General features: G+C 48.0%; 109 protein-coding genes. 35 read left to right on the plus strand and 74 right to left on the minus strand.

Annotation, left to right across the window (positions count from 1 at the left end; genetic code table 11):
- Positions 1-557 precede the first annotated feature (557 nt).
- From BGO59_RS03040 to egtD, 3 genes are all read left to right on the plus strand, one after another.
- The gene (locus BGO59_RS03040) at positions 558-1,517 is read left to right on the plus strand and encodes a peptidylprolyl isomerase (protein ID WP_293680282.1); all 960 of its coding nucleotides are present in this window, start codon (positions 558-560) and stop codon (positions 1,515-1,517) included.
- A gap of 461 nt (positions 1,518-1,978) precedes the next feature.
- Positions 1,979-3,142: an ergothioneine biosynthesis protein EgtB gene (gene egtB, locus BGO59_RS03045; protein WP_293680285.1), complete on the plus strand. Its 1,164-nt coding sequence runs from the start codon at positions 1,979-1,981 to the stop codon at positions 3,140-3,142.
- A gap of 78 nt (positions 3,143-3,220) precedes the next feature.
- On the plus strand, positions 3,221-4,192 hold the full coding sequence (gene egtD / locus BGO59_RS03050; RefSeq protein WP_293680288.1) for an L-histidine N(alpha)-methyltransferase: 972 nt from the start codon (positions 3,221-3,223) through the stop codon (positions 4,190-4,192).
- A 135-nt stretch (positions 4,193-4,327) separates the two neighbouring features.
- Here the strand turns inward: egtD and BGO59_RS03055 are convergent, their stop codons facing one another.
- Positions 4,328-4,726 (minus strand): T9SS type A sorting domain-containing protein, encoded by a 399-nt coding sequence (locus BGO59_RS03055; protein ID WP_293680291.1) that lies wholly within the window; start codon positions 4,724-4,726, stop codon positions 4,328-4,330.
- Between the two features lie 377 nt (positions 4,727-5,103).
- Between BGO59_RS03055 and BGO59_RS03060 the strand changes: the two genes are divergently transcribed.
- On the plus strand, positions 5,104-6,708 hold the full coding sequence (locus BGO59_RS03060; RefSeq protein WP_293680294.1) for a DUF1800 domain-containing protein: 1,605 nt from the start codon (positions 5,104-5,106) through the stop codon (positions 6,706-6,708).
- Positions 6,709-6,759: 51 nt separating this feature from the next.
- On the plus strand, positions 6,760-8,046 hold the full coding sequence (locus tag BGO59_RS03065) for a DUF1501 domain-containing protein (protein WP_293680297.1): 1,287 nt from the start codon (positions 6,760-6,762) through the stop codon (positions 8,044-8,046).
- A gap of 15 nt (positions 8,047-8,061) precedes the next feature.
- On the opposite strand, the gene BGO59_RS03070 is transcribed toward BGO59_RS03065, so the two are convergent.
- The 7 genes from BGO59_RS03070 to BGO59_RS03100 all read right to left on the minus strand — a co-directional run bounded on the left by BGO59_RS03070 (position 8,062) and on the right by BGO59_RS03100 (position 13,718).
- Positions 8,062-8,865 carry a mycofactocin-coupled SDR family oxidoreductase gene (locus BGO59_RS03070; protein WP_293680300.1) on the minus strand — a complete coding sequence of 268 codons (804 nt, stop codon included), beginning with the start codon at positions 8,863-8,865 and terminating at the stop codon, positions 8,062-8,064.
- Positions 8,865-9,419 (minus strand): hypothetical protein, encoded by a 555-nt coding sequence (locus BGO59_RS03075; RefSeq protein ID WP_293680303.1) that lies wholly within the window; start codon positions 9,417-9,419, stop codon positions 8,865-8,867. Before BGO59_RS03075 ends, BGO59_RS03070 begins: the two co-directional genes overlap by 1 nt.
- A 40-nt stretch (positions 9,420-9,459) precedes the next feature.
- Positions 9,460-10,620 carry a methionine aminotransferase gene (locus BGO59_RS03080; protein ID WP_293680306.1) on the minus strand — a complete coding sequence of 387 codons (1,161 nt, stop codon included), beginning with the start codon at positions 10,618-10,620 and terminating at the stop codon, positions 9,460-9,462.
- A gap of 13 nt (positions 10,621-10,633) precedes the next feature.
- Positions 10,634-10,906 carry a hypothetical protein gene (locus BGO59_RS03085; protein ID WP_293680309.1) on the minus strand — a complete coding sequence of 91 codons (273 nt, stop codon included), beginning with the start codon at positions 10,904-10,906 and terminating at the stop codon, positions 10,634-10,636.
- 29 nt (positions 10,907-10,935) lie between these two features.
- Entirely contained in the window at positions 10,936-11,562 is a 627-nt protein-coding gene (locus BGO59_RS03090) for a redoxin domain-containing protein (protein ID WP_293680312.1), read from the minus strand.
- A gap of 44 nt (positions 11,563-11,606) precedes the next feature.
- Positions 11,607-12,836, minus strand: a complete 1,230-nt coding sequence (locus tag BGO59_RS03095) for a sterol desaturase family protein (RefSeq protein ID WP_293680315.1) — start codon at positions 12,834-12,836, stop codon at positions 11,607-11,609.
- A gap of 63 nt (positions 12,837-12,899) precedes the next feature.
- A complete protein-coding gene (locus BGO59_RS03100; protein WP_293680318.1) occupies positions 12,900-13,718 on the minus strand; it encodes a phytanoyl-CoA dioxygenase family protein in 819 nt (272 codons plus the stop codon).
- A 432-nt stretch (positions 13,719-14,150) separates the two neighbouring features.
- Here BGO59_RS03100 and BGO59_RS03105 point away from each other — a divergent pair, with 432 nt between their 5' ends.
- Both BGO59_RS03105 and BGO59_RS03110 read left to right on the plus strand, forming a co-directional pair.
- Positions 14,151-17,321 (plus strand): SusC/RagA family TonB-linked outer membrane protein, encoded by a 3,171-nt coding sequence (locus BGO59_RS03105; RefSeq protein ID WP_293680321.1) that lies wholly within the window; start codon positions 14,151-14,153, stop codon positions 17,319-17,321.
- A 91-nt stretch (positions 17,322-17,412) separates the two neighbouring features.
- Positions 17,413-18,945, plus strand: a complete 1,533-nt coding sequence (locus BGO59_RS03110; protein ID WP_293680324.1) for a SusD/RagB family nutrient-binding outer membrane lipoprotein — start codon at positions 17,413-17,415, stop codon at positions 18,943-18,945.
- A gap of 40 nt (positions 18,946-18,985) precedes the next feature.
- On the opposite strand, the gene BGO59_RS03115 is transcribed toward BGO59_RS03110, so the two are convergent.
- The 3 genes from BGO59_RS03115 to BGO59_RS03125 all read right to left on the minus strand — a co-directional run bounded on the left by BGO59_RS03115 (position 18,986) and on the right by BGO59_RS03125 (position 22,526).
- Positions 18,986-19,258: a UBP-type zinc finger domain-containing protein gene (locus BGO59_RS03115; protein WP_293680327.1), complete on the minus strand. Its 273-nt coding sequence runs from the start codon at positions 19,256-19,258 to the stop codon at positions 18,986-18,988.
- A gap of 98 nt (positions 19,259-19,356) precedes the next feature.
- The gene (locus BGO59_RS03120) at positions 19,357-21,021 is read right to left on the minus strand and encodes an FAD-dependent oxidoreductase (protein ID WP_293680330.1); all 1,665 of its coding nucleotides are present in this window, start codon (positions 21,019-21,021) and stop codon (positions 19,357-19,359) included.
- Between the two features lie 92 nt (positions 21,022-21,113).
- Complete coding sequence (locus tag BGO59_RS03125) at positions 21,114-22,526, minus strand: ATP-binding protein (RefSeq protein WP_293680332.1); 1,413 nt, start codon at positions 22,524-22,526, stop codon at positions 21,114-21,116.
- Between the two features lie 152 nt (positions 22,527-22,678).
- Here BGO59_RS03125 and BGO59_RS03130 point away from each other — a divergent pair, with 152 nt between their 5' ends.
- Positions 22,679-23,587, plus strand: a complete 909-nt coding sequence (locus tag BGO59_RS03130; RefSeq protein ID WP_293680335.1) for a ChaN family lipoprotein — start codon at positions 22,679-22,681, stop codon at positions 23,585-23,587.
- 84 nt (positions 23,588-23,671) lie between these two features.
- Positions 23,672-24,436, plus strand: a complete 765-nt coding sequence (locus BGO59_RS03135) for an SDR family oxidoreductase (protein WP_293680338.1) — start codon at positions 23,672-23,674, stop codon at positions 24,434-24,436.
- 52 nt (positions 24,437-24,488) lie between these two features.
- On the opposite strand, the gene BGO59_RS03140 is transcribed toward BGO59_RS03135, so the two are convergent.
- The gene (locus BGO59_RS03140; protein ID WP_293680341.1) at positions 24,489-25,553 is read right to left on the minus strand and encodes a hypothetical protein; all 1,065 of its coding nucleotides are present in this window, start codon (positions 25,551-25,553) and stop codon (positions 24,489-24,491) included.
- Positions 25,554-25,637: 84 nt separating this feature from the next.
- On the opposite strand from BGO59_RS03140, the gene BGO59_RS03145 reads away from it, so the two are divergent.
- From BGO59_RS03145 to BGO59_RS03170, 6 genes are all read left to right on the plus strand, one after another.
- Positions 25,638-26,858: a putative sugar nucleotidyl transferase gene (locus BGO59_RS03145; RefSeq protein ID WP_293680344.1), complete on the plus strand. Its 1,221-nt coding sequence runs from the start codon at positions 25,638-25,640 to the stop codon at positions 26,856-26,858.
- A 59-nt stretch (positions 26,859-26,917) separates the two neighbouring features.
- The gene (gene holB, locus BGO59_RS03150; RefSeq protein ID WP_293680347.1) at positions 26,918-28,042 is read left to right on the plus strand and encodes a DNA polymerase III subunit delta'; all 1,125 of its coding nucleotides are present in this window, start codon (positions 26,918-26,920) and stop codon (positions 28,040-28,042) included.
- A 77-nt stretch (positions 28,043-28,119) separates the two neighbouring features.
- Complete coding sequence (locus BGO59_RS03155) at positions 28,120-28,587, plus strand: RimK/LysX family protein (protein ID WP_293680350.1); 468 nt, start codon at positions 28,120-28,122, stop codon at positions 28,585-28,587.
- A gap of 79 nt (positions 28,588-28,666) precedes the next feature.
- Positions 28,667-29,575 carry a 30S ribosomal protein S6--L-glutamate ligase gene (gene rimK / locus BGO59_RS03160; protein ID WP_293680353.1) on the plus strand — a complete coding sequence of 303 codons (909 nt, stop codon included), beginning with the start codon at positions 28,667-28,669 and terminating at the stop codon, positions 29,573-29,575.
- Positions 29,576-29,665: 90 nt separating this feature from the next.
- Positions 29,666-30,220: a hypothetical protein gene (locus tag BGO59_RS03165; RefSeq protein WP_293680356.1), complete on the plus strand. Its 555-nt coding sequence runs from the start codon at positions 29,666-29,668 to the stop codon at positions 30,218-30,220.
- Positions 30,221-30,291: 71 nt separating this feature from the next.
- A complete protein-coding gene (locus BGO59_RS03170) occupies positions 30,292-31,203 on the plus strand; it encodes a TIGR01777 family oxidoreductase (RefSeq protein ID WP_293680359.1) in 912 nt (303 codons plus the stop codon).
- Positions 31,204-31,280: 77 nt separating this feature from the next.
- Here BGO59_RS03170 and BGO59_RS03175 read toward each other — a convergent pair whose 3' ends face one another.
- Complete coding sequence (locus BGO59_RS03175; RefSeq protein ID WP_293680362.1) at positions 31,281-32,720, minus strand: mandelate racemase/muconate lactonizing enzyme family protein; 1,440 nt, start codon at positions 32,718-32,720, stop codon at positions 31,281-31,283.
- Between the two features lie 140 nt (positions 32,721-32,860).
- On the opposite strand from BGO59_RS03175, the gene BGO59_RS03180 reads away from it, so the two are divergent.
- Positions 32,861-33,799 carry an RraA family protein gene (locus tag BGO59_RS03180; RefSeq protein ID WP_293680365.1) on the plus strand — a complete coding sequence of 313 codons (939 nt, stop codon included), beginning with the start codon at positions 32,861-32,863 and terminating at the stop codon, positions 33,797-33,799.
- A 110-nt stretch (positions 33,800-33,909) separates the two neighbouring features.
- Positions 33,910-34,842, plus strand: a complete 933-nt coding sequence (locus BGO59_RS03185) for an RraA family protein (protein ID WP_293680368.1) — start codon at positions 33,910-33,912, stop codon at positions 34,840-34,842.
- A gap of 156 nt (positions 34,843-34,998) precedes the next feature.
- On the opposite strand, the gene carA is transcribed toward BGO59_RS03185, so the two are convergent.
- The 31 genes from carA to BGO59_RS03340 form a co-directional block, all read right to left on the minus strand.
- The gene (gene carA, locus BGO59_RS03190; protein WP_293680371.1) at positions 34,999-36,102 is read right to left on the minus strand and encodes a glutamine-hydrolyzing carbamoyl-phosphate synthase small subunit; all 1,104 of its coding nucleotides are present in this window, start codon (positions 36,100-36,102) and stop codon (positions 34,999-35,001) included.
- 82 nt (positions 36,103-36,184) lie between these two features.
- Complete coding sequence (gene rplQ / locus BGO59_RS03195; protein ID WP_293680374.1) at positions 36,185-36,967, minus strand: 50S ribosomal protein L17; 783 nt, start codon at positions 36,965-36,967, stop codon at positions 36,185-36,187.
- An 84-nt stretch (positions 36,968-37,051) separates the two neighbouring features.
- Positions 37,052-38,041, minus strand: coding sequence for a DNA-directed RNA polymerase subunit alpha (locus BGO59_RS03200; RefSeq protein WP_026262621.1), 990 nt, complete (start codon positions 38,039-38,041; stop codon positions 37,052-37,054).
- Between the two features lie 136 nt (positions 38,042-38,177).
- Positions 38,178-38,783: a 30S ribosomal protein S4 gene (gene rpsD, locus BGO59_RS03205; RefSeq protein ID WP_293680381.1), complete on the minus strand. Its 606-nt coding sequence runs from the start codon at positions 38,781-38,783 to the stop codon at positions 38,178-38,180.
- A 77-nt stretch (positions 38,784-38,860) separates the two neighbouring features.
- Positions 38,861-39,256: a 30S ribosomal protein S11 gene (gene rpsK / locus BGO59_RS03210; protein ID WP_020600933.1), complete on the minus strand. Its 396-nt coding sequence runs from the start codon at positions 39,254-39,256 to the stop codon at positions 38,861-38,863.
- 100 nt (positions 39,257-39,356) lie between these two features.
- Positions 39,357-39,734, minus strand: a complete 378-nt coding sequence (gene rpsM, locus BGO59_RS03215; RefSeq protein WP_020600934.1) for a 30S ribosomal protein S13 — start codon at positions 39,732-39,734, stop codon at positions 39,357-39,359.
- 2 nt (positions 39,735-39,736) lie between these two features.
- Positions 39,737-39,853: a type B 50S ribosomal protein L36 gene (ykgO, locus tag BGO59_RS03220; RefSeq protein ID WP_018618719.1), complete on the minus strand. Its 117-nt coding sequence runs from the start codon at positions 39,851-39,853 to the stop codon at positions 39,737-39,739.
- Between the two features lie 96 nt (positions 39,854-39,949).
- The gene (gene infA, locus BGO59_RS03225) at positions 39,950-40,168 is read right to left on the minus strand and encodes a translation initiation factor IF-1 (protein ID WP_009284801.1); all 219 of its coding nucleotides are present in this window, start codon (positions 40,166-40,168) and stop codon (positions 39,950-39,952) included.
- Positions 40,169-40,174: 6 nt separating this feature from the next.
- The gene (gene map, locus BGO59_RS03230; RefSeq protein ID WP_293680456.1) at positions 40,175-40,987 is read right to left on the minus strand and encodes a type I methionyl aminopeptidase; all 813 of its coding nucleotides are present in this window, start codon (positions 40,985-40,987) and stop codon (positions 40,175-40,177) included.
- Positions 40,988-41,019: 32 nt separating this feature from the next.
- A complete protein-coding gene (gene secY / locus BGO59_RS03235; RefSeq protein ID WP_293680459.1) occupies positions 41,020-42,336 on the minus strand; it encodes a preprotein translocase subunit SecY in 1,317 nt (438 codons plus the stop codon).
- A 31-nt stretch (positions 42,337-42,367) separates the two neighbouring features.
- The gene (rplO, locus tag BGO59_RS03240; protein ID WP_293680462.1) at positions 42,368-42,844 is read right to left on the minus strand and encodes a 50S ribosomal protein L15; all 477 of its coding nucleotides are present in this window, start codon (positions 42,842-42,844) and stop codon (positions 42,368-42,370) included.
- A gap of 93 nt (positions 42,845-42,937) precedes the next feature.
- On the minus strand, positions 42,938-43,117 hold the full coding sequence (gene rpmD / locus BGO59_RS03245; RefSeq protein ID WP_020600938.1) for a 50S ribosomal protein L30: 180 nt from the start codon (positions 43,115-43,117) through the stop codon (positions 42,938-42,940).
- 19 nt (positions 43,118-43,136) lie between these two features.
- Complete coding sequence (rpsE, locus tag BGO59_RS03250) at positions 43,137-43,655, minus strand: 30S ribosomal protein S5 (RefSeq protein ID WP_020600939.1); 519 nt, start codon at positions 43,653-43,655, stop codon at positions 43,137-43,139.
- Between the two features lie 3 nt (positions 43,656-43,658).
- On the minus strand, positions 43,659-44,012 hold the full coding sequence (rplR, locus tag BGO59_RS03255) for a 50S ribosomal protein L18 (RefSeq protein WP_080054050.1): 354 nt from the start codon (positions 44,010-44,012) through the stop codon (positions 43,659-43,661).
- A gap of 133 nt (positions 44,013-44,145) precedes the next feature.
- Complete coding sequence (rplF, locus tag BGO59_RS03260) at positions 44,146-44,703, minus strand: 50S ribosomal protein L6 (protein WP_080054051.1); 558 nt, start codon at positions 44,701-44,703, stop codon at positions 44,146-44,148.
- A 13-nt stretch (positions 44,704-44,716) separates the two neighbouring features.
- Entirely contained in the window at positions 44,717-45,115 is a 399-nt protein-coding gene (rpsH, locus tag BGO59_RS03265; RefSeq protein ID WP_020600942.1) for a 30S ribosomal protein S8, read from the minus strand.
- A 91-nt stretch (positions 45,116-45,206) separates the two neighbouring features.
- Positions 45,207-45,476, minus strand: a complete 270-nt coding sequence (gene rpsN / locus BGO59_RS03270; RefSeq protein ID WP_020600943.1) for a 30S ribosomal protein S14 — start codon at positions 45,474-45,476, stop codon at positions 45,207-45,209.
- A gap of 23 nt (positions 45,477-45,499) precedes the next feature.
- Positions 45,500-46,054, minus strand: a complete 555-nt coding sequence (rplE, locus tag BGO59_RS03275; RefSeq protein WP_293680477.1) for a 50S ribosomal protein L5 — start codon at positions 46,052-46,054, stop codon at positions 45,500-45,502.
- A 20-nt stretch (positions 46,055-46,074) separates the two neighbouring features.
- Complete coding sequence (gene rplX, locus BGO59_RS03280; protein ID WP_293680480.1) at positions 46,075-46,431, minus strand: 50S ribosomal protein L24; 357 nt, start codon at positions 46,429-46,431, stop codon at positions 46,075-46,077.
- Positions 46,432-46,434: 3 nt separating this feature from the next.
- Positions 46,435-46,803, minus strand: coding sequence for a 50S ribosomal protein L14 (gene rplN, locus BGO59_RS03285; RefSeq protein WP_018618706.1), 369 nt, complete (start codon positions 46,801-46,803; stop codon positions 46,435-46,437).
- 3 nt (positions 46,804-46,806) lie between these two features.
- Positions 46,807-47,172: a 30S ribosomal protein S17 gene (rpsQ, locus tag BGO59_RS03290; protein ID WP_293680486.1), complete on the minus strand. Its 366-nt coding sequence runs from the start codon at positions 47,170-47,172 to the stop codon at positions 46,807-46,809.
- Between the two features lie 12 nt (positions 47,173-47,184).
- Complete coding sequence (rpmC, locus tag BGO59_RS03295) at positions 47,185-47,379, minus strand: 50S ribosomal protein L29 (protein ID WP_293680489.1); 195 nt, start codon at positions 47,377-47,379, stop codon at positions 47,185-47,187.
- A 20-nt stretch (positions 47,380-47,399) separates the two neighbouring features.
- The gene (rplP, locus tag BGO59_RS03300; RefSeq protein WP_020600948.1) at positions 47,400-47,831 is read right to left on the minus strand and encodes a 50S ribosomal protein L16; all 432 of its coding nucleotides are present in this window, start codon (positions 47,829-47,831) and stop codon (positions 47,400-47,402) included.
- Between the two features lie 105 nt (positions 47,832-47,936).
- Positions 47,937-48,788 (minus strand): 30S ribosomal protein S3, encoded by an 852-nt coding sequence (rpsC, locus tag BGO59_RS03305; protein WP_080054055.1) that lies wholly within the window; start codon positions 48,786-48,788, stop codon positions 47,937-47,939.
- Positions 48,789-48,794: 6 nt separating this feature from the next.
- Positions 48,795-49,187: a 50S ribosomal protein L22 gene (gene rplV / locus BGO59_RS03310; protein WP_026262624.1), complete on the minus strand. Its 393-nt coding sequence runs from the start codon at positions 49,185-49,187 to the stop codon at positions 48,795-48,797.
- A gap of 66 nt (positions 49,188-49,253) precedes the next feature.
- Complete coding sequence (gene rpsS, locus BGO59_RS03315) at positions 49,254-49,532, minus strand: 30S ribosomal protein S19 (RefSeq protein WP_020600951.1); 279 nt, start codon at positions 49,530-49,532, stop codon at positions 49,254-49,256.
- A 9-nt stretch (positions 49,533-49,541) separates the two neighbouring features.
- Positions 49,542-50,366 (minus strand): 50S ribosomal protein L2, encoded by an 825-nt coding sequence (gene rplB / locus BGO59_RS03320; RefSeq protein ID WP_293680499.1) that lies wholly within the window; start codon positions 50,364-50,366, stop codon positions 49,542-49,544.
- Between the two features lie 30 nt (positions 50,367-50,396).
- Positions 50,397-50,684, minus strand: a complete 288-nt coding sequence (gene rplW, locus BGO59_RS03325; RefSeq protein WP_293680502.1) for a 50S ribosomal protein L23 — start codon at positions 50,682-50,684, stop codon at positions 50,397-50,399.
- A gap of 2 nt (positions 50,685-50,686) precedes the next feature.
- A complete protein-coding gene (gene rplD / locus BGO59_RS03330) occupies positions 50,687-51,316 on the minus strand; it encodes a 50S ribosomal protein L4 (RefSeq protein WP_080054058.1) in 630 nt (209 codons plus the stop codon).
- 3 nt (positions 51,317-51,319) lie between these two features.
- Positions 51,320-51,940 carry a 50S ribosomal protein L3 gene (rplC, locus tag BGO59_RS03335; RefSeq protein WP_293680508.1) on the minus strand — a complete coding sequence of 207 codons (621 nt, stop codon included), beginning with the start codon at positions 51,938-51,940 and terminating at the stop codon, positions 51,320-51,322.
- 317 nt (positions 51,941-52,257) lie between these two features.
- On the minus strand, positions 52,258-53,316 hold the full coding sequence (locus BGO59_RS03340; RefSeq protein ID WP_293680511.1) for a dienelactone hydrolase family protein: 1,059 nt from the start codon (positions 53,314-53,316) through the stop codon (positions 52,258-52,260).
- Positions 53,317-53,618: 302 nt separating this feature from the next.
- Between BGO59_RS03340 and purE the strand changes: the two genes are divergently transcribed.
- Both purE and BGO59_RS03350 read left to right on the plus strand, forming a co-directional pair.
- Positions 53,619-54,107 carry a 5-(carboxyamino)imidazole ribonucleotide mutase gene (gene purE / locus BGO59_RS03345; protein ID WP_293680514.1) on the plus strand — a complete coding sequence of 163 codons (489 nt, stop codon included), beginning with the start codon at positions 53,619-53,621 and terminating at the stop codon, positions 54,105-54,107.
- A gap of 48 nt (positions 54,108-54,155) precedes the next feature.
- Positions 54,156-54,953 (plus strand): LysM peptidoglycan-binding domain-containing protein, encoded by a 798-nt coding sequence (locus tag BGO59_RS03350; RefSeq protein ID WP_293680517.1) that lies wholly within the window; start codon positions 54,156-54,158, stop codon positions 54,951-54,953.
- Positions 54,954-55,047: 94 nt separating this feature from the next.
- Here the strand turns inward: BGO59_RS03350 and BGO59_RS03355 are convergent, their stop codons facing one another.
- Entirely contained in the window at positions 55,048-55,905 is an 858-nt protein-coding gene (locus BGO59_RS03355) for a DUF481 domain-containing protein (RefSeq protein ID WP_293680520.1), read from the minus strand.
- Between the two features lie 101 nt (positions 55,906-56,006).
- On the opposite strand from BGO59_RS03355, the gene BGO59_RS03360 reads away from it, so the two are divergent.
- From BGO59_RS03360 to BGO59_RS03370, 3 genes are all read left to right on the plus strand, one after another.
- Positions 56,007-56,972, plus strand: coding sequence for a Gfo/Idh/MocA family oxidoreductase (locus tag BGO59_RS03360; protein WP_293681140.1), 966 nt, complete (start codon positions 56,007-56,009; stop codon positions 56,970-56,972).
- 107 nt (positions 56,973-57,079) lie between these two features.
- Entirely contained in the window at positions 57,080-58,261 is a 1,182-nt protein-coding gene (locus tag BGO59_RS03365; RefSeq protein ID WP_293680523.1) for an AIR synthase related protein, read from the plus strand.
- 56 nt (positions 58,262-58,317) lie between these two features.
- Positions 58,318-59,418 (plus strand): T9SS type A sorting domain-containing protein, encoded by a 1,101-nt coding sequence (locus tag BGO59_RS03370; protein ID WP_293680526.1) that lies wholly within the window; start codon positions 58,318-58,320, stop codon positions 59,416-59,418.
- Between the two features lie 46 nt (positions 59,419-59,464).
- On the opposite strand, the gene BGO59_RS03375 is transcribed toward BGO59_RS03370, so the two are convergent.
- From BGO59_RS03375 to BGO59_RS03385, 3 genes are all read right to left on the minus strand, one after another.
- On the minus strand, positions 59,465-62,533 hold the full coding sequence (locus BGO59_RS03375; RefSeq protein ID WP_293681143.1) for an efflux RND transporter permease subunit: 3,069 nt from the start codon (positions 62,531-62,533) through the stop codon (positions 59,465-59,467).
- Between the two features lie 99 nt (positions 62,534-62,632).
- Positions 62,633-63,043: a four helix bundle protein gene (locus tag BGO59_RS03380; protein ID WP_293680529.1), complete on the minus strand. Its 411-nt coding sequence runs from the start codon at positions 63,041-63,043 to the stop codon at positions 62,633-62,635.
- A 40-nt stretch (positions 63,044-63,083) separates the two neighbouring features.
- Positions 63,084-64,151, minus strand: coding sequence for an efflux RND transporter periplasmic adaptor subunit (locus BGO59_RS03385; RefSeq protein WP_293680532.1), 1,068 nt, complete (start codon positions 64,149-64,151; stop codon positions 63,084-63,086).
- Between the two features lie 67 nt (positions 64,152-64,218).
- Between BGO59_RS03385 and BGO59_RS03390 the strand changes: the two genes are divergently transcribed.
- Together BGO59_RS03390 and BGO59_RS03395 are read left to right on the plus strand one after the other, a co-directional pair.
- On the plus strand, positions 64,219-64,473 hold the full coding sequence (locus tag BGO59_RS03390) for a DUF433 domain-containing protein (protein WP_293680535.1): 255 nt from the start codon (positions 64,219-64,221) through the stop codon (positions 64,471-64,473).
- Positions 64,430-64,756: a DUF5615 family PIN-like protein gene (locus BGO59_RS03395; protein ID WP_293680538.1), complete on the plus strand. Its 327-nt coding sequence runs from the start codon at positions 64,430-64,432 to the stop codon at positions 64,754-64,756. The genes BGO59_RS03390 and BGO59_RS03395 overlap by 44 nt, the downstream gene beginning before the upstream one ends.
- Positions 64,757-64,846: 90 nt before the next feature.
- Here BGO59_RS03395 and BGO59_RS03400 read toward each other — a convergent pair whose 3' ends face one another.
- From BGO59_RS03400 to BGO59_RS03410, 3 genes are all read right to left on the minus strand, one after another.
- Positions 64,847-66,229, minus strand: coding sequence for a TolC family protein (locus tag BGO59_RS03400; RefSeq protein WP_293680541.1), 1,383 nt, complete (start codon positions 66,227-66,229; stop codon positions 64,847-64,849).
- Positions 66,230-66,278: 49 nt separating this feature from the next.
- Entirely contained in the window at positions 66,279-66,896 is a 618-nt protein-coding gene (locus tag BGO59_RS03405) for a TetR/AcrR family transcriptional regulator (RefSeq protein ID WP_293680544.1), read from the minus strand.
- Positions 66,897-67,048: 152 nt separating this feature from the next.
- The gene (locus tag BGO59_RS03410; RefSeq protein ID WP_293680547.1) at positions 67,049-69,202 is read right to left on the minus strand and encodes an ATP-binding protein; all 2,154 of its coding nucleotides are present in this window, start codon (positions 69,200-69,202) and stop codon (positions 67,049-67,051) included.
- 197 nt (positions 69,203-69,399) lie between these two features.
- Between BGO59_RS03410 and BGO59_RS03415 the strand changes: the two genes are divergently transcribed.
- The 3 genes from BGO59_RS03415 to BGO59_RS03425 all read left to right on the plus strand — a co-directional run bounded on the left by BGO59_RS03415 (position 69,400) and on the right by BGO59_RS03425 (position 72,943).
- Positions 69,400-69,984 carry a thioredoxin family protein gene (locus BGO59_RS03415; protein WP_293681146.1) on the plus strand — a complete coding sequence of 195 codons (585 nt, stop codon included), beginning with the start codon at positions 69,400-69,402 and terminating at the stop codon, positions 69,982-69,984.
- A 118-nt stretch (positions 69,985-70,102) separates the two neighbouring features.
- Positions 70,103-70,648: a hypothetical protein gene (locus BGO59_RS03420; RefSeq protein ID WP_293680550.1), complete on the plus strand. Its 546-nt coding sequence runs from the start codon at positions 70,103-70,105 to the stop codon at positions 70,646-70,648.
- Between the two features lie 174 nt (positions 70,649-70,822).
- Positions 70,823-72,943: a peptidylprolyl isomerase gene (locus tag BGO59_RS03425; RefSeq protein WP_293680553.1), complete on the plus strand. Its 2,121-nt coding sequence runs from the start codon at positions 70,823-70,825 to the stop codon at positions 72,941-72,943.
- A 205-nt stretch (positions 72,944-73,148) separates the two neighbouring features.
- Here BGO59_RS03425 and BGO59_RS03430 read toward each other — a convergent pair whose 3' ends face one another.
- Positions 73,149-73,994: an AraC family transcriptional regulator gene (locus tag BGO59_RS03430; RefSeq protein WP_293680556.1), complete on the minus strand. Its 846-nt coding sequence runs from the start codon at positions 73,992-73,994 to the stop codon at positions 73,149-73,151.
- Positions 73,995-74,203: 209 nt separating this feature from the next.
- On the opposite strand from BGO59_RS03430, the gene BGO59_RS03435 reads away from it, so the two are divergent.
- The gene (locus BGO59_RS03435) at positions 74,204-76,717 is read left to right on the plus strand and encodes a sigma 54-interacting transcriptional regulator (protein WP_293680559.1); all 2,514 of its coding nucleotides are present in this window, start codon (positions 74,204-74,206) and stop codon (positions 76,715-76,717) included.
- Between the two features lie 27 nt (positions 76,718-76,744).
- Here the strand turns inward: BGO59_RS03435 and BGO59_RS03440 are convergent, their stop codons facing one another.
- The 7 genes from BGO59_RS03440 to BGO59_RS03470 form a co-directional block, all read right to left on the minus strand.
- Positions 76,745-79,018, minus strand: coding sequence for a histidine kinase dimerization/phosphoacceptor domain -containing protein (locus tag BGO59_RS03440; RefSeq protein WP_293680562.1), 2,274 nt, complete (start codon positions 79,016-79,018; stop codon positions 76,745-76,747).
- 139 nt (positions 79,019-79,157) lie between these two features.
- Complete coding sequence (locus BGO59_RS03445) at positions 79,158-79,631, minus strand: DNA starvation/stationary phase protection protein (protein WP_293680564.1); 474 nt, start codon at positions 79,629-79,631, stop codon at positions 79,158-79,160.
- A gap of 45 nt (positions 79,632-79,676) precedes the next feature.
- Positions 79,677-80,681 (minus strand): glyceraldehyde 3-phosphate dehydrogenase NAD-binding domain-containing protein, encoded by a 1,005-nt coding sequence (locus BGO59_RS03450; RefSeq protein ID WP_293680567.1) that lies wholly within the window; start codon positions 80,679-80,681, stop codon positions 79,677-79,679.
- A 147-nt stretch (positions 80,682-80,828) separates the two neighbouring features.
- The gene (locus BGO59_RS03455) at positions 80,829-81,770 is read right to left on the minus strand and encodes a ring-cleaving dioxygenase (RefSeq protein ID WP_293680570.1); all 942 of its coding nucleotides are present in this window, start codon (positions 81,768-81,770) and stop codon (positions 80,829-80,831) included.
- A gap of 110 nt (positions 81,771-81,880) precedes the next feature.
- On the minus strand, positions 81,881-82,702 hold the full coding sequence (locus BGO59_RS03460) for an alpha/beta hydrolase (RefSeq protein WP_293680573.1): 822 nt from the start codon (positions 82,700-82,702) through the stop codon (positions 81,881-81,883).
- A gap of 137 nt (positions 82,703-82,839) precedes the next feature.
- On the minus strand, positions 82,840-83,544 hold the full coding sequence (locus BGO59_RS03465; RefSeq protein WP_293680576.1) for a LytTR family DNA-binding domain-containing protein: 705 nt from the start codon (positions 83,542-83,544) through the stop codon (positions 82,840-82,842).
- Positions 83,513-84,574, minus strand: coding sequence for a sensor histidine kinase (locus BGO59_RS03470; protein WP_293680579.1), 1,062 nt, complete (start codon positions 84,572-84,574; stop codon positions 83,513-83,515). The genes BGO59_RS03465 and BGO59_RS03470 overlap by 32 nt, the downstream gene beginning before the upstream one ends.
- Positions 84,575-84,750: 176 nt before the next feature.
- Between BGO59_RS03470 and BGO59_RS03475 the strand changes: the two genes are divergently transcribed.
- From BGO59_RS03475 to BGO59_RS03485, 3 genes are all read left to right on the plus strand, one after another.
- On the plus strand, positions 84,751-87,207 hold the full coding sequence (locus tag BGO59_RS03475; RefSeq protein ID WP_293680582.1) for a TonB-dependent receptor: 2,457 nt from the start codon (positions 84,751-84,753) through the stop codon (positions 87,205-87,207).
- A 45-nt stretch (positions 87,208-87,252) separates the two neighbouring features.
- A complete protein-coding gene (locus BGO59_RS03480; protein WP_293680585.1) occupies positions 87,253-87,675 on the plus strand; it encodes a DoxX family protein in 423 nt (140 codons plus the stop codon).
- 94 nt (positions 87,676-87,769) lie between these two features.
- Positions 87,770-88,036 (plus strand): hypothetical protein, encoded by a 267-nt coding sequence (locus BGO59_RS03485; protein ID WP_293680588.1) that lies wholly within the window; start codon positions 87,770-87,772, stop codon positions 88,034-88,036.
- 64 nt (positions 88,037-88,100) lie between these two features.
- Here BGO59_RS03485 and BGO59_RS03490 read toward each other — a convergent pair whose 3' ends face one another.
- The 4 genes from BGO59_RS03490 to BGO59_RS03505 all read right to left on the minus strand — a co-directional run bounded on the left by BGO59_RS03490 (position 88,101) and on the right by BGO59_RS03505 (position 97,054).
- Complete coding sequence (locus BGO59_RS03490; RefSeq protein ID WP_293680591.1) at positions 88,101-92,090, minus strand: AAA domain-containing protein; 3,990 nt, start codon at positions 92,088-92,090, stop codon at positions 88,101-88,103.
- A gap of 82 nt (positions 92,091-92,172) precedes the next feature.
- Positions 92,173-93,366 carry a PepSY domain-containing protein gene (locus tag BGO59_RS03495; RefSeq protein ID WP_293680594.1) on the minus strand — a complete coding sequence of 398 codons (1,194 nt, stop codon included), beginning with the start codon at positions 93,364-93,366 and terminating at the stop codon, positions 92,173-92,175.
- Positions 93,367-93,455: 89 nt separating this feature from the next.
- Positions 93,456-95,837 carry a TonB-dependent receptor gene (locus BGO59_RS03500; RefSeq protein ID WP_293680597.1) on the minus strand — a complete coding sequence of 794 codons (2,382 nt, stop codon included), beginning with the start codon at positions 95,835-95,837 and terminating at the stop codon, positions 93,456-93,458.
- 161 nt (positions 95,838-95,998) lie between these two features.
- Positions 95,999-97,054, minus strand: a complete 1,056-nt coding sequence (locus tag BGO59_RS03505) for a TerC/Alx family metal homeostasis membrane protein (protein ID WP_293680600.1) — start codon at positions 97,052-97,054, stop codon at positions 95,999-96,001.
- A 144-nt stretch (positions 97,055-97,198) separates the two neighbouring features.
- On the opposite strand from BGO59_RS03505, the gene BGO59_RS03510 reads away from it, so the two are divergent.
- Positions 97,199-97,939 carry a glycosyltransferase family 2 protein gene (locus tag BGO59_RS03510; protein WP_080054028.1) on the plus strand — a complete coding sequence of 247 codons (741 nt, stop codon included), beginning with the start codon at positions 97,199-97,201 and terminating at the stop codon, positions 97,937-97,939.
- 88 nt (positions 97,940-98,027) lie between these two features.
- Here the strand turns inward: BGO59_RS03510 and lpdA are convergent, their stop codons facing one another.
- The gene (gene lpdA / locus BGO59_RS03515; RefSeq protein ID WP_293680607.1) at positions 98,028-99,428 is read right to left on the minus strand and encodes a dihydrolipoyl dehydrogenase; all 1,401 of its coding nucleotides are present in this window, start codon (positions 99,426-99,428) and stop codon (positions 98,028-98,030) included.
- Positions 99,429-99,727: 299 nt separating this feature from the next.
- Here lpdA and prfB point away from each other — a divergent pair.
- From prfB to BGO59_RS03530, 3 genes are all read left to right on the plus strand, one after another.
- Positions 99,728-100,808 (plus strand): peptide chain release factor 2 gene (gene prfB, locus BGO59_RS03520; protein ID WP_293680610.1). Its coding sequence is split into 2 segments (ribosomal slippage): positions 99,728-99,787 and positions 99,789-100,808, totalling 1,080 coding nucleotides; the frame shifts between segments, so codons are not numbered across the junction.
- 142 nt (positions 100,809-100,950) lie between these two features.
- A complete protein-coding gene (locus tag BGO59_RS03525) occupies positions 100,951-101,634 on the plus strand; it encodes an SDR family NAD(P)-dependent oxidoreductase (RefSeq protein WP_293680613.1) in 684 nt (227 codons plus the stop codon).
- Positions 101,635-101,746: 112 nt separating this feature from the next.
- Positions 101,747-102,373: an SGNH/GDSL hydrolase family protein gene (locus tag BGO59_RS03530; protein ID WP_293681149.1), complete on the plus strand. Its 627-nt coding sequence runs from the start codon at positions 101,747-101,749 to the stop codon at positions 102,371-102,373.
- Positions 102,374-102,449: 76 nt separating this feature from the next.
- Here the strand turns inward: BGO59_RS03530 and BGO59_RS03535 are convergent, their stop codons facing one another.
- The 10 genes from BGO59_RS03535 to BGO59_RS03580 form a co-directional block, all read right to left on the minus strand.
- A complete protein-coding gene (locus BGO59_RS03535) occupies positions 102,450-103,148 on the minus strand; it encodes a DUF2306 domain-containing protein (RefSeq protein WP_293680616.1) in 699 nt (232 codons plus the stop codon).
- Between the two features lie 135 nt (positions 103,149-103,283).
- Positions 103,284-104,180: a LytTR family DNA-binding domain-containing protein gene (locus tag BGO59_RS03540; RefSeq protein ID WP_293680619.1), complete on the minus strand. Its 897-nt coding sequence runs from the start codon at positions 104,178-104,180 to the stop codon at positions 103,284-103,286.
- A gap of 8 nt (positions 104,181-104,188) precedes the next feature.
- Positions 104,189-104,812 (minus strand): rhomboid family intramembrane serine protease, encoded by a 624-nt coding sequence (locus BGO59_RS03545; protein WP_293680622.1) that lies wholly within the window; start codon positions 104,810-104,812, stop codon positions 104,189-104,191.
- A 70-nt stretch (positions 104,813-104,882) separates the two neighbouring features.
- Complete coding sequence (locus tag BGO59_RS03550; protein WP_293680625.1) at positions 104,883-105,854, minus strand: polyprenyl synthetase family protein; 972 nt, start codon at positions 105,852-105,854, stop codon at positions 104,883-104,885.
- A gap of 64 nt (positions 105,855-105,918) precedes the next feature.
- Positions 105,919-106,743, minus strand: coding sequence for a hypothetical protein (locus BGO59_RS03555; protein ID WP_293680628.1), 825 nt, complete (start codon positions 106,741-106,743; stop codon positions 105,919-105,921).
- Between the two features lie 67 nt (positions 106,744-106,810).
- Positions 106,811-107,245: a nucleoside deaminase gene (locus BGO59_RS03560; RefSeq protein ID WP_020600899.1), complete on the minus strand. Its 435-nt coding sequence runs from the start codon at positions 107,243-107,245 to the stop codon at positions 106,811-106,813.
- A 76-nt stretch (positions 107,246-107,321) separates the two neighbouring features.
- The gene (locus tag BGO59_RS03565; protein WP_293680633.1) at positions 107,322-108,008 is read right to left on the minus strand and encodes an NUDIX domain-containing protein; all 687 of its coding nucleotides are present in this window, start codon (positions 108,006-108,008) and stop codon (positions 107,322-107,324) included.
- 124 nt (positions 108,009-108,132) lie between these two features.
- Positions 108,133-108,786 carry a hypothetical protein gene (locus tag BGO59_RS03570; RefSeq protein WP_293680636.1) on the minus strand — a complete coding sequence of 218 codons (654 nt, stop codon included), beginning with the start codon at positions 108,784-108,786 and terminating at the stop codon, positions 108,133-108,135.
- A 105-nt stretch (positions 108,787-108,891) separates the two neighbouring features.
- Positions 108,892-109,749 carry a phosphodiester glycosidase family protein gene (locus tag BGO59_RS03575; RefSeq protein WP_293680639.1) on the minus strand — a complete coding sequence of 286 codons (858 nt, stop codon included), beginning with the start codon at positions 109,747-109,749 and terminating at the stop codon, positions 108,892-108,894.
- A gap of 128 nt (positions 109,750-109,877) precedes the next feature.
- Positions 109,878-111,209 (minus strand): S9 family peptidase (locus BGO59_RS03580; RefSeq protein WP_293680642.1); only part of this gene is annotated, 1,332 nt, incomplete at its 5' end.

Consider the following 111,209-nt stretch of genomic DNA (forward strand, 5'->3'; position numbering starts at 1 on the left):
AGTTATGGGCAGTAGATGGTACTATGCATTACAAACTACCGGAACGGTTGCCGACTGGGATGAATGGTCGGAAACGGGGTCGACTGAGCCAATGGTAGTCGCTCTCGTATGTTTGCCTGAGTTGTTACGAAAGGGGATAAAACCGACCTTGGCTGACGGAAAGGGATAGTAAACGAGTTTTGGGGAACAAATCGTTAAACATTTTGAACGATACGCTCTCGTGGACGACCTCACTCACATTGACGACAATGAGTGCTTAAAAATAAGTATTTGCGACTTTGGGACTCAGCAGTCAACAGCTATCCCCATTTTAAACCATGGGAGCAATCCATTCAAGTAAAAGTATCGGGAGGGATTTGGCTGGACGTTTCGCACAAACCTGCGAATAAAAGTTAGGTACTCAAAATATTACAAGAACCCTACGGCATCAAAGAAGCCGCTCGTTTTCAGGCAAAATCCAATGACGAGAACGGTGTTTTTGAAGTTTTGGAGAAAGTAGCTGGAACTTCGTCCCCTCAATTCTTGCTTTTGACATTATTAACTTTTTGCATAAATAAATGACTAAAAAAGAAGGGATCTACGCCATATTCGACACCGCAAAGGGCGAAATTACCGTAGAATTATTGTACGAAAAATGCCCCATGACAGTAACCAATTTTGTAGGATTGGCTGAGGGAACAATTGAAAACAATGCCAGACCATTGGGGCAACCGTTTTACGACGGGCTTAAATTTCACGCTGTCATCAGCGATTTTATGATTCAGGGGGGCGACCCAAAAGGCACTGGTTCTGGCGGCCCAGGCTACCTTTTTCCTGACGAAATTGATGCCACATTACGCCACGACCGCCCAGGCGTATTATCGATGGCAAACGCTGGTCCAGGCACCAACGGGAGTCCTGACACCAACGGTAGCCAGTTTTTTATCACGCACTTGCCCTTACCTTGGCTCGACGGCAGACACACCGTTTTTGGTTTCGTAATAGATGGACAAGAAGTGGTCAATCAAATGAAAACCAACGATGGTATTAATGCCGTAAAAATTGTTCGTCAAGGCGAAAAAGCCCAAGCTTTTAAGGCCGACAAGGCTTCACTAGATGCCCACATTGGCCAAATTGTGAAAAAACGAAATGAAGCAGAAAAAGCAGACTTAGAAACATTTAAACAGTGGGTGTTGGCCAACTACCCAGGGGCACAATTTACACCATCAGGAGTAGGTTACCTAATCGCCAGATACAAAGAAGGGGTTAAAGCAGGTCAAACAGTTTGTATACATTATCGTATATCTCTCCAGAACGGTCAGATTATTGATTCATCATACGATAGAGGGGTCCCTGTTCAAATTATAGTAGGTTCTGGCAGTTTGATAAAAGGATTGGAGGAAGGAATTGCTTTAATGAGAAAAGGAGAGAGTGGCAAACTTTTTATTCCTTATCAACTTGGCTATGGGCAAAATGGTAGCGGACCAGTCCCCGCCAAAGCTAACCTTATATATGATGTAGAATTAGTGTCTGTCTAGTAACAAATCTTGCACCCATATAAGACACAAAAGAAAAACTAATCCTTTATGAGGTTGAACTTTGGGTATTTTAAAAAAGGTACAAAAATCGTCACTACTTGGTTGTAGTAAGTTCAATCCGTCATTGAGTAGCAACAGCCAATTCTCAACGATTTCCCCAAAAGTGACAATAAAATGCATTAATTATCAGCGCTATACGTAATTAAATAGGTTTGTAATCGGTCAATGGCGGATTGGAGTTTAGCCGTCGACCGTTCGTAATCGGGGTGTATACTAAGGGACTGCCAGCGCCTGCTTTAACAAAGAAGAGGCTCAACCGTTTATTCTTTCAGGACAAACTGACTGCCATGCCGGAAGTAGCGACTAAAAAACGTCTGTAAATCGGGAAACGTGTTGCCTCATTTTCCGGTTGAAAAAGTACCCATATCCTTTGCTTAAAAAGTGATCGCATCACATTGTTTATGAACTTAGCACAGCGCTACCAGCAGGTACGGGCGCGTAGCGAAGCCATTTGTCAGGGGCTTCAAGCCGAAGATTTTGTCGTTCAACCCATTGTAGAGGTTAGCCCGCCCAAATGGCACTTAGGTCACACTACCTGGTTTTGGGAAACGTTTGTGCTGCTTCCTAACGTAGCAGGTTACTCGGTGTTCAATAGCCAGTACAATTACGTTTTCAACAGTTACTACGAAACCGTTGGCGCACGGGTTGTCCGCACAGATCGCGGAAACCTCTCCCGGCCTTCGGTAGCCGATGTGCAGGCGTACCGATCCTATGTCGACACCGCCATGATTCGTTTTCTGACGGAGCAAAGCCCATTGTCAGACGCCTTACAAGCTACTACCCTGCTTGGCCTGAATCATGAAGAACAGCACCAGGAACTATTGATTACCGATATCAAATACATACTGGGCAATAACCCTTTACTTCCTGCTTATCCGACGGATTATCCAAAACCCGATGTACCTACGATTACGACTGAATCCTGGGTTAGCTTTTCGGAAGGCGTTTACGAAATCGGAGCGACTGGAGAGGGTTTTTGTTTCGATAATGAATTGAACCGCCATAAAGTGTACCTGGCTCCCTATCAGATTCGCCAGGAACTGGTTAGCAATCAGGAGTATCTGGCTTTTATCCGGGCGGGTGGATATCAGGATTTTCGCAACTGGCATGCCGAAGGTTGGGAGTGGGTCAAATCAAATGCGGTAAAAGCCCCTCTGTACTGGTATCAACTGGATAATGAATGGTATCAGTACACATCCAGCGGTCTTATACCCCTGATTATGAATCAGCCGGTTTGTCACATCAGTTATTACGAGGCCTGGGCGTATGCGCAGTGGCGGGGGGCTCGCCTGCCCACCGAAGCCGAGTGGGAAGTAGCACAGGATCGACTGGGATGGGGCTCCCGTTGGGAGTGGACCGAAAGTGCCTATTTACCTTATCCCGGTTTCACGAAGGCTGAGGGAGCCATCGGTGAATACAATGGAAAATTCATGGTCAATCAGATGGTACTTCGGGGAGCATCCGAAGCCACTACTCCTGGACACAGCCGCCCCACTTACCGAAATTTTTTCCATGCACCCTTACGTTGGCAATTTACAGGTATTCGGCTGGCCCGGTCCTGCTAATCAACAGAATCGGCCACAATTGAAGACTCAACGCTTTGCAATGGGTAACCTGGCAACGCCCGATACGTTTTGAAAGATATGAATGAAATACTGGTTGATAGTACATTCCGACAGGATGTACTTAAGGGACTGACTGCCGCCCACAAATACCTCCTGCCAAAATATTTTTATGATGCCAATGGAGATGCGTTGTTTCAACAGATTATGCGTTGCCCAGAGTACTACCTGACCCGGGCTGAGACCGAAATTCTCGTACTGCAAAGTACGCAAATCCTGCAACGCTGCCTGGATAGAAAACAGTCATTCGACATCGTTGAACTAGGGGCGGGCGATGGGTCCAAAACGATCTTCCTGTTAAAAGAAGCGCTGCGGATGCATGGTAGCCAACACTATTACCCAATCGATATTTCGCCTGACATTCTTTCGTATCTGGAACAAACACTTAGTCCTAAGCTCCCCAGTATGCAGATTAGTAGTATGCCCGGCGATTATTTTACTCAACTGGAGCAACTACAAACGATTTCAGACCAGTCCAAACTGGTCCTGTTTTTAGGCGGAACCATTGGCAATATGCTTCCTGATGAAGCACTCCAGTTTTTTAAGCAGCTTAAATCATTTTTACGGGCAGGCGACCACCTACTCGTTGGCTTCGACCTCAAAAAAAATCCCCAGACAATCCTGAATGCCTATAATGATGCGGGCGGGTTAACTAAAGCATTCAATCTTAACCTGTTGCATCGTATCAACCGGGAATTGGGTGCTGATTTCAACCCCGATCAGTTTACCCACTATCCGATGTACGACCCTGTAACGGGCAGTTGCAAAAGCTACCTGATAAGTACTCGACCTCAGCAGGTGAGATTCGACGAGGGTAGGGTGATCAAGTTTGATCAAGACGAACCCATTTACATGGAGGTCTCTCAGAAATACAGTCTGGCGGAAATTCACCAACTGGCATTACAAGCAGGGTTTGAGCAGGTCGACGCTTTTTTTGACTGCCGACACCAGTTTACAGATGTTCTCTGGCATATTGCTCCTGGCTCGATGTAATGCTCATTAGCCTCATTCATGCCTGCATTCAGCACAATACATACTGACTTATGAGTAAATAGTCAATACAGGAGGCAATCAAAAGCCGATCCAGATAAGTCCTGGATCGGCTTTTGATTGTCGTGCTGACAGATATTAGTTCAGCGAGATAACGCGATTGGGGGTGGTGGGCTGCGGAGTCGATACAGTCACAGTGTGGGTCGTTACCTCACGACCGTTCGTAATCGCAACCTGATACTCGCCATCAGGTAATTCACTCACACTCAAACGGCTACGGTAAGTGTTCTCGTTTTTACCCAGGTGGTAGCTATACAGCACCTGACCAGCATGGTTGGTCAACTTAATGTCGGCCGTGCTGCCTTTCTGCTTATCCAGTGCGATACTGATTTTACCACTGTTGGTGGTGTATACTGCCGACTGATACGAGGCCGTTTTGTCGGGATTGGTTCCGGGGTTGGTTTCAGCAAAGCTGGCAGCCGATGTAACGATACCCAGGGTAAGAGCGAAAGCGAAAGATTTGATGAGGGTTTTCATTGTAGTATGTTGTTTATGTTATTGTTCGAAGCAGGTCGGGTTGTTGTCCCGATTGGTTGCACCAAAGTTATGGGCAGTAGATGGTACTATGCATTACAAACTACCGGAACGGTTGCCGACTGGGATGAATGGTCGGAAACGGGGTCGACTGAGCCAATGGTAGTAGCAGAATAGACATGTAGAGCAACTCCGGCCCGCTTACAAGTGACGATTACTGGCCAGCACTCCTACTTTTTGAGAGGCAAACCCCCGTTAAACTTTTATTAAAAACCAACCCATTCGCATATCTTCTATGTTTACCAATCAGCCAATTCGCTCCACATATTCGGACAAACGATTCAGAAAGCAATTAGCCATAATCAGTAACGAACGACTCTATGCAGTACCGAACGCCCATTTCATCACTGGAACCGTTACGCAAAAAGTGGACTCGTGATGACGTTAAACACCTGCTTAAGCGAACCATGTTTGGCGCAAAGCCCGATGATGTTGCCCACTTTCAATCGCTCTCCGTTCGAAAAGCCATTGATGAACTATTATCCAGCGAACCTACTCCGGCTCCCCCCGTCAACAACTATAATGACGATAAATTTGTCGACGACGAAATCATGCCTGGTGAAACCTGGGTAACTTCTATCAACTATGATGGACAGAATGATGGCCGACGCAAAAACTCTTTCCGAGCATGGTGGCTAGGATTGATGCTGAATCAGAACCGGAACTTACGTGAAAAGATGGTCCTGTTCTGGCGTAACCATCTCGCCACGGAGATAAATAAATCCGGCAATGCACTACTGTGTTATCGGAATAACTCTCTTATACGAACGTATGCCCTTGGTAACTTCAAAGAACTGGTTAAAGCAATGACCAAAGATCCGGCCATGCTGATTTATCTTAATGGGGCATCTAACAACAAAAAAGCGCCGGACGAAAATTATGCCCGCGAGCTGCAGGAACTATTTACCGTAGGTAAAGGGCCAGGCTCTCACTATACCGAAGCCGACGTAAAGGCCGCAGCCAGAGTACTAACAGGCTTTCGCAACGATACCACTACCCACGTCAGTCTGTTTGACCCTGGGCGTCATGATAGCAGCGACAAGGTTTTCTCGGAGTTCTATCAGCATACAACCATCAAGGGCCGACGTGGCCCCGAAGGCGAACAGGAGTTGGATGATTTGCTCGCGATGATTTTTGCCCAGGAGGAAGTGGCCCGATTCATTTGCCGAAAGCTGTATCGCTTTTTTGTGTATCACCAGATTGACGCTGACACCGAAGAGCAGATCATTACCCCCCTGGCGACAACCTTTCGGGCCGCTAACTACGAAATCAAACCTGTATTACGACTACTGCTGAGCAGTCAGCATTTTTTCGACGCAGCCAATCGTGGAGCGCTTATAAAAAGCCCGATTGATTTCACAGTGGGCTTATGCCGTGAATACAATGTCAGCTTCCCCGACAGTTCTGCCTATCCAGATCAGTATGGCTTGTGGCAAGCGATTCAGAACCAAACCGCGTCCATGCAGCAAACCATCGGTGATCCTCCCAACGTGGCAGGCTGGCCAGCTTACTATCAGGAACCCTTATTCGATAAGCTCTGGATTAGCTCAGACACGCTGCCTAAGCGGAACGTATTTACCGATAGCATGATAAACGGCAGTATTGGACGAAATGGCAAAAACTTGCAGATTGATGTTATTGCGTTTACCCAATCGCTCCCGAATCCAGCCAATCCCGACGCGCTCATTGAGGACGCTACACGCCAATTATACGCCGTTGAATTACCTGACAAGGATAGGCAATACATCAAAACCAGCATTTTACTATCTGGTTTACAGAGTGGAATGTCGGATCATTACTGGACACAGGCCTGGCAAAATCTTACTACGAATCCGGAAGATGCTGCCAACAAAACGAATGTTACGCGAAAGCTGAAGAGCCTTTATAAGTATTTGATGAACCTCCCTCAATATCAACTTTTCTAATCGTGAAGGAGAGGGTTAGTCCGGTATCCTCTTCATAAATCTATCGAACTCATGCAACGTCGAGACTTCATAAAAAATGTAGCGATTGCGGGGGTCATTGCCCCACAGTTCATTAATGGTTTCTCCATTCGGGCTTTGGCACAGGCCCCATTGATACCTGTCCATAAAGAGGTTTTGTCAAATGATCGAGTCCTGGTGCTGATTCAGCTTAATGGCGGCAATGACGGTCTCAACACAGTTATACCACTCGATCAATATGGTGCCTATCAGGCGGCCCGGCCTAACATTGCTTTACCTCAGGACAAAATATTGAAACTGAATGGATTCGACACAACAGGTGTACATCCAGCATTAAGCGAATTTACCCAACTGTTCAATGACGGAAAAGCCGGGATCGTGCAGGCAGTCAGTTATCCAAAACCCAATTTTTCTCATTTCAGAGCTACAGATATCTGGATGACAGGTTCGGATGCCGATAAAATTCTAACGACCGGATGGGCTGGCCGTTATCTGAGCGACACCTTTCCGGGTTTCCCCGACAAATACCCGAACGATAGTATGCCTGACCCACTGGCTATCCAGATAGGGTCAGTTATTGCTCCAGCATTTCAAGGCCCAACTTTCTCGATGGGAATAGCGATTAGCAACCCCACCAATTTCTACAATCTCATTGACGATAAGACAGCGGTTTCAACAGACAGTCGATGGGGAGAGCAGCTAGCCTATCTCGAAAAAGTTTCGCAGAAGACTGATCAATATTCAGATGTGATCAGGAAAGCGGCCCAAAAAGTCACAAAGCAATCGGACAAATACCCTTCGGCGGGGAAAAATCCACTAGCTGATCAGTTGAAGATTGTTGCCCGATTAATTGCTGGCGGTTTGCAAACAAAAGTATACTTAGTGAGTATGAGTGGTTTTGATACCCACGCCCGGCAAACCGAACCAACCGATACAACAACCGGGACACATGCTCAACTACTTCGGCGAGTTTCGGAAGCGATCGGGGCATTTATGGATGACCTGAATGGGCTTACTGTTGCCGATCGGGTGATGGGGATGACGTTTTCTGAATTCGGACGGCGTGTAAAATCAAATGCTAGTGGCGGAACCGATCATGGTTCGGCTGCCCCCGTACTTTACTTTGGAAATTCCATTAAAGCAGGTGTGATTGGTACAAACCCGCAAATTCCAGCTACTGCCACGGTAAATGATAACATTGCTTTACAGCATGATTTCCGATCGGTTTACGCAACGGTGCTACAGCAATGGCTCGGCTTGCCAGCCTCGCAGCTACAGACCGTTTTGATGGAATCGTTTCCGATTCTTCCGATGGTATAAACCCACTATTATTCATTACCGGGTGAGTAACCCTGCATCCAGTACAAATTGAGACCCTGTAACATACCGGGCTTTGTCGGATGCCAGATAGAGGACCATCGCCGATACATCTTCGGGCTCTACCCAGGGAACAGGTAATAGGTTACCAGCCGACCGTTCGGCAATTTCCTGGGTGGTGGTCCCTTCCAGCTCGGCCAGGCCGTCGTTCATGGGCGTATTGACACCCGTGGGGTGAATGGAGTTGACCCGTATGTTGTGCGGAGCGAGTTCAATGGCCCAGGACTTGGTCAACCCTACCAGCCCCCATTTCGATGCCGCATAGTGACTAAGCCGATTCATACCCCGCAGACCCGCAATGGATGAATTGTTGATAATAACCCCTGATTGCTGCTGAATCATCACCGGAATAACCCGACGGGCAGCTAACCAGGCCCCTTTCAGGTTGATGTCGATCATAGCATCCCACTCGTCTTCGGGTAATTCATGAGCCAGACCATACGCACAAATACCAGCGTTGTTGAACAGAATATCGATACGGCCAAATCGGGCAAGGGCCGCATCGACCGCGCGAACAATATCCTCATCGCGCCGAACATCGCCCTGAGCGGTCAGGCATTGAGAGCCGAGCGTTTCTACTTCCCGTTTCAGGCTATCCAGCTCACTTTCCGAGCCGAGCGCGTAGCCCGGATACGCCATCGGTTTAGCCAGATCGAACGCTACAATGCTGGCCCCTTCGCCAGCCAACGCCAGCGCTACGGCCCTACCCTGCCCGTGAGCGGCTCCAGTAATGAATGCCACTTTATTCTGAAAATCAGCCATCAGGATTCTGCGTGAATAGAGCCGGTTAACGGCAGATAAGGATACAGGTACTCGTCAATATTGACTTCCAGTACATTGTTGAATAAGTTGGTTGCAATCATCTGTCCTGCAAAAGCAACCAGAATCACCAGTTGGGACTCAGAATAGCGTTCGCCCATTGGTGCATACAGTTCGTCGGAAATGTCGCCTTTGTTTTGAGCAATGGCACTGCCAAAGTCTATCACCGCCTGTTCATGAGCCGTTAGCGTCAGGTTTTCGGGCTGTTCGCCGTTGTCGATAATGATCCGGCGGAAAAACGTCGTACACAATGGACAGTTAGACCCTTCGGAGATGGCATGGGCATAGAGATAAGCCAGCCGAGGGCCAAGAATCTTCTTAACCTCTTCGTAGAGCGGATACCATTGCATATACACCTGAAACGCCAGTAGTGAGCGTCCCAGCGTGGCTTTCATATTCGTAATTCGACTACCCGGATAGTCACTAACGTGTGCCTCAAAAGCCTCCTGAACGTCGGGAGTAGCTTCTGCACTGGGCAAAGGAGTAATTCGGGGCATACACTGACTGGTTAAAGATATATGATAAACCTCACATGGTTTACAATCGGCTCAATCGTTCAGCAGCTTCCTGAAGAATGGCATCGTCTTTAGCGAAGCAGAACCGGAGTACTTTATAATCGTTCTTCTGGTGGTAAAATACCGAAACCGGAATGGCAGCAACCCGAATCTCTTTCGTGAGCCGAATGGCTAGTTCATAATCCGATTCATCGGTGATGGCTTGATAGGAAACCGTCTGAAAAAAGCTGCCTTCGGCGGGGGTAAATGTAAAGCGGGAGCCTTTCAGCCCGTCCAGGAATACATCGCGTTTGCGTTGGTAAAAATCGGGGAGCTGCTGATAATGTGCAGGATTGCTCAAGTAGTCGGCCAGCGCATACTGAATCGGTGTAACCGTACTAAAGGTTAGATACTGGTGAATCTTTCTGAACTCCGTGGTCAGCTCAGCCGGAGCCAGGCAGTAGCCAATTTTCCAACCCGTGATGTGAAAGGTTTTCCCAAACGAGCCTACCACAAACGTGCGCTCCTGAAGCTCAGGGTGGGTCATGAGCGAGTGATGAGTCCGGCCATCGAACAGGATGTGTTCATACACTTCATCGCTCATGAGCCAGATAGGTCGGTCCCGAATCAACTCGGCCAGTTGATTCAGGTCATCTGTTGTCCAGGTGTAGCCGGTTGGGTTGTGGGGGGTATTGACCAGGATCATCCGGGTTTTAGCCGTTATTTTCTGACGAACGGCATCCCAGTCAACCGCATACTGGGGCGGAGTGAGGGTTACATACACAGGTATGCCTCCGTTGAGTTCAATGGCCGGTACGTAACTGTCGTAGGCTGGTTCCAGAACGATCACCTCGTCGCCCGGACGCACAACGGATGCGATAGCCGCAAAAATGGCTTCGGTTGCGCCCGATGTGACGGTGATTTCCGTATCAGGGTCATAGGCTACTTTATACTGTTCGAAGGTTTTTTGGGCCAGTGCTTCACGTAGTGCCGGAACGCCTGTCATGGGTGCATACTGGTTGAACCCTTTTCGCAGGTACGTTTCTACCAACCCAACCAGCTCGGGGGAGCAGTCGAAGCCCGGAAACCCCTGCGACAAATTGATGGCTCCTACCTCAGAAGCCAGCTTCGACATGACCGTAAAAATCGTGGTGCCAACATGAGGGAGCTTCGAGGTCAAACGCGTTGCAATAGATGAATGCATAGGTACGAATCGGTCAGTACGACAACAGACCAGTTAAAGAAATCTTGTCAATATACGGTTCTAATTCATTTGTATGATCCAGAACGCGCAGCAATTCGACATCGTATCGTCGCTGACAAATCCACATTTCAACAAAAAACGCATTGACCGCATACAAATGCAGCCAGAATCCGGGAATCCGACGCGCTTCGATCAACTTTCCATGTCGCCAGATCAGGTTTAACTGATCTTCATAAGGCAGTTGGTGAAAGTATGCTGCTCCCTCATGATTTTGTCCCGTATACATACAAAAGTTTCAGCGTGTGTTCGGGTTGATCAATGCGTTTCAATATACGCTTCACTTAGAGTGCGAACGACCTGGGCAATGGCATCCATATCGATTGATTGATCGAAGTTGTCATCCAGGAAATGGTAGGCTATCTGGCGGTCGGGACCAATAACATATAGAGCAGGCGTAAACGCTTCTTCCGAAATACCCGAAATACGCTCCCAAACCGGGTCATCTTCACTGTATACACCAAACCGCTGGGCTACAGCCGATTCGGCATCAAAGGCTACCCGAAAGTCCAGGTCCGGTATCTGACGAGCCAGCACTTTGGGCGATTCATTGGAAAATACCACTAATTCGGCATCCTCGCTCAACAACCGCTGATGGAGCCGAACCAGCGATTCGAGATACGGCTTGGCATACCGTCCCCAGCAGGGGCAATAAAAACTGACAACGAGTGGACGTGTACCGACCAGATCGAAAATTGATGTAGCCTGCTCAGTCAGTTTCTGACCAAACACCGAAACACGCCAATCGTTGGCCGCTCCGGTCAGGCTAAAAAAAGGAGCCAGATCACCCGTCAGCAGTGGGCTTTTACGGGCAGTTTTCGGTCGGTTGAGCGCGCTGGTTACGCTTCGGATGTGGCCCAGTTCGTTTTCAAATTCAAGAGTCATCGCTGTCATTAGTTTAGTCAGTGTGCTGTGAGCTATATAGTCAGTTAAGAAATGGCCTGTTGTCCATACACCAGGCGTAGGTATCGTTTTTGCACCATGGAGAAATAGGCCCATAGCGACAAAGCACCGATGTAGGCCAGTACAATCAGCATCGGATCGCCCAGTACGGCATAGAAGCCCAGCCACAGTATGGCCACTCGCCCAATTTCGAGGTACAGAACCCACTGCCGCTGTTCAAGTAGTGCTCCACAGTTGATTAGCGTAAGTAGAATAAACAGGGCCGTCAGAAACTGAAGGTAACCCGGTATGGAGGCTTCAAACAGTAGAAAAACAAATAGTATAAGCAGTGTACTGGCCAGTTGCCCAACCACATATCCGCGAAACCGTCGACTTTGGGGGTTTACAGCCGAGCGGCTCAGTGCATCAGTCGATAAAAACCGTTCTTCCAGTTCAGTCCGAATGCCTGGGTCGATCAAATCGGGCCGCCCAAAAATGACTTTTAGTTTCGCCGACCAGCCGGTTGCGCGGTAAGCAGCCACAAACACTTCGAGCAAACCATGAAAATGCTGCCACAAAAAGCTATGGGTATCCAGTGGCTTGGTCAGTCCATATACAGGCTCCGCTTTCTCTTCAATAAAAGTACCAAAGAGTTTATCCCAGATAATCAGCACATCACCATAGTTTTTATCCAGGTATTCGGGGTTACTGGCATGATGAACACGGTGGTGCGAAGGCGTTACGAATACATATTCGAGCCAGCCCAGTTTGCCTATCGTACGGGTGTGAACAAAAAACGGATACAGCCCATGTACCAGCAAAATAATTGTGATCATCTCGGCCGGAAACCCGATGATGGGCAAAACAGACCAGAACAGTGTACGAACAGCCGCCTGAAACACCGTAATCCGGGCCGAAACAGTATAATTAAAATCGTCGCTCTGATGATGTACGACATGTACGGCCCAAAACACATTCATCTCATGCGCCAGCCGATGATACCAGTACCACACAAAATCCGTTGCAATCAATAGACCGATCCAGGTCCAGATACTGGCCTTAATATCGAACAGGGCATAATGTCGGTGCAGGTAATCATACACGAAGTAAAATAATCCAACCGTAAAGCTATCGAGCAACCGTTCGGCAATACCCACGTTCAGATTAGCGACCGAATTCGTAAACCGGAAGTAGTTCTTTTTCTGAATCTTCGATACGATGTATTCCAGACCTATAAAAAACAGGAACAGGGGAATGGCAAAAGCAAGCCAATTCATGATTGTAATCGTTTATCGTCGGTGATGAGTCGATGATTTCCACAACTCGCCAAAACGGAAAAATTATTTGAGAATTTTTGCGCCCAGGATATGGTAGAAAGGCGTTTTGCTGGCGGCATGTTTCGGCTGATACTCACCCGTAATGATGGGAATATACATCACCCGACGTCGGCTTTCGGCACCCAGATTCGGCGATTGTTCGACGCGGTGCCAAAGACTGCCATTGTGGATGGTTAAATCACCCGCTTCAATATCAAATCCAACTTCGCGTCGGTCGGGTCGGTGATCAATAAATTGCCGCTTACGGAAGAGCGTCATCAGGGTATTTTGCCGATGCGTACCCGGTAAAACCCGTAATCCGCCATTACTTCTGGGGCAATCATCCAGATGAAGACCCACATTCAGCATGGGCCGGATTCGGTGACCCAGAAACAGATCGCGAGGACTATCGGTATGCCAGCCCATTCTGGAAAAATTGCTCTCAGGGGTACGAACGTAATGATTCACCACCAGACCATCTTTTTCTTCTTCGCTGATTCGCCCTTCGTAGGGTTGCAAAAGCGTTGTTAATGCCTGCAATTCAGGGCTTTGCAGAAAGCGGCTCAATACAGGGCTAAATAGAGAGGTAAAGGCAAATCGTTGCACAATAAGCTGCCCATTTTCATCTCGGCCATATTTGATCGGGGTTCCATTGATCTTATCCACGTTCTCGGCAATCCAGTTAGCCTCAATACGCTGCAACTCGTGGATAAAAAGCCGTACGGTGTCCCGACTGACAAAGTTCTTGATGTGGAGGAAGCCATTTTTCGAAAAAGAAGCCACTTGCTCGGCCGTCAGACCGTCGATCGTTTGCGTAGAAATTAGCGGTTCGTTAAGTACCATTGGTGTTCGTGTTTTTCGATTTACTATTTAATATATAGAATTAGTATAGTAAATCAATTAATGAAAAGCAAACTGAGCGTTTGCTGAAAAAATTTGGTAAGTAAAACTACTTTATTGAAAACAGAACAGTAAAAAGTGTCTCAATGACATCTTTTGCCATCAATCTTCAATTCAATTGTTCAAGTCAATGAATTCTTTATTGGTTATCAGCGGATTGACTGAGCCTAGTTTCAAATTCGACCGCTTATCTATCGATAATCCTCTTTATTGATAGACAAAGGTGAATAACCAAATTTATAATTCCAAATATTTTATGAATGATTGCTATGAAGAAAGTAGATAGCTTAAATTTAACCCTTTCTTAATGTATAATTAAGAAAGAAAATTTTGTCTTTTTCAAATAATAAACCTACAACCAACTCTCTTATTCTGATGAAACACAGTTTATCGATGAAGGGTGGCACCTGTTGCCTTCTGCTTTGGGTTATTTTCCTGATTAGTCAGGTAGCCCAAGCTCAGGACCGCCGGGTGACAGGCCGAGTCATCTCGGCAAAGGATCAGCAACCCATTCCAGGTGTGAACATTTTGGTGCGGGATTCACAATTAGGCACCACAACCGACGGCAACGGGAATTTCACGTTGAATGTAGGGCCTAACGCAACACTGGTTTTCAGCGCGATCGGCTTTGCCGGGCAAACACAGGCAATTGGCAATCAGACGCAATTGACCATCACACTCCAGGAAGCCGAACAGAATCTGGGTGAGGTCGTCGTAACAGCACTGGGGATTAAGAAAGAAGCCAAGCGGCTAGGCTATGCCACCGCCACTGTATCCCCCGACCAAATTACGACAAACCGGACGGTTAACTTTATGAACGCCCTACAAGGCAAAATTGCCGGGGTTAACATTTCGAGCCTGGGTACAGGCGCAGCCGGTACGAGTAAAATCCGTATTCGTGGCCAATCGTCGTTCTCAGGCCAGAACAACCCACTTATCGTTGTCAATGGGGTGCCCATCGACAATACGAACTTTGGGCAAAACAACGGTAACGTGGGTGGCGACAACTCATTAGCCAGCCGCGACCGGAACTACTCCGACGGTGGTGATGGGCTTTCATCGATCAACCCCGATGACATTGAAGGCATGACGGTTCTGAAAGGGGGAACGGCAGCTGCACTTTACGGCTCACGGGCCAAAGACGGAGCCATTCTGATTACGACCAAAACGAAAGGAGCCAGTCAGGGTATTGGGGTGAGCTACAATACGAACTTCACCACCGACCGTCCGCTCGATTATACCGATTATCAGTATGAATATGGCCAGGGGGAGTATGGTATTCGGCCAACAGCCCCCAACCCGACATCGGGCGTTTGGAGTTTTGGCGAGAAATTTGCCGGGCAGACCCAGGTTCTGTTTGGTGGTGTAACGGTTCCCTACGAGCCCGTTCGTAATCGCATCAATAAGTTTTACCGCGACGGTTCTACCTGGACCAACTCGATAGCAGTATCGTCGAGCAGTGAGAAAGGCGGTTTTAATCTGTCGTTATCGAATACGGACAACAAAGGGATTACGCCCAACAACTCATTCAATCGGAAAACGCTCAATCTGGGTTTCAGCTACAACCTATCATCGCGGCTGACCGTAACGGGAACTATGAACTACTCGAACGAGTACAACAAGAACCCACCCCAGATTGCCCAGCAGGACAACAGTACGCCAACGGTTATCTACACCCTGGCAAACTCGATGCCGCTCGACGTACTGGAAGCCAACCAGATTAACCCGGCAACTGGTAATGAGTTCATTTACTCGCGTTTCATGAACCGCACCAACCCGTATTTCGTCCTGAATTACAAGTTCGAAAACATCCGCCGGGATCGTCTGTTCGGTAACGTATCGGCCCGGTATAACGTAACCGACTGGCTGTATGTGCAGGGGCGTGTTGGGCAGGATTACTGGTCGCGCGATCAGGATTATAACTTCCCAACCGGACAGGCTTCTCTAGCCGCAGCTCCGGCCGGTTATGTGAATGGTGCTTACGTGCAGGAAGTTCGTCGATTCCGCGAGCTGAACACCGACTTTTTGATTGGTGCTAATCGTAAATTCGGCTCAATCGGCGTTGACCTCACGCTTGGCGGCAACCAACTCTACCGTCGGAGTGATCTGAATAGTACGATGGTGACCGATTTCGTTATTCGTGGGTTGTATGTGCCGCAAAACGGTCGTTTAAAAGATCCTACCTACGGACTTAGCGAACGGAAAGTTAATTCGCTGTATGGAGCTGCTGAATTTTCGTACAAAGACTTCCTGTATCTGAACGGAACGGTTCGTAATGACTGGTTCTCGACACTGGCTCCGGCGAACCGCAGCATTCTGTATCCGTCGGTAACGAGCAGTTTTGTTTTTTCGCAGGCCTTCAACAACCTGCCAGCCTGGTTGAACTTTGGTAAGCTTCGGGCAGCTTATGCCGAAGTTGGTAGCGACGGCGACGTATCTCCTTACTCGAACAACCTGTTCTACTCGATCAACTCAGCCACCTTTGCGGGTCAACCAGTCGGCAATATCACGTCCAGCACTATTCCCAGCTCTACGCTACGCCCAAGCCGCACGGCCGAAACCGAGTTTGGTCTGGAACTGAAGCTGCTTAACAACCGAATCGCCCTCGACATGGCTTACTACAACAAAGTTACCAGCGATCAGATTGTAGCGGCTCAGGCATCGGATGCATCGGGCTATACGACGAAGCTGATCAACAGTGGCGAAAGCCGGAACCGTGGGGTGGAAATGTTGCTTACCTTATCGCCAGTACGGACCAAAAATTTCTTCTGGGATGTCATCCTGAACGGCTCGTACAACGAAACCAAATTGCTGCGCCTTTTGACCGACTCACCTGGTGAATCGATCGTGGTTGGTAATGGGATTTACGTAGGCGAACTTCGGCAGGTGGTAGGCCAGCCTTTAGGCCAGTTATATACCTATGGCTATGCACGAGATGCACAGGGCCGTATTATCCATGGTGGCGACGGCTTACCGAACCGTACTGCTACCTCGCTCTCGTTTGGCTCGGCTATTCCAAAATACGTTGGTGGTATTACCAACACCTTCAACTATAAAGGTATTAACCTGTCATTCCTGATCGACTTCAAACTGGGTGGTAAAATGATCTCGGGTACAAACCTGAATGCGTTCCGGCATGGCTTACAGAAAGAAACCCTGGTTGGTCGCGGAGAAGCCGACAATAAAATGGTGGGCGTAGGGGTTAACGAAAAAGGTGAAACAAACGCTGTTCGGGCATTTGTACAAGACTACTACTCGGTTGGCCGTACAAAGAGCCTGGGCGAGCAGGTGGTGTATGATGCCGGTTTCTGGAAACTCCGCCAGATCAGCCTCGGGTACGATTTCACTCATTTCCTACCCAAATCGCTGTTCATCAAAGGCATTCGGGTAAGCGCTATCGCCAACAACGTAGCCATTCTGAAGAAATGGGTGCCCAATATCGATCCCGAACAATTCGGCTTTAGCTCCGATAACCTGGTTGGTCTGGAGTCAACGGGTCTGCCCACCACACGCAGTATCGGCTTTAACCTGAACGTTAAATTCTAAAAGCGTTTACGGTCTTTGGTTTACAGTACTCGACTGTGTAAAGCGGTCTTGCATCAGCCACCGAAACCCGTAAATTGACAACTCTTTTATCATGAAAAAGACATTTCTCTATACCCCACTAATCGCAGCATTGATTGGCTTGAGTAGCTGCGATAAAGGGTTCGATCAGTTGAATATCAACCCAACGGCGGCTACGTCGTTAAATCCGACGTTTACGTTTAACAACGCTATCATCAATACGTCGTTTCCGGGCTCTACACTAATCTTTGAAGAGGGCATCGTCCAGCAGATTTTTACCCCTAACTCAGGTATCAATTCGGGCGGAAACTTCAACATCGACAACCGAGGGCCCACGGGCAACAATGGTGGTTTGTGGCGTCAGTATTACCAGAATAATATTCGGTATCTGATTGATGTCATTACTCAAACCAAGTCGGATGCCAATCGGACCAACCTGTACAACATGGTCCGTATCTGGAAAGCGTATTCGTTTATGGTACTTACTGATACCTATGGCGACATCCCGTACACGGAAGCTGGCCTTGGGTATCTGTCGCAAAACACGACGCCCAAATACGACACGCAGGAGAGTATTTACAACGACATCATTAAGGAGCTTACCGAAGCGTCGGCTGCGCTCGACGCGTCGAAAACGATCGAGACAGGAGAGGTTATGTATGCCGGTAACATTGCCAAATGGAAAAAGTTTGGCTATTCGGTCTTGCTGCGGGCTGGTATGCGGTTATCAAAAATAAACCCAACGCTGGCTCAATCGACTGTTCAGAAGGCCGTAGCGGGAGGTTTGATGCAGTCAAATGCCGACAATGCGGTTGTGAAGAATGATGCAAACTACAAAAATGGCGTTGGTAATACACTGACGTCTACGGAAGCAGCAAACTTTTATCTGACCAAGAATTTTGTCGATTACCTCAAATCGACTTCTGATCCACGATTGACTTCAATAGCCGTTCGGTACGTTGGAGCTAAAAGTGGTCCCGAACAGACAGCCGCTAAGGCCAGTAAAGATCCAGCCGTCCAGATCGGGATGCCAATGGGCTATGATAACGGTACGATTCCAGCGCGTGTTGCGACCGATGGCCTGGCGAGTTTTTACGATTATTCGCAGCTAGACCGTACGCGAATGGGCAAATTTGACGCCCCCTGCTACCTGGTTACCTACGCGCAAACGCAACTGCTGCTGGCCGAAGCCGCTCAACGGGGTTGGACAACCGGCAACCCGGCTGATTTTTATACGGCGGCTGTAACAGCGGATATGCAGCGGTTAGGTGATTATGATGCCACTTCACTGGTACCTACGGCTGCGATTACGGCTTATCTGCAACAGAATCCATATGTTGCCGCTACGGGTCTGGAGCAAATCAATACTCAGTACTGGATTGCGTCGCTGCTAAATGGCCCTGAAGCGTTTGCCAACTTCCGGCGGAGTGGTTATCCGAAGCTAACCCCCAACCCCTACCCTGGTAAGGAAATCAAAGGGAGCTTCATTAATCGCCTGTCGTATCCTGACTCCGAAGCCTCGGTAAATCTGGCCAAGCTAACCGAAGCTATCAACCGCCAGGGGCCCGATAATCTGGACACCCGCGTTTGGTGGGACAAACAATAAGTAAAAAGCGAAACGAGGGCGAACGTCCTCGTTTCGCTTTTTAATAGCCCATTATTTGCTCATCGGCATAGCACCATAACCACCGCTCCCCCGGTTCGGCCGATGCAACAACCGGATGGTCCGTCCGGTGAAAATGTTTTGTAGCGTGTTTGTTCGGCGATGAATCGCAGCAGAGCGTAACCCCGCACGTCTGGCAAGTTCGCAGGTGAACCCACGAACTCCCCGTCCTGACGCATTCTTCACAGAAATACTCTTGTGCAGTACGTACTTCGGTCAACGAGGCAATATGACTGCAAATTGTTTGTTTGAGCATAAGGGTGGTGGTAATGAACAATGGATAATGTAGAATGAACAATGAGTAAATGCCTTTGGTGAATCATTGTTCATTCTACATTATCCATTGTTCATTTTTTAGTTTTCTGCCAGGTATTTATGGACGAAGCTGACGGCCATTGCCCCTTCGCCTACAGCCGATGCGACCCGGTTCATGGCGCCCGACCGAACATCGCCAGCCGCAAAGATGCCCGCACTGCACGTTTCAAGCACATACGGCTCCCGACCATGTTTCCAGACTTTTTTAAAATCGGCATAGCGAGCCAGGTCGCGACCAGTGGCAATGAAGCCTTTGTCGTCTTTGATGATATTCATCTCAATCCAATCGGTAAACGGTTTTGTACCGATGAAGATAAATAGTCCGGCTGCGGGTACTGTTGTACGCTCTTTGGAGTTCATATTCTCCAGTACCAGACACTCCAGTTGCTCCTTGCCTAATCCTTCGACCACTTCTGTGCAGCCCACCACTCTGATATTTGGCGTATTAGCTATCTGATCGATCAGATATTGCGACATCGTTTCGGTCAGGTCGGGGCGACGGACACAAATCACCACTTCCGAAGCCGTTCGGGATAAATACATGGCCCCCTGCCCTGCCGAATTGCCACCGCCCACTATGTAAACAGGTTTGCCTTTGAACGCATATGCTTCGGTCGTAGCGGCCCCATAATACACGCCAGCCCCGGTGAACTTGTCCAGACTTTCGTTTTCCAGTTTATGATACGCCACGCCCGTACTCAGTAGAATGGCCCTAGCCACCACCTCACTCCCATCCGCCATTTTGATATGCTTGTACTGCTCCCCCTGCGATCTGATGGAAACAACTTCCTGCGGAGCCAGAAATTCCACGCCAAACCGTTGCGCCTGACTGATAGCCCGTCGGGTTAGATCAGCTCCGCTCAGGCCATTCGGGAAACCCAGGTAATTTTCGATTCGTGAACTGGTTCCAGCCTGCCCTCCCGGTGCCCGCTTATCGATCAGAATGGTACGCAAACCTTCCGAACCACCATACACAGCAGCTGCCAAACCAGCCGGACCAGCACCAATAATGGCCAGATCGTATAAACTCTGGGATGCTTTTGGCTTCAGGCCTAGTTTTTCACCCACATCACTCAAAGAAGGCCTTGCTAATGCCGTTCCATCTTCCATAACAATAACAGGAAGTTGATCATGACTTAAGCCATGTAGATCGAGTAATTCCTGCGCCTGCGCATCCGCTTCAATATCGAGCCACTGATAAGGAAACAGATTACCCGCCAGAAAATCTTTTAATTCGTGCGACCGAGGTGAAAACTGATAACCAACCAGTTTCAGTCCTTCGAAAGCTGGTCGATAATCGGATTGCCAGTCATCCAGCAGATCATCCAGTACTGGGTAGAGTTTTTCTTCGGGAGGGTCCCAGGGTTTCGCAATGTAGTAATCCAGTTGCACCTCGTTAATGGCCCGGATAGCCGCTTCTATGTCGGAATAGGCCGTGAGCAACACCCGCTTGGCGTTTGGAAACAACGTACGAGCCTGCGCCAGAAATTCAACGCCAGTCATGTCGGGCATCCGTTGGTCCGATAAAAACAGGGCTACCTCTTCGCCTTTTTTCTTCAGATCGGGCAATGACTCCAGCGCTTCGCGAGCCGAACTGGTCGAAAGGATACGGTATTTTTTTCGGTACTGTTTTCGCAGGTCATACTGAATAGCCTGCAATACCTGTTGATCGTCGTCGATAGAGAAAATGATGGGTAGTTTCATGGGTAAAGAGCGAAAGAGTTATCAATGATTGAGTGATTGAATTGTTGAATAAAAAAAGCTTGCGCCAGCTATTCAATCACTCAATCATTCAATCATTGAACAGGCAGGCAAACACTGAATTCGGTTCGGCCCGGTGCCGACTGGACCTTGATGGAGCCGTTATGATGTTTCACAATGCCCTGTACAATATCAAGACCAAGCCCAGTACCTTTGCCAATTTCTTTGGTTGTAAAAAAAGGTTCGAATATCTTATCCTGAATATCGGCCGGAATCCCGCTACCGTTATCGACAATCCTGGTGAGCACAAAATCCAGTCCGTTGGCCTGGTGATCGGGCTGGCTGCTGATCTCGATTTGCCCGCCCTCAGATAGCGCATCAACGGCGTTGTCGATCAGATTGGTCCATACCTGATTCAGTTCACCCGGCCAGCCACACACAGCGGGCAAGTGATCGGGCAGGTTGAGATTAACGGTAATGTGTTTGCTCTTGACTTTGTGATTCAGGAGCGTAAGCGTATTGCGAATCCCTTCGGCCAGTTGAACCGATTCTTTGCCTACCCCCCGATCCATATGGGTGTAATTTTTTATGGAGCCCACCAGCGTAGAAATGCGTCGGGATGCTTCGCTGATGTCGAACACAAGATTTTCAGTAACGAGGTTATTGACCAACCAGTTAACGACTCCACCCAGGTTCGACTCCCCAATTTTATCCAGAATCCAATCCAGATCTGTTACCGAAAAGCAGTATTCGACTAGTGGCCCGACCAGGTCCAGTGAATCATCAACGCCATGATCGTCGAGCCAGTCGGTCAGTTCATCTTCCAGACTACTACGTTCCAGCAAGGTTAGCGGTGCCGACGCGCCTTTAGCCAGGCATGCATCCAGCTTCCCGAAAAAAACCGTGTTGATCGAGTCAACCTGCTCGTTGGTAAGCCTTAGGTTCATGATCGTTTTAAAGGCTTCTGGCGTTGCCCGCAAGTGCGCTTTCAAGGTTTCGGCCGACCGAACCACGGCTGCAACTGGGTTATTCAGTTCATGGGCAAGTCCCGCCGACAATCGACCGAGCGAAGCCATTTTCTCATTTTGCTGGGTCAGCTTGGTAAAATCCCGAACCCGCGTGGTCATCTGATGGACCAACACTTCGGTAAGTTCATAGCAGGCCCCAATTAATGCCTGAAGATGATCGCGATGCAGTTGAAGGATTCGCGAGCCTTTATCCGCAATCAATCGGTTCGGGATGCTCTTCATGCGTGAAAATGGCAACACCCCAAGAATAGCATGCTGTTCGTAAACAATCAGTTCATCACCCGATCCATTGGCCGCAGTTTCGACCCGAATGCGCCCTTCGAGTAGCAAGATCAGGAAATCAACCGGCTCACCGGGTTTATACAGAATCGTTTCGTCGGGAAATGGGACGACTTCAGCGCGTTCGATTACCCATTGCAACTGATCGTCAGGTACGGATTCAAACGCTGGAAACTGGCGAAGATTCTCTAACAGACTCATATCGACTGGCGTTGATGGCTACACAACATCACAACGTTTGGCAAGTCAGTCAGGTAACGAATTGTTCGTCCGATTGGTTACCTAATAGCCATTGGTTGCGATTTTCCTGAAAATTGCAGATTTTTTGGTAAGAAAACTTCACTGTACCGCAAATGCGACTGACTTTGTTTGCTCTTTGCCTGATGGCATTCTCCTTTCGTCCTGACAAACCGGCCTACCGACTTTATACATCCACGCTGAAAACAACGACCTACGCCAAGCTTCTTCACCAGGCTACCGAGGCTGATGTGGTTCTGTTTGGCGAGTTGCATAACAACCCCATCTGCCACTGGCTCGAACTTCAACTCACCAAAGACATACAGGCCGCTAAGAAAGGTAGTTTAGTCCTCGGCGCTGAAATGTTCGAAACCGACAATCAGACCGCCCTCAGCGATTATATTCAGGCCAAAACGACAGCCAAAGAACTCGCTGCACAAACCCGGCTCTGGCCAAATTTCACGACTGACTATAAACCAATTACCGATTTTGCCCGCGAGCAACATATTCCGTTCATCGCCACCAATGTACCCCGCGTTTATGCCCGACTGGTGTCTCGGCAGGGGCTATCAGCTCTCGACACGCTTTCGGCCGATGCCAAACGCCAGATAGCCCCTTTGCCCTTGACCGTTGATCTTACGTTGCCCGGTTACCAGGCTATGATCGATATGATGGGCAATGCGTCGCACAGTGGAGTGACCAATCCACAGACAACGACCAGCAGCAAAGCGCCCAGCGATATGGCCGCCAATTTCGCCCGCGCCCAGGCAATTAAGGATGCAACCATGGCCCATTTTATTCTGCAAAACCACACAGCAGGCCAGACATTCCTGCATTTCAATGGCGATTACCATTCCAAAAACTTCGAGGGTATTGTCTGGTATCTCCGACAGCAAAAGCCAAATCTGAAAATCATGACAATTTCCTCCGCCGAAGTGCTTGATGTTAATCATCCAGATGCCGGAAATCGAGACCTGGCTGATTTTCTGATTGCCATACCTACCGACATGACCAAGACCTATTAAGTGCAGCAATCCTGTCAGTTAATAAGTTTTTAAGATGCCTGGCTTCGTTTCTGGTTCTTTCTTAAGACCGGACAAGACAAAACCATGCTTAAAGACTTGTTCAACCTACGTGGTAAAAATGTGCTGATAACAGGATCTAGTCAGGGCATAGGTAAAGCGATTGCACTGGCGATGGCTGAATTTGGAGCTAATGTGGTGGTACACAACCGAAAAGGAGACCAGGAAGCCTGGCAGGTATCAGAACAAATTCGAGAGCAGGGTGTGAAAGGTGATGTCATTGGCGTCGATCTGGGGCAGCCCAATGCAGTAGACAACCTATTTCGGCAAGTAACAGGCTTGGTAGGCCACATCGATATTCTAGTCCTTAACGCATCAGTACAGATTCCGAAGGTCTGGGAAGAAATCTCAGTAGATGAATTCGATGCCCAGGTCAGTGCAAACTGGAAATCGACCGTTCTGATGATGCAACGATTTGCACCGGGTATGACTGAGAGGGGCTGGGGCCGTATACTGACCATTGGCAGCGTACAGGAGCTAAAGCCCCATCCGGCCATGGTGGTTTACGCTGGCACCAAAGCGGCCATAGCCAATACCGTTCGAAATTTGGCTCTTCAATTAGCCGACAAAGGCGTTACGGTCAATAACCTCTCACCAGGCGTCATCGAAACTCCTCGTACAGACGACCCGATCCCGCCCATCCCTGACCAGATCAGCCAACGCATGAGTATACCCGTCGGCTTTGAAGGCCAACCTAACGACCTTGCCGGTATGGCTGTTCTACTTTGTTCACAGGCAGGCCGATACATTACTGGTCAAACTATTTTTGTCGATGGAGGGATGGGGCTTTAGTTTTACTAATTGAATTGCTGAATGAAAAAGCTTGCGTCAGCTATTCAACAATTCAATCATTCAGCAATTCAATCCGTAAATACTCCCCTACCAGTGCCCAGCTATGGGCTTCACAATACCAGCGCATCTGAACGATAGAGCGATTAGCGAACCGACGAAGCCACGGTTGTTGATACGCGGTTAATAAACCGGCAATGAAAAAGTGGAAAGTTTTGATGTCTGACTCGATTGTAGCCAACGAAATAGATGGCCGTGGTTCCCCCAGCCGTTGCAACGCAGTAGCCAGCATACACTGTTCCACTGTATTGGTAGCCTGCTTCAATTCCTGATAGGCATCATCAATCAGCTGTTCATGAATGGAGGCCAGTCCGGGAATTGAAAAAGCAGCCACCAGCCGGGCTATATGATAGATAATCAGCGATGTACGGGCGTAGTGGGGAGCGCATTGAAAGGGTTCGGCTTTATAGCGCCCCGTCTCTACGATGGAGCGCAGATAATATAGGGAGTCCGTATCGTGCTGATTAAGCGGTAAGTTGTAGCGATAAATGCAGTAGAGCATATTACTCAATGCACAGGCATCAAAATCGACGCCCATATTTTTACCAAACCAGGTCGAATAAGCCCGTAGATGCCGATAATCGGGAAAGGTGTTTCGAATCTGATGGCGCTGGCTTCCATTAGCGTGTTGGCTGAGTTTGTCTTTTAACCACAGCCTATCAGCCAATGACGGCTCACTCGTCAGGAAAACCATAGCCGTATCGTCGATATCATCGGGAATACGAAAGTGTTCAAACCGCCGAAACAGATAGCCATTAGGGAAATGCCGGGACGGTTGCGTTGGCCAGAAGTTATACGTATTGAGTCCGTCCTTGTTGCGAAAAAGCGGATAAGCCATTTGCGCTCGCCCGGCCATCTGATCGATCAGTTGCTGGCACGCGAGTGACACCCTCTGTCGCAGGTTTTGCAGCGTAAAAATCGTAATGGCCGTAAAAAAAACATTCGTATCAGACCGATGATAGCCTAATTGATCATTCCGGCGAATGGCGGGAAACAGGCCATCATCACCCTGCAAACTGGCGATATGCCGGATAATAAAATCGATTGAAAGGGCAGCCATAGTTTTGGTAAAAGTACTGTTTCATGTGTTCTCTTTTTCCAGATTAAGGTTAGATATTTGTCCACTTATCCAGTGAACTACTCAATGCCAAACCTCATTTTATTCGACGATCCGGTTATCCGAACCGCCCTGCTACCTTTCACATTCACCCGGCCGGTAGCCGACATCCGTGTTGGTATTCTGACAATAGCCGAGAAGTGGGCAAGTCGTTTATCGGTTACTGCTTCTTTCCTGACAGAACCTTACCTTCAAACGAAATACCCGTCCATTTCCGGTTCTGATAATGTATACATCAACGGAGCCATATGCCCTACCGATGCGCTGACGAACGCTGTCAAACAGTTGGCAATGGGTGAGAGTCTGGTAGCATCTGATGGATTAGTACTGGCTTTACGTACAGATCAGACCCTGTCGTTTCATGACAGCCTGACCCATTTGGCGCAGCAGACCACCGTTTTTGATGAACATGTGCCAACCATGCGCTACCTATGGAGCCTTATTGCGGCCAATGGGAATCAAATAAGTGTCGACTTTGCCCTTCTGACTGCTGGACGAAAATCAAAGCCTATCACCGACCCCTTCACCCATTGCTATGCTCCCGAAAACGTATTTATTGAAGAGGGTGCCGTCATACGGGCCGCTACCTTAAATGCCGAAGATGGTCCTATATATATTGGTCGGAATGCCATCATAAGCGAAGGAAGTATTCTGATTGGCCCCTGCGCCTTTGGCGAAGGCACGATGGTTCATTATAATAGTAAAATGCGTAAGAACACCAGTGCTGGCCCTTACTGCAAAGTAGGGGGCGAAATAGGTAATTCGATCTTGTTTGGCAATAGCGGCAAAGGTCATGAAGGCTATCTGGGTGATTCTGTTGTTGGCGAATGGTGTAATCTGGGGGCGGGCACCAATACATCGAACCTCAAAAACGACTATACAACCGTTAAGTTGCATAGTTATTCGACCAATGGTCTGGTCGATACAGGCCGACAGTTCTGCGGGCTCATGATGGGCGATTTCACCAAAGCCGGTATCGGCACCCTGTTTAATACAGGAACTGTGGTGGGCGTTAACGTAAATGTATTTGGTAGTGGGCTACCTCCAAAATACCTGGCTTCATTCTCTTGGGGTGGTGCCATCAATGGCTTTACAACCTACCGACTTGAGAAGGCCCTTCAGGTAGCTGCGGAAGCATTCAAACGACGCAATAAAGAATTTGATGAAGTAGAAGAAGGTATTCTGAGAGAAGTTTTCAGACTCGAACGAACCCGACCGATCGACCCCTCAGCATCCTTTGATCTATAGGTACTTTATGTCCTGACCAATCTGTTCAGGACATAAAGTATTCCCAATTACGTTGATTTATGCAATTTTCCGAAATAATCGGTCAGGACGAGACCAAACAGTTGCTGCTTCGGGCGGTCCAGACCAATCACCTGGCGCACGCGTTGCTGTTCGATGGCCCGGAAGGAAGTGCCAACCTGGCCCTTGCCCTGGCGCTGGCGCAGTATGTTAACTGCGAGGACCGGCAGGCAGACGATTCATGCGGACGGTGTGCATCATGCATAAAAACCCAGAAACTCGTTCACCCTGATCTGCACATGGTATTCCCGGTCGCGAATCTGGCGAAGGGAAAAACGTCTGAAGCTTATCTGACCGACTGGCGCTCATTTTTGCTCGAATCGCCTTATCGTACCCTACCCAACTGGCTCGAATCCGTAAACGCTGATAATAAGCAGGGGAACATTTCGGCCGAAGAAGCCCGTACTATTTTACAGAAGCTGTCGCTGAAAGCCTACGAAGGGGCCTATAAAATTATGCTCATCTGGCTTCCCGAACTGATGAATACGTCGTCGGCCAATGCGTTGCTGAAAGTGCTAGAAGAGCCCCCCGCCCAAACGCTGTTTTTGCTGGTGACTAACCAGCCCGACAAACTGCTCATTACGATTCTGTCGCGAACACAACGGGTAGCTATTCGGGCCTTTACGGATGAAGAAGTAGCCACCTACCTACGCCAGCATCTGAATTTCGACGAAACCACTGCCCGACGGCTGGCTTACCTGGCAGATGGAAATCTGGCCGAAGCGCTGACTCGTAGCAAGCAGGACACCGCATCCGTTGAGCAGCACAACTGGTTTGCCGAATGGATGCGTACCTGCTATCGGCAGGACTTGATTGAACTGGTTAAACAGGCCGACCAGTTTGACGGTTTCAGTAAAGAGAAGCAGAAAGGGCTGTTGGAATACAGTATCCGGCTCTACCGTGATCTGTTCCTTTGGCAACAGGGGGCTGCCGAACTGTTACGATTACCCGACAATGAGATGGCTTTTGTTAAGAACTTTGCTAAAATACTGACGACCAACCATATCGAACGCATTGTCAACGACCTGAATGAAGCGACCTATCATCTTGAACGGAATGCCCGCGCCAAAATGATTATGCTCGATATGTCGCTTACGTTCAGCCGATTAATTAAAACAAAGCTGTAGTACAATAAAGTTTTTTTTACCCAGCCATATACCCCCTACTTTATATCTGTGCAACGTTATAACTTTACAGCTCCAGCATGAAGCCTCGTACATCTAAGCCCAAGAAACTGATCGGCATGACGGACCTTGTCGATTTTCCAGATCTGGAGCTTATGAATGTGCAGGCAAAAATTGATACTGGTGCTTATACATCATCACTACACTGCAAAAAAGTCCGTCTGATTAAATCGGGGACACAAACAAAATTGCGTTTTTCGCTCATTGGCAAAACAGGCGAGCCCCATCGGGAGTTTTACAGCGACCAGTTCAGCCAACGTATGATTCGCAATTCGTTCGGAGTCGCCGAAAAACGGTACGTTATTAAAACTCGCATTATACTCTTTGGGCGCACCATCCGGGCGGAGTTTACCCTCGCCGACCGTGAAAATCTAAAAAACCCAGTACTGCTGGGTCGGAAACTACTTCGCAATCGATTCATCGTTGATGTCTCGCAAAAAAATCTCTCTTATCAAGCTAAGCAACAGTCTATGGTTATCAGCCAGTAGCCACTAGTCCCCTGCTACACATTCTAACTGGCTGTCGACTGACAACTTTCGACGACTGATTATCGACTTTCTCACGTTTATGCGTATTGCCATATTATCGGCTAAGCCCGATTTATACTCAACACAACGCCTTCTTGACGCCATTCACGAGCGGGGCCACGAAGGCTGCATCATTAACCATCTGAACTGTCAGATGATGATTGAAGGGGGCCGTCCATCGGTCTTATATGAGGGCGAAGAACTTTCTTCCTTCGATGCCATCGTACCTCGTATCGGTGCTTCGGTAACCGATTATGGGTGCGCCGTTGTTCGGCAGTTTGAAATGATGAACGTCTTCACAACGGGCAAATCGCAGGCCATCATGCGATCGCGGAATAAGCTGCGCAGCTTACAGGTGCTTTCAAAAGCGGGCGTAGGTCTACCCAAAACCATGTTTGCCAACCATCCTAAAAATGGCGACGTTACCCAGCTCATCAAGCTCGTAGGTGGCCCTCCCGTCGTTATCAAACTGCTGGAAGGCACCCAGGGCATTGGCGTTGTCCTGGCCGAGAGTATTAAAACCGCCAAATCGACCATCGAAGCCTTTTACGGCCTGAAAAAGAACGTACTGGTGCAGGAGTTCATCGCCGAAGCTAAAGGGTCTGACATCAGAGCGTTTGTGGTAGGAAGCCGAGTGGTAGGGGCTATCAAACGGCAGGGACTCGACGGCGAATTTCGTTCCAATCTGCATCGAGGTGGCAATGCCGTATCGATACAACTTACTGCCGATGAAGAACAAACAGCCATCTCAGCAGCCCGCGCACTGGGGTTGAAAGTAGCAGGCGTTGATATGTTACCTTCCGAACGCGGCCCTCTCGTACTGGAAGTTAACTCGTCACCTGGTCTGGAAGGCATCGAAACAGCTACGGGCGTCGACATTGCCGCCGAGATCATTACCTATATCGAAGAAAAAATCAAAGCCGACGAAGGTGACACGGTGGGAGTATGATAAAAAAGAGTGAAAGAGTGAAAGAGCGAAAGAGTGGCTTACGCATACTATATTCGCCCATTCACTCTTTCGCTCTTTCACTCTTTAAATATGCCTGCTCTTGACCCTGATCTGAAAAAAGCGATTGTCCGAATGCCGGGTGCGGAAAAAGACAAACTGCTTCTGCGGCTCATCACCAAAGATGCTGTACTGACCGAACGGCTTCAGTTTGAATTGGTTGAGGGGGGAAAAACCATCGATGAACGACGGTCACTAATCCGAGACTTTATCGACCGAACGGCTAAGCTCCACGCAGATACGGCTGGCTGGCTTATGATGGACATGCGGACGGCCAGTGGCTACATTAGTCGCCATCTGAAGGTTACGAAAGACAAATACGGTGAGGTCGAGTTAATGCTGTATATGCTCAATACGTTTTATGAGCACAATGCCCATTTGCTCCAGAAATACAATTCACGCACCGATAAAGCCGCTGAGTACATCGCCAAACGAGCCGAACAAGTCTTAAAAAAAGTCGTTAAGCTCGACCCTGACTATTACATCGAATTTGCCGACGACATCAATAGGTTACTCAGTTGGGTACATTACACGGCACCAGCACATTATGCCCGGCAGTTGGGCTTGCCGAAGGAGTGGGATCTGTGAATAAACAGATGCCCCTTAAACCCTATGATTGAACATAGGGTTGTAGAGTTGACCATTCCATTCACACGTGTATGCAACAAACGGTTTTAATTACAGGAGGTACTGGCACCATTGGTCGACGGCTCACTCAGCTATTACAAGCGCAGGGGTATCAGGTAGCCTTACTAAGCCATTCCGCTAAAACCCTTCCCGGTCTGAAAGTTTACCAATGGGACATCGAAAAAGGGGAGATCGCTTTAGAGGCCATTCAAACGGCAGATCACATCGTTCACCTGGCTGGCGAAGGCATTGCCGATGGGCGGTGGACAGACAGCCGAAAAGAAAAAATCCTGAACAGTCGCACCCAATCGACGGATTTACTGGCAAAGGTGTTGGCCGAAAACGATCACCATGTCAAGTCATTTATCGGGGCGTCGGCCATAGGCTTTTATGGGGGTGATACCAGCGATCGTCCCCTGACTGAAACCAGCGAAGGAGGTTCCGACTTCTTAGCGCAAGTGGTACGTGCCTGGGAACGATCAGAAATGCAAATTGCATCGCTTGGTATTCGGACGGTGTTGTTACGAACAGGCGTCGTACTAACAGCAGACGGGGGAGCCTTACCGAAAATCGCTCAACCGATTCGTTTAGGAGCTGGTGCACCAATTGGCTCAGGGCAGCAATATATCGCCTGGATTCATCTGGACGATATGTGCCGAATGTACACACAAGCCCTGACCGATACAACTTGGCAGGGTATTTACAATGCAGTGGCCCCGAATCCGGTCACGAACGAAACACTCACCAAAGCAATCGCCGATGTGCTGCATCGTCCGCTCATACTACCCAATATTCCGGAGTTCACCATCAAGCTACTCTATGGCGAAATGGCCATTGTAGTAACCGGCGGAAATTACGTTCTAAATAAGCGCATCGCCGACGAAACGACCTTCACCTATCAATATGCTGATTTGAAAACGGCACTGGAGGATTTGTTAACGTAGCGCGGGCGGAAGCCCGTGCAGTCGTATTTCAACATAAGTAAGTCTACGACTGCACGGGCTTCCGCCCACGTTACAGACTAACTCCACTCCCGGTCGGCCGAATCGCGGGTATTCCAGGAGTCGGTTGGGGCAAACCAGGTGGCTCCTTTCTTCAGGAATTTTTTAGCGACTTCTTCGTTCAGTTCGACGCCCAAACCGGGTTTTTCGGGTACGCGGACAAAGCCTTTCTCAACGATGGGCTTCATACCCGTTACCAGATCTTCCCAGCCGGCCACATCAACGCCGTGGTGTTCCAGCGCAACAAAGTTTTCGGTAGCGGCTGCACAGTGTACGTTGGCCATCATCGAGATGGGCGAACCGGCAAAGTGCATGGCCATTGGAATTCCGGCTTCTTCGGCGTAATCACCAATTTTTTTCGTTTCCAGCAAACCACCCGACGATGCCAGATCGGGGTGAATCATATCAACAGCCCGTGCATCAATCAATTTCTTAAAGCCTTCCTTCAGATAAATGTCTTCACCTGTTAAGGTTGGGGTGTCAATCGCATCCGAAATCTGTTTCCATTGGTCGGTATAAAACCAGGGGACAAGGTCTTCCAGCCAGGCCAACCGGAAAGGTTCAACGGCTTTACCGATTTGAATAGCCGTATTCACGTCGAAATGACCAAAGTGATCGGCAGCTAATGGCGTGTCGTAGCCGACAATCTCGCGTACTTTTCCAACGTGTTCGGCCAGTCGATCCAGCCCTTTTTTGGTAACCTGAATTCGGGTGAAAGGGTGCTTCGTATTGGCGTAATTTCCCAGCTTACCAGGTTCGGCATCGCTCCACTGGCGCTTCACACTCCAGTTATTTGCGTTCACGAGCATACCCGGCTGATCGGCCAGCATACCGATACCAAAATCCATTTTCAGAAATGTGTAGCCCTGATCCCGGCGTTTCTTCATATTCTGAGCAAAGCCTTCGTAGGTGTCGGCTTCGGGTGTATCGGCATATAGGCGAATAAAATCACGGTATTTGCCACCCAGCAATTGATAGGCTGGAACGTTATAGGCTTTACCAGCCAAATCCCAGAGCGCCATTTCAACGCCACAGACACCACCGGCAGCCCGGCTTTGCCCACCAAATTGTTTGACCTGCTTAAAAATCTGCTCAACGTTGCAGGGGTTCTTGCCTAACAGTCGGCTCTTCAGCATGAGGGCGTAGTTAGCGCTGGCTCCATCACGCACCTCGCCCCAGCCAACTAATCCCTGATTCGTATCAATTCGGATGATTGGGCTGGTAAACGGAACGCCTTGCAGTACGGCAATGCGCATATCGGTAATCTTCAACTCGGCAGGCTTCGAGTCACGATTTACCTTCTGAGTAATAAACTCCAGTTCCTGATCGACAACATGCGGGCCACCAAGTTTGTCGAACATCATACCAAGAGATAGGCCACCTAATCCGGCGTTTCGGATAAAATCACGGCGGTCAGATGCGTTGCCGGACGACGACAACCGGGAGAAAATGTTTTTCATGGGAAAAAGTCAGGGTGTTATAGCGATTCAGTCATAAAATGACTCAATGGCAGTAATTTACTTATTACAGTGCCTTTTATGTGTAGAATAGTCTTAAACCCTTCTTTTTTCATATGAATAAACTGGCTTTACGTAAAACAATGGTAAAGAGATCGTTACTTACCGTAAGCGCCATCGTTACCTTATGCATTTCAGGCCAGGCCCAGCGCATTGGCTCGTCGGCCGAATACGTTACGGCACTAACCGCCAACTGGAAAGGTGAGCGGTTTGCCGATGGCCGTCCGAAAGTACCTGACATTGTACTGGAACGATTACAGAACTGTACGCTGGAGCAAATCTGGGGGTATCTGGGCAATAAAGGGTATCGGAATCAGGTCGAAAAGAACTGGGTTATTCTGAAACCCGGCGAAACCATGACGGGTCGGGTTGTAACGGCACAATTCATGCCTACCCGCCCCGACCTCGACAGTCTGGTTCGCGCCCAGGGCAAGGCCGAAGGACGTTCGCAAAAAGGAGGCATCAATATCTGGCCAATCGACATCTTGACCAAAGGCGATATTTACGTAGCGGATGGCTATGGTAAAATAAAAGACGGCACCTTAATTGGTTCGAGCCTCGGAAACGCTATTTATGGCAAAACAGGCAAAGGCGTTATCTTTTACGGTTCTATACGCGATATGCAGGAATTGAAGGATACCCAGGGCTTCAACGCCTGGGTAAAAGGGCATGATCCTTCGTATATTAAGGATATGACCCCTACTTCTATCAACGCCCCCATTCGGATTGGTGAAGTCACTGTTCTTCCCGGCGATGTGGTTTTCGCGAATGAATATGGTGTCGTGTTTATTCCGGCACACCTGGTCGAAGGGCTGGTCTCAGCTTCCGAAATGACAGCCCTACGGGACGAGTTTGAACGATATCTTCTCCAGCAAAGCAAATACCCTTCCGGCGAAATCCACGGCGACTGGTCGGAAAAAATCAAAGGCGAGTTCAGAACCTGGGTTGGAAAATACCCCAAGAAGCTAGCCGTTACACAGAAAGACATAGAAGCCTATCTAGCCAAAGAAGGGCACAAATAAGCCATCTCTCCATCGAAACGGTCATCTACTGTGTAAAGCTTATTTTTGCGCAGGAGATGACCGTTTCAGCATCCAGTCTATTATCTGATACCTAAAAAGTTGATTCAATAATGAACTTCCGCCTTGTCAGCGTTTTGTCGCTTCTTATTATCTATTGCCTTTCGAACGCCCTGTTTGGCCAAACACTTCCAAAAGATGAGCTTCTGTTTTTAACCTCTGAATGGAAAGGCGATCGTTTCCCCGATGGACGACCCAAAATTTCCGATGCATTAATTGAACGCGCCAAACATATTGGTATCGACGATGCCTGGACCGTACTGAAAAACGAGGGGTACGTCAATCAATTCGAAGGAGGTTGGAAACTGATTCATAACGATGTACCCGTGGTCGGTCGCGCTGTTACAGCCATGTTTATGCCCAGTCGACCCGATGTCGAGAAGAATATTAAAGAGCGAGGCATCAGCAAACAGGGCCGCAAAGGGAATACCAATGCCTGGCCAATTGAAACCCTAACCAAAGGAGATGTGTACGTGGCCGATGCATTTGGTAAAATCGGCGGAGGTACTCTTATGGGTGCTACCTTGGGAAACGCCATTTTCAGTAAGACCGGCAATGGCGTTGTATTTCATGGTGCTGCCCGCGATTTACAGGAACTGGAAAACATTAAAGGCTTCAACGCCTTTGTTCGTGATTTCCACCCGTCTTTTCTGGAAGAAATGGTACTTATGGGCTTGAATACGCCTATCCGTATAGGCAGTGCAATGGTGCTGCCGGGCGATCTGGTTATTGCCCAACGCGAGGGAGTTTTGTTTGTGCCAGCGCATATGGCCGAACAGGTGATCAGCACCTGTGAATTTGTTGTTCGTAAAGACCAGTTTGGTTTTGAAGTTGTTAAGTCAGGGCGGTATACTACAGGGCAGATTGACAGCCAATGGACTGATGAAATCAAAACCGAATTCCTGACATGGCTCAGCAGGCACCCCGAGTTAGGTACTATGAGCCGAGCCGAGCTTGACAAAATGATGAGCAAGCGAACCTGGTAATTCAGATTCTACCTGCTCCTGCGCAGCTACTGACCCCTACTATAACCAACTGATTGTTAGGGCAGTTACAGTACTTACAAAATCAACGGATTACAGTAGTTTTTTTACGAATCACGTATTAAAAAAGCCTGAGGTTAATCTCAGGCTTTTTTAATGTTATTCATTCATCATCTGAACGAACTGATCGAACAGATATCGTGAGTCGTGTGGACCAGGCGACGATTCGGGGTGGTATTGCACCGAAAAGGCCGGCTTGTCTTTACGACGGATTCCCTCGATAGTTTTATCGTTCAGATTAATGTGCGTCAACTCAACGTTTGCAGTATCCATCACTTCCTCTGCTTTCACAGCAAAGCCATGGTTTTGAGATGTAACCTCACAATGGCCCGTAATCAAGTTTTTAACGGGGTGATTCAGCCCACGGTGGCCATTGTGCATTTTATAGGTTGAAATGCCGCTGGCCAATGATAGGATCTGGTGGCCCAGGCAAATACCAAACAAAGGCTTATCCGTTTCCAGCGCCTGCTTTACTGTCTCGACAGCATACGGCATAGCAGCTGGGTCACCAGGACCATTAGCAATAAAATAACCGTTTGGCTTCCAGGCTGCTAATTCTTCGTGTGGAGTACGGGCTGGAAACACTTTGCAGAATACACCCCGTTCGTTGAAATTGCTGATAATACTGCGCTTAACGCCTAAATCCAATACGGCTACCCGAAGTTTGGCTTCTGGGTCGCCCTGTTCATACGCTTCTTGCGTACATACTTCCGAGGATAGCTCCAGACCGGCCATGTCAGGTACTTTTTGGAGTTCGGCCAGTAGAAGCGCCGGATCTAGAATCTCCGAAGAAATGATGCAATTCATTACCCCTTTGGATCGAATGTAGCGCACCAGCTGACGAGTATCTACCCCGTGAATCCCCACAATATTAGCCCGTTCGAAATACTCCTGCAGCGACCCGTCGGCGGTGTAACGTGAATGAATATTCGAGAAGAAGTTACACACCATGCCCCGGATTTTCACTCCGTTCGACTCTTGCTCGGCATTGTTTAACACACCGTAATTGCCAATATGTGAGGTGGTGTTGATAATGACCTGGCCATAGTAGGAGGGATCAGTGTAAATCTCCTGGTAGCCGGTCATGCCGGTATTGAAGCAGATTTCGCCGGCGGCTGTCCCGATTTTACCCAGCGCCAGACCGCGATATACGCTTCCATCCTGTAAAACCAACAATGCTTCAGGTTGCTTCGTATGTTTCATGTATGCGTTTGAGCTTGAAATATTAAAAAAAAGGGCTAACCGTTGAGGTTAACCCATTTCCATATGACGTGTTTCTGAATCACTATTCTTCGGCTTCTTTACCACCTTTCAAACGATCCTGTAATGCTGCCAGTTCATCCCATTTGCCATCGCGGGCCAGAGCTGCCTGTTCATTCCAGGTTGTAGCGTCATGCACATTGAAACGAGGACCAGCATCAACCAATACTTGTTGAACAGCTTCGTCTTGTGCGTCGGCCAACTGCGCAAAGGTAGTAATACCTGCGTTATTCAGCAACTCAGCGATTTTAGGGCCAATGCCTTCAATCTTGGTAAGATCATCGCCCGATGGGGCGGCAGCAACCGGAGCTTCTTCGGCTGGCGCTTCTGTTGCAGGAGTTGCTTCAGCATCTGTTGCAGCAACAGCCTGACGTGGACTTCCGCTCCGACGGCTCCGACGAGTTTTGGTTGTTGCAGCGGTTTTCTCAGCGGCAGCAGCAATCAGCAGCTCATTGAAATCAACCAGTTCGATCAGACAGGTCTCAGCATTATCGCCCAGACGGCTACCCAATTTAATAATCCGGGTATAACCACCAGGACGGCTGGCGATTTTGTCAGCAACCGTACCGAATAATTCTTTGATGGTCTCTTTATTGTGGAGTGTCTGAAAGATCACCCGACGATTCTGATAAGTATCGTCTTTTGCTCGCGTCAGAATAGGCTCTACGAATTTGCGAAGTTCTTTCGCCTTTGCAACCGTCGTTTCAATACGCTTGTGCATAATCAGCGATGTCGCTAGATTTTGTAACAGCGCTTCGCGGTGCGAATGTGTCCGGCCTAAGTGATTATCTTTTTTACCGTGTCTCATTTTCTTGGAGAAGGGAGAAGGGAGGAGGGAGAAGGGAGGAGCTTTGCTCCTTTTCCCTTTTCCTTTTTCCCTTCTCCTTAGGTTTTAATCTTCGTCTAATCTGTATTTGCTGACATCCATCCCGAATGTCAAGTTTTTCTCTGCTACCAGTTGCTCCAGCTCCGTAAGCGACTTCTTCCCGAAGTTGCGGAACTTCATCATATCCGAAATTTCTAACCGAACCAGATCGCCCAGCGTCCGTACATCTGCCGACTTTAAGCAGTTGTAAGCACGTACCGACAGATCAAGGTCGGCCAGCGAGGTTTTCAGCAATTTCCGCATATGCAGAACTTCTTCGTCTACTACGTTTTCTTCTTCTGGCTTAGCCGTTTCAAACGTCATGGTCTGATCCGAGAACAGCATGAAGTGCTGAATCAGAATCTTGGCGGCTTCCTGCAATGCAATTTCAGGGTGTACCGAACCATCTGTTTCAATGTCTAAAAGAAGGCGCTCATAGTCCGTTTTTTGCTCTACCCGTGTGTTATCAACACCATATTTCACGTTTTTGATTGGCGTGTAAATGGCATCAATTGGGATATGACCAAATGGCAGCTCATTAGCCCGTGGTTCGTCAGCCGGAACATACCCACGGCCTTTTTCCACGATAATTTCCATCTCAAAATCCCGCGTATCATCGATATGGCAGATTTCCAGTTCAGGATTCAGCACTTCGAACGATGGCGAGAATTTCGATATATCACCAGCTTTCAGAACTGGCTGTTTCTTGATGTTTACGGTAATTTTGTTGTCAACCATGTCCGAAATCTTTTTGAACCGAACCATTTTCAGGTTCAGGATAATTTCGGTCACGTCTTCAACTACGCCCTCAATTGAAGAAAACTCATGCAACACACCGGGGAATTTTACGCTTGTAATGGCGTATCCTTCCAGCGATGACAGCAGAATGCGACGAAGCGCATTGCCGATGGTTACACCGTATCCTTTTTCAAGGGGTTTGAATTCAAACGCCCCGTGAAAGTCGTCAGCTTTCTCCACTACGACTTTGTCGGGCATCTGGAACGCTAATATGGACATACGTTTCGTATTTTTTAAGCAGTTCTCTGCCTGGCGTGAAGACTAAACTAGTTTGGACTCAGGTTTATGATTTGCGGTGGGACTACGAACGAAAACTGCGTGGACCAACCGTAAATCATAAACCCAAAACCATTTATTACTTCGAATACAATTCGACGATGGCCTGCTCGTTGAAGTTTTCAGGAATCTGGTCACGCTCAGGGTAGCTGATAAACTTACCCGTCATTTGCTGTGCATCCCACTCAACCCAGTTATACCGCTTTGTATTCCGAGCAGTTAAGCTACCGGCAATTGCTTCAAGTGACTTCGATTTCTCACGAACGCCGATCAATTGGCCGGGTTTCAGCGAGTAAGAAGGAATATTTACTACTTCGCCATCCACAACAATATGTTTGTGTGATACCAATTGACGAGCAGCCCGACGTGATGAAGCGATACCCAACCGATAAACCGTGTTATCTAAACGGGCTTCGCATAATTTGAGGAGGTTTTCACCCGTGATACCCTCACGAACCTGTGCACGGTGGAACAAAGCCCGGAACTGACGTTCCAGAATACCGTACGTATACTTAACTTTTTGTTTTTCAGTTAATTGGAGCGCATATTCAGACTGTTTCCGTTTGCGACCCCGACCGTGCATACCCGGTCCGTAATTTTTTTTCTGGAGCGCTTTGCTCGGACCCATGATGGGTTCGTTGAACTTGCGCGAAATTTTGGCTTTTGGCCCAATGTAACGTGCCATTCTTCAATGAATGAATAATTGTGAAACATTGGACAGACACAACCGAATGTCGCCTGTCCCTATTCATGTCATCCGTATTATACGCGACGACGTTTTGGCGGCCGGCACCCATTGTGCGGCAGCGGGGTAATATCCCGGATAGTCGTTACTTCGATACCCGAGTTTTGGATGGTGCGAATTGCCGACTCACGACCGGAGCCTGGACCTTTCACAAACACTTCTGCTTTACGCATTCCCAGATCGTGGGCAACAGCGGCACAGTTCTGCGCGGCCATTTGTGCTGCATAAGGGGTATTTTTCTTCGAGCCACGGAAGCCCATTTTACCCGCTGAAGACCAGGAGATAACCTGACCGTTCATGTTTGTAAGAGAAATGATGATGTTGTTAAACGTAGCCCGGATATGTACCTGACCTACGGGTTCAACCACTACCACCCGCTTTTTCGCTTTGTCTTTGCGTTTTGCTTGAGCCATTGTTTTTAGGTAATCGTCAATATGTCATCGAAGCTCATTACTTGCCATCTCCGAAGGAAATGACGCCAAATGGTCTGAATGACGATGAGCGACCAATTAATTATTTCGTTACTTTTTTCTTGTTGGCAACAGTCTTCCGTTTTCCTTTCCGGGTACGGGAGTTGTTTTTCGTATGCTGACCACGAACGGGCAAGCCTTTCCGGTGACGCAGACCTCGGTAGCAGCCGATATCCATCAATCGCTTGATGCTCAACTGCACTTCCGAACGTAGCTGACCTTCTACTTTGTATTCGTTCGAAATCGCATTCCGAACAGCACTAGCTTCAGCATCTGTCCATTCACTGGCTTTCTTATCAACGCTGATACCTGCGTCGGTCAGAATCTTTTTTGCCCGGCTCCGACCAATGCCGAAGATGTATGTCAGCGCGATCTCACCACGCTTCTTGTCTGGAATATCAACACCTGCAATACGTGCCATTCTTAGCCTTGTCTTTGTTTGTAACGGGGATTCTTTTTGTTGATCACGTACAGTTTCCCTTTCCGACGGATCACTTTGCAGTCTTCGCTGCGCTTCTTGATTGACGCTTTAACTTTCATGATAAAAGTTTTCAGTTTACTGGTTTTCAGGTTTCAGTTTATAGTTCAGTCAGGCACTTTAGCATAACCGAAAACAGTAAACTGAAACCTGAAAACTTATTTATACCTATACACAATCCTCGCCTTACTCAAATCGTAAGGCGACATTTCCAACTTTACGCGATCACCAGGTAAAATTTTGATGTAGTTCATCCGCATTTTACCGGAGATGTGAGCAATTACCTCGTGCTTATTTGCCAGTTCGACCCGGAACATCGCATTCGATAAGGCTTCCAAAATAACGCCGTCCTGTTCTATAGAATTCTGTTTTGCCATATTCGCTTAAGCTACCATCAGTTCGGAAGTTTCGATCATCAGGCTTGTATTCGCGGTGACTGCTTCAATGTATTCAAAGGTTGTCAGAATCTCTGCTTTCCCCTTTCGTACAGCTACTGTGTGTTCAAAGTGTGCAGAAGGTTTACGATCAACAGTCCGAATAGTCCAGCCATCACGTTCTTGTACAACTCCCTTTTTGCCGAAGTTGATCATAGGCTCAATTGCCAGAATCATGCCTTCATACAACTTAGGCCCTTGACCGCGCTTGCCATAATTAGGGACTTCAGGAGCTTCATGTAAGTTCTGACCAACGCCATGACCTACGAGTTCCCGAACGACCGAATAACCGAATTTCTCTGTATACGTCTGGATAGCATACCCAATGTCGCCTACCCGATTCCCTTCAATCGCTTTTTCAACGCCGATATAAAGAGACTCCTTCGTTCTTGCCAACAACCGACGAGTGGCCGGGGTCACATTACCGACAGGATACGTGTAGGCACTATCGCTATGGTAGCCATTTAGCTTTACACCGCAATCGATGGAAACGATATCACCGTCTCGAAGTTCGTAGCGGCTTGGAAAACCATGAACCACCACATCATTGACGGAAATACAGAGCGAAGCCGGAAACTTATTATATCCTAAGAATGAAGGTGTGCCACCATTATCCTTAATAAACGTTTCTGCGACCTTATCCAGTTCCTTCGTTTGAACACCAGGTCGGATAAGTTTTGCCACTTCAGCATGTGCTTTTCCCAGAACCTGTGCACTGATTTTCATCAAAGCGATTTCTTCTTCGCTTCGAATGTAAATCATCTTGTCCTTTTTGTCAGAACCAGCCATTTCAATTAAGCGGCTACCGTTTCATTAGTACGCCCCTGTACACGGCCTGATTTCATCAAACCTTCGTAGCGACGCATGAGCAGATAGCTTTCTACTTGTTGCAGCGTATCCAATACAACACCAACCATAATTAACAACGATGTGCCGCCGAAGAACTGAGCAAACCCGCTGGTCATACCCAACAGATTGGCGATAGCTGGTAGGATAGCTACAATGGCCAACATAACAGCACCAGGTAGCGTGATCCGATCAAGAACGGTACCGATATAATCTGAGGTTTGGACACCTGGCTTTACACCGGGTATGAAACCACCACTCCGCTTCATATCATCAGCAATCTGTGTCGGGTTAACCGAGATAGCTGTGTAGAAGAACGTAAAGATGATAATCAGCAAACCAAACAGAACGTTGTATTGCCAGGTTGTATAGCTTTGGAAAGCGTTTTGCACACTCGCAGCAAAATCACTTTTCTCCGCAAACAGACCTGCTACGTATGTTGGTATAAACATCAGTGCCTGAGCAAAAATAATTGGCATTACACCCGCAGCATTCAACTTTAAAGGCAAATACTGACGTTGGCCGCCAACCACTTTATTCCCGATGACCTGCTTGGCATACTGAATCGGAATCCGACGTACAGCCTGGGTCAAGACCACCGCACCCATCACAACGAAATAGAGGGCAACCAATTCCAGAACAAAAATCAGGATACCAGCAGAGCCTCTTGATTGCTGCTCACCAATAATGGCACCTGGAAGCCGCGATACAATCCCGATCATTATGATCATAGAGATCCCGTTTCCAATTCCTTTATCAGTGATCCGCTCGCCCAACCACATACAGAAAATTGTACCAGCAGTTAGAACAAACAGAGACGAGATGGTAAATAACCCTCGATCAATTAATAAAGCTTCTGCCGGAATAGTGGTACGGACATACGTGATGGCCTGAACAGCCGTCACACCAATCGTAAGTACCCGCGTGATTTGGTTCAGCCGCTTACGACCCGATTCGCCTTCCTTCTGCATTTTCTGGAAGTAGGGAAGAGCCAGCGTTAGAAGCTGAATTGCAATCGAGGCCGAGATATACGGCATGATCCCAAGCGCAAAAATGGACGCTTTACTAAAAGCACCACCCAGGAAAGTATCCAGCAAACCGAGTAAACCCTGCGGATTTAGGTTCAGTTTTTGGGGATCTACACCCGGCAGTACGATAGCCGTGCCAAGACGGAACGCTGTAATAAACAACAGCGTGTTGAGGATTCGACTCCGCAACTCGTCAATTGCAAAAATATTTTTAAACGTGGTGATGAGTCGGTTCATAAAAGTAGGTCGACTGTTGCCGTGCTACGACTTAGTTAGCTGCTTCCTCGTTCGCTTCTTTAACTGGCACAATGGCCTTTCCCCCTGCTTTCTCGATGGCTTCTTTAGCACTGGCAGAGAAAGCGTGCGCATGGATTTCAACAGCACTGGTCAATTCACCACGGCTCAGTACTTTAACCAGATCTTTCTTGCTCACCAGCCCATGCTGAAGCAGAAAATTCAGGTCAACTACAGTTGCCTTGGTTTCATCAACGAGTGTCTGGATACTATCCAGATTGAGGGGTTTGTATTCGACGCGGTTGATGTTCTTAAAGCCGAATTTCGGAACACGACGTTGTAGGGGCATCTGACCACCTTCGAAGTGCATTTTACGGCTATAACCTGAGCGTGATTGCGCCCCTTTGTGACCACGGGTGGAGGTCCCACCCATACCTGATCCTTGACCGCGCCCGACTCGCTTGCGCTCCCTAACGGAACCTTTTGCCGGTGTAAGGTTGCTTAAATTCATTGGTTTATTTGTAAAAAGTGATTCTTTTGGCTATCCGTAGCCGCTTTGGTGTTACAAAAAGCGGGCCGAAAACCAAAAGAATCGCAAAGGTACTTAAATTTCTTCAATTTTCACCAGGTGCTGCACCTTATTGATTGCACCTTTCAACGCGTCGGTATATTCCAGTTCAACACTGCGGTTGATCTTGCCCAAGCCTAACGACTTAATAGCATTTTTCTGGGATAACGGCCGCTTAATGGTGCTGCTGACCTGCGTGATGCGTACTCGTGCCATGTCTGTTGCTCCTTTTAAATTAACCGTTAAATACTTTCGCCAAGCTAACCTGACGCTGGAAAGCTACCTGATGCGGCAAGCGCATTTTCAGCAGAGCATCCAGCGTAGCTTTTACTACGTTGTGCGGGTTCGACGACCCTTTCGATTTTGCCAGAATGTCGTGTACGCCAGCCGATTCAAGAACGGCACGCATAGCACCACCGGCAATAACGCCTGTACCAGGAGCGGCTGGTTTCAGCAGGACAAAGCCACCGCTAAACTTACCTTCCATTTCGTGAGGAACCGTGCGCTTCAGAAGGGGAACCTGTACCAGGTTTTTCTTTGCGTCTTCTACGCCTTTGGCAATAGCGTCGGTTACTTCATTAGCCTTACCTAGTCCGTATCCTACTACGCCGTTACCATCGCCAACGACAACAATTGCCGAGAAGCTGAACCGGCGACCACCTTTTACCACCTTCGCTACGCGGTTGATGGCTACCACCCGTTCTTTCAGGTCGGCTTCGTTGAATTTTGTCGGTCTTGCTGAATTAATATTCATCGCTTAGAACTTAAGGCCACCCTCGCGGGCTGCATCGGCCAGTGCTTTTACTTTACCGTGATATAAGTAGCCGTTACGGTCGAACACAGCCGTGCTAATGTTCTGAGCAACTGCTTTCTCGGCCAGGCGCTGGCCTACTTTTTTCGCCGTTTCGATTGTATTTCCTTCGGCTTCGCTTTTCAATTCAACCGATGAGGCAAATGCAAGTGTACGACCTGCAAGATCATCAATTAATTGAGCGTAGATCGCTTTGTTAGAGCGGAACACCGACAGGCGAGGACGTTCTGCCGTACCCGATACTTTTGCCCGGATACCGTACTTGATCCGCTGTCTTCTTTCTTGTTTATTCGTTGCCATGTTATTTGATTCCGACCAAATAGGCTGTTTTTAATTGACAGTAAGTTGTCATTTACTTGCCATAATTGTCATTTGGTAAAGCCATAAAAACAAGGAATGACTATCAAATGACAATTGAATGACAATAAATAACTTATTTCTTCGACGAAGTTTTACCAGCTTTCCGGCGAACTTGCTCACCAATAAAGCGGATACCTTTGCCTTTGTAAGGCTCAACTTTACGCAACGAACGGATTTTAGCCGCTACATCGCCAAGCAGTTGTTTATCTGAACCTTCCAGGTACACTTTTGGGTTCTGACCTTTTTCGGTTACGGCCGTTACCTTGATTTCACTTGGAACAGCTACGTACACATTGTGTGAATAGCCTAGTTGAAGCTCAAGAACGTTATTCGTAACGGCTGCTTTATAACCTACCCCGATAATTTCGAGGTCCAGTTTAAAGCCCGTGCTAACACCGGTTACCATATTGTTGACCAGCGAGCGGTACAGACCATGCATCGCCTTATGGCGCTTCTGATCGGTTGGGCGCGATACTTGAATTTGGCCTTCTTCGACTGCTACCGAAATGTCCGGGTCAACCGATTGGGTCAGGGTGCCTTTAGGCCCTTTTACCGTCACGACGTTTTGGGCGTCGACGGACAACGTAACGTTGCTGGGCAGGGCGATGGGTTTCTTACCTATACGTGACATCGTTCAGTTCGGATTAATAGACGTAACACAATACCTCTCCACCAACGTTCAGCGTTTTGGCTTCTTTATCCGTCATTACGCCTTTCGAAGTTGAAAGGATAGCGACACCAAGGCCATTCAGGATACGTGGCAGGTTATCGGCTCCCCGGTATTGACGCAGACCTGGGCGGCTGATACGTTGCAGGTCAACGATAGCGGATTGCTTCGTTGTTGGGTTGTACTTGAGCGCAATTTTGATAGTGCCCTGTGCTGTGCTATCATCGAACTTATAGTTCTGGATGTAGCCTTTGTCGTACAACACTTTGGTAATTTCTTTCTTTATATTGGAAGCAGGAATTTCCACAACCCGGTGCTTTGCCCGGATAGCGTTTCTGACGCGTGTCAGGTAATCTGCTATTGGATCTGTATTCATTCTAAGCGTTGCGTTACTTGCAAACCCCTGCTTTTCAGGAAAGTTCGCAAAATTACGGAAACTGAATTACAAATTGAAATGGAGTCTGGAACTACCAGCTTGCCTTTGTTACACCTGGAATCTTACCTGCCGATGCCATCTCGCGGAACGTAACCCGAGAGATACCAAACTTGCGCATGTATCCCCGAGGACGGCCGGTCAGTTTGCAACGGTTGTGCAGACGAACTGGCGATGCGTTTTTGGGCAGCTTGTCCAGACCGATGTAATCACCAGCCTCTTTCAGTGCCTTACGCTTTGCAGCATACTTGGCAACTAACGCTTCGCGTTTCCGTTCCCGTGCTTTGATTGATTCTTTTGCCATTGTTTTAGCCTTTGTGTCGGTTATTATTTACCACTTTTAGCAAACGGCATTCCCATTGCTTTCAGCAGCTCGTAGCTCTCATTATCGGTGTTGGCTGTCGTCACAAACGTGATGTCCATCCCCGAAATACGGGCTACTTTATCGATGCTGATTTCAGGGAAGATAATCTGTTCCTGCACGCCGAACGTATAGTTACCGCGACCATCGAACCCTTTATCGCTGATGCCTTTGAAGTCACGAACCCGGGGTAACGACACCGTCGTCAGCCGGTCAAGGAATTCATACATCCGCTCACCACGCAGCGTTACTTTCGCACCGATCGGCATTTTCTCCCGAAGCTTGAAGTTCGAGACCGCCTTTTTCGACAACGTCGCAACGGCTTTCTGACCAGTGATCTGCGTTAGTTCGTCAACACCTACGTCTACCAATTTTTTATCAGCGACGGCGGCTCCGATACCTTTATTGATGACAATTTTGCTCAGACGCGGTACTTGCATAACCGACTTATACTGGAATTTGTCTTTCAACTGAGGCATTACCTCATTTAAATATTTCTCTTTCAGTCTTGGCGTTGCCATTTTCTTAGACCTGCTTAAAGTTATTTACGAACGTCAGGGATGAAGTTGCCCGTCTTCTTTGAATAGCGTTGCAACTTGCCCTTGTCGTTCAACTTACGACCTGTGCGGGTAGGTTCGCCGGTAGCAGGGTCAACCAGTTTCAGATTGCTGATATGGATTGATCCTTCCGTTTTTTCCAGACTTCCCTGTGGGTTCGAAGCCGTTGGTTTCAGGTGTTTGGTAATCATAGCGACGCCCTCAACCCGAGCACGATCTTTTTCTACGATTACTTCTTTCACTACTCCACGCTGGCCTTTCGAGTTACCGCCAATCACCAGAACAGTATCACCCGTTTTGATGTGGAATTTGTGTTTCGGTAGCGTTACTTTCTTTTCCATTTCTTACAGTACCTCTGGGGCTAACGATACGATTTTCATAAATTGCTTCTCACGCAATTCGCGGGCTACAGGCCCAAAAATCCGGGTACCACGTGGCTCATCGTTGTTGTTGAGCAACACGGCTGCATTGTCTTCGAAGCGGATGTACGAACCGTCTTTACGGCGTACTTCTTTTTTCGTCCGAACAACTACGGCTTTCGACACTGTACCTTTTTTCATACTGCTGGACGACAGGGCCTGCTTTACTGTCACGACAATCTTGTCACCGACTGATGCATACCGCTTGCCTGTACCGCCCAGAACGCGGATAACCAGCACTTCTTTGGCGCCACTGTTATCGGCTACTCCTAATCTTGATTCTTGCTGTACCATGGCTTACTTCGCCTTCTCGATGATTTCGACTAATCTCCAACGCTTATTTTTGCTCAATGGGCGGGTTTCCATAACGCGAACGATATCGCCGATTCCACACGCATTGTTCTCATCATGAACCGTCAGTTTCTTCGTTTTATTCTGAAACTTGTGGTACAAAGGGTGTTTCACCTTGCGGTCGATCGCAACAGTGATGGTTTTCTGCATCTTGTTGCTGGTCACCCGTCCGATACGCTCTTTCCGAGCGTTGCGCTCCGAAGCCGAACCAGCTTCGCTCGCTGCTGGAGCGGCTGCTGTTGGCTGTTCTGTTATAGCTGCCGCTGGCGTAGTTACTTCTTCCTGCGGTGCTGGTGCTTGTTGCTCTTCCATCGTCGTGTCTTATTAGGCTTGCCGCGATTTAGCTGTCAGTTCCGTGTTCAGGCGAGCAATCCGTTTACGGCTCTCGCGGATACGCATTGGATTCTCGACAGGAGATACAGCATGCGCAAACTTCAATTTCAGCAGTCGGTCCTGTTCAGCACCAATCTCGGTACGAAGCTGCTCAACCGACAATCCTTTTAAATCTTCTTTTTTCATTTTGTTCGTCGCTTGGGGTATTATTCAGCGGTTTGCTCCTGATAATCGCGCCGAACCACAAATTTGGTCCGAACGGGCAGCTTTTGAGCGGCCAGACGCAGGGCTTCCATACCCGTTGCCAGATCGACACCCGTCGCTTCGAACATAATCGTGCCGGGTTTTACAACGGCTACCCAGTATTCGGGAGCACCTTTACCTTTACCCATCCGTACTTCGGCTGGCTTCTTGGTAATTGGCTTATCGGGGAAAATACGAATCCAAACCTGGCCTTCGCGTTTCATCGCCCGCGTTACGGAGATACGAGCCGCTTCAATCTGGCGAGCCGTAATACGACCTGGTTCCAGCGATTTGATAGCGAACGTACCGAAGGAAATCTCATGACCGCGTGATGCGATACCAGGAATCCGTCCTTTATGTTGTTTGCGGAATTTTGTTCTTTTTGGCTGTAACATCTTTCTGAAGAAGTTTACAGTTTTCGGTCTTCGGTTTTCGGTTTTTACGTTAGCCGATCGTACATCAGCCCACCGTAAACTGTAAACCGTAAACTAAAAACTCGTTTATCGTTTCTGTCCTCCACGGCCACCACGGTCATTACCTCCGCGGCCACCACGACCACCCCGATCGTTATTATCGCGATCACCACGGTTGCGGCCACCACGACCACCCCGATCGTTACCATCACGGTCACCACGAGGGCCACGGCGATCTCCGCGATCGTTAGAAGAGGCAGAACGCTCACCGGCTTGTGCCTGGCTCATCATGGCTGCTGGCGACAGATCACGCTTACCGTAGACTTCGCCTTTGAAAATCCACACTTTGATGCCGATTTTACCGTATACCGTCTGGGCTTCAGAGATCGCGTAGTCGATGTCGGCACGGAGCGTATGAAGAGGTACACGACCTTCTTTGTATTGCTCAGAACGGGCAATTTCAGCACCACCTAAACGACCAGACACTTTCACTTTGATACCTTGAGCACCAACGCGAAGCGCCGACTGGATGGCTTGCTTCATGGCACGACGGAACGAAATACGAGCCTGTAACTGTTGAGCGATGGCTTCACCAACCAGTTTGGCATCAATTTCTGGCCGTTTGATCTCGAAGATATTGATCTGGACATCTTTGCCCGTAATCTTCTTCAATTCTTCTTTGATCTTATCGACTTCTCCGCCCCCTTTACCAATCACAATACCCGGACGGGCTGTGTGGATTGTGAGCGTTACACGCTTCAGCGTACGTTCGATAACTACCCGAGCAATGGCTCCTTTCGGAATACGGGCGGCTACGTATTTCCGGATTTTTTCGTCTTCAACGAGTTTATCCGAAAACTCTTTTCCACCGTACCAGCTCGATTCCCAGCCCCGAACAATACCAAGTCGCAGGCCAACTGGATTTATTTTTTGTCCCATTTCTTCTTATTGTTCGTTTTCAGGGGTTTCTGCTTCTGCCGATTGCAACAGGGATTGAGCTGCGCTATCAACTACGATTGTAATGTGGTTCGAGCGCTTCCGAATCCGGTGGCCACGGCCTTGAGGAGCTGGGCGAAGGCGCTTCAGCATAGGACCGCCATCAACAAAAACCGTTTTCACGTACAGATCAGCGTCTTCAATCCGCTCATCTTCATTTTTCTGCTGCCAGTTGGCAACGGCCGACAAAAGCACTTTCTGCAATACGGCGGCACCAGCCTGTGGCTGATATTTTAATAGACCCAACGCCCGGCTAACGCGCTGACCACGAATCAGGTCGGCTATTAACCGCATCTTACGGGGTGACGTGGGCACATCTCTAAGTCTTGCTACTGCTTCCATGTTTTTTTATGGCTCGGAGCGAGGTGCTTGGGGTTTCTATTGCCCTGCACCGGGCTCCCTGCTAGTTTATCGTTTGCCCTTGTCTTTCTTTGCGGTGTGCCCCCGGAAATTGCGGGTTGGTGAAAACTCGCCAAGCTTGTGACCTACCATGTTTTCCGTTACGTAAACCGGGATAAACTTGTTACCGTTGTGAACGGCGAAGGTGTGGCCTACGAAATCTGGCGAAATCATCGAGCGACGCGACCAGGTTTTGATGACCGATTTCTTGCCCGATTCATTCTGTGCCTGTACTTTATTATCCAGGCGGAAATCAATATATGGGCCTTTTTTAAGTGAACGTGCCATTGTTATCTGTTACTTTTTGCGTCGGCTAATAATCATGCTTTCAGATGCCTTGTTGCGGTTACGGGTCTTCTGACCTTTCGCAAACTGGCCGTTGCGTGAACGTGGGTGTCCACCGGAAGCCCGGCCTTCACCACCACCCATTGGGTGATCGACGGGGTTCATAACCACAGCCCGAACGCGTGGACGACGACCTAACCAACGGTTCCGGCCCGCTTTACCCGTTACGACGTTCATGTGATCTGGGTTAGATACCGAACCAACAGTTGCCATACCAGCGCTTAGTACACGGCGGGTTTCACCCGATGGCAGACGCAGAATTGCATACTTATCTTCACGACCTACCAATTGTGCGTAGGTACCCGCCGAGCGGGCCATCGATCCACCTTTACCAGGTGTCAGTTCGATGTTGTGGACGATCGTACCAAGTGGCATTTCAGATAGCGGCAGTGCATTCCCTACATCAGGAGTAGAGCCAGTGCCCGACGTGATTTTCTGACCAACAGTGATTCCCTGAGGGGCGATAATGTAGCGCTTCTCACCATCGGCATATTGTACCAGCGAGATGCGGGCCGAACGGTTTGGATCGTATTCTACAGTCAAAACTTCGGCTGATTGGCCGACTTTGTCGCGCTTGAAGTCAATAATACGGTAATGCCGTTTATGACCGCCACCTATGTAGCGCATAGTGCGGTGACCTTCGTTGTTCCGGCCACCGGTTTTTCTGAGGGGCTCCAGCAGGCTTTTTTCCGGCTTGGAGGTGGTGATTTCCGCAAAATCGGGTGCCACGCGAAAACGTGTACTCGGTGTTACGGGTCTTAGTTTTTTAACTCCCATGACTGATTAAGTGATAGAGCAAGGCTCGGTTTACAGGTCAGCGTAAATGTCAATTACTTCGCCCTCTGCAACCGTTACGATTGCTTTTTTCGTTGTAGGGGTTTTACCCGATACAATGCGTCCGTTGATGTTTTTGCTGCGACGCTTTCCGAAAGTCCGGATGGTGTTGACAGCCTCAACGTTAACGCCATACATTTTCTCGATGGCTTTGCCGATTTCGAGTTTGTTGGCTTTCAGATCAACCTCAAAAGCATACTTCCCCTGCTTGTTAAGGCCCGTCATTTTTTCAGTGACGATTGGTCGTTTCAGTACGCTCATGATTATTTCTCAAACAAGGTTTGGATGGTTGACAGCGCTTCTTCACTGATGAGCAGTTGATCGGCATTCATCAGATCGTACGTATTTACCTGTGCAGCGGTCGTTACTTTCGCCTTTTGAACATTCCGGCTCGACAAAACTACATTCGTATTTACGTCTGGCAGAATCAGGAGCGTTTTGCGGCCAGATACGTTCAGATCATTCAGGAACTGAATGTAATCTTTGGTGCGGGGAGCCTCCAGAGAGATGCTGTCAATCACTGAAATGCTGTTCGCCCGAGCTTTAACGGCATAAGCCGACTGGCGAGCCAGCGATTTTACTTTTTTGTTCAGCTTAAAGCTATAGTCACGGGGACGTGGACCGAAAACGGTACCACCACCCACGAAAACAGGTGATTTGGCGCTACCTGCACGGGCTCCGCCTGTACCTTTTTGTTTCTTCAGCTTACGGGTTGAACGGGCAACTTCAGCACGTTCTTTTGCTTTGTGGGTTCCCTGACGCTGGTTGGCCAGGTACTGTTTCACGTCGAGGTAAATCGCGTGTTGGTTCGGCTCAATACCGAAGATCTCTTCCGAAAGGGTGACCTTTTTGCCTGTGTCTTCGCCCTTGCTGTTATATACGATTACTTCCATGGCCTACTTCTCGATAATAACGTATGAATTTTTAGCTCCGGGAACTGAACCGCTGATAACAATCAGATTTTGCTCAGGCAGAATACGCAGAACACGCAGGTTTTGCACCGTTACGCGGTTGCCGCCCATACGGCCGGCCATACGAAGACCTTTGAACACGCGCGATGGGAACGAACAGGCACCAATCGAACCTGGGTGACGACCCCGGTTGTGCTGACCGTGCGTTTGACCGCCCACACCACCGAATCCGTGACGTTTCACAACGCCCTGGAAACCACGACCTTTTGCTGTTCCAACTACATCAACGAAGTCAGATTCAGTAAAGACATCGGCTACCGTAAGTGTATCGCCCAGATTCAGCTCCTGAGTGAATTCTTTAAATTCAACCAGTTTGCGCTTAGGCGTGGTACCCGCTTTTTTGAAGTGGCCCAACTCCGGCTTGTTGCTGTGCTTTTCTTTCTTTTCGCCATAACCAAGCTGCACAGCTTTGTAGCCATCTTTTTCGATGCTACGAACTTGTGTTACAACACAGGGACCCGTTTCAATGACTGTACATGCCAGAGCCTGCCCGTCCGCATTGTACACACTGGTCATCCCGATTTTCTTGCCAATTAAACCAGACATTTGTGTTTGTTTAAAGTAAGCAGGTAAAATTTAGATACGCTTTTCCAACTCGGACCTTCCGAATCGGGCCGCAAAATTAGAGAAATAATCAGACGAATCCTATATCTGCCTAAAAATCAGCCCCAGAAACAACAAAAAAGGTCGGGCGCACTGCACCTGACCTTTCACGGGCATACAAAAACTTGGCTAGCAAGGCTTGTTTGCCCAAAAGTCAGGTATGGTTTCCGCAGTACGGACCTTCACCCTCGTATGTTGTTGATTTGTGTATTCGAGTTTGGGAGTGCAAAATTAGTAAATAGTTATGAGAAATAGAAAATTTATTTTAAAGAAGTTTTGATAGCTTTTTGATCGAGCCATTCCATCCAATCTTTGGCCACGGCCTCGCCATTATATTCTTTATCAATAATTTGTCCGGTTGAATCGCGTTTGAGTTTAAAAAACTGATGATCGTGGTCGTGGTAAGCTTTCAGGGTAAGGTTTGTTTTGCCCTTCTCAATAAATTCCAACGGCAGGTAGTCAAGTCCTGGAGCTATTTCTTTGTCGGCCGTACCATAAGCAATATATAAAGGAACACTGATGCGTAACAGGTTATCCAGGTTGCGGATCGAAAATGATTTCCAGGCCCGGTATGTATCGCCGGGTGAATTGGTCAGGGCGGTGGGGTGTTTCTGGATGTCGGCCCACCAGGCGTATAGGGATTCAATCTGTTTTTGGCCTTCTTCAGGGCTTATCTCTCCTTTATCAATCTGTTGGCGTGTTGAATAAATTGGATTTTCGAACCGTCGGCCACTATGACCCGAAAACAGGATAGTATGGGTTATATGCCGATTGTAATTCGCAACCAGATCCGCTCCAACTGTAAACCCTTCTGAGCCGCCACAGAATACTACTTTGTGTGTATCGACCCAAGGTTGTTTGATGAGGTAATTGATGACCCGGTTACACTGGGCTACGTATCGTTCGCGGTAGTTATTCTCGATATATTTCTGACTGATAAACTCGGGTGTAACATTTCCTGTACGCATTGCTTTCTGGTAGTTGTCCAGAAATTGCTGTGTAGCCACCAGACGAACACCTGGTTTTTGCACCATAACAAAATGGTACGAGTCTTTATATGTCCGAAAATGAAACGAAGAAGCTATAATATAGTACTTGCCACTATCCTGGACAATGAGCGGCATGGGTTGAGAACCCTGTCGGAATAAGAATAGTGGCTTTTTAACCTTTAGATCTTCCTTCGTGCCAAAAACGATAAATGTTGTGGTGTCTTTGCCATCGGGCAAATGGAATACCTGACATAGATCGTCAAGCCGGTTCGTCTGTGCGTAGGTTTGGCTAATCGACCATAGGGAGAAAAAAAATAACCATCGCTTCATAATACCTGATTTTAAGTCTGACAAAGCAGTGCATTTTTCTAACTAGGCAGTAAGCTTTTAACATTTATTGCGAATTTTTAACAAATGCCTTTGTTTGGTCGCTACGCAACCTGGGGGATTTTAACGTTGTTTAGTTTGCTATAAACCTTTCGTCGCTATGCGACTATACCTTGGATTGAAGGGTGATTAACCATTTATGGCTATGGCTTTCGATTCCATAGCCAAATAAAAATTAGCGATAACGGTGCGTGATTGTCCGGTAATCTGCGTTATTTCGCAGAGAGTCAAGTTAGTTCATCTGAATGGTAGGTATTATAATGGGTAGCCTTTCGGACCGCAAGGTGATGCAGGAGGCTGCCGACATCCTGAATGAGTTGGGAGTATCGTGGGAAATGGATATTGTTTCGGCCCATCGGACGCCCGAAAAAATGGTCGAGTATGCAAAGACGGCCCGTAATCGGGGAATTAAGGTAATTATTGCTGGTGCAGGCGGGGCCGCTCACCTACCCGGAATGGTTGCGTCGCTGACTACGTTACCCGTCATCGGCGTTCCTGTCAAATCAAGTAATTCCATCGATGGTTGGGATTCGGTCTTGTCTATCCTACAAATGCCCGGCGGTGTACCTGTGGCAACTATGGCACTCGATGGCGCCCGTAATGCCGGGATTCTGGCGGCTCAGATCGTCGGGACGTTTGACGATACCGTTGCCGAAAAATTAAGTCAGTTTAAAGAAGGTCTGAAGGAAAAGGTCGCCCAGATGAGTTCTGACTTAGCCAATAGTGCGAAATGAGTTGAATCTGCTACTTTACGTTATTCACTACCTGTAATTAAGTAAACCATGGCAACGGAAAGCCAACAATCCAATCCACGTCCAGCCGCAAACTCCAATTTGCCAGCCATCACGCTTGTCGTGCTGGTAGGGCTGATTGCTGCTTTGCTATACATCGGTTACGACTATATTACAGACGACACGAACGGTTCGGATGAACTGACGAACGTAGCCCTCGATACCACGTCGCAGCAACCACTGGCGCAGAACGACCCCGACATGCTGATGTCGCCTGAAGAGGTAGATACATCATCGCAGCCGGCACCAGTCGACTTATCACAGGCAACACCCCCTGACGATGCCCCCGAAGCGAATGCCAATGCGGAGGAGGTCGCGGAAGATAACCGGGAAACAACGGATGGAAAACCAGCACCTGGAGATAAGCCGGAAGCCGTAAAGCCTGCTGAAAAACCTAAAGTGGAGAAGCCTGTCGAGAAGCCGAAGGAGGAGAAACCTAAAGCGGAAGAGGTAATCGAAAAGCCAAAGATCAAGCCAGGCGGGGTAACGAGTACGTATACAGTAGGTTCAGGTGAAACGTTTTATGGGGTCGCCAATCGGTACAATATGAAAATCAGCACGCTGAAAGAAATGAATCCGGGCGTGTCGGAAAGTGATGTCAAAGCAGGGATTACTAAACTGAATGTGAAAGTGATGGCCGTTCACACCGTTGGGCCGGGCGATGTACTACGTGTTGTCGCTGAAAAGTATGGGGTTAGCAAAGAGGCTATCATGCGAGCTAATAAACGCACAAAAGATATAGCAACCCGTGGTGAAAAACTGATTATTCCATTCCCCGATAAACAGTAAAACAGTGATAGGAGTGAGAAGTGAGGAGTGAGAATGGCTGACGCAAGAAAAAAAACATGCGTCAGCCATTCTCACTCCTCACTTCTCACTCCTATCACTGTTTTTCATACACCAATCCCATCGTAAAGCGGAAATCGTTGTTCTGCCGACCCGGTACAACCAGGCTTTCATAGGCGTTGGCAACCGTCGAACGCAGACTGATCACTTTTGTGAATTGAAATTGAACACTCACGCTGGCGTTCCACCGAACGTTATATTGCCCCAAAGCGGGCTGATAATAGGCTGTATGGGTTACTTTAAAACGGTCGTTATCAAACGAATACTCACCAAACAGCCGGGTTGAATTTCGGAAGATGTTTATGTCAGCCAGCTCGATAAAATCCGTATACTCCTGCATAAGCACATCGGTAATCGAAATATATGCCCGCTTTCGGTTCAGAAGTTTATAACCCATCCCGGCGGCCACTGTCCAACGGTGGTTGATTTGCCTCAAATTGCTTCGTTCGTAGGATCCAAAGGCAAGATAATATAGCCGCTTTTCATGCCGAAACGTTGTACGAAAATCGCCAAACCATTCTCGTTCTGCCAGGATGCCGCTTTGCTGACCATATACAAATGAGGGGTTGCTCGACAGCTTGAAGTAATTACTAAGCTGATAATCGAAGGAGCCGGTCAGTTGAAGTAAAGTCCGATTGACGTTACCTGCGGTAATGGTACCATCGGCAGTCAGTCGATACCGGAAGATCGGATCGGGCGGCTTTACTACGGTATCCTGGTGTACTGTGGCTGCGTTGGTTGTCGTTGAGTCAGTACTGGTAGCGTTCGTTTTGGTTGAATCAGCGGTAGGCATTGAAGGTCGTAATGGGTCAGGTTGTTCAACGATCTGACCTATTGCGGGCGAACAGACGCACAGAAAACCGATAAAAAAGAGCCATAACGGGGTGTATTTCACAGAAAGAGGTATTGGTGAGGTCGCAACTTAGAAAAAAAGAGCTTATTTGGCAGGTGTCAAACGACTCAATTTATCCTATAGCCCAATTAACTGACCGTACCATGACCCGCTGGGGGATTTTAGGGCCGGGCCGTATTGCCCACAAATTTGCACAGGATTTACTTACAGTGCCTGATGCCCAACTCTATGCCGTTGCCTCCTCCGACCGGCAACGGGCGGCTGAATTTGCTGAAGCTTATTCTATCCCACATGCTTTTGGCTCATACGAAGAGCTGCTAACACTGCCAGATCTAGACGTAGTTTATGTGGCCACGCCCCATGTCAAACATCATGAAAATGTAATGATGCTGCTGAATGGGGGTATAGCTGTATTGGGCGAGAAACCTTTCGCAATGAATGGCGAACAGGTTGGGGGAATGGTTGAAGCGGCCCGTTCGAAAGGTGTATTTCTGATGGAAGCGCTTTGGAGCCGCTTTATGCCTGGTATTGTGTTTGCATTGGATCTGGTTAAATCGGGGGCCATAGGGAAAGTCGTTTCGGTAAAAGCTGATTTTGGCTTTAAAGCTCCATTTTTACCCGAAAAACGCTTGTTCAATAAAGCGCTTGGTGGCGGTTCTCTGCTCGATATCGGTATTTACCCCTTGTTTTTGTCATATCTAATTTTAGGGAAGCCAACTACTGTTAAGGCATCGGCAACGTTCAGTTCCACAGGTGTTGACGAACAATGTGGTATGGTGCTGACCTATGCCGACGGACAGGTGGCTTTACTGGATAGCTGCCTGCTGGCGGCTACGGATTGTCTGGGGATCATCCAAGGTGAAACGGGACAGATTCGGATTCACAGTCGATTCCATGAAACAAAAGGCATTACCCTGAATCGGGAAGATGGCACATCAGAAACATTCGCTTTCGAGCGGGATACTCACGGGTACGATTATGAAGCCAAACACGTGATGAGCTGCCTGGCTGAAGGGAAAAAGGAAAGCCCACTCTGGTCGCTCGACGATAGCCTAAACCTCATGCAACTACTGGATGCGGTTCGAGCCGAAGCAGGAATTGTCTATTAAAGAATACAGTAAAATGGATAATGAACACTGAATGATGAAGAACGACTGGTAGAACGTACTTACCTTTGTCCTGTATTCATCGTTCATTATCCATTATTCATTGTTGAATGGACCGCTATGCACAGCGCGGGGTATCCGCCAGTAAAGAAGACGTTCATAACGCGATTGCCCAGCTCGATAAGGGCCTTTTCCCAAAAGCGTTTTGTAAAATCGTACCCGACACACTTGCGGGTGATCCGGCCTTTTGTACCATTATGCATGCGGATGGGGCGGGCACAAAATCGTCACTGGCTTATCTGTACTGGCGTGAAACGGGCGATCTGAATGTCTGGAAAGGCATTGCTCAGGATGCCGTGGTGATGAATACCGACGACCTTATTTGTGTAGGTGCTACTGGTCCCATGCTCCTTTCTTCGACCATTGGGCGGAATAAAAACCTGATACCGGGTGAAGTCATCGCCGAAATCATAAACGGTACCGAAGAAGTGCTTCAGATGCTACGTGAGCATGGTATCGAGATTTACAGTACGGGGGGCGAAACGGCCGATGTGGGTGATCTGGTTCGTACGGTTATTGTGGACAGTACGGTTATTGCCCGCATGCGACGCGATCAGGTCATCAGCAACGACCGCATTCAGGCGGGCGATGTCATTGTTGGACTAGCTTCGTTTGGGCAGGCAACCTACGAAACGAGTTATAATGGAGGCATGGGCAGTAATGGCCTGACTTCCGCCCGACATGATGTGTTGGCCCATTACCTGGCCGATAAATATGCTGAGAGTTTCGATCCGGCCGTTGATCGCAACCTGATTTATAGCGGCTCCAAAAAACTGACGGACACTATTGACATCGCTACTACTGATTCGCAGATAGTACACCCCACCGTTGGGCAACTAATTCTTTCGCCCACCCGTACCTATGCCCCCGTAGCCAAAGTCCTGCTGGATGAGCTTCGGCAGCAGATTCACGGTATGGTTCACTGTTCGGGAGGAGCCCAGACGAAGGTGCTTCACTTTGTCGATAACCTGCATATCATCAAGGACAATCTATTTCCTATTCCTCCTTTGTTTCAATTGATCCAAAGCGAAAGTGGAACAGCCTGGCAGGAAATGTATAAGGTGTTCAACATGGGGCATCGGCTGGAGGTTTATTTGCCGGAAGAATACGCCCAGCGTGTCATTGAGATTGCGCAATCGTTTGGTATTGATGCGCAGCTAATCGGGCATGTAGAATCCTACGAAGGCAAGCGAGTGACCATTAAGAGCGAAGTCGGTGAATTTGTGTACTAAGTGACTTATTCCTGTTTTGCGGTCAAATAGGCGAATTCGCTAAATAGTCCGCATACATGGGAAAACAATATACGGTTGCTGTGTTGCTGGGGTTGCTTATTGGGCAAATGGCAATGGCTCAAACGGCCCCGTTTACAGGTGCATGGAGTTTTGAAGGAAATGATAACGGAAGCTCGTCAAATCCATTGATAGCTGTTTCGTCAGTCAGCTATACGGGCGTCAATAAGATAGCGATTAATCCCTACACCAGCGGCTATGTGAACTTGGGTGTCAACATACAGAACTGGTCCACATCATTATGTAATCAAACCGAGTATGTTCAATTTTCGGTGCAGCCTCAGGGAACCGCTCACGTCACTCTAGCATCCCTTTCATTTGCCTTTTCTCGCTCTGCTCAGGGTCCTCAACAGATCTATGTTCGATCAAGTGCCGATGGGTTTGCTAGTGATATTTACACCAATACAACCTCTACGTCTTATCAAACGGCTTCAATTACGCTCAATGGTGCGAACTTTATCAATCAATCGTCGGCTATTACCTTTCGCATTTATGCTTGTCAGCCAGCTGCTGGTGGAGGTACACTCAAGTTGGATGAAATTCAGATAAATGGTTCATCGTTGCCCGTTACGCTACTTTCATTCACGGCCAAGTCCGATGGCGACCGGGTTCAACTGGCCTGGGCAACTACCTCTGAGTATAATGCCGATACGTTTGTTGTGGAACGAAGCAGCGATTTGGGTGAGTATAAACTAATTGGGCAAGTAGCGGCCAAAGGGACTACGAGCGAGCGACAGAGTTACAGCCTGATTGATAGCGATCCACTCCCCGGAATCAACTACTATCGGTTAAAGCAAGTTGATTTCGACGGGACGATTCATGTCTATAAGCCAATATCAGCCATTATTCAGGTGAGTGAACCCGTTATTTCGGTGTTCCCTAATCCTGCTAATCCCGACCGTATTCATCTGCGCTTGTGGAACGCCGACGGAGCTACCGTACGCCTGGTGACTCGTACTGGACAAGCTATTGCCGGTCGATTGGAATACCAATCTGGTGAGGCCGATTTTATTGTCGAGCGGCCGCTATCAGCAGGGTTGTACTGGCTCGACATACAGACGAATAGTCAACGGAAAGTGATTCAGGTGATGGTGCGCTAGCGATAAGCAACTCCCCGAAAGTTTTGAATTTTCGGGGAGTTGACGATTATACTAACTCAGGCTCGGCTTCAACTGCTTTAACCTCAACTCGTGGCGGTAGCAATTTGTACAATACAGGCGTTACTACACGAGAAAGTAAGGTGCTGGAAATGAGCCCGCCGATAAGTACCCAGGCTAGTGGCGAATACAGCGGATTTCCTTCGATAGCGAGTGGTATTAAGCCGCCAATGGCAGTCAGTGAGGTTAAGACAATCGGCACAAATCGAATTTCGCCTGCTTCCTGAATCGCATCTATGAGCGACATGCCTTCTTCGCGTAGATGGTTGGTGAAATCGACCAGCAGAATCGAGTTTTTGACTTCGATACCGATTAAGGCGATCAGGCCGATAACCGCTACAAACGAGAACGGATTGCCGGTAAAATACAGCGCCAGCACCGCTCCAATAACGCCTAATGGAATCACCGACAAGACAATCAGTGTACTCTTGAAGGTGCCGAACTCTAATACCAGTACGGCAATAAATCCGAAGATAGTTATCAGGATAATTGTGCCTAACCCACCGAACGATTTCTCCCGGCTTTCGAGTTCGCCTGCCGCTTTGTAGGTAAAGCCACTGGGAAACTTCATCTTGTCCAGTTTTGCCAGCACATCGTTGAAGACATTATCGACCAGATAGCCCGTTTTTACAAAACCCGTAATGGTTACGTAGCGGTCTTTGTCGTAGTGACGAATCTGGTTCATGCTACTCTCAAACTCCAGATCGGCAATTTGGCGAAGGGGTACGGCTGATCCCGTTAGTGTGTTGACGTACAGATCGCTCAAAACGCGTTGATCGGCCACTTTGCCTTTGGGGAGCGTCACATTAATAGTATAATCGTCGCCGTTGGGTTCCTTAAATGTACCTACATTCAGACCAGCAATGGACAGCCGGATCGTACGGTTAACATCGGCAATCGAAATCCCTAATAAACCGGCTTTTTCTTTGTTGATACGTACGCGTAAATCCGTTTTCTGATTGGAAAGAGGGTTATTGACGTAAATCAGGCCGGGGGTTTGTTTGAAAGCCGCTTCTACGCGTGATACCATTACTTTTAGCGTATCGAGGTTTTCTCCAAATACACGGACAGCAACGGGCGCTTCCTGGTCGGGGCCTTGCTCGAAATCCTTTACTTCAATCTTGGCATTGGGGTAATATTTAAACCGCTCACGTAGCTTATCGATCAATACACGCTTTTCGGCTGGCTCAAGATCGACCAGCTGAACATAAAACTGAGCGTAATTAGGCGATTCATTACGCTGAATAACGTTATAATAAATCCGGGGCTGACCACGGCCTACATTCGTTGTGATATACTTGACCTCTGGTTCGCGTTTCAATTCACCTTCTACGTAGCGAGCGACCCGGTCGGTTTCTGACAGGCTAGTGCCATCGGACGTTTCAATATTGATCAGAAACTGAGGCTTTTCCGAAGCGGGAAACAGGGCAAATCCAACCATCTTGAACATGGATAAGGCCCCGGTAAATAACACACCCGCAACCAGCAACGTAACGACCGGATGGCGTAAACCCCAGTGCAACAAACGACTATACGACCCGCTGATGAGTTTTTTCAGTGCCCGCATAAAGATGTTACCTTCGGGGTTATGTTCTTCTTTCAAAATCCGGCTCGATAGAAAGGGAACAATAGTCAGCGAAACAAACAGCGATGCCAGAATGGTAGTGACAACGGCCATCGGCAGCGAACGAATGAAATCGCCGGAGGCTTCGGGCAGGAAAAGAAGCGGTAGAAATGCCAGAATCAGCGTTGTTGTACAGCCAATTACGGCCAGGGTAATCTGACTGGTGGCTTTAATAGCGGCTTCGCGTTTGGAATAGCCCTCACGGAGATAACGTTCAATATTTTCGACGACGACGATTGAATCATCGACCAGGATGCCCAAAGCCACAATAAGCCCAACAATGCTTAACTGGTTGATACTAAAGCCTAATAGGTCGAGGCCAGCCAGCCCAATTGCCAATGACAGTGGAATCGAAATCATGACCACTATGGCTGCCCGGAATCCCAGCGGCAATAAGGTAAGTGATACCAGTAGAATAGCCAGTCCAAAATCCTGTACGAAATGATCGAGCCGTTTGTTGACACTGACCGTCTGGTCGAAGTTTTTAACAAGTGTGATATGGGGAGGTAGCGTCTTTGCAAATCGGTCAATAACTGGGTTTAATAGTTGACCTACTTTGGCAATATTTTCCCCCGTTTTTTGTCCAGCCGTTACCAATACCGCCCGATGGCCATTGAGTCGGGTAAGGTAGGTTTCGTCTTCGTAATTAAAATCAACATCGGCAACATCGCGCAGGTAAATGATTTTCTGCCCATTGGTCGATACAATCGTATTTCTAATTTCGTCGAGCGACTGATAATCACCTGATGTTTTAACGTTGAATTTTCGCGTTCCAGCCTGAATATTTCCACCCGGAATATTTAAGTTCTCGGCCTGCAAGGCACCCAGTACGCGGTTGACGGCTATGCCGTTTTGGGCCATTTTCTCGATATTGAGCGATACCCGGACAACCGATGCCGGATAACCCCAATCTTCAGCGTTTTTGAGGCTTTTGATTTTTTCAAATTCCTTTTTCAGCTTGTCGGCATAGTCGCCCAGTTCTTTTGTAGAAGCCACTTCCGATAAAAGTGCGACCTGGACAATATTGACATCGGTGGGCGAAAATTTCTTGATGTCGATTCGGTAGATGTCGGAAGGAAGTTCGCTCTTAAGTGCATTTACTTCCCGAATTATTTCCTGGTATTTTTCGTCAGGATCAACGCCGTAATCATATTCAATCCGAAATACGGCTAAGCCATCGTCTACGTTGGTAATAACGTGACCCATATCTTCCAGCGAATTAAAACGTGCTTCGCCTGGGTCCACGACTAGTTTCTCCATATCGAGGGCGTCGGTACCTGGATAAATGACCGCTACAATGTAGGTGGGGGCCGTAAATTCAGGGTCTTCGCCCCGAGGCATGTTCAGTAGTGAGTTAATGCCGAGTGCAGCTACGCCTAGAAACAGCACTAGCATAAACTGCCAGTTTTTGACGGAAAATTGAGACAGCATAATGTATAATGATTAATGGAAAATGAATAATGGTCTTGCAGATTGAAAGCTAATTCGTGAGGATATCGATATAGCTCATGGTTATACCGTCTGCACTAGCCATTACAAATTCTCTTTAGTTGTTTTTAAAATTGAGATCAGCAAACGCATTAATTCATTATTATCTGCATTCAAAGATGAAAACATGGCTTCGTCTATATAATCAGTAGCTTCCAATAAGCGGAGCCAGTATCTGGTTTCTTTAGCTTCCTTAAGTGAAATTCCAAGCTTTGAGGCAAATTCTTTTTTAGTATAAGCGACATCTGCTTCTTCTGCATTGGCCCCAATTGCTGTACCACTTCTTAGAATTTGCTTAGCTAGAGGAGCGATATCAATGTGTTTGCTAAGAAGCCATTTATGAAGCCTAATAATTCGAATAGCAAAAGCGAATGATTTTTCAAGAATTGCATTTGGCTTGGATTCATAAGCTACTCCCGGCTCAAAAACCCAGAATTCACTATTTTGCTCTTCCATGAAATTCAGAATTTATTATCCATTCTGCATTATTCATTTTTCATTCTTTCACCACCACATTTGATTCTTCGGTTAGGTAGGCTGAGCCAGCCGTGACCACATCCTTCACTCCGGCCAATCCATTAGTGAGTAGTACCTTATCCCCGTCCAGAAAGCCAATCTGGACGGGTGTCTTTCGGACGTGCAGCGGTCCGGCACCCCGGTTGTCATCGGCCAGCACATATACGAACCCCTCCTTTCCGTTACCTTCTACAATGGCTTCGACGGGAACAAGTGCATAGCTGCGGTTCTGGGCAGGTACAAGCGTTACTTTGCCAAATAGACCCGGAGCCAGTTTTGCACCACCCGCGTTGATGCTGATCTTAACTTCATACAACTTGTTAACTGGATCGGCAGCCTGGGCCAGTTCACTCACGGTGCCTGTAAACGTTCGATCTGGGTAGGCGTCGAGTTTGATGCTGGCTTTGTTTCCGATCCGAAGTCGTGCCCAATCTTTATCGGATACACCCACGCGCACAACCCAGTCACCGGGTCGGTTCGATGAAATCAGATAAATGGGAGCGCCTGGAGCGGTTATCTCTCCTGTATTAGCGATTTTACGGGTAACAGTTCCATCGACCGTTGAGCGGATTTGGGCATAATTCTGGTTGAACTGCGCAATGGTCAGATTTTGCTTTGCTACGCTCTGGCCAGTTGTGGCATTCTGAAGCTGCTCAAGCGTGGCGGCTGTGTCGGCATACAGGCTTTTTACCCGGCTCAGATCACGTTCTGCTTTTTCGGTAGCCAGTTGGGCTTGATTGACCTGGGCATTGATTTCAGTCAGATCGAGGGTCGCCAGTAATTGACCTTTACGGACAGTTTGTCCTTCATCCACGTACATACGATTGATAATACCGCCGATTTTGAACGATAACCGGGCTTCCTGGTCAGAAGAGACCAATCCTGAAGCAATAACAGGTTCAGCGCGGACCACAGTACTTACGGGAGAGAGTTTGATAGGAACGACTGTTTCGTCGGTTTTTTCGGCTTGTTTGTTTTCGGCTTTCGTACCACACGCCCATAGCGCAATGGCGAGTAGGATTGATAGGAGAATTTGGGAGAATTTCATATGCTTTCTTATTTACCAGGACACTTTTGCTAAGTTGTATTTGTTTACAGTTGTAATGCGCTCAGCTATGAACCAACTCATCACCATACACCCGGATATCCAGAGTGGAACACCTGTGTTTTTCAATACACGGGTTCCAGTCAAGAACTTGTTCGATTATGTGAAGGGAGGACATACAATTGCTGAGTTTATTGATGATTTCCCTTCGGTGAGGTTTGAGCAGGCTTTAGCAGTGCTGGATTTGGCCGAATCGACCGTAACACTTAACGCACCTGTCCGTGTTCAAACTTCTTCTCGACGAAAACCTGCCCAAAAAACTTAAGTACCGTTTTGGTGAAGGTTTTGATGTAAAAACCGTTCCTGAGTTGGGCTGGCAATCGCTTCAGAATAGTGAACTACTCCGAGCGATGAGCCAGGAAGAACTTGAATTCCTGATTACAGCCGATAAAAACTTGAGCTATCAACAAAACTATCGCAAGTGGAACGTAAAACTGATTGTGCTAAATACGGTTGACAATCGGTACAAAAGCGTTCTTCCATTTGTCGATAAAATCAAGGAACTTTTCAAGCAGAACACGATTCAAGACTATAACTGGATCGACTAGTAAGTAGACTTGGTCAACCCGAAGGTTTGGCCGAAAGTACAGCAGGGGGTAATGCGTTCATAAGCGAGGCCATTTTTAGAATTGAGTTGGTCAATTACTGACGGCTACCGCCCGGTCGAGGGCAGCGCGTTTGACAAGGACGTCCATACGAGCCAGCGAGTGTTGTAGCTGGGCCGTTTGGCGATCATTCTGGTAGCGGATGTACTCAATCAATAGCGATTGGCCGTTGCGGTATTTACTGTCGATAACCCGGAACGTCTGATCGGCATTGAGCACACCACTTTGCGTAGCTGTCAGGCTTTCAGTAGCCGCATTCAGGTCGTAATAGGCTTGTAAGACCTGCAACTGGATTTGTCGCTGCACTTCGGCGAGTTTAGTTTGTAGCGCGTCGGTCTGAATTTTAGCCTGCTGAATCTTCGAGCGTTTTTCGTAGCCCTTAAACAAATCCCATTGCAAGCCAACCTGCGCCACTAGATACGCCTGATTCTGAAAGGTGTAGCCAAATCCCTGAAAGCCCGTATTGCCACCGACATATACATTCGGAATTTTAGCATTGGCCTCATTGAGCTTTACCGCCGTTCGGGCAGCATCCAGCGATCCATTCAATTGAATCAGTTCTTGCCGACCACGGAGGGCCGTTTGTTGTAAGTCAGCCAAATTTTCCTTCGACTCAGGCAGGATTTTTGTAAGCGATGAATCGACATCGATTACCGCGTTCAACTCCCGGTTCAGCAGGAAGTTGAAATAGGCTTTGGCCGTTTCGCGATTTTTTTGCGCTACGGCTAGTTGCTGATCGACTTTACTGATTTCGTAGCGAGCTGAGGTTAACACTTCTTTTGTGGCTACATTATTGGCAATCAGTTTCTCATTCAGGCGGGCCAGTTCAGTCAGAACTTTGTTTGAGTTCTCGTAAATCCGAATAGCATCGAGCGTTTGCAGGTACTGATAGTAAGCCGTAGCGATATTATATCGAAGTTCATTCTCAACCACACGCTTACGAGCCTCCTGAGCTGAAAGCAGTTGTTTCTGAATGAGGTAGTTGTACTGAATATCCGTGTTGAAAATCGCGTAGCTGATCGTGAGCTTGGTATCGTGGAAATTATTGGGAGCCAATAACTGATTGACATTCTCAATATTGGTCGGGAATCGATCAGCGCCTATAATCTGGTTCAGCGTTTTATACGCCGGATTAAGCAGATCCCCTACCGGAAACTCCAGCCGTCGGCCACCAGCTGCCAGCGAATAAGTAGGATTGAACGCAACACGCGGATAAAAGAGAGAACGAGCCTGATGCAAAGACTCGGTGACACGGCTGATCTCCAGCGATTCCTGCCGAAGTCCCAGATTGTTAGCCACACCTTCCCGAATGTAGTTTTCCAGAATCGGTGATACGCTCGGTGGAGCAGGCTGCGCTGACATAGATAGGGGAAGCAGCAGAGTCAGATAGCGAATGTGTTTAAGTATGAGTATCATAATCGCCTATCAATTAATGAACAGTGTTTAGTATAATGTCAAAAAAATATCAAAGACCAGTTTCAAGCGTTTTGATGAACAGAAGGAAAGACTCCTCCATGAGGGGTATGACCCGATCGTCTCCAAACATACTTAACCGTCGACGCAGAAACAGGGCCACTATGCCATGTACCATACTCCAGATCATCAGACTTGCCTGCTCAGCATCGTTATGTTTAAGTAACCCCATATCGATACAGGCCTGCACCACATTTTGCAGTACTAAGAAAGCATGATGGCCATCTTCCCATACATCGTTCCGACAGTCCAGGGTGTCGATAGGAGCCGTCATAATGAACATCAAATCATACAATTCTGGATTGGCGACCGCAAATTTCAGGTACAGACGTCCCATTTCAACCAGTTTATCGAACGGGTTTTCGATCTGGGCAATCGGAGCAAACTCCTGAATAAGCTTTGTAAAAGCAGCCTGATGTAAAGCAAAGAACAGTTCGTTCTTGTCTTTATAGTAAAGGTAAATCGTGGCAGGGCTATATTCTATTTCATCGGCAATGTTGCGAATGCTTACCTTTTCGTAGCCGTTAGCCAGAAATAATTTCTGGGCAGCTTCTAAAATCAGCTTCCGCATTTCCTCCCGTTCCCGCTCCTTGCGCTCTACAATTCCCATTGCTTTGTTTTATTAACAATGCAAACTTACTGAACAGTGTTTAGCAAACAAACGATGATCAGATTTTTTTGATTTTGTTGATCAAACGGTCGATAAGTTGAACCAGAGAATCAGCGATTCCTAAGAACTACTACAGGCAATAGAAGTTACTGTTAGTCAGGTAACGTTATAATAAATTCCGTAAACACTCCGGACTCGGTCTCCACGCGTAATGCACCCCCATGACCTTTCGATACGATGTCGTAACTAAGTGATAAGCCAAGACCCGTTCCTTCGCCAGTAGGTTTAGTAGTAAAAAAAGGCTGAAAGATTTTATTCCGAACCTCATCAGGAATGCCAATGCCATTGTCTTTTATCCGAATGACCAGCTGTTCATGATCCTGAGCTGTTTGTACGGAAACGGTGGGGACGAAGCCAGCGGTAGATTTACTTTTTTCCTGAACCGCATAAAACGCATTATTAAACAGGTTGACTAGCACACGCCCAATGTCCTCTGGAACCAGTTTAATTGTTGGTAGATTGGGGGCGAAGTCAGTAACCAATTGGGCATTAAAGCCCTTGTCTTTCGCCCGGATACCATGATAGGCCAGCCGGAGGTATTCATCCACAAGACTGTTTAGGTCGGTTGGCTGTTTCTGTCCTGAGCTGGCCCGGCTGTGCTGAAGCATTCCACGAACAATGCTGGCGGCTCGTTTGCCATGATCACTGATTTTCTGAACATTTTGACTCAGATCGCTGAGTAAATCGGTTTCTAATCCCTCATCACGCTCATCGATAGGCTTTTCTCGCTCCTCGTTCAATTCCTCGACTAATTCGACCGATACTTCGGCAAAGTTGTTCACGAAGTTGAGTGGATTCTGAATTTCATGCGCAATGCCTGCCGTAAGTTCACCCAGCGAAGCCAGCTTTTCCCGCTGAACGAGTTGGTCCTGGGTAGTCTTTAATTCGTCAAGCGACCTATGGAGTTCGGCGGTTCGTTTCTGAACCTGTTCTTCGAGTAGTTCGTTCTGACGGGCCAGAATCTGTTGCTTTTCCTGCTCCTGTGCCAGCGTCCGGGCCGACAGTTGTTCAACTTCGCGCAGGTTGTCGCCCAAGGCTTTGTAGGTCCGGGTATAATCGCGCACCAGCGAAAGCGACAGCCCAACTGGAATACTGAACATAGCTACCGCGCTAAGCGCAATATCAATTGCCATCATGTATTCCATATTAAAATGGGTAGCACTTTCCAAAATACCAGCACTTACGGAGAACACGATAATCAGCAGAAAACAATATAAAGCCGTCTTAAGCGAGTTCCAGGGTAGTCTGGCGTCGGCATCCTTGCTTTTTCGGCCTTTCCAGCTAACCCGTATGTAGTCGATAATAACCAGAATGAATGGAATACCAACGAGTTCATCCTGCGGAGCCCCTACGAAAAGGCGGTACACCTGAGTAGCCGCTACCACAAAAACCACTGTGTAATAGATCCAGGTACGTCGTAAATGCAGATACTGATAAACAGCCGTGAGCAGTAAGACAAAACCCGCGTGAAGGCTTAAATCGCTGATCATATCGGTAATAGAAATATACGTAAGCGTACCGATGTAATTGTCCAGCTCAGGTGTAGCAAAAATCAACGTAAAAAAAAGCATGGTCCAGGCCAGGGTTCGGTTTATGGACTGGTTCCGATTGGCGCGATAGAACAAAAAGTGCAGGAGTGCCAGAATGGCAAAAACGCCCGTAAAACACCCATTGAGTATCGACGTCCAGTGCGCTTCGCTAACCAGTGTATTGCCAGCCTGGTCGGCGGGTAAAATATCAATTCTGATTAGGTCTACGTCAGTTGCTGGCTGAACAACCGGATCTTGCCGAATCTGGTAACGCACAGCCAGCATATGCCGGTTGGTATCGGCCAACTGAAGCGGGATGAACTGAACCAATCGCTGCGACTCTCCGGAATCGAAGCGAGGTGGTTTAAGTACTGCTAACAACCGCCCATCGAGGTAAATTTCGGAGGCACCGAATTGTTGGACGACTAGCTGAAATGCATGATTGCGGCTCTTCGGGCGAGCAGTAATGACCTGGCGAAACCATGCTTTGTTGCCCGGCCATATATCTTTACTAAGTTTAGTAGCATCAATATCAACTAAAACCTTCCACTGACGATCGTTGTATGCAGAATCAGCCCAGCGAAGATTATCGCCCGACTTAAAACGCCATTTCGATCGCTTTACGTCATCGTCACCACGCGTAATACGGATGCCTTGTCCGAAAGTTATGTTCGTGATCAGACACGCATAAATCAACCAAAGTAATCGCCGGTTCATTGGATTAGGAATGCCTATTCGTTTGTTTTGCTAAAGGTGGGCTATTTGGCCTGTCAATTGGTTAATAGGCCGCGCAATAGGATAAAGAAAAGTAAGCCAAAATCGGGAGTAAACTAATCTTTAGCGCTGATTTGTTATCTAAGTATAAAAAGCATACTCCATTGAAAACAGGTAAACAAATCGGTTTCTCGCTAGCTATACTATTCACGCTGGTCGCATCAGTGGTGGCTTATGCCCAACCGAAAGGGTATAATATTGGCGATGCCATAAGTGATTTTCGCTTAAAAAATATAGATGGCCGAACTATTTCACTGGCCGACTACCGTTCGCAAAAAGGGCTGATTGTTGTGTTTACCAGTAATCATTGCCCCTTTGCGAAAGCTTACGAAGATCGAATTATTGGTCTGGATCGAAAATTTGCTTCGCAAGGCTATCCTGTTCTGGCTATTATGCCCAATGATCCGACTGCGTATGATGAAGATTCGTTTGGCAATATGAAAGCACGTGCTCAGGAAAAAAGCTACGGATTTGCCTATGTGATCGACGAGACGCAGAACGTGGCCCACGCTTTTGGAGCCGCCCGTACTCCACAAGTGTATGTATTGAACCAGAAAAATGGCCAGTTTTTCCTGGAGTATGTAGGTACCATTGACGACAATCCGCAGGATAGTACGAGTGTGCAACGTCGATATGTCGATGAGGCTGTTAGTAGCCTGCTGGCAGGCAAGCCTGTACAATCGCCGATTACAAAGCCGATTGGCTGCGCAATTAACTGGAAGTAGACTAACCTTGTTGCAGATCGTTGTAAGCCCTTTCCTCTACCTCTCTCTGCTTGCTTTCCTCCTTTTCTGGCACATCGTTTGTCAAACTGGTTTGTGAAATCAAACTACACAAACTACTATGAAAAAGCCCGTATTGATTTTTACGCAAATCAGACATGTAGCAGGTACACTACTCCTTGTTGCCTCGTTGGCACTATTGCAAGCTTGCGGTTCCGACGGCAAAAAAGAATCCCGTACCGAAGATGCCTTGGAAAAAACAGGCGATGCGATTTCGGCTGATACTAAGGATGCTACTGAAGGAGCCAAAGAAGATTTGAAAGAAGCTGGCGACAAGGCTAAAGACAAATCGGAAGAGATAAGCGCTGATTTTAAGCGTGAACGGGATGAGGCTGTTGCCAAAATGGAAGTTCAGAAAGAAAAATTAGATGCCAAAATTGATGAATTAAAAGCGAAAGCCGACAAGCAAAGTGATAAGGCAAAGGCAGAGACTGAGCGGCAAAAAGCAAAGCTGGAAGAGGAGCGTAAAGAGCTTTCGGCAGACATCGATAATGCCAAAAATGCAACGGCTGACGCCTGGCAGGATGTAAAAAAGGGCTTTAAGCGGGCTGGACGCGATATTGGCGATGCCTTCGATAAAGCCGGAGAAAAACTCAAGAAAGATTAATCCAATAGAATAAAATTACATAAACGGTGCCAACTCACTCAAAAGTTGGCACCGTTTATGCTTTGTGGGGTGTAGAATCCGCTCCTCAGTTTTGAGGATAGTTATACAGTTACTACTTGTATTCCAGCGAGGAAAACTGTTATTTTGCGGGCTAAATTGTCTGTTAAAAGCGAAATGTCTGTCATTAATAAGATCAGAGAACGTTCAGGGTTAGCCGTCGGTATTATTGCCGTGAGTCTGATTCTGTTTATTGTGGGTGGTGATTTGCTCGGCGGTCGGAGTTTACTGTTCGGGGGAGACCAACAGAAAGTGGGTGAGATTGCTGGACAATCAATTGATTATCAGGATTTCAACGCTAAAGTAGACGAGTTACGGGCGCAGTATGAACAACAAACAGGTCGTGCTCCGGCGGACCAAGACATGACTCAGATTCGGGAACAAGCCTGGAATCAGCTTCTGTTTGACATAGCCTACCAGAAAGAATTCGACAAGCTAGGCCTGAAAGTATCATCCGAAGAACTCGTCGATATGGTGCAGGGTAACAACATCAGTCCCGCCGTTCGTCAGGCATTTACAAATCCGCAAACGGGCGTCTTCGACAAAAGCTCGATCATCAGCTACCTAAAAGGGCTAAAAAACCTACCTCCTCAGCAGCAGGCTGCCTGGGCTAGCTTTGAGAAAAACCTAAGTTCGGATCGGCTTCGGGAAAAATACGAAGGTCTGATGCGGCTGTCGGTATTTGCGACTACGGCCGAAGCACAAAAAGAATATCAGGCTCAGAACACGAAAGCCAACGTAAAATTCCTATTCGTACCCTACTACACGATTAACGATACGACCGTGAAAGTGACGGATTCGCAATTGGAAGAATACCTCAATAAGCACAAAGACGATTACCCTGGTTCGGACAGCCGTTCAATTCAGTACGTAACCTTCTCTGTCGCTCCATCGAAAGAAGACAGCGCTACACTGTATAACGAAATTAAATCGCTGGCTCGTGGCCTCGGCGCTGCCCAAAACGACTCGACGTTTGCCCAACAAAACAGTGATGTCCGGGTACCGCTTTATTTGACGGCAGGCGAGATGCCGGAACAACTACGGGCTTCGATTCCAACGTTTGCACCGGGTGGTATTTATGGTCCGTTCCGCGAAGGCAATACGTACTTTATCTATAAGTATGGCGGCTCGAAAAAAGATACCAACTTCACGGCCCGTGCCAGCCACATCCTGATTCAGACTAAAGGCCTGGCCGATTCAGCAAAAGCAGATGCACGTCGTCGGGCCGAAGGTATCCTGAAACAAATTCAGGGTGGCGCCAGCTTTGAGGCCCTGGCACAAACGAACAGCCAGGATGGTTCGGCACAGGCAGGTGGCGATCTGGGCTATTTCAAAAATAATGGCCAGATGGTAAAACCCTTCGAAGCGGCTGTATTTGGCGCCACATCGGCTGGTCTGATCCCTCGTCTGGTTGAAACCGAATTTGGTTACCACATCATCAAAGTGACCGAGCCTAAATCGAATGTATTATATCGGGTAGCGGCTATCGGCAAAACCATTGCCCCAAGCCAAACCACGCGCGACGAAGCCCTTCGGAAAGCCGATCAGTTTGCTGCCGATGTACATACCAAAGCGGAATTTGATGCGAAGGTTAAAGAAGATAAATCGCTGGTAATTGCTACTGCCGATCGGATTCCGGAAGGAGCTGCACAGATCAATGCCCTGACAGGTCAGGAAGTACGTCAGATCGTTCGCTGGGCATACAATGACAAAACCGATATTGGTGATGTATCGGAGCCGTTTGAAGTAGGTGACCAGTATGTAATTGCTGTGCTGACCAACAAAACGGATAAAGACAAAGTAACTATCGACGACTATCGGAACGAACTGACGGCTAAAGTCCGGAATGAACTAAAAGCGCAGCAGATCATCAGCAAGTTGGGTAATGCTACAGGTGAACTCGATGCCATTGCAGAGAAGTATGGTTCGGGGGCGCTGGTCGAAACCGCCGACGATGTCAATCTGGCTACTGGTTTCCTTCGCAGTGCTGGTGTCGATCCAGTTGCTCTGGGTAAAGCTTTTGGTCTGAAACCCGGCAAACGTACGAAGCCCTTTGCTGGTGAAGGCGGTGTGCTGGTCATGGAAACAACCTCGTTAACTCCTGCTCCGGCCGTTGCGGACTATACTATGTATAAGACTCAAATTCAGCAAAATAACTCGTCTCGTATTGGCTTCTACATCAACGAGGCCATTAAGGAGGCTGCTAAAGTTGAAGACCGCCGGGCCAAGTTCTATTAATAATAGACTTGATAAACGAAAAGCCACCGCTCAAACGGTGGCTTTTTTTATTGGTAATGGCTCGTCCTGAAATAAAGATTTTAGTAGTGACAGGTCGTCTACCAAGGCCAAACGCTGAATATCCACTGTGGGCTCAGACAAATTTCAGGAAGTTATTCAAGCTCACAATAGAGTTCAGTTATCAGGCAATTCAGGTTTGCACTTTTTAACTGGACAGTATGTACCGACGATAGTTACTGGGGGTATCGTGATAATAGCGCTTAAATAGCTTGTTCAAATGGCATACATCGGCAAAACCAAACTCATCGGCGATCTGAGAAATAGTCATTGCACTTAAGCTCAATCTCGTTTCAACGCGTTTGAGTTTATATCGGATAATGTATTGCTGAATCGATTCGCCTACATGCTCTTTAAAGAGTGCTCCTAAATGCCCAGGTGAGTAATTAAACACATCGGCAATTTTGTCCATCCGTAGCGAATCAGGCTCGGTTATATGCTGACAAACATAGTTGACAATACGCTGTATCAAATCCAGGGAGGTAGATGATCTTGCTGTTGTTGCTAACGACTGCTGAGCAAGCTGGCGATCTATCAAACTCAAAATGGTTTGCATTAAAGAGTCTACGATGAGATTAGATGTTATTTCACGTGCTTCCTGCTGCTCTGCCAAAACGATCTCCATTAAGGCCATTAACTTGCGGGGCGATAGCGAGTCAGTGAACAATTTTCCAAAATCGGAAGGCGTATTCTCCTGAATATGACACCAACGATATGAACTACCAGCGATTAAGCCAGCCAGATAAGACGGCGTGAATGAAAGGCTGTAAAAACGGGTTCTTTGCTGCACAATAAAACCATGGTAATCGGCAGGGCACAGCCAAAACAGATCGCCTGCCTGATAAGCAAACTGATTCCCATTTATCAGATGGTATCCACTGCCAGCCTGGACCCCTATCAGTTCATAGTGGGTATGCTCATGCACCGGAATATAACCATCGTCTAGGATAAGCTGCTGAATACGTAATGGTTCCTGTACTATGAAACGTTTCATAACGAATAGGCCTTAATCATGGTTAGTTATAGAGGTATATAGTCTATTACGAACATAGTGCCAATCTGCGCTAAAGCCACTAACACACTTATTTTCAATCACTTGACACACAATAGGCTTCTCCAAAATAATAGAGCCTCCAATATATTGGAGCACACCATTGGAGTTGCAATACCTCGTATCTTTACTGTCAATCAATTAGAATTGATATGGCTTATGTTTCTGAACCGACCCGCCTACCCACACTCCTTATTGTGGAAGATGAATTTCTAATTGCTCATGACCTAAAACGGATTCTGATAAAAGCAGGCTACCAGGTAGTAGGCATAGCTGGGTCAGTCGATGAAGCCCAGCACATTATTAGAGATCAACGGCCTGATATTGTCCTGCTCGATATTTTCCTGAAAGGCCATAAAACGGGGATCGATCTGGCGCATTGGCTTAATGATCAGTCCATTCCATTCGTTTTCTTATCCGCAAATTTGACAGATCATCTGCTGGAAGCGGCCAAAAAAACCCAGCCTTTCGGCTTTTTGACCAAGCCCTTTCGGGAGAAAGATGTCTTAACAGCATTGGAAATCGCCCGTTATCGGCACGCGCATAGTGAAGAAGCTAAACTTCGGCAGCAACAGACGATCCAGATTGCGGTAAACAATGCCATTGTTACCATTCAGGATCGGGAACAGTTATGCCTCGCCATAGCCGATCAGATTAATCGCCTTGTCCCATTCTCGTTCCTAAACCTGCGGATTGGGCTGCCCGACGAAGTGTCTTTTTATTGGCTTATGCTTGAAAAAACAGCATCCAATACATTTACACGGGTCAATCTGGCCGCCTTATTGCAGGAAGATTCAACTGAATTGCTTGAAAAATTAGACCGGGAAGCGCCCGATCAACTGGGTGAGCTAAGAGGCATATTTACAGGCGAAGCGTTTGACCAGCTTTGTGCATCCTACATCACTGCTCGATCCTGCCGGGATCATTTCGGAGTACGCTCATTGGCGCTGTTTCCAATTCAATTGAATCGAAACTCACTAACGACCATCATCCTCTCCAGTACAGAGCCAGATGGATTTACAACGAAAGACTATCAGGCTGTTGATCTTATCATCCCTCAGATTGCCCTGGCCCTGGACAACCTTCTGGCGTATGAAGAGCTGGCAGCCCGGCAACAGATCAAAGCCATTGAACTAGCGATCGTTAATGCCTTCCGAAATGGAATCGATATAGGGGCCATATTAGCCCAGGTTGCGCAGTCGATAAACGAACTCCTTCCCGCCGATCTGGTTGGTATTTACCAGCTCGGACGACAGACGACCTCTGTAAATCTTGATAGTACGGTGCAAAAGGTAAATGGTGTTTTTATGCCGACCGACGATCATCTGATAATCCCATTTCCTGCAACCACTAACACAGTTGATCAACGTGATGCCCGTTCGTGGCTGATTAAGCCAGCTCTAAATGTAGGTGTTCAGTTCACCGATACGCTACCTGACCATACACTTTACCCTAAAACGCTGGGCTTACAGTCGTCGTTAAACGTACCTATTTTCATTAAAGATCAGCTTATTGCATCACTTGTACTTGCCAGTAAAGCTGCCTTTGCGTTTACCTATAAGGACCTCCGCATTATGCAGGACATCAGCGTTCAGATGGGATTAGCCCTGGAAAACTTACTGGCTTTTGAACGAATCAAAGTGCTAAGCGAACAGCTGGAACAAGAGAAAACCTACCTGACCGAAGAGATCAAAACTCGCTACAACTTTGAGGAAATTATTGGAGTTGGGCCAGCCATGCAAGCTGTTTTTACGAGTATAGGCCAGGTAGCGCCAACCGATGCCACGGTACTGATTATGGGTGAAACCGGAACAGGTAAGGAATTGGTAGCCAGAGCTGTACATAACTTGTCAACCCGGAAGGCCCGAACCATCGTCAAAATAAATTGTGCTGCATTGCCCGCGCAACTCATTGAATCCGAATTATTTGGCCATGAGCGAGGAAGTTTTACCGGAGCTACCGAAAAGCGAATTGGGAAGTTTGAATTAGCCAACGGCGGGACGTTGTTTCTGGACGAGATTGGTGAATTACCTCTCGAATTACAGGCCAAACTACTTCGGGCTATTCAGGAAAAGGAGATCGAACGAATCGGGGGTAAAGGAACGATTCGGATCGATACTCGAATTATTGCCGCTACAAATCGAAATTTACAGCAGGAAGTAGCACAGGGCCGGTTTCGGTCCGATCTGTATTATCGATTGAACGTGTTCCCAATTGTGATACCTCCTCTGCGCGAACGGCCGGACGATATTCGGCCACTAGCGATGCACTTTCTCCGCCGGATCAGTAAAAAACTAGGCAAATCGCTATCGAGTATTGCCAATGATTCCCTGGCGCAATTGCTATCCTATAGCTGGCCGGGTAACATCCGGGAACTGGAACACGTACTGGAGCGGGCAGCCATTCTCTCATCAACCTCCACCCTGTACCTGGCCGAACCCCTACGATCGACTCCATTAACTGTTTTGCCTATAAATACGAACCCATCGACTGATGTGCAACCGATTGACGAAACCATGCGTACGGCTATTATGGCGGCACTGGCTAAGTCGGGTTACCGAATTCGTGGAATTGGGGGCGCAGCCGAATTGCTCAATTTAAAGCCTACAACGCTGGAAGCACGCATGAAGAAACTACATATTAGCTCCTCTCCAAAATCGGATTAAGCTAGAAAGTAGGGGGCGTCATAACGATCAGACAAACTTATTAACGCCCTGTACCGGGTTAAACTGCAACTCAATATGAACGCCCTGATCCTGATAAATGATTAATTCACCATCAATCTGCTGACTTAACCCGCGCATCATGGTCATACCTAAAGTGTCGCTGTGGCCAATATCTAATCCAGCTGGCAGCCCTACACCATTGTCGCTGATGGTTAATTGATAAGCGTATCCCGCTGTCTCCCGAAGTGATACAGCTATACGCCCTGGCTGCTTATTCGGAAATGCATACTTCAGGGAATTCGTGACCGCTTCATTCAGAATCAGGCCGATGGGAATAGCCAGGGCGATGTCCAGTTGAACAGAAGCCACATCCAATTGAGCCTGTACAGAAGCCTCCTGCGTAAATGAATCGATCAGGTAGTCAACGATTTCTTCCACAAACTCGGGCATGTTCACCTGTGCCAGATTTTCGGACTGATAGAGCCGCTGATGAATCAACGCCATTGCCTGCACCCGGTTTTGGCTATCCCGAATTGCCATCAGGGCTTTGGGGTCCTGTAGAAAATCGGATTGCGCATTAAGCATACTGGAAATGATTTGCAGGTTATTTTTAACCCGGTGGTGAATTTCTTTTAGCATCCACTCCTTCTCGTCCAGCAGTTTTTCTTTTTCCAGCAGGATCTGCACCAACGACTCGTTTTTGAGGTTGATCTCAACTTGTTTGGCTTCCAGCAGTTGGTTACTACGGCGTTTGAGCCGATACCGATTATAACTCAACCCGAGCAACAGGACCAGTAAAATAGCGCCTATAATGATGCTGTTTCGTTGCAGATCACTTTCCCGTATTCGGGCCTGCTGAAGTTGATTCTGCCGGGTTAGCAAAGCAATATCCTGCTCTTTTTTACGGGTATTGTACTGAATTTCCAAATTGGCAATCTGCTGACTTTTCTTTTCGTTAAAGATCGAATCGCTTAAAGACTTGTACTTTTGGAAATGATCGATGGCCGCTACGTAGTTGTGCTGGGCAGAATCGATTTTGAATAATTGTAGATGAACACTAGGCGTTCCCCGCGTCATACCAACCTGTTTTAACATACTCAAGGCTCGATTCAGGTATTCGCGGGCTTTATCATAGTTTTTAACAATGCCATAAAATGTACCGATCTTGATATAAGAAGCTATGGTCGAATTATCAGGTATCTTACCTGCGTGTATCGACGCCATTTTAATATAGTACGTTTCGGCCAGGGTGTAATTTTTGAGAGCCAAATGACACTCGGCCAGCGTCATATAGGCATAGAACCATTCTGCAGATCGATTAGCAAGCGGATACTGTCGTAGAATCTGAGAATAATAGGCTAAAGCTGCTGCTGGACTTTCATGAACAATTTGCAGACTGCACAGGCTATGCGCAATGACATGCACCATAGAGATAACATTGGCTTCGCCAAACAAGACCAACGCTTTCTTGTAGTACGGAATAGCCGTTTTCCACTGTTTCAGCTCATCATACAAGACGGCCAGATTTAAATTAAAGCTACCCAAATACAGGCTATCGTGCGTAGTTTGTGCACTTTCTATGGTCAGTAGGGCATACTTCAGCGCCTTATCGTAGTTGTTAAGCCCGTGATAAATCGAAGCCAGCAGGTCGTAGGTATAGTGGAGATATGGATAATGAATGGATCGATACAGCGCCAATACCTGAAACAACTCCTGCTCCGCCAATGCCGAATTACCTTGCAGGACGTGCATATCGGCAATGGTTTTGAGCATATAGGCCTGCTTATCAACCTGACCTAATTGCCGATACAACTGCCTGGCCTGCTCATAGCATTGTACCTTCCGAGGTAGACCTTCGCTATCACGCTCGTAAACTTGGCCCAGAAAATACCAGGTTGCAGCCTGGTCTGCCTTAGCCCCTTGCTGGGTATAATATGCCAATACACTCCGAAGCCATTGTTCGGCCCGTTTCCGATCGCCCTGAATCGCTTCAATTCGCCCCAGAACGCAGGTGCTTTGCATTTGACCAACCCTAAAATGCAACTGCTGACTTAGTTTCTCGGCCTGTTTTCCGTAGGCATACGCATTTCCTAAATCGCTGTCAAACTCTTCGTGCCGGGTGATCAGATCGCTACTCAGCACCAGTAGTAGCTTAATCCGATTCGTATCCTGCCGACTTGCCGATAATAACGCGTTCAGACTATCAATCGATTTTTGAGGCAGTAAGGGAAACAGGGGTTCGGCCCAAGTAATAGAGGTTGTGACAAACAGGGCAAAAAAGAAGAGGAGGCAACGCTTCATAGCCAATCAACAGATAAACCGGCTTTAGCCAGTTTCTTCTTCTAAAGATAAGGCTATCGAAACGGTATTGATACAATAAAGGGAACAGGAGACCATGTATAGCCTACCTGTTCCCTTTTCAGAAAATCACGTTAGAACGTTACTTGAGGTGAGCCCGTAACATCCAGGCAATTTTCTCATGCTTTTCCATCAGCCCCGTTATATAGTCGCTGGTTCCGGCATCCTTATGAGCCTCCTGAAAATCAGCGATATTCCCGCGGAGAAACACGATGATGCTTTCATGATCGCTCAGTAATTTTTCAATCCAGCTCCGGCTTGTATTGCCTTCAGCCTCCTGCTCGGTCAGATGCGTTAACTGCAGAAAGTTTTTCAACGTAGCGGGCGCATAATGATCCAACTGACGAATCCGCTCGGCTACGTCGTCAACAATCTCGGCCGACTGCTTGTACAGCTCTTCGAAGTACAGATGCACCGAATGAAAGTCCATGCCTTCCAGATTCCAGTGGGCATTGAGTGTTTTAGTGTAGAGTACAAATTCGTCGGCCAGCAATTTGCTCAACTGATGGGCCACAACCTCTCGGTTTTGGGCGCTAATGCCAATGATGGTTTCCATAAGGTTAAAAATGAACAGAGGGGAGTTTATAAAATACGCTTTACTTTAGCTAATACGTTCGGCCAGGTATGCGGCTACTTCGGCCAGTCGATTCGAAAAGCCCCATTCATTGTCGTACCAGGCTGCTACCGATAGTAAATTACCTTCTTTGGCAGTGAGCGGCAGATCAATGATCGATGAGTGCGGATCAGCAACAATTCGCGACGAAGCCCACTGATCTTCCAGTACATCCAGCACACCGTGTAAAGGCCCTTCGGCAGCAGCTTTGCGGAATGCATCATTCACTTCCTGTACCGAACAGTCTTTTTCGGTAATCAGATTTAATTCAGCGATACTGCCGGTCCGGGTAGGTACTCGATAGGCTTTACCCGTGATTTTAAGGTCTTTCCAGATAAACTGTAAGGCCCGTGCTGCTCCCGACGAAGAGGGAATAATATTTTCGGCGGCCGCCCACGAATCGCGCCGGTCTTTCATCGGCTGATCGGTCAACGACTGCGTGTTCGTGTAGGAATGTACCGTCGAAAAAAGACCGTACTGAATCCCGAAGTTTTCGGAAATCACTTTGACAACCGCTGCCAGTGCATTGGTCGTGCAGCTTCCCATGCTGATCAGTTTATGCTGTTCAGGATCGAACGTTTCCAGATTGATCCCTTTCAATAAAACGGCATCGCAATCGGCCAGGGTTTTACTTGGCGCACTGATAAGTACATACTTTGCCCCCCGGTCAATATGCACCTGAGCACCAGCCCGTGTTGTAGCTCTGCCCGTACAATCCACCACCAGATCAACGCCAAGGGCTTTCCAGTCGGGCACCTCTTTAGCCGAATTGATATACGGAATGGTTTGGTCGCCAATGGATAGGCTTCCCTCCTTTCCTGATACGGGCTCATGCCAGCGACCATAGTTGGTATCGACCGCAAACAAGGCTGCCAGCGTTGGCTCGTCGCGAATGTCGGCGATAGCGGTCGGAACAAACAATTTTTTCTGAAGCCCGATGCGTAGAAACTGCCGCCCAATGCGGCCAAATCCGTACAAACCAATGGTTGTCATAAGAATTGATTGAGTGAAATGACTGATTATGAACCTATATAAGCTTTAATTCGACTTTGCCCCTCGAGAGGAAAATCAAGCTAATTATAGGTTGATAACGGAAAGTGCAACTAAGTTGGTTCTTAGAATCGGTACCGTACGCAGATCTTACAACGACTTCAGTACAGGGAGCGTCTTTTCAATTTTCGCTCTCGATCCTTCATACTGTTTGGGTAGTTTCAGGTTATTTCCCAGCTCATCCAGTGGTTCATCGACCGTAAAGCCTGGGTTATCGGTAGCGATCTCGAAGAGTACGCCACCTGGCTCGCGGAAATACAGCGAGAAAAAATAATCGCGGTCGATCTTCGGGGTTATCTGCAAGCCACTTTCCAGAATTTTCTCCCGAAACTCCATCTGAATGGCATCATTCGCCACCCGAAACGCTACATGATGATTGGTTCCGGCGGCATTCCGGCCTGCGCGTCCTTCAGGTTCTTCCAGCAAATCGACAATCGAGGCCTCTGGTACGGCATCCGTCTGGAAACGATAACGGTTTCCGTCCTGTGCTACCAACCGATACCCAAAAATATCGGTCAGTACCCTGGCCGTTGCCTCTATTTTCTGTAAGGTCAGTGTAACGCTGTGAAAACCACGCAGTGCCATATCCGATTTGATAGCTTCCGTTTCCCAACCCATTCGGTGGTCGAACTGCTTCGGTACGATCAGAGCAATGGACAATCCATCAGGGTCAGTAAAAGAGAGGTATTGTTCGCCAAACCGTTCAGCCAGTTCACCCGCTCCAACACCCAGCTCGTTAAACCGGCCCAGCCAGTTATCCAGGCTATCGGCCGGTACCGAATACCCGATTTCGGTTGCCATGCCAATACCGTTCCGCCCCGGTCCAATGCCTTCCCACGGAAAAAAAGTCAGAATGGTTCCAGGCGATCCACCTTCATCACCGTAATAAAAATGGTAGGTACTGGGATCATCGAAATTGACCGTTTTTTTGACCAGCCGAAGACCGAGTACATGCGTATAAAAATCATAATTACGCTGAGCGTTGTTGGCAATGGCCGTAATGTGATGCAGGCCCAGAATAGATTCGTTCATGGTAAAGAGGTTAGACGTTCAGGAAGTGGATAGAAAACCACCCTGGTAAAACTATACATCGGCAGGCCCTGATTGCGTACACAACCAAACCCTGCCGATGTTCCAGTCGATTAGGAATTGATGAAAGCCAGAATATCGGCGTTGATCGTAGCTGCTTCGGTGGTTGGCATACCGTGTGGGAAACCTGGATACGTAATCAGCTTACCGTTTTTCAGCAGTTTGGCGGCTTTTAACGCTGTGATCTGATACGGCACAATCTGGTCGTCTTCGCCATGAAGTACCAACACAGGCACATCTACACTTTTCAGGTCTTCGGTAAAATCACTTTCCGAAAAGGCCTTCACGCATTCGTAATGGGCCAGAATACTACCCATCATGCCCTGCCGCCACCAGTTGTCGCGAATGCCCTGTTTTTCAACGGCTCCTTCGCGATTATAGCCATAGAATGGAATCGAGAAATCCCGGAAATACTGCTGACGTTGGGTTGCCGTCAACTGCCGGATTTCATCAAAAATGCTTATAGGAACGCCATCCGGGTTGTTCTCGTTCTGAACCATGATCGGCGTCACGGCACTTACCAGAACGGCTTTGGCTACCCGGCCCTTCCCATATTTGTTTACGTAGTGGATCACCTCGCCACCACCCGTCGAATGCCCGATGTGGATAGCATCTTTCAAATCCAGCGCTTCGACCAATTGAGCGACATCCGAAGCGTAGGTTGCCATTTCGTGCCCACCCGACGTTTGACTAGAGCGGCCGTGCCCCCGGCGGTCATGCGCGATAACCCGAAACCCATGTTGTAAGAAAAACATCATCTGGGCATCCCAATCATCGCTCGATAAGGGCCATCCATGATGAAAAACAATCGGCTGACCGGTGCCCCAATCCTTATAGAATAGATCTGTACCGTCTTTTAATGTTAAAAAGCTCATGTTGTTATTGGTTAAAATTGACAACACAAACCTACTTCACCAGCACGGGTCGGTCGCGGTAAGAATCGAAGGTTGTACGGTAATTTGACAGGTTTCTTCGCGAATGTCGTTTAGGTAAGCCTGGCTCTATCACTGCCTCACGCTTTTAAGCGCTCGACTAACTCCCGACGATAAGTCAGTCCTACGGGCAGGGCCGTCTCGCCGATAAATACCTCGTTGCCACTCATCCGGTGTATTTTAGCTAGCGGAACCAGATAGGATTTATGAACCCGGATAAATTGATCGGAGGGTAATCGACGCTCCACTTCGGTCATGGTCATGGACGTTACGTAAACCTGTTGGGCCGTAAAAAGCTTGACGTAGTTTCCCCAGCTCTGAATATACTCCAGGCTACTATACGCAATACGAACCCAGTCGGCATCTACTTTTACCATCAACGATTGTTCGGGAACAGCCTGGAGTTGAACCGATTGTTTTTCTCCCTCTACTGTTATGACCTTGTCAATTGCTTTCAGAAATCGGGGAAATTCGATGGGTTTCAACAAGTAATCAACCACACCATAGTCGTAGCTCTCCAGCGCAAACTCCGAATAGGCGGTTGTAAGGATGACTCGGGGCGGATTGGCTAAGGTTTGCAGGAGTTGTAAGCCGTTTATTTGCGGCATGTTAATATCCAGAAACAACAAATCGACCGGATGGCGGTGCAAAAAATTAATCGCTTCCAGAGCATCGTAACAATTACCCACCAGCGTCAACTGATCGACTTGCCCGATGTAGTGCTGCAATACATAGTGTGCAGCCTGTTCGTCATCAATAAGTAAACACCGCAACGGGTTGGGCATCGGCTCGGGTGGCTAGCTGGATTTCTAACAGGGTAATATATCGGTCGGACTCCTGAGTTAAGGCCAACTGGTATTTTTCGGGATACAGCATATCGAGTCGTTGGCGGGTATTCTGTAAACCCAGGCCGGTAGATGTACCGTTTAGCTTGTGGCATGACAGCGAGTTTTCAATAGATAGCCGTAGCCGGTTATTCCGCAATTGCAGAGCAACATGAACAAAACACCCTTTAATATCGCCCGTACCGTGTTTAAACGCATTTTCGACCAGCGGCATCAACAGGAGTGGTGCCAACTGGAAGGTTTGCAGTTCATAGTTGTCAGTGGGGTACTCATAGCTAATCTGGCAACGTTTCCCCAGCCGCTCCTGCTCCAGCGTAACGTAGCTGGTAATGAACTCGATCTCCTGCTGCAGCGATACCCACGACCGGCGGCTGCTCTCGACCTGATACCGCATCAGCTTCGATAACTGCATTAGCAAATCCGGCATTCGTCCGGGTTCGTGCAGACTGATTCCGTAGAGGTTATTAAGCGTATTAAAAAAGAAATGCGGATTAAGCTGGGCGTGCAAAAATCGAATTTGTTCGTCCTGATGTAGCAACTGGTCGGTATGGCGCTGCTGTTGCTGCTGATAAAATCGCTGAATCAGAAATACACCAACAAGCACCATCAGGCTGACCAGGTAGGTAGCAAGCAGAAAAAGTCCCGTTTCGCGCCATTCCTCAATGGGGCAAGACTCTGGGTAAAGCCAGTGATTTACGCCGTATACCAGAAAACTCCCTACCACCAGTGCCGGAACCGTCCACAAAATGTATTGCCTGATCTGTTGCTTAAACAACAGGGGGAACAAGACAAAGCGGTGAAACTGAGCCTGTCCATACAGCGTCAGGAAAAAGAGCAGTGCCCGCCCCAGGTCGTTCCAGGAAGTGAGCCGGTTCCAGGAATTCAGCGACATCAGAATAAACAGAAACACAAAGGCCAGTACTTCCCGCAGCCAGACTTTTTGCTTTCCGTTCTTATTAAACCAACCCATCCTTCTTCGCGATTTTTAAACAAAACAACCGAATGTTGGCCGACATTCCAATTGAAAATGACCAATCGAATACGTCATCCAAAAGCACACGTTTGTCATTTTTAGTAGGATGATGCCAGAGGCAGAATCGTACTTTGTGCCCAGATGACCAGCAATAGGCTATCTGTGTAGTATTGATGAACACTCTACGATTCTATTTTATCCTTTCTTTTCTGTCGATAATAATTCAGGGAAAAAGTCAGCAGTTGCCACCCAATCCAGCAAGTCCGACCACCAAAGGGCAGCTATCAGGCATGTTGACCGACTCCACCACCCGTCAGCCAGTGCCCTTTGCAACCGTAGCGCTCCTGACAGCAACTGGAACGATTATAACGGGTCAAACCACTACCGAAACAGGCCATTTCACGTTTACCGGGCTGGCAATCGGGACCTACGCTGTCCAGATCTCTTACGTCGGCTACCAACCCCGAACTCTAATAGGGATTACAATTTTGGCCAGCCAACCTACGCGGGACTTAGGGACCATCCTGCTGCGATCCGAAAGCCGCCAACTAAACGAGGTTCGGGTAACGACGCAGAAAGCCTTGATTGAAGAAAAATCTGACCGGCTCGTCTATAACGCAGGCAGCGACATTACCAACAAAGGCGGTACAGCCGTCGATGTGTTACGCAAGGCACCCATGCTTACCGTCGATGTATCCGGAAACGTTCAGATTCGGGGAAGTTCCAGTATCAAGGTGTTACTGAATGGCCGGCCATCGGGCTTGCTGGCCCGCAATCTGAGTGAAGCGCTGAAGATGATTCCGGCCAATACGATTCAGTCGGTTGAAGTGATTACCAGTCCGGCGGCCCGCTACGATGCCGAAGGCGCTGGCGGAGTCATTAACATCATCACCAAAAAACAGTTGAAAGGCTCCAACGGTAGTCTGGACGTAACGGCGGGCAATTATATTCAGTCGCTGGGTGGCAGCTATGGGTTTAAACGGGAAAAATTTGGCCTGACGTTTTCGGGTAATACTAATGCCGAACGCGAAAAGAGTATTATTGAAACAACCCGTACGTCACTGGTAAACGGCCAACCAGCCGGAGAGTTATTTCAGCGAATTAGCGCCAACAACATCCACCCAGGCTGGTTTGGCGATCTGGGCATGGAGTATGCCTTCGATACACTGAACCGGGTTAATCTGTCGGTTAGTAGCTGGGGGGGCGCCTGGCCCACGTCCAACACTGGCTATTATCGGTTTCGGAACACCGAAAATCAGATTAGCCAGGAATACAAACAGGTAGTCGATCAACAGAATCCCTTTGGCAATATTGAATGGAACCTGGGCTATACCCGCACCTTTCACAAACCGAAGCAGGAACTCAGTGTGCTGGGCCAGTATAGCTACACCTTCGATAATTCCCGCTACGCCAGCGATCAGTTTAGCCTGACCGATCAGCCTCTGTATCGGGAGACGAGCACCAACCGCAGTCATAACCCTCAGTGGACTTGGCAGATCGATTATGTTCATCCGTTTTCGCGCAATGGGCAGCAGGTGTTTGAGGTAGGAGCTAAAATGGTCCGTCGGGATGTCAGCAGTACTTATGAGGTCTACACTAGCCAACCAGAAAATATAGCTCTTCTAAATCTCAGCACCGACCGATCCAATACGTTCACCTATGACCAGCAGGTGGCTGCGGGCTATGCTTCACTCAAACTAGCGAACCGAACACACTGGACGCTTCAACTGGGCACCCGGCTGGAAAACACCAGCATGAGCGGTCAGTTTGCTCATACCATTTCTCCGTTTCGGGTGCAGTTCAACAACTTCATCCCCAGTATCATTCTGTCAAAACAGCTCACCGAACAGCAATCGGTTAAAGTGACCTACACCCAACGGATTTCCCGCCCTATGATCTGGGATCTGAATCCGTATGTTAATGCCAGCGACCCAAAAAACCGGATGGCAGGTAATCCGCAGCTTCGCCCGGAACTGGCGCATCTGGCCGAAATTTCATACAGTTTAACGACCCCAAAAGGCACCTACCTCAACCTGGCACTGTACCGCCGACAAACCGATAATTCCATCGAAGATGTGCGGACCGTCGATACGGCAGGGGTATCATTGACTACCCGGCAGAATGTAGCCCGCAATGAGCGGACGGGATTAAACGTAAATGCGTCCGGGCAACTGGGTCGAAACTGGAAACTAAACGGTGGGGGTGAGTTTTATTACGCCCATTTCAGCAGTCCGGCTTTACAGGTGCAGAACTCCGGCTGGCTCTGGCAATTCACGCTGAATCTGGCTTACCAGTTACCACGCCAATTCACCGTGCAGGCCAATGGTATTTACAGTACGGGCTGGGTGCTGTTGCAGGGAAAAAATTCGGCCTGGTACGATTACAGCCTGGCGGTTCGGAAAGAATTCTGGGATAAAAAAGCTAGTCTGACGCTGGGCGTCAACAATCCATTTACTTATCCCTTCCGTCAGCAGAACGATTCGCAGTCGAGTACATTCCGGGCCCATACTGCCAATCAATATTTCACTCGTTCGGTCAAATTGACCTTTAGCTGGCAGTTTGGGCAGATCCGCACCAGCCACGATGAACCCGTCCGAAAAATAACCAACGACGATGCCCGCGCGAAATAAGCGTCGTCCTAAACAGTACAACAGTTAGTCTAACCAATTCATACAATGCAATTTACACAATCGACTTCGCCTACATCCTGGAAAGTGAACAGTGCCACGTTATGGTTACGCCTGGGCTTAGGCATCGCCATGATCCCCCACGGTTACGACAAACTGACCCACTTTGCTGACTACCAAGGCTCGTTTATGAGTTTTCTGGGCCTGAGCCATTCGGTCTCGCTGGCGCTGGCTATCGGTGCAGAGTTCTTCTGCTCTATTCTGCTGATGTTGGGATTATTGACACGCCCGGCACTGATTCCTCTGATTATTACCGCAATAGTCATTGTTTTTGTTGCACACGAAGGCGATATAGCAGGCGATGGGTCGGCGGGGTTTCTATTACTGGTTGGTTACCTAACCTGCCTATTACTTGGTCCCGGAGCATTCAGTTTAGATGCTACTATCTCTAAACAACGAACTTTATCCTGAACGATCGCCGAAGCCTTTCTACTGTAAACATAGTGGCTGTTGTAAAAACTAATTGGCTATATTCCAACTATCTTTTTAAGAATTAACTTTTCCAATGAGCACTGCTACTGACGTTTCTTATCAATACATCATTGATGAACTCAATAAAAGGTCAATCAAGCATGATATTCACAATTTTAACTCAGGTGCGAGAATAATTGATATTTGGTATAATGCCCGTTTCTACGTTATTCAAATTGACTTGGAAGCAATAGGGTTTTCGGAGGTTACAGAGGCTAATCCCGGCTTCGATAATAGCCCAGATGAGTTGTTTTATACTTCTGAGGATGTTCTAGCATATTTTAAGTATTTACTTTCCTAGGGTGCTAACAACATTGAAGGCTCCTCCGACTTTTGCAACCACCACCATAATTATGGTTCATGCTTTAGCCTTGCCTGCGCCAGTACTCCCGGCTCCAGACCCGGCGGAAAGGCCATTTACGGGTAGTCAGCGCAATGGGCAGGTAAGCATGAGCCTGTTTCGTTGTCTGCTGATAATAGGAATCATCATCGGTCAGTACCAACGACTCGTACATATCATCGGCCTTAACGGTTAAATCGGCAAAGGGTAATTCAGGACGCCAGTCTGGGTATTCTACTGCCAACCTGGTTTTTAATAAGGAGCCCGAAGGCAAGGGTTGTTCCGGCTGCGGTGTAGGCTGAAACTGCTCCTGAGCCACGTTCAATGCGTAGGCCAGGTACGCTTTAAGCAACTTAGGCCCCTCATTGGCCGTATCAGCCACGTTTAGTTGGTCGGGCCACAGGCTCGTAATCACGTAAATTCGTTCACGGGCTCGTGTAACCGCCACATTCAATCGGTTTTCTCCTCCGCGTGCATTCAGACTACCAAAATTTGTCGATACACGGCCGCGTTCGTCGGGCGCATAACCCATGGAGAAGATAATAATATCGCGCTCGTCGCCCTGTACATTCTCTATATTTTTGACAAACAGATGTGACGCGGTGTTAGAAGGTAACGCGGAGGAGTGTCCATCCGACAGTTTGTCCGCGTTACTTTCCAGCATATCCTGAATTAGCTGCTGTTGTGGGTAGTTAAAGGTGACAACGCCAATGGATCGACCCGGCATTTCGGTTTGCAATTGCTCCAGAAGTTGTACAACCGCTTCGGCCTCAACGGGATTGGTATTCTGCTGCCAGATACCTTTTACATTCCGATAGCGGATGGCAGGTTCATGCTGGTTAACCTCCTCAAAATGGGGCAATAGCGAAAGTCTGTTCTGATAAAAATGCTCGTTCGAAAAACTGATCAAATCGAGTGAGCGACTGCGGTAGTGCTCCGTTAACGATACCTGCGGCAATTGCTGCGCGGCCAGTTCGAGCAAGGACTCAACCTCCAGTGCCACGGGCGTTTCTTCTTCCTGCTCGTTTTCGTCCAGGCGAGTTCGGTACAGATCGCTGGGGCGAAGCTGCTGATTATCGCCCGTTACAACTACCTGTTTGCCCCGTACAATGGCCGGAATACCGTTTTCGGCAAAACACTGCGAAGCTTCATCAAAAATCACCAGATCGAACAAGCCTTCCTGCAACGGAAACATCGCGGATACCGACTCGGGCGAAGCCAGCCAACAAGGTACCAGCTTAAACACTTCATCGGCAAAGGATTCCATCAACTTCCGAACAGGCCAAACATTCCGCTTCTTGGTAGTCTGATGAAGCAAATCGCGGTAAGTAACCACGTTATTCAATCGATTGAACGTCAGGTTTCGATAGGTTTGCTCACGAAGTTTCACCAGCAAAATATCGCGGCTGAGCGCTTGCTTTCGCTGAATACTTTCCTGCAAAGCCTGCTCCCATTGTGCCATTTTGAGCGACGATACGCTCCGCAGCTCTGGGTATAGCCCCTCAAGGTGATCGAGCCAGGCCCGGCGTAAGCTTTTATCAAATGCCTGTGTCCAGTCTGCCGGATTTAGGGCTTGTAGGCGTTCCATAACGAGTTGCTCCGCTTCCGAAAAACCTTCCTTTAACCGATCGGCTTCGATAAGCAAATCGAAATCATGCCGAAGCGCTTGACGCAGATTGGTAGCGAATGCATCATCCTGCCAGATTCGTTCGAGTTGATTGCTGGTCAGATAGACCGATGAGGTCGTACGTTGCTGCTCTATAGTTGCTGAAAGTGTCAGAAACAGCTTAACCAGTTCCGCAAATCGCTCATGCGTTTGCCAGCCGGATTCGGGCAGTTGCCGAAGTGGCTCAATCGCCCCTAGCCGTTCTACTACATGCTGCGCCCGACGCAGAAGACGCAAACTTTCCGGAGCTTCCGACAAGGGCAAACCCGCCAGCAACGTATTGGCTTCATGACGGACAGCTTCTAACCGTATGCGTTTATCGACTTTTACAGCCAATGTCTGTAAAGACGATTCCGATACATCCAGCGAATTGGCCGAAAGTACAGTCTGTAACTGGGTTTTACCCGCATTCGTCAACTGCCACCATTGCCAACTCATCCACGACGACCGAGCCGTGATCGCTTCGGCCAGGAGCGTACGGAAAGCACGTAAATCGGGGGTTGGGATTGATAACTCCGGCCCTGGACTTTCCAGTGTTTCGTCCCAGGCCTTCGCCAGTTGTTCCAGCTTTGTTTCGTCGGTAGTCAGAGCCAGATGGCCGGGCGTTCGTCTTAACTGCTGTATAACCTCCCAAAGCTGGGTGGCATCGTCCGTATCGAGCAAGGCCAGCAGGGCGGTTAATTCCCAATCGTGGGCCAGCCAATCTGCTAGTTGACTCAGGGAGAGCGATTGACCGACTAATTGACTCGTCTGTTGATTCGCCGTCTCACGCAGTTGTACCCATCGAACAATCGCCTGATCTGCTTTCCCTAAATCGGCATTGGAAAAGGCTGCGAAGCTCACCCGCTCCTTCCACAGATGCTCAGCACCTAATCGTTGTTGGTAAGCGGCAAAATCGGCAAGCCGCCGAACATAGTTATCCACATTAGACAAGTGAAATTGTGGATAACTATCACTTAAATCCACACTAAGCGCATCCGAATCGGTAGTCAGGTAGAGTTCTTTGGCCGAAACACCGCACTCGCTGGTATCGAACAGGGCTTTTTTAAAGGTTTCCAGCTCAGCGACTGTTTCATCGATACGCCGACTTTCCACCTCGAAATCGCGTTCGAGCAACACCGCGTTCAGGCTGTTATTCTGCTGTCGATACTCATCCAGACGGTTAATCTGTTCGGCAATTTGTGCGTATAAAGCGCGTCGATCATCCTGAAAATCATGGATCAGAGCTAAAAACGGCTCCATACCTACCTGACGCAATCGTTCCTGCACCACATCAAGCGCTGCCCGTTTCTGACAAACCAGCAACACGCGCTTTCCCGAAGCGGCCGCGTCGGCCATCAGATTGGCAATGAGTTGCGACTTACCCGTACCCGGTGGCCCCTGCACAACCAGACCATGCCCCGCCTTCACCGCCCGCAAAGCCGCTTCCTGCGACGCATCCATAGGCAGGGGAGTGTGGATGGATTTTTCTTTAAGGAGCGGGGAGTACGGGGAGTAGGGAGTGAGAAGTGAGGAGTTGCTGACGCGTATAGTACCGTCGGATGGCTCCTCACTCCTCACTCCTCGCTCCTCATAACTAATTAATTCCTCATAATCGGGTACCAGAAACGAGCCTGCCTGTGGAAAAATACCCAGCACCGCTTCCGGAAAGAGCTTCAGTTCACCCGTTCGTTCGAGCTGCGTTAAATCTTTACCCGATTGTTTGTTGAAAAAATGGAGCGAATCCGTGAATAACTCCTGGTTGAAATTGATTTCGAGCGGAGTGGTTTTGAGCCACTCGTAGAGTTGCGTTCGGAAAACAAGCGGGTCGCGGTCAAACTCATCAAATGTTTTTTCAACCACTTCGTCGGGCACCTTCACCTGGTTAAACTGCCCATAAGCCAGTGCCAGGGTTGGATTCAAAAACGCCAGCTCATCGCCCCGCCGGGTAAGTTTCCAGAATTTACCCTGTTGCTCAATTTGTACTGGAAAAAACAAAAGTGGCCCATGAATGACAGTATCGTCCAGAAATTTGCCTTTTACGAACGGCCAGCCTACATACAAATCTTCGGTTCCGCGCTCTTCTTCAATAAAGCGGGCGGTTCGGGCAATCCGGCGAAGCTTCCGGCTTACTTCGTTACTCCGCTCCTGACGAGGGTCCAGTACGTCGCAGAGTGCAATGGCAGGCTTTCGGCCAATGAGATCAGCGATGGTGGAAAAGGAAGGCTTGTTAAGCAGAAAATCCGTTTCCTGTAAATCCAGAAACTGCCCAGCGGGTAAACTGGTTAGAAGCAACGAGCGGTTACGGCTACTCAGGTTGGTTAAACGTCGGCGAAACGTGCGAAGAACGGTTTGTGACGGAATATTCACTGCGATTTTGACAGGATTTGCAAGATTGTCAGGTTAATAACGCTCCGCAAGGTAAAAAATCCTATCAATCCCAAAAATCCTGTCAAACAACCCGGCTCATTGGTCGATACGCCGTTTTCGCAGGCGTCGCTGTTGCAACGGGAGGTTTAGCATTTTTCGATTTTTTCTTCCGACGGCCCCACCAGATGATAAAGCCCGAAACGGGCAGACTGGCACATACGAGACTGGCACAAAACGCCAGAATTTTTCCGGGTAAACTCAATATAGCTCCGGTATGAATATCGTAGTTCATCCGGCGGAGTTTATCCCCAAATCCGGCTTTAACATAGGGTCCGGAATAAGGGCCGCCCATATCCAGCGGTTTCAGCGTCTGTTGGTCGAAGGTGTAATAATCGAGCTTGTAATACGTGCCCGGTTCGTAATTGACGTACGCAAAAATCGACTCTGACGGTTTCTCAGGACAGGAAATATAGATTCCGGCAGTAGCAGGTTTACGAACCGATAAGCGCTGCCAGACAGCATCAAGTGGCGAGTTGGCCAGTTGGGAAGCCGTTGTATCGGACAAAGGAATTTGAAACGCTGGCAGAGCTTTTCCTCCTGTTGTCGCCCAATAAACCGACTTCGAAAACCATTGTAGGCCAAAAACCAGGCCCGTCAATGCTAGTATCAACGCGAATACAAGCGCATAAAAACCTGGCACATTATGCAGATCGTAATTGACCCGTCGCCACTGTGCTTTCCATTTAATGGTAAAGCTCTTTTGTCGATTCGTCCTGTTGAGATTTTTCGGCCACCAAAGTACCATCCCTGTAATTAATAGGATCGTAAAAACCAACGTTCCGTAGGCAACAACTGGCTGACCGATGGATTCAGGTAACCACAGATAGTAATGACCGTGTAGAATGAAGTGAAAAAAGTCCGTCTCTTCGTCCGTTATGTGAAGCAATTTTCCGGTAGAAGGATTTAGATACACCTGATAGAAATAATCAGGGGCGGCCCCGTAAAACGAGACAATCGCACTTCGGCCCACACCTCCATAGGTGACGGCTTTAGCCAGCTTCCCCTTGATTTCTTTCTCGGCGATAGCTTTCAATCGGGAAGGCGGCAACGTCGCTCGATTATTGGCTACCTCCACAAATTGATAAGGCCGTAGAACCGTCTTGATTTCCTGTTCGAAAGCCAGAATACAGCCCGTAATCGCCACAATAAACACCAGCCCCCCCGACGCTAGTCCGAGCCAAAGGTGTAGTTTTCCAACCAGTTTTTTTGCCGTCATTGTCAGGTATACCGTAATTATCAGCTCTTAATCAAGACTCTTTTAACTCCTCCCCTGAAAGCTGGGGAGGAGTTTGAGAAATAAGCTATTTAAAATTTATATCCCAGGCTCAGTCGGAAATTGCGGGGAGCCTGCGCCTGCCAATAGTAGGCATTGCTCCATGAATAGTAGGCACCCGAATAGATATAGGCATCGAACAGGTTATTCACATTCAGCGCTACATTGAAGGGGCCAGTTTGCCAGGAAATAGCCGCATCAGCCTGGAACGAATTAGGCAACGTAGGATTCTTATCCACAGCATCCGAAAACCAGCCGTAGCGGTCAAGCTGCCATTGGTATCCCAGCGAAAGGCCAAGTCCCTGCACCGCACCTTTTTGTACCCGATACGACAACCAGGCATTAGTAACGTGTTTGCTAAAACCCGGAACTGGCAGATTCACATTTTTGGCTTCGGTATCCTTCGTAATTTTCGAATCTGTGTACGCATAATTGGCAATCAGATTCAGGCCCGATACGATTTCACCCCGGATGTCGAACTCAACCCCACTCGTTTGTGTCTGTCCAAGCTGAATCGAAAAATTCGGGTTGGTCGGATCAGTTGTCAGGACGTTATTTTTTGTGATTTTGTACGCCGAAATGGTCGAGTTCCAGCGGCCACCAGCCCAGTCTTTCTTCAAGCCAATTTCGGTGTTGTTACCCGTGATAGGCTTAAACGCATTCCCTTGTCGATCGGCCCCTGCCTGCGGAACAAATGCCTGATCGTAGAGTGCGTAAACAGACGTTTGCCTGTTCAGCGAAACACTCAGTCCAACCCGTGGTGTCGCTTTGGTAACATCCGTACCCGAACCGTATTGGCTGTCTTTTGTCGATGTAATCCGACCAGCCAGCGTCAGACGAACTTTATCCTGCAAAAACCGGAGCTCGTCCTGCACATAGAGTCCGCTGTATGACTGGCTCAGCACGTTGGCTCCTGCCCGGTTGATCAGGCTTTGCGAACGATCGAACCGGGGTAGTAAATTGGTGGGCAAGTAGTAGTTAGATGTATTCGCGTTGAAGACAAAATCTTTATCGTAAAGCGGAAAACTCTGGCCCCAGTCGGCAGAATATTTTTTGCTCCCTAAATCCAGACCTGCCAGAATACGGTGTGTAACAGGTCCCGTTGTTACATCACCATTCACAAAAACCTGCGCGAACTTTCCCTGGTTAGCCGCATCCCAGATACTGACACGCCGGTAAATATTACCATTGGCCTTAGCCGAATCGGCCCACATCGAGCTACCAAGCTGTGTTGAATTAAAGTAAGCCAACTGCCCCGTCAGTTTCCAGTTTGAGCTAAGCTGATGCTCCAGAATCAGGAAAGAGCTATGATCATTTATTTTCGTCGGATCGAGGTTGGCCGAGGCCAGTGAAATATTCCGGGGATAAACACCCAATCCCGTACCCGAAAAAACATACGCTGAACCAATCACCGACATCTGCGAAAATTGATAGGTGTATTCAGCCGTGATGGATGTTTTATCGCTCAGTTTATACTTCAGAACGGGCGCAATGGTGTATCGGTTGTTGTATTCAAAATCGCGGAACGAGCCTTTCGACTGACCCATGATGTTCAGGCGATAGAGCAGATTCCCATCCTGGCTTAGTTTCCCGTCCAGATCGAGCGTAGCCCGGTACGTATCGAAGCTACCCGTTGTCATGGCAAATTCGCCCTTCGTAAAACCAGTCGGTTTCTTGGTCACAACGTTATAAAAACCGCTCGGCTCGCCATTCGCCATCATGAAACCAGCCGGACCTTTCACAAATTCGATCCGCTCCACCATCGACATATCTTCGGCAAGTGGCCCCCAGGTCGATTCCACGTTCATCCCATTGCGGAAGGGCGCTACCCGCGAACCCCGCATGTTCAAACGAGCGTAGTTATCCCAGTGCTCCATGCGCGTAACCCCACTCACGTTGCGAGAAACCCCTTCCAGCATATCGAAAATCTGCTGGTCGGCAATCAGTTGGCGATTTATTACCTGCACATTCTGAGGCAGTTCGATCAGGGGCGTCTTAATCCGAAGGCTACTCGATGGAATATCAGCTTTATAGGAGTTTTTCCCCTCAACCGTCACTTCCTGAAGGGATTCGGCCGTTTCCAGCAATGTCAGATCCGTCAGGCGGGTTGTTTCGCCTGCAACCACATTTACCGTCTGTCGAACCCGCCCATGCCCTATACGGCTGATAACGATGGTTTGCTCACCGGCTGGAACCCGCTCGAGAACAAACTCGCCCTGATCATTTGTCGTAGTACCCACCCGACTATTCGTCAGGCGTACCGTTGCATGAGCTAGTGGTTGTGCCTGCGCTGTTATGATCCGTCCGGTAATGGTTCCGACTGACTGAGCATAACTAACTGTATGTAAAAAAGCCCCCCATAGCAATAGGGTAGCTGTTAAGAAATAACGTAACGTAGAATCTTTGGCTTCCATTTTATTTAGACTAATTCTAAAACAAAAGTAAAAGCCGTTCTGTAATACGCATCCTACGACCCTAAAAATTTATGAAACTTCTTTGTTTTATTATTTTTTACATAAAAAAGCGGCCTACAGGGTCATCCTACAGGCCGCTTTTAGATTTCAGCTAAGGCGTATTATTCTTTTTTCTCAGGTATGAGCCATGATGCAAGAACGCTTATGCTTAGTATGCCGATAATAACATATAACGAGTAAACAGGCTTGAAGCCCTGCTCCTTCAGCCAGTGTTCGGCCAGCATTTTTGCCCCAATAAAAGTCAATAGAAAAGCCAGACCGATTTTAAGGAAGCGGAACTGGCTCATAATGCTCGACAAGAAGAAGAACATAGAACGCAGGCCCATGATGGCGAATACATTGGAGAAGAAAACGATATACGGGTCTTTTGTAATCGAGAAAATAGCCGGAATGGAATCGACCGCAAAGACCAGATCGGTAAACGCAATCACGATCACGATAATGAATAGCGGAGTGACAAATAACTTTTGATCCGACTTCCGGCGAATGAAAAAATTATCGGTTACATTCCGATTATACACATTCAGGTATTTGCTGACAAACCGTACAACCGGATGTTTGGCTGGTTCAATCTTTTCATCTTCTTCTTTCTGAAAGAACAGTTGAACACCCGTATACACCAGAAAGGCGCCGAACAGGTACATGATCCATTCGAACCGTTGAATCAGCGCCGACCCTACGAAGATGAAAACGAATCGTAGAATAATGGCACCCAGAATACCCCAAACCAGAATTTTCTTGTAATAGCGCTCCCGAACGCCAAACGAAGTAAAGATCAGGATGAAGACAAAGATGTTATCGGCCGATAGTGAGTACTCGACCAGATAGCCGGTGATGTACTCCAATGCCATGTTGTCCTGAAAGCGAGCTAAACTGGCAGCAAAATTGCCGGGAACAAACTCAACATGGTCGGCATAGCTATCCCGTACCTCTTTCAGACGGGCAAATGTGTCGATACCATGAACCAGGTAGCCGTAGTTTTTCAGGAAAATGTAGAAAGCAACGGATAACGCCACCCAGATCGCACTCCAGATAGCGGCTTCTTTAAACTGAACGACATGACTTTGGCGCTTCGAAAATATGCCCAGGTCCAACGCCATGATAAAAAGAACGAAAGCTGCAAAGGCAAGAAAAAATACGGTTTCGCTTGAAAACATAAGTTGAAAGTATACAGGCAATTAAGCCCCTAAAGCAGACAGGCTGCTGGATAAACAACAAATCTACACTCAATATGACTAAGGAAGCTGCTTCAATTGTCAAATTTATTGGTATCGTAATGTTCTGCTTTTAATTTTGCCCCCATGTTCAATAACAAAAAAGTAGTTGTGGTGATGCCAGCCTACCGGGCAGCACTAACACTGGAACGTACCTACCGCGAAATTCCACTTGATCTGGTCGACGATGTTATCCTGGTCGATGATGCCAGTCCTGATAATACGGTCGAAGTAGCTCGTAGCCTAGGCATCAGGCATGTGATCCGCCATGATAAAAACAAAGGCTACGGCGGTAACCAGAAGACCTGCTACGCAAAAGCAATTGAGTTAGGTGCCGATATTGTAATCATGGTACACCCTGATTATCAATACACTCCTTTGCTGATACCGGCCATGACAAGTATCATCGGGAATGACTTGTATCCAGTCGTCTTTGCTTCTCGTATATTAGGAAAAGGGGCACTGAAAGGGGGCATGCCCATGTACAAGTATATAGCGAACCGATTCCTGACGTTTACCCAAAATCTGCTGATGAACCAGAAGTTGTCGGAATACCATACGGGCTATCGGGCTTTCTCGGGTGAGGTATTACGAAGTCTGGATTTTACGCACAACTCCGACGATTTCATCTTCGACAACGAGATGATCGCGCAGATTTTCTACAAGGGTTACGAAATCGGTGAGGTAACCTGCCCAACCAAATATTTTGACGAAGCGTCTTCGATCAACTTCAAGCGTAGTTCGATCTACGGACTTGGGGTTTTACGGACATCGCTCCTTTACTGCTTCACCAAGCTGGGCATTACCCACTGGAAGATTTTAAAGTAATACATAAATGAATAATGGATAATGCAGAATGAATAATGATACCAGACTGGCAGTCATTGTTCATTCTGCATTATCCATTATTCATTTATTACAGGTGAATCGCTTCGCCGTAAGCTGCTTCGGTAGCATCTTTAATCGCTTCCGACATAGTTGGGTGTGGGTGAACGGCTTTCAGAATCTCTTCGCCAGTGGTTTCCAGCTTACGAGCGGCCACGACTTCGGCAATCATTTCGGTTACGTTGTTACCGATGAAGTGAGCGCCCAGGAATTCGCCGTATTTGGCATCAAAAATCACCTTCACAAACCCTTCGGGAGTACCGGCCGCTTTGGCTTTACCCGACGCTGAGAACGGGAATTTACCGACTTTCAGCTCATACCCGGCTTCGCGGGCCGCTTTCTCGGTATATCCTACCGAAGCAATTTCGGGGGTGCAGTACGTACAACCCGGAATATTATTGTAGTTGAGCGGCTCAACGTGCGGCAGGCCAGCAATTTTTTCCACACAAATGATGGCTTCGGCTGAAGCTACGTGCGCCAGCGCCTGTCCTTTTGTACAGTCGCCAATGGCGTAATAGCCATCTACGTTAGTCCGGTAATAATCGTCTGTTACAATTTTACCCCGATCTACCGAAATACCCGTTTCTTCGAGGCCAATGTTTTCGATGTTCGCCACTACTCCTGCCGCCGACAGAACAATATCGACGTCGAAGGTTTTCTCGCCATCGGGTGTTTTCACAAACACTTTGCAACCATTGCCGCTGGTATCGACTTTCGTTACTTCAGACTTCGTATAGATATCGATGCCAATTTTTTTGTATTGCTTGGCCAGTTCTTTCGAGATGTCTTCGTCTTCAACCGGAACCACGTTCGGCAGGAATTCAACGATGGTCACTTTCGTACCCATGCTGGCGTATACATAGGCAAACTCAACGCCGATAGCTCCTGAACCAATCACCAGCATCGAGTCGGGCCGTTTTTCCAGCGACATGGCTTTCCGGTATTCAATCACTTTTGTGCCATCGATAGGGACGCTTGGCAATTGACGAGCCCGCCCGCCAGTGGCAATAATGATGTGTTTGGCTTCATATTCGGTCACTTTCCCATCGGCAGACGTCACGTCGATTTTCTTGCCGGGTTTTACTTTTCCGTTGCCAAAGATCACATCAATTTTATTCTTTTTCATCAGGAACTGTACGCCTTTGCTCATGCTTTCGGCTACACCCCGGCTCCGCTTGATCACAGCACTAAAATCGGGTTTCGACTCACCCGAAATCGTGATGCCATAATCGGCAGAGTGCTTGATATATTCAAAAACCTGCGCCGATTTCAGCAGAGCTTTGGTAGGGATACACCCCCAGTTCAAACAAATACCACCTAAGCTTTCGCGCTCGATGACGGCGGTTTTTAATCCCAACTGCGACGCGCGAATGGCAGCTACATAGCCGCCCGGCCCGCTACCCACAACGATTACATCGTACTGTGAAGCCATTATCTATGAATGAATAATGTAGAATGATTAATGAAATGCTCTTATCAAGCAAACGCAAAGGTAGGGCGAAAAGTTGATACGGGAATTACCTTGCTGATTTAGGGCTATTCATCATTGGTAAACGGTAGGTATTGGCCCGAAACCCTGGCCCACACAGTTTTGTTCTATCTTTGTATGTTGAATGATAGCACAGTGATACACAGAGGCCCATTGAGATGGACAGACGTTTTCTGTATTCTCTTTGTTTTTACCGTGTATCTCTTTGCTATCACTACTTTTAAAACGTTTACGACAAGTTCATGACAACTGACCAGTTGACCGACTTGAGAGCCAGAGTAGAGGCTCTGAGGGGGTATCTTTGACTACGATTCCAAGAAAGAACAATTAGCTGAACTCGAACAGCAAACCTTCCAGCCCGAATTCTGGAATGATGCCGCCCGTGCCGAAGGGGTAATGAAACAGGTTCGTGGCCTGAAAGGCTGGATCACTGGTTTCGAAAACCTGAACAGCCAATTCGGTGACCTCGAAACCCTCTTCGAATTTTACGAAGCCGGTGAAGTGACTGAAGAGGAAGTCGATGAGGAAGGTAAAAAGGTAAAAGCCACGCTGGAAGACCTTGAACTCAAAAAAATGCTCGGCAACGAAGAAGATCAGCTTAGTGCTGTACTCGAAATCAATGCCGGAGCGGGTGGTACTGAAAGCCAGGACTGGGCCGACATGCTGTACCGGATGTATATGCGTTGGGCCGAAAAACACGGCTATAGCCTGAAGCAAGTCGACTACCAGGAAGGTGATACGGCAGGAATCAAGTCGGCTACCATTGAGGTCGACGGGCCGCTGGCGTATGGTTTTCTGAAATCCGAAAATGGCGTTCACCGACTCGTTCGGGTGTCGCCTTTCGATTCCAATGCGCGTCGGCATACTTCATTTGCCTCTGTTTTTGCCTACCCACTGGTCGATGATACCATCCAGATCGACGTTAACCCAGCTGATATTGACTGGGATACGTTCCGGTCGGGTGGTGCAGGTGGCCAGAACGTCAACAAGGTTGAGACGGCCGTTCGCTTGCGGCACCGACCATCGGGGCTTATTATCGAATGTCAACAGGAACGCAGCCAATTGCAGAACAAAGAAGTAGCTATGCGTCTGCTGAAATCGAAGTTGTACGAGATTGAGGTTCAGAAACGTAATGCCGCTCGTGCCGAAGTCGAAGCCGGAAAACAGAAAATAGAATGGGGCTCACAGATTCGTTCGTATGTTCTGGATGACCGGCGGGTAAAAGATCACCGTACGGGCTATCAAACATCGAATACCGACGCGGTGCTTGATGGCGATTTAGACCCGTTCATTAAGGCGTTTTTGCTAGAACAGGAAGTCTGAACCGGAAACAAGATTTTGGCGATTAAACTGACTTCTTAATTTTTTTGATTATGAAGGGGCATTGAGTTTCAGAACTTGATGCCCTTTGTTTTTTAAACCCTATTTTGCATCAATCTGTTGAGTAGGCAAATTCTTCACTACCATGAAAACGATATTGATTACGGGTGCATCGGGTGGGCTGGGCCAGGATGTAGTGGCTTATTTACACGAACAGGGTTATTCTATTTTGGCAACGGTTGGCTCAGACCGTCATCTGGATGCGTTCAAGGACTTACCGAATGTGACTACCAGCAGGCTAAATGTGGTTGATGAAAAAAGTGTAGCTGATTACGTAGCTACCCATCTGTCCGTTGATATCCAGGCAGCTATTTTGCTGGTAGGTGGTTTTGCGATGGGCAATCTTCAGGAAACAACGCCCGATCTGATTCAACAGATGGTTGACATCAATTTTTTGTCGGCTTTCAATCTAGTCAAGCCGCTAATGAGCCGATTCGAAGCACAGGGCGGAGGTCAGTTTATCTTGATCGGTGCACGCCCGGCGCTTCGGCCGACCGACGGTAAAAATGTAGTAGCCTATGCCCTCGGCAAATCCCTGATTTTTCAGTTGGCTGACCTGATTAATGCCGATGGGAAATCCAAAGGTATCACCGCATCCGTACTTGTACCAAGCACCATCGACACGCCCACTAATCGGGATGCAATGCCCGATGCTGACGCCAGCCAATGGGTTCCGGCCCACAACATTGCCGAGACAATTGGATTTCTGCTCAGCGATACGGGCCAGATGATGCGCGAAACGGTTATCAAACTCTACAACAAAGCCTGATTGCCAGAACCGGCCGGGCGAAAACTACTTTACACCAGCTATGCTAAAACTGATGTTTTTTGTCGCCCCGCTCCTATTGACCTCCCTACTACCTATCCCGGAACCTACTCAGATGAACCCATCCACTACGCTGGCTGCATATTCCTTTTTGTCGCTTGGTGATTCGTATACCATTGGCGAAAGTGTTGGTGAAGCGGATCGTTGGAGCGTTCAACTGGCTGGCCTCTTACGCAAAGAAGGAATTGATGTAGCCAACCCAACCATTATTGCTCGCACCGGATGGACAACTGCCGAACTCCAGGAGGCTATTAAAGCCAGTGGCAATCAGAAAACATACAGTCTGGTTTCACTGCTTATCGGCGTCAATAACCAATACCGAGGACAAAGCCAGGAGCGTTATCGGATCGAGTTTCGGGAGTTGCTCCAGACAGCCATCCATTTTGCGGGCGGAAAAGCCGCACATGTATTTGTACTATCGATTCCAGATTGGGGAGCCTCGCCATTTGCTGCGGGACGAGACAACGCTAAAATTGCTCAGGAGATTGATCAGTTCAATACAATTGCCAAAGAGGAATGTCAGAAAGTCCATATCTCTTTTGTCGATATTACACCTTTAACTCGCTCGGCGGCTGGCGATGCCACGCAATTTGCCTCGGATGGACTGCATTATTCGGGCAAGCAAATGAAGCAGTGGGCCGAAAAAGCATTATCTATAGCTAGAGACCTATTGAAGAAATAGAATCGTCTATCTGGAAAAACCTTTGCAGACTGGCTACAAATCACTGATTTCTGTCCGCGTTACGGCAAGCCTGGCCTTATGCTGCCACAGCCACTTTCGGGGTATTAAATTTCTTTTTGTAATACGCCACTGTTCGGCCAATGAGCATACCTCCAACAACGCTAGGGACAATCCAGCCAGCAGTATACATCCATTCGGGCGCATTAGAAGGTAGCAGGCGAGGCAAATTCGTTACTAGAGCCGCCGTAAATGTAGCAATATACGAGCCCCCCATACGAGTAAAATGCTGAAAAAACCAATGCATTTTCTCGATAGGTTTCGCCATAAACTGTAGATCCCGTCCGGCAAATACCAAGGTCAGAGTTCCGAAGAATGAGAATAAAATGGGAAAGAACGAAGCCCCTCGTGTCAGTAATAAATACCCCCCAAAACCGATCATAGCGAAGCTAACAACTAGAGTGACCCATGTGAGCCCTTTATCGAAAGAAGTAGGACCTGCCTTTTTCTGTTTCGTAGCCCGCCAGCCCGTCATACTCAGATAAAAACTGAACACAGCGATACCTGTCAGAAACAACCGCATCATTTTAAAGGGTTGTAAACCGCACAGAAGCAAGGCTGTAATGGCAACAGTTATCATGCAATAGACATAGACGAGTCCGGCACGATTGTGCAGGCGGCCTCCTTTTTTAGCAATCATCGGAATCAGACCAACCAGTAGCGCAATTGAACCTGTAGCAACGTGAACTATAAGCAGTGAGCTGAGGAGCGTTTTCATGACCGTTTTCGGTTTGTTGTTCGTTGAGACAAACCTACAAGAGCCAGGCATTTAACTAGTGAAAATAGGGGTAAACAGCATCATTAGGGATGTTTGGTAAGCCTACTACGCATCAGGGACGAATGGTGGGGTATTTTACAAGGATTTCAGTTCGGCGACCAGCGTTTCGTTATACTGGCGTGCCACCGGAATCTGGAACTGACCGCCAAGGATATGCAGCTTATAGCCCTGTGCATTACCTGTTACGCGCTCAACCCGATTTAAATTAACGACATACGACCGATGGCACCGAACAATATGGGGTTGTGCAATCTGCTTTTCCAGACGACTCAGGCTACTCCGAAGTAGAGGTTTTGCAATGTGGTTATTTTTGAGGTAAACAACGGTGCAGTAATTATCGCTCGATTCGATGTATAGCAGTTCACTGGCAGCTAGTATCAGGTTATCTTTTTCGTTTTCCGCCACCAAGGTTAGTGAATGTGCTATTTGTGGAATCACTCCCACTTCCGTCTCCTTTTGCCCTGGTTGCTCATCAGCAGATAGACTATGGATGGGCAATGTAGCAGCGGCCTGACTATATTTTTTAAGTTGCCGAATGTAATTGAGCGACACCAACCCCACGACCGGAAAAATCCCAACCGAAAACGTTATTAAAATGGCTCCAAACCAGCTCATGCCGCTATGGCCAGTAGCCCCTAACAGCGTTCCTAAATAAAACTGGTTGGCAATGGCAATGAGCAGAATGTTAGCAATAACGAAGATAATTTCCCGGCCTACGGTCCACTGTTCTTCGCTGAATGGCTTGGGAAATAACCGTCGCCAGACAATAAAATTGAAGGCTGTGACAAGAAAAGTTACCAACCCAAACCCAGCAATTTTAAGGTCCTTGTTTGGCGTATCCCAGTTGTTAATACCAAACGGCTGAAAAATCCATAAAAACAGACCGACAAACAGGCCAATGAGGGCTGCCTTTTGCAACTCCCGGCCCGGCGAGTCCTCAGATGGGTAAGGCTGATTGAGGAATCGGAACATAGTAAGGGTTAAAACAGACGCCAGCCCGCAATCTGTTCGATAAACTGGGAAAGCACAGGTGGGTACACAATAATCATAAACAACACCCCAAACAACGCCCCGTAGAAGTGTGCATCATGATTGATGGCACTCAGGCCTCTGCGCGATTCATAGTAAGAATAGGCCAGATATAAAGGGCCGAAAATGAAGCCGGGAATTCCAATCGGGATAAAAAACAGGTAGATGGGGTTTAGTGGCCTGAACAGGATACCAGCAAAAATAATGGCCGATACTCCGCCCGAAGCCCCAAGCGAGTTATAATTTGGGTTGTTGCGGTTCTTGAGCAGCGTCGGAATATCCGAAACTATAATGGCTACCAAATAAAATCCGATCAGATAAATAGGACCACTCCCACCAAACAATGCATAAAAAACCTGCTCGATAAAGCCACCAAAAAAATAGAAGCTGAGCATGTTAAAGATTAGGTGGCCCCAATCGGCATGTAAAAAACCGGAGGTGATGAGCCGATAGTATTGCCCTCGGTGCACCACCTGGTACGGATTCATAACCCAGCGGTCCATCAGGCTGTAATCTCTCCAGGCCATCATACTGATGATGACTGTAGCCACAATGATTAATAGCGTAATACTCATAAGTTATATAGATGTATAGTGTATGATACATAATGCAAACTACATCCTATATCATACGTCATACATAATTTCAGCTTTCTCTCTCGACCAGTTGTCGGGTAAATTGAATTAACACATTTTTTCGGTCCGTGTCCGCTTTCACCTGATCGAAATTAGCAAACCCACAGGCAAAATAGTCATTAATACGGGCTTCGGTCTGCTGACGGATACCCAATTGGTCGTAAATAGCGGTTATCGCTTTCACTTTTTCACGCTTATCGAATTCGGTTTTCGCAAGCCAGCCCGTCAGTTCATCCAGCAGCGGCCCTTTTGCCTGTTGTAAGGCCTCAATGAGTAGAAACGTTTTTTTATTAGCGATAATATCCCCACCTACCTGTTTACCGAACTTCGCCGGGTCGCCATATACGTCCAGCAGATCATCTTTTAACTGAAAACCAATGCCAATGTTCATACCGCCTTCATAAAGATGTTGAGTCGTCTCAGCATCAGCCCCGGCAATCAATCCCCCCAATTCAAGCGCATATCCAAGCAGGACAGACGTTTTCAGACGGATCATATCGATGTATTCGGACTCGGTTACGTCCCAGCGCGTTTCAAAATTCATATCCATCTGCTGACCTTCACACACTTCGGCGGCTGTTCGGCTAAACCGCTCCAGGGCCGGTTTAAGTCGGTCGGGCTCTACAGCGAGCAACAATTGGTAGGCATTGACAAGCATGACATCGCCCGATAGGATGGCCACATTTCCGTTCCATTTTTCATGAACGGTAGGCTGTCCCCGACGCAAGGGGGCCTGGTCCATAATGTCGTCGTGCATGAGCGTGAAGTTGTGAAATACTTCCACGCCCAGCGCAGGCCGAACGGCTTTTCGCCAGTCGTCGGTAAACAGAGAAGCAGCCATCAGAGTCAGCAGCGGGCGCATCCGCTTGCCGCCAAGGCTCATAATGTACCGAATCGGGTCGTAGAGTTCAGGCGGGTATTGCCCATATTGAAGGGTTTGTAGTTCGACTTGAAGGGCATCAACAAAAATTGCTGGACTCATTCGGGTGGGGCAGGGTCAGTTCTGCTAAGTGAGAGGCCAAAAATAAGCAAAAGCCCTCAAAACCCTAACGTCCAATCATTCGGCGGTAACTTCGCTGGTGTGGTGTAATGATCACAAATACCAACCGCCCCATGACTACAAAATAACCGTCATTTTTGCCCGTATTGCCGCGTATTTCACCAGGCAGGTTCAGCGTTGTTCCCAGTTCGGCACGTCGGTCAGCCAAAGCAGCTCCTAACGCACTCATGCCCGTTTTGTCTCGATAGAACGAACTGACATCATCCAGATAATCGCTCAGCACGTGCGTATACGTGCCTTCCAGATTGACTCGAAAACGTTCGGTCGCCATCAGGGGTATGCCCAGCCCATACCGAACAATGCCCGCCAGCCGATTATAGCCTATTCCCTCCGTTTGCAGTGGTGCTAAACTTACTGACTGGCCCTGATAAATGGCCTTGGGCGTCATATAGGTTAGTCCGCCACCTACCAGTGCGTAAGGAATAGTGGCCCGGTATGGGTCATCGATGGGCCAGAAGTCCACCTGCACCCCGCCCCAGACATCAGGATTCAAGCTTTGAAACGACAGGTTATTGTAGTAATTGCGGGTGTATTTCTGTTTGGCGTAGATATAATATAACTGAGCCTCGATCCGATAGGAAAGTCGGGTCGAGGCTCGGTACGAAGCAGCCAGATTAAACGCACCACCGAGTTGCAGATGAGCCAGATTACCAAACTGAGCCAGATCGCCTGTATAGTGGGTGATGCCTGCACCAGCATGAAGTAGCCAGGTCCCAGGTTGTTCTTTCCAGATTCTGGAGCGTTGCGCCAGCGATATGTTTATACAAAAAAGACAGGCCGTTACCCAAAGAATATATCGTAGATACGTCACAAAGGCAGGTCGTTACAATGACAACCATGTGACGAATTAAACCAACAAAGGTAACTTAAGATCGGTTTTACAACTCTCCAATATCCTCGTTCCAGAGGGTTGGTTTTTCAGCGATGAACTGCTCCATCATTTCCACACATTCCGGCAAATCGAGGTCAATGACTTCAACGCCATGCTGTTCCATGAATTCACGTGCTCCGGGAAACGTCCGCGACTCACCGACAATCACTTTCGGAATCTTAAACTGCACAATGGTTCCTGCGCACATGTAGCAGGGCATCAGCGTCGAATAAATAACGGTATCCTTGAACGAACCAACGCGCCCTGCATTGTTCAGGCAGTCCATTTCGCCATGCAGAATCGGGTTGTCTTCCTGTACCCGTTTGTTGTGCCCCGATGCGACCAGTACACCATTTTTCACGAGTGACGATCCGATCGGAATTCCGCCTTCACTTAAACTTTTTCGGGCCTGACGAATGGCCTCCTGCATAAATTCGTCCATAAGTTCTAGGTTTTCGGTTTATGATGTACAGTGGCTACCGCATGAATTAATTTGGTGTCAGTCACGGTATACCAAACTACAACAATTTCATCGTCTCGTAATCGCCAACATGCTTTAAATAGAGGAAATTAAGTAAAAGGCCGTTAACGTTCGTAATCAGTTTATGGGATTCAGGAATCGTAGCTACTACACTGACGATGCGTTCGTGTTCCGACTGGCTTCCCATGTTTTTATGATGGAACGACATGATTTCTTCCCGCGTCATTTCGCGCTCGACATAGAAAAAATGCATGCCCTCGTCGCTGGTGCCTGTACTTGGATACCAAACGCGTGGATTCAATTTGGTTAGTTCGCTGGCCGTTACGGTCAGGCCCACTTCTTCTCCAATCTCACGGGCAGCCACATCATCGGCGGCATCGCTGGCATCGACCATACCGGCCGGGTGTTCATAGATCTGAGAACCATCAGCAATGCGCCGTTGCTTGACCAGTACGACAAACTTTTCCTTCGTCTCTTTGTCGATCAGGCAGACCAGCATAGAAGCAGCATGCCCTTTCAGAAACAGCGCAGGTGGAATTTTATCTCCTTCAGGCGTATCGGCATCTACTTCGAGCATGGCAAACAATACTTCGCCATTATGCCGCCTACGAATGTAGAAATCGTTGATCGTATTGATTTTCATCCCATTCGCTTCCATCTGGCTTTTCCAGTAGCGAAACTTATGGGCTTCTTCTAGCGCTTCAATCGTTTGGTTATCGCTCATATCCATTGGTTAATAGTCAGCAAAAATAAACCGCTAAGGCGCAATAGACGCAAAGAATTATTGATAGGCAATTCTTTGCGTCTATTGCGCCTTAGCGGTTTGCAAACTAATTCAGCGCAGGCATCTATTTGATTTTGAGCCGAATTTTTCCGTTTGAAATCGCGATTTCGTCTTTCTTATCCTGCTTTTTATAGCCGTTTCCTTCGGGGTCAATGTCAGAATCATAGCCAGATGCTTTGGTGATAGCTTTATCTTCCATTTTACTCATCAGCCGACCAACGCCCCCAAACACCGTAGCGGATGCTTTCTCTTTCCAGTAGGTTCCGGCCAGTTTACCCGAAAAAGTAGCTTCCAGTGTTCCATCGGCCGCCTTAGTGACCACAACCGTCTCGTCATTGTTCTGTGAATCGCCTACATGGTACTCCATGCGGGGCTCACGCGTTTCTTCGATGTAGCGGATAGCGGCAATGCCTTTATACTTTTCCAGCCCTTCGTATTTTTTCCTATACTCTTTCCGATAAGGGTCACGGGCATCAACCACCACGTATGTACCGGGTTCAAGCGCATCCTCACCATTGAAACTTCCTAGCCAGATACGGAGTGATTTATCTGGCTTGACGGTATTAGCGGTTATCCACCAGTAGTTACCGATTCTGATCCGACGTGGTTGCGTCGTAAAGTCCTTTCCATCAACTTGAGCAGTCAGGGTATTGTCGTTTGCAATCTGGCCAAATGAGGCTGTCGCTGTTAAGAGTAGGCTAAAAAAAAGTAAGCGCATAAGGGTATGTATCTAAGACAAGTAACAGTTGTAAACTTATTGAAATAAATACTACGATGCTATTTCGCTTGATTGTTCGGTCAATGACTTTAGTCGCCCCATTTTTTACCGGATTATTAGGGCATTGCTAACGGGTCGTTCGCCGGTATGAATCCACTGCTTGCTATCGGACGGATAGTTGACCACACCCTGATTCCCCTTACCTACCGTCCTGATCCAGAGTGTGGTAGACCCTCCCCCGTCGAAATTAATGGCATCACGACAACCCAGCCAGCGCATAAGGCTCGTCAGTTCATGCAGGTTCATGCCTTGTGCATTGGCGTTACGCCCATCGACTGTTGCCAGAACAAGCCGTTTACGTGGCCCAATGCACAGACAGGTACGGGGATGGCGGTTATCGTTGAAGGCATTCGCCAGTAGCTTATGCGGTTCACCGTTTTGCAGCAAAAGCGGTCCGGTCGTCATCACATGTTCGTCCGAAAGCTGACGATCCCAGCCGGGTTTATCTCCACCAAAAACAATCTTTACCCGGTTATTATGAATGACAATAGCGGCCTGCTGGTGTTCAATGAGAGACTTTCCCGTCACCCGCGTCGTATCCATCAGTTTCCCATCCACTTTTATCAAATCGACCGAGCCACCGTTTTTGGTATCGAAGAAGGTGCCATTCAGGGCAACCAACGCGCCAAATTGCTCACCAAACCAGCTTGTGGGTTTTAGGCTGCCCCCCGCCGAGGCCAGTGCCACCGTCGGGCGTCGACGTCGGTTTTTTAGTACGACCAGATTGACATTCTGTTTGGACCCGAACAAACTATCGAAATGAGCTTCCTGCCAAACAACTTGTCGGGTTATACGAGTTGTTCGCCAGTTCGCTTTTTTGACTTGTATCGAATCGGGCGTTGGTTGCGCATAGGATGCAATCGCTATAAACCCAACTAGTATCAGCATTACACAGTTTCTCATGACTGAGCGGTTAAAACAAATAGAACCGTTTAAAATAGAACACGGATTTTTATGATGATTATGATCTTAATGAATCATAACGATCATAAAAATCCGTGTTCTATTTTAAACGGTTTATTAAGCTTGTATTATTTCTGCGATAATCCCTGTGCCTCAGGGCCTACATACCGCTCAAAGAATTCATAAATACGCAGCAGCCGATCAATTCGCTGACGAACGTTACCAGAGCGGCTCAACTCATGGGTAGCACCGGGCATACGAACATACTCAACCGGGCGACCGAGTATTTTCAGGCTTTTGTACATCATCTCGCTCTGAATTGCTCCCGTCCGAAGGTCGTTTTCACCATGCTTGATAAGTAATGGCGTTTTGATGTTTTGCACAAATGTATAGGGAGAGTTGGCATCCAGAACCTTGGCCTCGGGTGTCCAGGGGTAGGCGAAATAATTGGGAACCAACCGCCAGGCATTGCCTTCGCCCAAAAAGGTTGTGAGGTCATAAACACCCCGTTGCGCAAAAGCGGCTTTAAATCGGTTATCGTGACCAACAATCCAGGCTGTCAGATAGCCCGCATACGAACCACCCGTAATCACCTGACGACTGGTATCGACCCAGGCTTCTTTGGCAGCAGCGCTTTCGGCCGCCAGTACATCTTCAGCAGGGCCGGTCCCCCAGTCTTTGATATTAGCCCGTTGGAAAGCGATGCCGTACCCACCCGAACCGCGCGGATTGGCATACACGACACCATAGCCCTGCGAACACATGTACTGAAACTCGTGCCACATAGACGCTTCGCCTGGTCCCCACATGGCCGTGGGGCCACCGTGCATATTGAGCAGAAGCGGGTATTTTTTAGAAGCCTCAAAAAAAGTGGGCTTCATAATCCAGTAGTCGACCGTTTGGCCCAGCGAATTCTTGTACGTATGTTTTTCAGGAAAACTAAGCTGGCGTTGGGCGACCCAATCGTTGTGATTGCTCAGTTTCGTTTGTGACTTAGCCGACGCATCGGCAACGTACAGTTCGGAGGGGTTAGACACTTCGGTTTTTGCCAGAACTACCTGATTATTGGCGGCATCGAAAGCGGTAACACCTGTTTCAAAATCGGTTAATTGCGTTACCTGCCGGGTTGCCGGGTCAAGCTTATACAGCGGAATGCCACCGTTAGACGAAGCGGTAAAATAGATCGCATAGCTGGAAGTGGTCTTTTTGCCTTTTGCAGCGGTAGCTACTTCAGTCCATACCAGATTACCAGCCGCCCGGTCGAACGTAACGAGTTGAGGGTTTGAAGCCGTTGGGCCGTTCAAGGTGGCCAGCCCGATTTGCGGGAAATTAACCCCTTCTGACGGACTAACCAGAAAAGCCAGTTGTTTGCCATCGGGAGAAATTTCAGGGGCACCGTAGCTCTTACCGGCTTCGCTCAATACGGCTGTTACCTTACCCGAACCATCGGCAGGAACAAA

This window comes from Spirosoma sp. 48-14, assembly GCF_001898575.1.
Taxonomy (GTDB): domain Bacteria; phylum Bacteroidota; class Bacteroidia; order Cytophagales; family Spirosomataceae; genus Spirosoma.

Excerpts from the sequence above, each read along its gene's own strand:
- BGO59_RS03075 (WP_293680303.1), bottom strand. The coding sequence starts at position 9,419 with ATGCCCCGAATTACTCCTTTGCCCAGTGCAGAAGCTACTCCCGACGTT.
- egtD (WP_293680288.1), top strand. The coding sequence starts at position 3,221 with ATGAATGAAATACTGGTTGATAGTACATTCCGACAGGATGTACTTAAG.
- BGO59_RS03060 (WP_293680294.1), top strand. The coding sequence starts at position 5,104 with ATGCAGTACCGAACGCCCATTTCATCACTGGAACCGTTACGCAAAAAG.
- BGO59_RS03565 (WP_293680633.1), bottom strand. The coding sequence starts at position 108,008 with ATGAGCGATAACCAAACGATTGAAGCGCTAGAAGAAGCCCATAAGTTT.
- BGO59_RS03085 (WP_293680309.1), bottom strand. The coding sequence starts at position 10,906 with ATGTATACGGGACAAAATCATGAGGGAGCAGCATACTTTCACCAACTG.
- BGO59_RS03460 (WP_293680573.1), bottom strand. The coding sequence starts at position 82,702 with ATGAGCTTTTTAACATTAAAAGACGGTACAGATCTATTCTATAAGGAT.
- purE (WP_293680514.1), top strand. The coding sequence starts at position 53,619 with ATGGTAGGTATTATAATGGGTAGCCTTTCGGACCGCAAGGTGATGCAG.
- BGO59_RS03390 (WP_293680535.1), top strand. The coding sequence starts at position 64,219 with ATGAACCAACTCATCACCATACACCCGGATATCCAGAGTGGAACACCT.
- rimK (WP_293680353.1), top strand. The coding sequence starts at position 28,667 with ATGCGTATTGCCATATTATCGGCTAAGCCCGATTTATACTCAACACAA.
- rplF (WP_080054051.1), bottom strand. The coding sequence starts at position 44,703 with ATGTCACGTATAGGTAAGAAACCCATCGCCCTGCCCAGCAACGTTACG.
- BGO59_RS03530 (WP_293681149.1), top strand. The coding sequence starts at position 101,747 with ATGAACCCATCCACTACGCTGGCTGCATATTCCTTTTTGTCGCTTGGT.
- BGO59_RS03115 (WP_293680327.1), bottom strand. The coding sequence starts at position 19,258 with ATGCTCAAACAAACAATTTGCAGTCATATTGCCTCGTTGACCGAAGTA.
- rplB (WP_293680499.1), bottom strand. The coding sequence starts at position 50,366 with ATGGGAGTTAAAAAACTAAGACCCGTAACACCGAGTACACGTTTTCGC.
- rplX (WP_293680480.1), bottom strand. The coding sequence starts at position 46,431 with ATGGAAAAGAAAGTAACGCTACCGAAACACAAATTCCACATCAAAACG.
- BGO59_RS03495 (WP_293680594.1), bottom strand. The coding sequence starts at position 93,366 with ATGACGGCAAAAAAACTGGTTGGAAAACTACACCTTTGGCTCGGACTA.
- BGO59_RS03120 (WP_293680330.1), bottom strand. The coding sequence starts at position 21,021 with ATGAAACTACCCATCATTTTCTCTATCGACGACGATCAACAGGTATTG.
- BGO59_RS03465 (WP_293680576.1), bottom strand. The coding sequence starts at position 83,544 with ATGCCCAACCCGTTGCGGTGTTTACTTATTGATGACGAACAGGCTGCA.
- BGO59_RS03470 (WP_293680579.1), bottom strand. The coding sequence starts at position 84,574 with ATGGGTTGGTTTAATAAGAACGGAAAGCAAAAAGTCTGGCTGCGGGAA.
- BGO59_RS03510 (WP_080054028.1), top strand. The coding sequence starts at position 97,199 with ATGTTCAATAACAAAAAAGTAGTTGTGGTGATGCCAGCCTACCGGGCA.
- rplN (WP_018618706.1), bottom strand. The coding sequence starts at position 46,803 with ATGGTACAGCAAGAATCAAGATTAGGAGTAGCCGATAACAGTGGCGCC.
- BGO59_RS03185 (WP_293680368.1), top strand. The coding sequence starts at position 33,910 with ATGAACTTCCGCCTTGTCAGCGTTTTGTCGCTTCTTATTATCTATTGC.
- holB (WP_293680347.1), top strand. The coding sequence starts at position 26,918 with ATGCAATTTTCCGAAATAATCGGTCAGGACGAGACCAAACAGTTGCTG.
- rplC (WP_293680508.1), bottom strand. The coding sequence starts at position 51,940 with ATGTCTGGTTTAATTGGCAAGAAAATCGGGATGACCAGTGTGTACAAT.
- BGO59_RS03455 (WP_293680570.1), bottom strand. The coding sequence starts at position 81,770 with ATGAACGAATCTATTCTGGGCCTGCATCACATTACGGCCATTGCCAAC.
- BGO59_RS03545 (WP_293680622.1), bottom strand. The coding sequence starts at position 104,812 with ATGAGTATTACGCTATTAATCATTGTGGCTACAGTCATCATCAGTATG.
- BGO59_RS03130 (WP_293680335.1), top strand. The coding sequence starts at position 22,679 with ATGCGACTGACTTTGTTTGCTCTTTGCCTGATGGCATTCTCCTTTCGT.
- rplD (WP_080054058.1), bottom strand. The coding sequence starts at position 51,316 with ATGGAAGTAATCGTATATAACAGCAAGGGCGAAGACACAGGCAAAAAG.
- BGO59_RS03155 (WP_293680350.1), top strand. The coding sequence starts at position 28,120 with ATGAAGCCTCGTACATCTAAGCCCAAGAAACTGATCGGCATGACGGAC.
- BGO59_RS03340 (WP_293680511.1), bottom strand. The coding sequence starts at position 53,316 with ATGAAGCGATGGTTATTTTTTTTCTCCCTATGGTCGATTAGCCAAACC.
- BGO59_RS03360 (WP_293681140.1), top strand. The coding sequence starts at position 56,007 with ATGACCCGCTGGGGGATTTTAGGGCCGGGCCGTATTGCCCACAAATTT.
- BGO59_RS03040 (WP_293680282.1), top strand. The coding sequence starts at position 558 with ATGACTAAAAAAGAAGGGATCTACGCCATATTCGACACCGCAAAGGGC.
- rpsE (WP_020600939.1), bottom strand. The coding sequence starts at position 43,655 with ATGAATATTAATTCAGCAAGACCGACAAAATTCAACGAAGCCGACCTG.
- BGO59_RS03065 (WP_293680297.1), top strand. The coding sequence starts at position 6,760 with ATGCAACGTCGAGACTTCATAAAAAATGTAGCGATTGCGGGGGTCATT.
- BGO59_RS03170 (WP_293680359.1), top strand. The coding sequence starts at position 30,292 with ATGCAACAAACGGTTTTAATTACAGGAGGTACTGGCACCATTGGTCGA.
- BGO59_RS03480 (WP_293680585.1), top strand. The coding sequence starts at position 87,253 with ATGCAATTTACACAATCGACTTCGCCTACATCCTGGAAAGTGAACAGT.
- BGO59_RS03070 (WP_293680300.1), bottom strand. The coding sequence starts at position 8,865 with ATGGCTGATTTTCAGAATAAAGTGGCATTCATTACTGGAGCCGCTCAC.
- BGO59_RS03370 (WP_293680526.1), top strand. The coding sequence starts at position 58,318 with ATGGGAAAACAATATACGGTTGCTGTGTTGCTGGGGTTGCTTATTGGG.
- rpmC (WP_293680489.1), bottom strand. The coding sequence starts at position 47,379 with ATGAAAAAAGAAGATTTAAAAGGATTGTCGGTTGAGCAGCTTCGTACC.
- BGO59_RS03505 (WP_293680600.1), bottom strand. The coding sequence starts at position 97,054 with ATGTTTTCAAGCGAAACCGTATTTTTTCTTGCCTTTGCAGCTTTCGTT.
- BGO59_RS03140 (WP_293680341.1), bottom strand. The coding sequence starts at position 25,553 with ATGGCTGCCCTTTCAATCGATTTTATTATCCGGCATATCGCCAGTTTG.
- BGO59_RS03350 (WP_293680517.1), top strand. The coding sequence starts at position 54,156 with ATGGCAACGGAAAGCCAACAATCCAATCCACGTCCAGCCGCAAACTCC.
- BGO59_RS03385 (WP_293680532.1), bottom strand. The coding sequence starts at position 64,151 with ATGAAATTCTCCCAAATTCTCCTATCAATCCTACTCGCCATTGCGCTA.
- BGO59_RS03475 (WP_293680582.1), top strand. The coding sequence starts at position 84,751 with ATGAACACTCTACGATTCTATTTTATCCTTTCTTTTCTGTCGATAATA.
- BGO59_RS03550 (WP_293680625.1), bottom strand. The coding sequence starts at position 105,854 with ATGAGTCCAGCAATTTTTGTTGATGCCCTTCAAGTCGAACTACAAACC.
- rpmD (WP_020600938.1), bottom strand. The coding sequence starts at position 43,117 with ATGGCACGAGTACGCATCACGCAGGTCAGCAGCACCATTAAGCGGCCG.
- BGO59_RS03405 (WP_293680544.1), bottom strand. The coding sequence starts at position 66,896 with ATGGGAATTGTAGAGCGCAAGGAGCGGGAACGGGAGGAAATGCGGAAG.
- map (WP_293680456.1), bottom strand. The coding sequence starts at position 40,987 with ATGATTTACATTCGAAGCGAAGAAGAAATCGCTTTGATGAAAATCAGT.
- BGO59_RS03165 (WP_293680356.1), top strand. The coding sequence starts at position 29,666 with ATGCCTGCTCTTGACCCTGATCTGAAAAAAGCGATTGTCCGAATGCCG.
- lpdA (WP_293680607.1), bottom strand. The coding sequence starts at position 99,428 with ATGGCTTCACAGTACGATGTAATCGTTGTGGGTAGCGGGCCGGGCGGC.
- rplO (WP_293680462.1), bottom strand. The coding sequence starts at position 42,844 with ATGAATTTAAGCAACCTTACACCGGCAAAAGGTTCCGTTAGGGAGCGC.
- BGO59_RS03145 (WP_293680344.1), top strand. The coding sequence starts at position 25,638 with ATGCCAAACCTCATTTTATTCGACGATCCGGTTATCCGAACCGCCCTG.
- BGO59_RS03110 (WP_293680324.1), top strand. The coding sequence starts at position 17,413 with ATGAAAAAGACATTTCTCTATACCCCACTAATCGCAGCATTGATTGGC.
- rplP (WP_020600948.1), bottom strand. The coding sequence starts at position 47,831 with ATGTTACAGCCAAAAAGAACAAAATTCCGCAAACAACATAAAGGACGG.
- BGO59_RS03200 (WP_026262621.1), bottom strand. The coding sequence starts at position 38,041 with ATGTCCATATTAGCGTTCCAGATGCCCGACAAAGTCGTAGTGGAGAAA.
- BGO59_RS03365 (WP_293680523.1), top strand. The coding sequence starts at position 57,080 with ATGGACCGCTATGCACAGCGCGGGGTATCCGCCAGTAAAGAAGACGTT.
- BGO59_RS03430 (WP_293680556.1), bottom strand. The coding sequence starts at position 73,994 with ATGAAACGTTTCATAGTACAGGAACCATTACGTATTCAGCAGCTTATC.
- rplR (WP_080054050.1), bottom strand. The coding sequence starts at position 44,012 with ATGGCAACGAATAAACAAGAAAGAAGACAGCGGATCAAGTACGGTATC.
- BGO59_RS03560 (WP_020600899.1), bottom strand. The coding sequence starts at position 107,245 with ATGGACGAATTTATGCAGGAGGCCATTCGTCAGGCCCGAAAAAGTTTA.
- BGO59_RS03575 (WP_293680639.1), bottom strand. The coding sequence starts at position 109,749 with ATGAGAAACTGTGTAATGCTGATACTAGTTGGGTTTATAGCGATTGCA.
- rpsN (WP_020600943.1), bottom strand. The coding sequence starts at position 45,476 with ATGGCAAAAGAATCAATCAAAGCACGGGAACGGAAACGCGAAGCGTTA.
- BGO59_RS03410 (WP_293680547.1), bottom strand. The coding sequence starts at position 69,202 with ATGAACCGGCGATTACTTTGGTTGATTTATGCGTGTCTGATCACGAAC.
- BGO59_RS03440 (WP_293680562.1), bottom strand. The coding sequence starts at position 79,018 with ATGAAGCGTTGCCTCCTCTTCTTTTTTGCCCTGTTTGTCACAACCTCT.
- BGO59_RS03500 (WP_293680597.1), bottom strand. The coding sequence starts at position 95,837 with ATGGAAGCCAAAGATTCTACGTTACGTTATTTCTTAACAGCTACCCTA.
- rpsC (WP_080054055.1), bottom strand. The coding sequence starts at position 48,788 with ATGGGACAAAAAATAAATCCAGTTGGCCTGCGACTTGGTATTGTTCGG.
- rpsH (WP_020600942.1), bottom strand. The coding sequence starts at position 45,115 with ATGAATACAGATCCAATAGCAGATTACCTGACACGCGTCAGAAACGCT.
- BGO59_RS03080 (WP_293680306.1), bottom strand. The coding sequence starts at position 10,620 with ATGCATTCATCTATTGCAACGCGTTTGACCTCGAAGCTCCCTCATGTT.
- BGO59_RS03105 (WP_293680321.1), top strand. The coding sequence starts at position 14,151 with ATGAAACACAGTTTATCGATGAAGGGTGGCACCTGTTGCCTTCTGCTT.
- BGO59_RS03125 (WP_293680332.1), bottom strand. The coding sequence starts at position 22,526 with ATGAGTCTGTTAGAGAATCTTCGCCAGTTTCCAGCGTTTGAATCCGTA.
- rplW (WP_293680502.1), bottom strand. The coding sequence starts at position 50,684 with ATGAGCGTACTGAAACGACCAATCGTCACTGAAAAAATGACGGGCCTT.
- BGO59_RS03435 (WP_293680559.1), top strand. The coding sequence starts at position 74,204 with ATGGCTTATGTTTCTGAACCGACCCGCCTACCCACACTCCTTATTGTG.
- BGO59_RS03485 (WP_293680588.1), top strand. The coding sequence starts at position 87,770 with ATGAGCACTGCTACTGACGTTTCTTATCAATACATCATTGATGAACTC.
- rpsD (WP_293680381.1), bottom strand. The coding sequence starts at position 38,783 with ATGGCACGTTACATTGGGCCAAAAGCCAAAATTTCGCGCAAGTTCAAC.
- BGO59_RS03570 (WP_293680636.1), bottom strand. The coding sequence starts at position 108,786 with ATGCGCTTACTTTTTTTTAGCCTACTCTTAACAGCGACAGCCTCATTT.
- rpsQ (WP_293680486.1), bottom strand. The coding sequence starts at position 47,172 with ATGGAAGAGCAACAAGCACCAGCACCGCAGGAAGAAGTAACTACGCCA.
- BGO59_RS03380 (WP_293680529.1), bottom strand. The coding sequence starts at position 63,043 with ATGGAAGAGCAAAATAGTGAATTCTGGGTTTTTGAGCCGGGAGTAGCT.
- BGO59_RS03445 (WP_293680564.1), bottom strand. The coding sequence starts at position 79,631 with ATGGAAACCATCATTGGCATTAGCGCCCAAAACCGAGAGGTTGTGGCC.
- BGO59_RS03525 (WP_293680613.1), top strand. The coding sequence starts at position 100,951 with ATGAAAACGATATTGATTACGGGTGCATCGGGTGGGCTGGGCCAGGAT.
- BGO59_RS03135 (WP_293680338.1), top strand. The coding sequence starts at position 23,672 with ATGCTTAAAGACTTGTTCAACCTACGTGGTAAAAATGTGCTGATAACA.
- BGO59_RS03540 (WP_293680619.1), bottom strand. The coding sequence starts at position 104,180 with ATGTTCCGATTCCTCAATCAGCCTTACCCATCTGAGGACTCGCCGGGC.
- BGO59_RS03175 (WP_293680362.1), bottom strand. The coding sequence starts at position 32,720 with ATGAAAAACATTTTCTCCCGGTTGTCGTCGTCCGGCAACGCATCTGAC.
- rplV (WP_026262624.1), bottom strand. The coding sequence starts at position 49,187 with ATGGAAGCAGTAGCAAGACTTAGAGATGTGCCCACGTCACCCCGTAAG.
- BGO59_RS03535 (WP_293680616.1), bottom strand. The coding sequence starts at position 103,148 with ATGAAAACGCTCCTCAGCTCACTGCTTATAGTTCACGTTGCTACAGGT.
- BGO59_RS03400 (WP_293680541.1), bottom strand. The coding sequence starts at position 66,229 with ATGATACTCATACTTAAACACATTCGCTATCTGACTCTGCTGCTTCCC.
- rplQ (WP_293680374.1), bottom strand. The coding sequence starts at position 36,967 with ATGAGACACGGTAAAAAAGATAATCACTTAGGCCGGACACATTCGCAC.
- BGO59_RS03425 (WP_293680553.1), top strand. The coding sequence starts at position 70,823 with ATGTCTGTCATTAATAAGATCAGAGAACGTTCAGGGTTAGCCGTCGGT.
- carA (WP_293680371.1), bottom strand. The coding sequence starts at position 36,102 with ATGAAACATACGAAGCAACCTGAAGCATTGTTGGTTTTACAGGATGGA.
- BGO59_RS03095 (WP_293680315.1), bottom strand. The coding sequence starts at position 12,836 with ATGAATTGGCTTGCTTTTGCCATTCCCCTGTTCCTGTTTTTTATAGGT.
- egtB (WP_293680285.1), top strand. The coding sequence starts at position 1,979 with ATGAACTTAGCACAGCGCTACCAGCAGGTACGGGCGCGTAGCGAAGCC.
- BGO59_RS03180 (WP_293680365.1), top strand. The coding sequence starts at position 32,861 with ATGGTAAAGAGATCGTTACTTACCGTAAGCGCCATCGTTACCTTATGC.
- BGO59_RS03450 (WP_293680567.1), bottom strand. The coding sequence starts at position 80,681 with ATGACAACCATTGGTTTGTACGGATTTGGCCGCATTGGGCGGCAGTTT.
- BGO59_RS03090 (WP_293680312.1), bottom strand. The coding sequence starts at position 11,562 with ATGACTCTTGAATTTGAAAACGAACTGGGCCACATCCGAAGCGTAACC.
- BGO59_RS03420 (WP_293680550.1), top strand. The coding sequence starts at position 70,103 with ATGAAAAAGCCCGTATTGATTTTTACGCAAATCAGACATGTAGCAGGT.
- rpsK (WP_020600933.1), bottom strand. The coding sequence starts at position 39,256 with ATGGCTCAAGCAAAACGCAAAGACAAAGCGAAAAAGCGGGTGGTAGTG.
- BGO59_RS03100 (WP_293680318.1), bottom strand. The coding sequence starts at position 13,718 with ATGGTACTTAACGAACCGCTAATTTCTACGCAAACGATCGACGGTCTG.
- rpsM (WP_020600934.1), bottom strand. The coding sequence starts at position 39,734 with ATGGCACGTATTGCAGGTGTTGATATTCCAGACAAGAAGCGTGGTGAG.
- infA (WP_009284801.1), bottom strand. The coding sequence starts at position 40,168 with ATGGCAAAACAGAATTCTATAGAACAGGACGGCGTTATTTTGGAAGCC.
- secY (WP_293680459.1), bottom strand. The coding sequence starts at position 42,336 with ATGAACCGACTCATCACCACGTTTAAAAATATTTTTGCAATTGACGAG.
- BGO59_RS03055 (WP_293680291.1), bottom strand. The coding sequence starts at position 4,726 with ATGAAAACCCTCATCAAATCTTTCGCTTTCGCTCTTACCCTGGGTATC.
- rplE (WP_293680477.1), bottom strand. The coding sequence starts at position 46,054 with ATGGCAACGCCAAGACTGAAAGAGAAATATTTAAATGAGGTAATGCCT.
- ykgO (WP_018618719.1), bottom strand. The coding sequence starts at position 39,853 with ATGAAAGTTAAAGCGTCAATCAAGAAGCGCAGCGAAGACTGCAAAGTG.
- rpsS (WP_020600951.1), bottom strand. The coding sequence starts at position 49,532 with ATGGCACGTTCACTTAAAAAAGGCCCATATATTGATTTCCGCCTGGAT.